Source organism: Saccharopolyspora sp. MMCC62 (assembly GCF_057736575.1).
This window is the reverse complement of the sequence record NZ_JBYKCM010000005.1, coordinates 1-115343: the sequence shown is the minus strand read 5'-3', so window position 1 is coordinate 115343 and position 115343 is coordinate 1. Positions and strand designations below refer to the sequence as shown.

At 72.9% G+C, this 115343-nt stretch carries 93 protein-coding genes, 1 other RNA gene and 1 pseudogene; 54 read left to right on the top strand and 41 right to left on the bottom strand.

Translation table 11 applies throughout. The features are described 5' to 3' along the window. Window positions 1–173: 173 nt before the first annotated feature. Together AC29IT_RS13860 and AC29IT_RS13855 are read right to left on the bottom strand one after the other, a co-directional pair. Window positions 174–1661: a carboxylesterase/lipase family protein gene (locus AC29IT_RS13860; RefSeq protein WP_488218938.1), complete on the bottom strand. Its 1488-nt coding sequence runs from the start codon at window positions 1659–1661 to the stop codon at window positions 174–176. Window positions 1662–1973: 312 nt separating this feature from the next. Continuing rightward, on the bottom strand, window positions 1974–3713 hold the full coding sequence (locus AC29IT_RS13855) for a CocE/NonD family hydrolase (RefSeq protein ID WP_488218937.1): 1740 nt from the start codon (window positions 3711–3713) through the stop codon (window positions 1974–1976). 120 nt (window positions 3714–3833) lie between these two features. Here AC29IT_RS13855 and AC29IT_RS13850 point away from each other — a divergent pair, with 120 nt between their 5' ends. Continuing rightward, window positions 3834–4490 carry a TetR/AcrR family transcriptional regulator gene (locus tag AC29IT_RS13850; RefSeq protein ID WP_488218936.1) on the top strand — a complete coding sequence of 219 codons (657 nt, stop codon included), beginning with the start codon at window positions 3834–3836 and terminating at the stop codon, window positions 4488–4490. Window positions 4491–4808: 318 nt separating this feature from the next. On the opposite strand, the gene AC29IT_RS13845 is transcribed toward AC29IT_RS13850, so the two are convergent. Together AC29IT_RS13845 and AC29IT_RS13840 are read right to left on the bottom strand one after the other, a co-directional pair. Continuing rightward, a complete protein-coding gene (locus tag AC29IT_RS13845) occupies window positions 4809–5594 on the bottom strand; it encodes an alpha/beta fold hydrolase (protein WP_488218935.1) in 786 nt (261 codons plus the stop codon). Window positions 5595–5828: 234 nt separating this feature from the next. After that, window positions 5829–6755, bottom strand: a complete 927-nt coding sequence (locus AC29IT_RS13840; protein ID WP_488218934.1) for a DMT family transporter — start codon at window positions 6753–6755, stop codon at window positions 5829–5831. 77 nt (window positions 6756–6832) lie between these two features. Here AC29IT_RS13840 and AC29IT_RS13835 point away from each other — a divergent pair, with 77 nt between their 5' ends. Next, window positions 6833–7723 carry a LysR family transcriptional regulator gene (locus AC29IT_RS13835; protein WP_488219131.1) on the top strand — a complete coding sequence of 297 codons (891 nt, stop codon included), beginning with the start codon at window positions 6833–6835 and terminating at the stop codon, window positions 7721–7723. A gap of 65 nt (window positions 7724–7788) precedes the next feature. On the opposite strand, the gene AC29IT_RS13830 is transcribed toward AC29IT_RS13835, so the two are convergent. Beyond that, the gene (locus tag AC29IT_RS13830) at window positions 7789–8637 is read right to left on the bottom strand and encodes an EamA family transporter (RefSeq protein ID WP_358433728.1); all 849 of its coding nucleotides are present in this window, start codon (window positions 8635–8637) and stop codon (window positions 7789–7791) included. A 41-nt stretch (window positions 8638–8678) separates the two neighbouring features. After that, entirely contained in the window at window positions 8679–9386 is a 708-nt protein-coding gene (locus tag AC29IT_RS13825) for a YqcI/YcgG family protein (RefSeq protein ID WP_488218933.1), read from the bottom strand. 528 nt (window positions 9387–9914) lie between these two features. Here AC29IT_RS13825 and AC29IT_RS13820 point away from each other — a divergent pair. Further along, the gene (locus AC29IT_RS13820) at window positions 9915–10628 is read left to right on the top strand and encodes a haloacid dehalogenase type II (protein ID WP_488218932.1); all 714 of its coding nucleotides are present in this window, start codon (window positions 9915–9917) and stop codon (window positions 10626–10628) included. A gap of 238 nt (window positions 10629–10866) precedes the next feature. On the opposite strand, the gene AC29IT_RS13815 is transcribed toward AC29IT_RS13820, so the two are convergent. The 5 genes from AC29IT_RS13815 to AC29IT_RS13795 form a co-directional block, all read right to left on the bottom strand. Next, window positions 10867–11808, bottom strand: a complete 942-nt coding sequence (locus AC29IT_RS13815) for a PfkB family carbohydrate kinase (protein WP_488218931.1) — start codon at window positions 11806–11808, stop codon at window positions 10867–10869. Beyond that, on the bottom strand, window positions 11805–13274 hold the full coding sequence (locus AC29IT_RS13810) for a purine-cytosine permease family protein (RefSeq protein WP_488218930.1): 1470 nt from the start codon (window positions 13272–13274) through the stop codon (window positions 11805–11807). The genes AC29IT_RS13815 and AC29IT_RS13810 overlap by 4 nt, the downstream gene beginning before the upstream one ends. Before the next feature lie 5 nt (window positions 13275–13279). Further along, window positions 13280–14296 carry an ADP-ribosylglycohydrolase family protein gene (locus tag AC29IT_RS13805; protein WP_358433713.1) on the bottom strand — a complete coding sequence of 339 codons (1017 nt, stop codon included), beginning with the start codon at window positions 14294–14296 and terminating at the stop codon, window positions 13280–13282. Continuing rightward, window positions 14293–15024 carry a GntR family transcriptional regulator gene (locus AC29IT_RS13800; RefSeq protein WP_358433710.1) on the bottom strand — a complete coding sequence of 244 codons (732 nt, stop codon included), beginning with the start codon at window positions 15022–15024 and terminating at the stop codon, window positions 14293–14295. The genes AC29IT_RS13805 and AC29IT_RS13800 overlap by 4 nt, the downstream gene beginning before the upstream one ends. Before the next feature lie 82 nt (window positions 15025–15106). Beyond that, window positions 15107–16339, bottom strand: coding sequence for a hypothetical protein (locus tag AC29IT_RS13795; RefSeq protein ID WP_488218929.1), 1233 nt, complete (start codon window positions 16337–16339; stop codon window positions 15107–15109). A 383-nt stretch (window positions 16340–16722) separates the two neighbouring features. Between AC29IT_RS13795 and AC29IT_RS13790 the strand changes: the two genes are divergently transcribed. Beyond that, window positions 16723–17613, top strand: a complete 891-nt coding sequence (locus AC29IT_RS13790) for a CPBP family intramembrane glutamic endopeptidase (protein WP_488218928.1) — start codon at window positions 16723–16725, stop codon at window positions 17611–17613. Window positions 17614–17629: 16 nt separating this feature from the next. Here AC29IT_RS13790 and AC29IT_RS13785 read toward each other — a convergent pair whose 3' ends face one another. Both AC29IT_RS13785 and AC29IT_RS13780 read right to left on the bottom strand, forming a co-directional pair. Further along, on the bottom strand, window positions 17630–18304 hold the full coding sequence (locus AC29IT_RS13785; RefSeq protein WP_358433701.1) for a response regulator: 675 nt from the start codon (window positions 18302–18304) through the stop codon (window positions 17630–17632). Further along, the gene (locus AC29IT_RS13780) at window positions 18301–19566 is read right to left on the bottom strand and encodes a sensor histidine kinase (protein WP_488218927.1); all 1266 of its coding nucleotides are present in this window, start codon (window positions 19564–19566) and stop codon (window positions 18301–18303) included. The genes AC29IT_RS13785 and AC29IT_RS13780 overlap by 4 nt, the downstream gene beginning before the upstream one ends. 601 nt (window positions 19567–20167) lie before the next feature. Here AC29IT_RS13780 and AC29IT_RS13775 point away from each other — a divergent pair. Next, window positions 20168–20371, top strand: a complete 204-nt coding sequence (locus AC29IT_RS13775) for a cold-shock protein (protein WP_358433695.1) — start codon at window positions 20168–20170, stop codon at window positions 20369–20371. A 142-nt stretch (window positions 20372–20513) separates the two neighbouring features. On the opposite strand, the gene AC29IT_RS13770 is transcribed toward AC29IT_RS13775, so the two are convergent. Then, window positions 20514–20648 (bottom strand): MFS transporter small subunit, encoded by a 135-nt coding sequence (locus AC29IT_RS13770; RefSeq protein ID WP_358433692.1) that lies wholly within the window; start codon window positions 20646–20648, stop codon window positions 20514–20516. Between the two features lie 12 nt (window positions 20649–20660). Then, entirely contained in the window at window positions 20661–22094 is a 1434-nt protein-coding gene (locus AC29IT_RS13765; RefSeq protein WP_488218926.1) for an L-lactate MFS transporter, read from the bottom strand. A gap of 441 nt (window positions 22095–22535) precedes the next feature. Between AC29IT_RS13765 and AC29IT_RS13760 the strand changes: the two genes are divergently transcribed. Next, window positions 22536–22952 carry a DUF485 domain-containing protein gene (locus AC29IT_RS13760; RefSeq protein WP_358433686.1) on the top strand — a complete coding sequence of 139 codons (417 nt, stop codon included), beginning with the start codon at window positions 22536–22538 and terminating at the stop codon, window positions 22950–22952. Then, on the top strand, window positions 22952–24565 hold the full coding sequence (locus tag AC29IT_RS13755; protein ID WP_358433683.1) for a solute symporter family protein: 1614 nt from the start codon (window positions 22952–22954) through the stop codon (window positions 24563–24565). Before AC29IT_RS13760 ends, AC29IT_RS13755 begins: the two co-directional genes overlap by 1 nt. Window positions 24566–24627: 62 nt before the next feature. Here the strand turns inward: AC29IT_RS13755 and AC29IT_RS13750 are convergent, their stop codons facing one another. Continuing rightward, window positions 24628–26691, bottom strand: coding sequence for a putative bifunctional diguanylate cyclase/phosphodiesterase (locus tag AC29IT_RS13750; RefSeq protein ID WP_488218925.1), 2064 nt, complete (start codon window positions 26689–26691; stop codon window positions 24628–24630). 215 nt (window positions 26692–26906) lie between these two features. On the opposite strand from AC29IT_RS13750, the gene AC29IT_RS13745 reads away from it, so the two are divergent. The 7 genes from AC29IT_RS13745 to AC29IT_RS13715 all read left to right on the top strand — a co-directional run bounded on the left by AC29IT_RS13745 (window position 26907) and on the right by AC29IT_RS13715 (window position 38489). Next, entirely contained in the window at window positions 26907–27323 is a 417-nt protein-coding gene (locus AC29IT_RS13745) for a DUF7144 family membrane protein (RefSeq protein ID WP_488218924.1), read from the top strand. A gap of 671 nt (window positions 27324–27994) precedes the next feature. Further along, window positions 27995–28201 carry a hypothetical protein gene (locus AC29IT_RS13740; RefSeq protein ID WP_358433674.1) on the top strand — a complete coding sequence of 69 codons (207 nt, stop codon included), beginning with the start codon at window positions 27995–27997 and terminating at the stop codon, window positions 28199–28201. Window positions 28202–28248: 47 nt separating this feature from the next. Then, window positions 28249–28533 carry a WhiB family transcriptional regulator gene (locus tag AC29IT_RS13735; protein ID WP_488218923.1) on the top strand — a complete coding sequence of 95 codons (285 nt, stop codon included), beginning with the start codon at window positions 28249–28251 and terminating at the stop codon, window positions 28531–28533. Between the two features lie 142 nt (window positions 28534–28675). Next, entirely contained in the window at window positions 28676–29200 is a 525-nt protein-coding gene (locus AC29IT_RS13730) for a YbaB/EbfC family nucleoid-associated protein (RefSeq protein WP_488218922.1), read from the top strand. Further along, window positions 29197–29511: a WXG100 family type VII secretion target gene (locus tag AC29IT_RS13725; RefSeq protein ID WP_488218921.1), complete on the top strand. Its 315-nt coding sequence runs from the start codon at window positions 29197–29199 to the stop codon at window positions 29509–29511. The genes AC29IT_RS13730 and AC29IT_RS13725 overlap by 4 nt, the downstream gene beginning before the upstream one ends. Window positions 29512–29520: 9 nt before the next feature. After that, complete coding sequence (locus tag AC29IT_RS13720; RefSeq protein WP_488219130.1) at window positions 29521–36186, top strand: WXG100-like domain-containing protein; 6666 nt, start codon at window positions 29521–29523, stop codon at window positions 36184–36186. Beyond that, window positions 36186–38489: an ADP-ribosylglycohydrolase family protein gene (locus AC29IT_RS13715; protein ID WP_488218920.1), complete on the top strand. Its 2304-nt coding sequence runs from the start codon at window positions 36186–36188 to the stop codon at window positions 38487–38489. Before AC29IT_RS13720 ends, AC29IT_RS13715 begins: the two co-directional genes overlap by 1 nt. Before the next feature lie 51 nt (window positions 38490–38540). Here AC29IT_RS13715 and AC29IT_RS13710 read toward each other — a convergent pair whose 3' ends face one another. Then, window positions 38541–38996, bottom strand: coding sequence for a very short patch repair endonuclease (locus AC29IT_RS13710; protein ID WP_488218919.1), 456 nt, complete (start codon window positions 38994–38996; stop codon window positions 38541–38543). Between the two features lie 184 nt (window positions 38997–39180). On the opposite strand from AC29IT_RS13710, the gene AC29IT_RS13705 reads away from it, so the two are divergent. The 7 genes from AC29IT_RS13705 to AC29IT_RS13675 all read left to right on the top strand — a co-directional run bounded on the left by AC29IT_RS13705 (window position 39181) and on the right by AC29IT_RS13675 (window position 47217). Further along, on the top strand, window positions 39181–39855 hold the full coding sequence (locus AC29IT_RS13705; RefSeq protein ID WP_488218918.1) for a 2Fe-2S iron-sulfur cluster-binding protein: 675 nt from the start codon (window positions 39181–39183) through the stop codon (window positions 39853–39855). Continuing rightward, a complete protein-coding gene (locus AC29IT_RS13700; protein ID WP_488218917.1) occupies window positions 39852–40832 on the top strand; it encodes an FAD binding domain-containing protein in 981 nt (326 codons plus the stop codon). The genes AC29IT_RS13705 and AC29IT_RS13700 overlap by 4 nt, the downstream gene beginning before the upstream one ends. Then, entirely contained in the window at window positions 40832–42910 is a 2079-nt protein-coding gene (locus AC29IT_RS13695) for a xanthine dehydrogenase family protein molybdopterin-binding subunit (protein WP_488218916.1), read from the top strand. Before AC29IT_RS13700 ends, AC29IT_RS13695 begins: the two co-directional genes overlap by 1 nt. A 332-nt stretch (window positions 42911–43242) precedes the next feature. Continuing rightward, the gene (locus AC29IT_RS13690; RefSeq protein ID WP_488218915.1) at window positions 43243–44229 is read left to right on the top strand and encodes a DUF3048 domain-containing protein; all 987 of its coding nucleotides are present in this window, start codon (window positions 43243–43245) and stop codon (window positions 44227–44229) included. A 283-nt stretch (window positions 44230–44512) separates the two neighbouring features. Continuing rightward, window positions 44513–45355, top strand: a complete 843-nt coding sequence (gene mshB / locus AC29IT_RS13685) for an N-acetyl-1-D-myo-inositol-2-amino-2-deoxy-alpha-D-glucopyranoside deacetylase (RefSeq protein WP_488218914.1) — start codon at window positions 44513–44515, stop codon at window positions 45353–45355. Between the two features lie 141 nt (window positions 45356–45496). Continuing rightward, window positions 45497–46432: an ABC transporter ATP-binding protein gene (locus AC29IT_RS13680; RefSeq protein ID WP_358433635.1), complete on the top strand. Its 936-nt coding sequence runs from the start codon at window positions 45497–45499 to the stop codon at window positions 46430–46432. Then, window positions 46429–47217 carry an ABC transporter permease gene (locus tag AC29IT_RS13675; RefSeq protein ID WP_358433632.1) on the top strand — a complete coding sequence of 263 codons (789 nt, stop codon included), beginning with the start codon at window positions 46429–46431 and terminating at the stop codon, window positions 47215–47217. Before AC29IT_RS13680 ends, AC29IT_RS13675 begins: the two co-directional genes overlap by 4 nt. Window positions 47218–47223: 6 nt before the next feature. Here the strand turns inward: AC29IT_RS13675 and AC29IT_RS13670 are convergent, their stop codons facing one another. After that, window positions 47224–47946 (bottom strand): GntR family transcriptional regulator, encoded by a 723-nt coding sequence (locus AC29IT_RS13670; protein WP_358433629.1) that lies wholly within the window; start codon window positions 47944–47946, stop codon window positions 47224–47226. A 252-nt stretch (window positions 47947–48198) separates the two neighbouring features. Here AC29IT_RS13670 and AC29IT_RS13665 point away from each other — a divergent pair, with 252 nt between their 5' ends. The 7 genes from AC29IT_RS13665 (at window position 48199) to AC29IT_RS13635 (ending at window position 54356) form a co-directional block, all read left to right on the top strand. Continuing rightward, window positions 48199–49407 carry an NRAMP family divalent metal transporter gene (locus AC29IT_RS13665; RefSeq protein WP_488218913.1) on the top strand — a complete coding sequence of 403 codons (1209 nt, stop codon included), beginning with the start codon at window positions 48199–48201 and terminating at the stop codon, window positions 49405–49407. A gap of 20 nt (window positions 49408–49427) precedes the next feature. Next, window positions 49428–50198 (top strand): LamB/YcsF family protein, encoded by a 771-nt coding sequence (locus AC29IT_RS13660; protein WP_358433623.1) that lies wholly within the window; start codon window positions 49428–49430, stop codon window positions 50196–50198. Beyond that, a complete protein-coding gene (locus AC29IT_RS13655; protein ID WP_488218912.1) occupies window positions 50195–50815 on the top strand; it encodes a 5-oxoprolinase subunit B family protein in 621 nt (206 codons plus the stop codon). Before AC29IT_RS13660 ends, AC29IT_RS13655 begins: the two co-directional genes overlap by 4 nt. Next, the gene (locus AC29IT_RS13650; protein WP_488218911.1) at window positions 50812–51666 is read left to right on the top strand and encodes a 5-oxoprolinase subunit C family protein; all 855 of its coding nucleotides are present in this window, start codon (window positions 50812–50814) and stop codon (window positions 51664–51666) included. The genes AC29IT_RS13655 and AC29IT_RS13650 overlap by 4 nt, the downstream gene beginning before the upstream one ends. A 20-nt stretch (window positions 51667–51686) precedes the next feature. Then, on the top strand, window positions 51687–52451 hold the full coding sequence (locus AC29IT_RS13645) for a putative hydro-lyase (RefSeq protein WP_358433868.1): 765 nt from the start codon (window positions 51687–51689) through the stop codon (window positions 52449–52451). A 168-nt stretch (window positions 52452–52619) separates the two neighbouring features. Further along, the gene (locus AC29IT_RS13640) at window positions 52620–53480 is read left to right on the top strand and encodes an SAM-dependent methyltransferase (RefSeq protein ID WP_488218910.1); all 861 of its coding nucleotides are present in this window, start codon (window positions 52620–52622) and stop codon (window positions 53478–53480) included. A gap of 297 nt (window positions 53481–53777) precedes the next feature. Beyond that, entirely contained in the window at window positions 53778–54356 is a 579-nt protein-coding gene (locus tag AC29IT_RS13635) for a TMEM165/GDT1 family protein (protein ID WP_358433613.1), read from the top strand. A gap of 65 nt (window positions 54357–54421) precedes the next feature. On the opposite strand, the gene AC29IT_RS13630 is transcribed toward AC29IT_RS13635, so the two are convergent. Next, complete coding sequence (locus tag AC29IT_RS13630) at window positions 54422–55465, bottom strand: saccharopine dehydrogenase family protein (RefSeq protein ID WP_488219129.1); 1044 nt, start codon at window positions 55463–55465, stop codon at window positions 54422–54424. A gap of 301 nt (window positions 55466–55766) precedes the next feature. On the opposite strand from AC29IT_RS13630, the gene AC29IT_RS13625 reads away from it, so the two are divergent. From AC29IT_RS13625 to AC29IT_RS13610, 4 genes are all read left to right on the top strand, one after another. Beyond that, the gene (locus AC29IT_RS13625; protein WP_488218909.1) at window positions 55767–56759 is read left to right on the top strand and encodes a LacI family DNA-binding transcriptional regulator; all 993 of its coding nucleotides are present in this window, start codon (window positions 55767–55769) and stop codon (window positions 56757–56759) included. 36 nt (window positions 56760–56795) lie between these two features. After that, a complete protein-coding gene (gene uxaC / locus AC29IT_RS13620; protein WP_488218908.1) occupies window positions 56796–58223 on the top strand; it encodes a glucuronate isomerase in 1428 nt (475 codons plus the stop codon). 2 nt (window positions 58224–58225) lie between these two features. Continuing rightward, complete coding sequence (locus tag AC29IT_RS13615; RefSeq protein WP_488218907.1) at window positions 58226–59488, top strand: mannitol dehydrogenase family protein; 1263 nt, start codon at window positions 58226–58228, stop codon at window positions 59486–59488. A gap of 179 nt (window positions 59489–59667) precedes the next feature. Then, entirely contained in the window at window positions 59668–61155 is a 1488-nt protein-coding gene (locus AC29IT_RS13610; RefSeq protein ID WP_488218906.1) for a sodium:solute symporter family protein, read from the top strand. 237 nt (window positions 61156–61392) lie between these two features. Here AC29IT_RS13610 and AC29IT_RS13605 read toward each other — a convergent pair whose 3' ends face one another. Together AC29IT_RS13605 and AC29IT_RS13600 are read right to left on the bottom strand one after the other, a co-directional pair. Continuing rightward, entirely contained in the window at window positions 61393–62607 is a 1215-nt protein-coding gene (locus AC29IT_RS13605) for an alpha/beta hydrolase (protein WP_488218905.1), read from the bottom strand. Window positions 62608–63056: 449 nt separating this feature from the next. Further along, a complete protein-coding gene (locus tag AC29IT_RS13600) occupies window positions 63057–64577 on the bottom strand; it encodes a peptide deformylase (protein ID WP_358433597.1) in 1521 nt (506 codons plus the stop codon). Window positions 64578–64818: 241 nt separating this feature from the next. Here AC29IT_RS13600 and AC29IT_RS13595 point away from each other — a divergent pair, with 241 nt between their 5' ends. Then, a complete protein-coding gene (locus tag AC29IT_RS13595; RefSeq protein WP_358433595.1) occupies window positions 64819–66075 on the top strand; it encodes an aminotransferase class I/II-fold pyridoxal phosphate-dependent enzyme in 1257 nt (418 codons plus the stop codon). Between the two features lie 284 nt (window positions 66076–66359). Here AC29IT_RS13595 and AC29IT_RS13590 read toward each other — a convergent pair whose 3' ends face one another. The 4 genes from AC29IT_RS13590 to AC29IT_RS13575 are packed head-to-tail and all read right to left on the bottom strand — an operon-like array spanning window position 66360 to window position 74725. Beyond that, the gene (locus tag AC29IT_RS13590) at window positions 66360–67637 is read right to left on the bottom strand and encodes a DUF2399 domain-containing protein (RefSeq protein WP_488218904.1); all 1278 of its coding nucleotides are present in this window, start codon (window positions 67635–67637) and stop codon (window positions 66360–66362) included. Then, window positions 67630–71841, bottom strand: coding sequence for a TIGR02680 family protein (locus AC29IT_RS13585; RefSeq protein ID WP_488218903.1), 4212 nt, complete (start codon window positions 71839–71841; stop codon window positions 67630–67632). Before AC29IT_RS13585 ends, AC29IT_RS13590 begins: the two co-directional genes overlap by 8 nt. Beyond that, window positions 71838–73094, bottom strand: a complete 1257-nt coding sequence (locus AC29IT_RS13580) for a TIGR02678 family protein (protein WP_358433586.1) — start codon at window positions 73092–73094, stop codon at window positions 71838–71840. The genes AC29IT_RS13585 and AC29IT_RS13580 overlap by 4 nt, the downstream gene beginning before the upstream one ends. Next, a complete protein-coding gene (locus tag AC29IT_RS13575) occupies window positions 73091–74725 on the bottom strand; it encodes a TIGR02677 family protein (RefSeq protein ID WP_358433583.1) in 1635 nt (544 codons plus the stop codon). Before AC29IT_RS13575 ends, AC29IT_RS13580 begins: the two co-directional genes overlap by 4 nt. 170 nt (window positions 74726–74895) lie before the next feature. On the opposite strand from AC29IT_RS13575, the gene AC29IT_RS13570 reads away from it, so the two are divergent. Beyond that, window positions 74896–75843, top strand: a complete 948-nt coding sequence (locus AC29IT_RS13570) for a cobalamin biosynthesis protein (RefSeq protein ID WP_358433580.1) — start codon at window positions 74896–74898, stop codon at window positions 75841–75843. Here AC29IT_RS13570 and AC29IT_RS13565 read toward each other — a convergent pair whose 3' ends face one another. The 3 genes from AC29IT_RS13565 to AC29IT_RS13555 form a co-directional block, all read right to left on the bottom strand. Beyond that, on the bottom strand, window positions 75844–76674 hold the full coding sequence (locus tag AC29IT_RS13565; protein WP_488218902.1) for an SURF1 family cytochrome oxidase biogenesis protein: 831 nt from the start codon (window positions 76672–76674) through the stop codon (window positions 75844–75846). 108 nt (window positions 76675–76782) lie between these two features. After that, complete coding sequence (locus AC29IT_RS13560; protein WP_488218901.1) at window positions 76783–77649, bottom strand: fructosamine kinase family protein; 867 nt, start codon at window positions 77647–77649, stop codon at window positions 76783–76785. 314 nt (window positions 77650–77963) lie between these two features. Next, window positions 77964–78422 (bottom strand): low molecular weight protein-tyrosine-phosphatase, encoded by a 459-nt coding sequence (locus AC29IT_RS13555; RefSeq protein ID WP_488218900.1) that lies wholly within the window; start codon window positions 78420–78422, stop codon window positions 77964–77966. A 119-nt stretch (window positions 78423–78541) separates the two neighbouring features. On the opposite strand from AC29IT_RS13555, the gene cobC reads away from it, so the two are divergent. Genes cobC through AC29IT_RS13535 form a run of 4 tightly spaced genes read left to right on the top strand, consistent with a single transcriptional unit; the run spans window position 78542 to window position 82371 of the window. Then, a complete protein-coding gene (gene cobC / locus AC29IT_RS13550; protein ID WP_488218899.1) occupies window positions 78542–79576 on the top strand; it encodes an Rv2231c family histidinol phosphate aminotransferase CobC in 1035 nt (344 codons plus the stop codon). A 31-nt stretch (window positions 79577–79607) separates the two neighbouring features. Continuing rightward, the gene (locus AC29IT_RS13545; RefSeq protein WP_488218898.1) at window positions 79608–80468 is read left to right on the top strand and encodes a Nif3-like dinuclear metal center hexameric protein; all 861 of its coding nucleotides are present in this window, start codon (window positions 79608–79610) and stop codon (window positions 80466–80468) included. After that, window positions 80465–81193, top strand: a complete 729-nt coding sequence (locus tag AC29IT_RS13540; protein ID WP_358433562.1) for a zinc ribbon domain-containing protein — start codon at window positions 80465–80467, stop codon at window positions 81191–81193. Before AC29IT_RS13545 ends, AC29IT_RS13540 begins: the two co-directional genes overlap by 4 nt. Continuing rightward, complete coding sequence (locus tag AC29IT_RS13535; RefSeq protein WP_488218897.1) at window positions 81193–82371, top strand: bifunctional RNase H/acid phosphatase; 1179 nt, start codon at window positions 81193–81195, stop codon at window positions 82369–82371. Before AC29IT_RS13540 ends, AC29IT_RS13535 begins: the two co-directional genes overlap by 1 nt. Before the next feature lie 94 nt (window positions 82372–82465). Here the strand turns inward: AC29IT_RS13535 and AC29IT_RS13530 are convergent, their stop codons facing one another. Continuing rightward, window positions 82466–83002: an NAD(P)H-dependent oxidoreductase gene (locus AC29IT_RS13530; protein WP_358433556.1), complete on the bottom strand. Its 537-nt coding sequence runs from the start codon at window positions 83000–83002 to the stop codon at window positions 82466–82468. Window positions 83003–83219: 217 nt separating this feature from the next. Further along, window positions 83220–83612, bottom strand: an RNA gene (gene rnpB / locus AC29IT_RS13525) — RNase P RNA component class A. A gap of 548 nt (window positions 83613–84160) precedes the next feature. On the opposite strand from rnpB, the gene AC29IT_RS13520 reads away from it, so the two are divergent. From AC29IT_RS13520 to AC29IT_RS13470, 11 genes and pseudogenes are all read left to right on the top strand, one after another. Further along, the gene (locus tag AC29IT_RS13520) at window positions 84161–84469 is read left to right on the top strand and encodes a hypothetical protein (RefSeq protein WP_224956162.1); all 309 of its coding nucleotides are present in this window, start codon (window positions 84161–84163) and stop codon (window positions 84467–84469) included. 6 nt (window positions 84470–84475) lie between these two features. Continuing rightward, a pseudogene (locus AC29IT_RS13515) lies at window positions 84476–84847 on the top strand (hypothetical protein); the annotation flags it as partial. Between the two features lie 193 nt (window positions 84848–85040). Next, window positions 85041–87944 carry an ATP-binding protein gene (locus AC29IT_RS13510; RefSeq protein WP_358433550.1) on the top strand — a complete coding sequence of 968 codons (2904 nt, stop codon included), beginning with the start codon at window positions 85041–85043 and terminating at the stop codon, window positions 87942–87944. Then, window positions 87941–89908 (top strand): hypothetical protein, encoded by a 1968-nt coding sequence (locus AC29IT_RS13505; RefSeq protein ID WP_488218896.1) that lies wholly within the window; start codon window positions 87941–87943, stop codon window positions 89906–89908. The genes AC29IT_RS13510 and AC29IT_RS13505 overlap by 4 nt, the downstream gene beginning before the upstream one ends. 83 nt (window positions 89909–89991) lie before the next feature. Further along, window positions 89992–90573 (top strand): hypothetical protein, encoded by a 582-nt coding sequence (locus AC29IT_RS13500; RefSeq protein WP_488218895.1) that lies wholly within the window; start codon window positions 89992–89994, stop codon window positions 90571–90573. Window position 90574: 1 nt separating this feature from the next. After that, entirely contained in the window at window positions 90575–91660 is a 1086-nt protein-coding gene (locus AC29IT_RS13495) for a C40 family peptidase (RefSeq protein WP_358433541.1), read from the top strand. A 236-nt stretch (window positions 91661–91896) separates the two neighbouring features. Then, complete coding sequence (locus AC29IT_RS13490; RefSeq protein WP_358433538.1) at window positions 91897–92382, top strand: hypothetical protein; 486 nt, start codon at window positions 91897–91899, stop codon at window positions 92380–92382. Window positions 92383–92444: 62 nt separating this feature from the next. Next, window positions 92445–92630 carry a hypothetical protein gene (locus AC29IT_RS13485; protein WP_358433535.1) on the top strand — a complete coding sequence of 62 codons (186 nt, stop codon included), beginning with the start codon at window positions 92445–92447 and terminating at the stop codon, window positions 92628–92630. Window positions 92631–92636: 6 nt separating this feature from the next. Continuing rightward, window positions 92637–94118: an RNB domain-containing ribonuclease gene (locus AC29IT_RS13480; protein ID WP_358433533.1), complete on the top strand. Its 1482-nt coding sequence runs from the start codon at window positions 92637–92639 to the stop codon at window positions 94116–94118. Window positions 94119–94349: 231 nt separating this feature from the next. Then, window positions 94350–95015 carry an NADPH-dependent F420 reductase gene (gene npdG / locus AC29IT_RS13475; protein ID WP_358433531.1) on the top strand — a complete coding sequence of 222 codons (666 nt, stop codon included), beginning with the start codon at window positions 94350–94352 and terminating at the stop codon, window positions 95013–95015. Window positions 95016–95059: 44 nt separating this feature from the next. Further along, a complete protein-coding gene (locus tag AC29IT_RS13470) occupies window positions 95060–95464 on the top strand; it encodes a DUF4326 domain-containing protein (RefSeq protein ID WP_358433528.1) in 405 nt (134 codons plus the stop codon). Window positions 95465–95696: 232 nt separating this feature from the next. On the opposite strand, the gene panB is transcribed toward AC29IT_RS13470, so the two are convergent. Beyond that, the gene (gene panB, locus AC29IT_RS13465; protein ID WP_358445765.1) at window positions 95697–96557 is read right to left on the bottom strand and encodes a 3-methyl-2-oxobutanoate hydroxymethyltransferase; all 861 of its coding nucleotides are present in this window, start codon (window positions 96555–96557) and stop codon (window positions 95697–95699) included. A gap of 416 nt (window positions 96558–96973) precedes the next feature. On the opposite strand from panB, the gene AC29IT_RS13460 reads away from it, so the two are divergent. Next, window positions 96974–98188, top strand: a complete 1215-nt coding sequence (locus AC29IT_RS13460; protein ID WP_488218894.1) for a cytochrome P450 — start codon at window positions 96974–96976, stop codon at window positions 98186–98188. Between the two features lie 352 nt (window positions 98189–98540). Here AC29IT_RS13460 and AC29IT_RS13455 read toward each other — a convergent pair whose 3' ends face one another. The 9 genes from AC29IT_RS13455 to AC29IT_RS13415 all read right to left on the bottom strand — a co-directional run bounded on the left by AC29IT_RS13455 (window position 98541) and on the right by AC29IT_RS13415 (window position 105694). Beyond that, window positions 98541–99803 (bottom strand): cytochrome P450, encoded by a 1263-nt coding sequence (locus AC29IT_RS13455; protein WP_488218893.1) that lies wholly within the window; start codon window positions 99801–99803, stop codon window positions 98541–98543. Window positions 99804–100268: 465 nt separating this feature from the next. Then, window positions 100269–100877 (bottom strand): GTP-binding protein, encoded by a 609-nt coding sequence (locus tag AC29IT_RS13450; protein WP_358445760.1) that lies wholly within the window; start codon window positions 100875–100877, stop codon window positions 100269–100271. Then, a complete protein-coding gene (locus tag AC29IT_RS13445) occupies window positions 100858–101226 on the bottom strand; it encodes a DUF742 domain-containing protein (RefSeq protein WP_358445757.1) in 369 nt (122 codons plus the stop codon). The genes AC29IT_RS13450 and AC29IT_RS13445 overlap by 20 nt, the downstream gene beginning before the upstream one ends. Next, window positions 101223–101681: a roadblock/LC7 domain-containing protein gene (locus AC29IT_RS13440; protein ID WP_488218892.1), complete on the bottom strand. Its 459-nt coding sequence runs from the start codon at window positions 101679–101681 to the stop codon at window positions 101223–101225. The genes AC29IT_RS13445 and AC29IT_RS13440 overlap by 4 nt, the downstream gene beginning before the upstream one ends. A 23-nt stretch (window positions 101682–101704) precedes the next feature. Beyond that, the gene (locus tag AC29IT_RS13435) at window positions 101705–103159 is read right to left on the bottom strand and encodes a sensor histidine kinase (RefSeq protein ID WP_358445754.1); all 1455 of its coding nucleotides are present in this window, start codon (window positions 103157–103159) and stop codon (window positions 101705–101707) included. A gap of 305 nt (window positions 103160–103464) precedes the next feature. Further along, complete coding sequence (locus AC29IT_RS13430) at window positions 103465–104316, bottom strand: transporter substrate-binding domain-containing protein (protein WP_358445751.1); 852 nt, start codon at window positions 104314–104316, stop codon at window positions 103465–103467. Window positions 104317–104458: 142 nt separating this feature from the next. Then, on the bottom strand, window positions 104459–104644 hold the full coding sequence (locus AC29IT_RS13425; protein WP_358445749.1) for a DUF397 domain-containing protein: 186 nt from the start codon (window positions 104642–104644) through the stop codon (window positions 104459–104461). Next, the gene (locus AC29IT_RS13420) at window positions 104641–104829 is read right to left on the bottom strand and encodes a DUF397 domain-containing protein (protein ID WP_358445746.1); all 189 of its coding nucleotides are present in this window, start codon (window positions 104827–104829) and stop codon (window positions 104641–104643) included. Before AC29IT_RS13420 ends, AC29IT_RS13425 begins: the two co-directional genes overlap by 4 nt. Next, complete coding sequence (locus AC29IT_RS13415) at window positions 104819–105694, bottom strand: helix-turn-helix domain-containing protein (protein WP_358445743.1); 876 nt, start codon at window positions 105692–105694, stop codon at window positions 104819–104821. Before AC29IT_RS13415 ends, AC29IT_RS13420 begins: the two co-directional genes overlap by 11 nt. A 136-nt stretch (window positions 105695–105830) precedes the next feature. Between AC29IT_RS13415 and AC29IT_RS13410 the strand changes: the two genes are divergently transcribed. Continuing rightward, on the top strand, window positions 105831–106163 hold the full coding sequence (locus AC29IT_RS13410; RefSeq protein WP_358445740.1) for a hypothetical protein: 333 nt from the start codon (window positions 105831–105833) through the stop codon (window positions 106161–106163). A gap of 74 nt (window positions 106164–106237) precedes the next feature. On the opposite strand, the gene AC29IT_RS13405 is transcribed toward AC29IT_RS13410, so the two are convergent. After that, window positions 106238–107983, bottom strand: coding sequence for an NAD+ synthase (locus AC29IT_RS13405; RefSeq protein ID WP_358445737.1), 1746 nt, complete (start codon window positions 107981–107983; stop codon window positions 106238–106240). A gap of 83 nt (window positions 107984–108066) precedes the next feature. On the opposite strand from AC29IT_RS13405, the gene AC29IT_RS13400 reads away from it, so the two are divergent. The 3 genes from AC29IT_RS13400 (at window position 108067) to AC29IT_RS13390 (ending at window position 114888) form a co-directional block, all read left to right on the top strand. Next, window positions 108067–109641: an alpha/beta hydrolase gene (locus AC29IT_RS13400; RefSeq protein WP_488218891.1), complete on the top strand. Its 1575-nt coding sequence runs from the start codon at window positions 108067–108069 to the stop codon at window positions 109639–109641. A gap of 93 nt (window positions 109642–109734) precedes the next feature. Continuing rightward, on the top strand, window positions 109735–111078 hold the full coding sequence (glnA, locus tag AC29IT_RS13395) for a type I glutamate--ammonia ligase (protein ID WP_358445732.1): 1344 nt from the start codon (window positions 109735–109737) through the stop codon (window positions 111076–111078). A gap of 90 nt (window positions 111079–111168) precedes the next feature. Next, window positions 111169–114888: a glycosyltransferase gene (locus AC29IT_RS13390; RefSeq protein ID WP_488218890.1), complete on the top strand. Its 3720-nt coding sequence runs from the start codon at window positions 111169–111171 to the stop codon at window positions 114886–114888. Window positions 114889–115343: the final 455 nt, after the last annotated feature.

Genomic DNA, 115343 nt, shown 5'->3' with positions numbered 1-115343 from the left:
GTCGTCCCCCGCACGGGGCGCACGGTGCTGCGGTGATCGGTGGGGAGGATCTGTGCCGATGACCAGGGCCTCGCCGATGACCTCGAACAGCACGTCGTTGATCGTCCCGTCGGGCCGCCGTCGGGCGGATCCGCCGACCAGGACGGGAGATCGGCAGGCTCCGGACCCGGTGCCTACCGAGCGCGATTCGGCCGCACCGAGTTGATCTCCGCGGCGATCGGGCCGATGTCGACCGGTGCGCTGCGCGCTTCGTCGCCGATGACGGTGTGGCGGGGCGCCGCCGCGTCGCAGCTCGGCCACGCCGTGCCGTCCCGGTGCCGCGGGACGCCGGTGCGGGCGAACTCGGTCCAGGCGTGCTGCACGGTGTCGGACACGTCGACGTCGACCTCGTCGTACTCGGTTCCACCGGTCGGCAGACCGAAGAGGTAGGGGAGCTCGGCCATGTGCGCGGCGAGCAGCCCCGAGCGGCGGGCGCCCGGCGCGACGCGGGTGAAGTGGTACGCGTACGCCTCGCGGCCGAGCCCCGCGAAGCGCCGGTAGGTCTCCCACGCCGGTTCCGCCCAGATGGCGGCGGTGGTGAGCTCGGCGAGCGCGTCGTAGGGCGCACGTCCGTTCGCGGCGAAGCGGGCCAGGACCTCGTCCGCGCGGGAACCGGCCAGAGCGCGGGCCATGGTGCCGAGCGTCTCCGGGGTGTAGATCTCGGCCGGGTCGAGATCGGGGCGGGCGTACTGACCCGCGGGCCGGTGGAAGAACCGCGCTTCGTGCCGCGTCCACCCGAACAGGACGGGCACGTCGCAGGGGCGGTCGTCCGGGACGACCGAGCCGTCGGCCGTGGGGTACCAGACGAGGTCGGCGGGCGTGTGCAGCTGCCCGGCAGGCGGCGTTCCGGCCAGCGCGAACGACGCCTCGCGCACCTGCTGCGCGGGCAGGCTGCGCAGCTCGCCGACGTCCCGGGTGCCCAACCGGTCGAACAGCTGCTCGCTCGCCTCGGTGATCCGGTCGTAGGAGGGCGACGGGGGTACCGCGTAGTCCTCGAAACCGGCGCTCTGCACGATGGCCCGGTGGAACAGGCCGCGGGCCGCCGGGGTCGACAGCAGCGTTCGGGCCGCGGCGGCACCGGCGGACTGGCCGAAGACCGTCACGTTGCCCGGATCGCCGCCGAAGGCGCTGATGTCGGCCGCGACCCAGTCCAGCGCGGCGACCCAGTCGAGCACGGCGGCGTTGGCGCCGAGATCGGGGTGGCTGAGGAAGCCGAACCCGCCGAGCCGGTAGTTGAACGACACGACGGTGACGCCGCGGCGCGCCAAGTCGGCACCGGAGTACTCCGGCATGGACGAGGAACCGCCGAGGAAACCGCCGCCGTGGATCCAGACCATGACCGGCTGGTGGGCCGCCGGGTCCAGGCTGGAGGTCCAGACGTTGAGGTGCAGGCAGTCCTCGCTCTGCGGGGCCCCGAAGTCGATTCCGGTGTCGGCGATCTGCACGGCGGGCGGGCCGAAGGCCGTGGCGTCGCGGACGCCGCTCCAGGGCTCGGGCGGCGTCGGTGGTGCCCACCGCAGCTCGCCGACCGGAGGCGCGGCGTAGGGGATGCCGAGGAATCGGAAGATGCCGTCGTGCTCGGAACCCGCGAGGACTCCCTGTCCGATGTGGACTCGTGCCATGCGGCTGTTCCTTCCGGTGCTGCGGCACGGCGGCCGCGGGTCTCGGGCTCGGTCGGTGGGGCTCCGGTGCGCGGGCCGATCGCGTCGTGGTGGTGTCAGACGACCTTCCGTCCGGCCACCCGGACCCCGGCGGGCGTGCGGGCCGCCGTCAGGTGCCCGACGGGTCGGTCGATCGGAGCAGCCGGACGCCGGTGCTGGTGGTCGTGCTCATGCGGCGTCCTCTCGGACCGGTGGGCAGGACGACCCCGGCGGTCTCGGTCTTCGCGGTGCCCGCACCGGCGCGCCGGGTGCCGTCGTGCGGGGTCCCGGGTGCTACCGCGCCTGGACGGGCAGTTGCAGGTAGGAGGCGTGTTCGCCGCCGGTGTGCACGACGTGCCGTCCGGTGTTGGCGGGGACGTACTCGCGGATGCCGGGCATCATCGTCCCCAGCAGGTTGCGGCCGCTGATGATGAAGCGGAGCTGCTCGCCGGGGTGGAACGCGAGGCCGATCGGGAGCAGGTCGATCTCGACGTCGACGGCCTCGCCGGGGGAGAGCTTCTCGACGCGGTCGAAGCTGTGCGCGGGCACCGCGTCGGTCGACAGCGCCTCGTCGAGGTGGCGCATCGACACGCGCAGGCGCCCGTCGGATCCCTTGTACCGCAGGATCGAGGCGCCGTGCTCGGTGACGTCGTGCACCTGCGCGCCCTGGTTAGGCACCGTGAAGTTCTGCAGCGGCGTGCCCTGGGCGTCGAGCTTCTGGACGAGCACGAACAGGTCCATGTCGTCCGAGCTCTTCGCCTCGACCCGCAGCCGCGCCTTGGGGTAGCCGACCAGCGTGGTCTCCGCGTCGAAGCGGACCAGGAAGGAGACCGATCCGGGGTTCGACTCCGCGTCGTACTCCACCGCGGACTCGGTTGCCGGCGCCGCCGTGGACAGCGCGCGCGTGCGGCCGTCGAGGTAGTACTTCGTGGACACCACGTCCGCCGGCGGGAACTGCTCCGCGGGGAGGTTCACCTGGTCCCCGCCTTCGAGGTCGAGCACGGAGTAGCGCACGCGCGGCGTCCGCTCCCACCCGTTGTCCGCGCCTTTGAGGAAGTGGTCGAAGAACCGGCGCAGGTCCTCCCGGTTGTCCTCGTCGTAGTAGTCGGGCCATTCCTGGGAGTTGTGGATGCGCAGCCACTTGTCGTCCGAGGCCATCCGGCGCCAGGCCCGGAACGTGCCCGCGGTGTGCAGCGTGTTCGAGTAGCTCGCCACGACGTAGGCCGGCGTGGTGATCCGGTCGAAGCGCGGGATCTTGTCCTCCCACAGCTCGTCCACGAGCGGGTGGTGCTCGGCCTCGGCGAGGACGTCCTCCTTCCGGTTCCGGCCGAAGAAGCTGTTGTCCCGCAGCTGCCGGGCGAATCCGGTGTCGGGCATGCCGCCGCGCAGCACCAGATCGCGGTAGACGTCGCTCACGCCTTCCCACGGGTTGATCGCCGCCAGGTGCGGAGGCCGCTCGGCCGCGGTGAACCACTGCGACACCGCGAGGTACGAGGTGCCGCTCATCCCGACCTTGCCGGTGCACCACTCCTGGACGGCCAGCCACTCGATCAGGTCGTAGCAGTCCCTGCCCTCCTGGCGGTCCCACAGGACGCTGTCCCCTTCGCCGTCGACGACGCCCCGGATGTCCGGGTTGCAGATCGCGTAGCCCTGCGCGCACCAGTACGCCGGGTCGGGGCCTTCGAACTTCTCCAGGCCGGACACGATCCCGTCGTCCAGCCCGACCATGCCGAACACGCCCTGCACGCTGGCGGAGGTGCCCTGGCCCTTGCCGTACGGGCTCCATGCCACGATCACCGGCACCGGTTCCGCGCCCGCGGGGCGGAGCACGTCGACGTAGATCGTCACGCCGTCGCGCAACACGACCGCGACGTCCTTCTCCAGCACGACGTCGACCGGCAGCGGGCGGAAGGGCGGCGCGATCCGGAAACCGGCGGGCAGGGTGCGGGTGCCGGGGTCGAAGTCGCTGAGGACGCCGCTCCTGTCACCCGGCAGGGGGTGCGACGGCATGAAGATCTTCGGATCGTCGCTCATGGTGGGCTCCTCACGTCTCGTCGTCCGCGGGGCGGGTTCCGGCACTGCCGCGAGCGTAGGTTCGCCCGGCCAAGAACTCAACACATGTTGATATCAGGATTCGGGAGGTACCTTGCCGACATGACCGAGCACCCGAATCCCGCCACCACGGCGCGCCGCGGACGTCGGCCGGGGGCGAACACGACCCGGCAGGCGATCCTCGACGCGGCCCGCGCCCGGTTCGCGGCCGACGGCTTCGCCGCGACGACGATCCGGCGGGTGGCGGCCGACGCCGGGGTCGACGCGTCGCTGGTGATGCAGTTCTTCCGATCGAAGAGCGGGCTGTTCGCGGCGGTGATGTCCGTTCCGCCGGACGCCCTGGAGCGCTTCAGCACCGCCTTCGAGGGAACCGAGGACGGCCTCGGCGAACGGGTGGTCCGGGCGTTCCTGGCGGTGTGGGAGGAGGACGCGCGCAGCTCGGAGCCGCTCATGGCCATGCTCCGGGCGGCCATCGTCGACGACCGGGCCAACGAGCAGCTGCGCGAATTCCTCCAGGAACGGCTGATCGTCGCGGCCACCGCGTCCCGCGCCATCGACGACGCGGAGCTCCGGGCGGGCATCGCGTCCTCGATGCTGGTCGGGCTCGTGGTGGGGCGCGGCATTGTCGGCGTGCCCGCGCTCACCGGAGCGGACCGGGAGACCCTGGTCGAACTGGTCGGGAACGCCGTGCAGGGCGTGCTGGCGCCGGGGTCATCGGGCGACGACGGGCGGGCGGCCGGGCCCGGCCTTCGTCGCTGACCGCAGCGGAACGGATCTCCGGCCGCGGCGTCGACGCGTCGTCGGTCCCGCGGCCCGGGTTCCGCGCCGGTGCTCCCGAACCGCGCAGCCGGGAGTGCCGCACCGGATCCGGCCAGGAGCGCGTCGCCGCCCAGGTCGGCCGCACCGCCAGGCCTTCCGCGCTCTGCGGCGTGCCGTCAGGGCCGGGGTGGAGACCGGCGGAGCAGGGTGGACGCGTCCGGCAGGCCGAGCGCCCGGCCCCGCCGGGTCACCCGTCCCCGCTCGGTCGCACGTCCCGCCGGATCATCCGTCCCTGCCGCACCACCCGTCCCCGCCAGGTCACCCGTCGGCGAGCAGGGCGGCCGTGGCCTCCGGTGATTCGACGTGGAAGTGGTGGCTGCCCAGGTCGACGGGCACGATGCGGAGGCGGTCGCCGTAGCGCTCGACGGCCTCCGGCGCGAGGATCTCGCGGACCGCGAACACCGTGATCGGCTGCCGGACTTCGCGCAGCGCGGCATCCATGTCCCAGCGCACCAGGCCTTCGATCGCGTGCAGGCCGGCGGGCCTGCGCACGGCCGACATCCGCCGGACGTAGCCGTCCTGCACCGCCGGATCGGTGCCCTCGGGAGACCCGCCCGCGACCATCGCCCGCGTGGCCGCGGTGAAGTCCGAGCCGAACGCCCGCACCACCGCGTCGATCCGCTGCTCGTCCTGCGCGGGGAACAGCGACAGGTAGTGCAGCGCGTCCAGCGCGATCACGCGCGAGACGACGTCGGGCAGCTGCCGGGCGGTCTCGACGGCCACCGCGCCGCCCATCGAGTGCCCGGCGACGATGCAGCTCTCCACCGCTTCGGCGGCGAGCACGGCGGCGACGTCGCGGGCGAACTCCGCGATCGTGAAGGTCTCCCGCGCGGATCGGGATTCGCCGTGCTCGGCGAGATCGATCGCGAGGACCCGGTGGTGCCCGGGGAGGAAGCCGATCACCCCGTCGAAGTCGGTGCGGTCGCAGCCCCAGCCGTGCAGCAGCACCAGGACGGGTCCGTCGGCAGGGCCGGTGACCGCGTACCGGATCGTCGTGTCGTGCGGCCGCTGGACTTCGCGGTTCTCGGTCCGGCACGTCGTCATCCCAGGCGTCCTCTCGTTGCCGCTGCGCTGATCCGAACCGGTAACGACAGGTTCGCAGGAAGAATTCCCCGACACCGCAGCGGAATCGGATTCCGGCGAGGCGCCGTTGCGCTTCCGGTGCGAGCGCGGTGCCTGCCGCCGTCCGTCCACCGGCCGGGACGCGCGAGCACCACCCGTCGTGCGACGAGTCCGGTCGCCCGCAGCGGATGTCCGGGCCGTGCGCCGCCGGAAGTCCTATGTGGATCGACCCGGCCGGTTCGCGAACCACACGGCGACGACCACGACCGCGCAGCCCGCCAGCTGCACCGCGGTCGGGGACTCGTGCAGCACCAGCACACCCAGCCCGACCGCCAGCACCGGCTGCAGCAGCAGCAACGACGCCGACGTGCCCGGCGCGAGCCCGCGCCCGCCCGCCGCCAGCAGCAGCCACGCGGCGACCTGGCCCACCAGCGCCAGCAGCACGAGCCACAGCCAGGACGGCGCGGGCAGGTCCACCGAGATCCCGGTGGTGACCGCGCCGACGCCACCCGTCACCACCGCGGCGGCCGCCGTCGCCAGGCACACCGGCGCCACCACGTGCCGCGGGCTGCGATGCCCCGAGAGCCGGTTGAGGTGCAGGTATCCGGCGTAGGCGACCCCGGACGCCACGCCCAGCAGCACCCCGCGCCCCTGGTGCGCCGACTGCGCGCCCGGCGCGAGCAGGCCGCTGGTCAGCGCGATCCCGGCGATCAGCACCGGGCAGGCGAGCAGGAAGCGCCGCGCGATCGGCGTGCCGCCGAACACCAGCGCCAGCAGCGGGAACGCGATGACCTGCACGTTGTTCAGCACGGTCGCGATCCCCGCGCCCACGTCGAGGATGCTCTGCGTCCACAGCACGTAGTCCAGCCCGAGCAGGACGCCCGAGGCCACCGCCCAGCGCTGCAACGCGGGGTCCAGCGGGCCGTGCCCGCGGTGCTCGCGCACGGCCAGCGGCACCAGCGCCACGAGCGCGATCGCGCAGCGCAGGAACGCCGCGGTGCCCGCCCCGACCTCGGCGAGCTTCACGAACAGCGCCGACCCGGACAGGCACCCCGCCCCCGCCACGACCAGCAGCACCGGTGCGGGGACCGGCCGGGCGGTGCGGGTGCGGGCAGGGGAGGGCGCCATGCGATCGAGGACCATGACTTCCACGGTCGCAGTCGCGACCGAGAAACACCATTGACCAGTTCTTACCCTGACGCGTTAGCCTCGCTGACGTGATGAGCTGGGAACGGCTGCGGGTGTTCGCCGCGGTCGCCGAACACGTGTCGATCACCGCCGCCGCGGAAGCGCTGCACCTCACGCGGCCCGCGGTGTCGCAGCACGTGCGCAAGCTGGAGCGGGAGATCGACTGCAGGCTGGTGGAGCCGGACGGGCGCGGCATCCGGCTCACCGCCGCCGGGCACGTGCTCGCCGCCGCCGCGCGCACCGTCTCGACCGCGGTCCAGGACGTGGAGCGCGACCTCGCCGACTTCCACGAGCAGCTCATCGGGCCGCTGCGCATCGGTGCCGTGCCCAGCGCGCTGCGCTCCTTCGTGCACGACGCGCTGCGCGCGCTCACCGAACAGCACCCGCGGGTGAGCCCGAGCGTGCGCGACGGCGAGGTCATCGAACTGATCCCCGCGCTGCGGGCCGGTCGGTTGGACGCCGTGGTGCTGGAGAGCTGGACGAGCCTGCCCGCCCGGATGCCGCCCGGCGTCGCGCTCACCGAACTGCTCGCCGAGGACGTCCAGCTCGCCGTGCCGGACGGCCACCCGCTGGCGCAGCGGCCCACCGTGCACCTCGGCGAACTGCGCGGGCAGCGGTGGGCCAGCTCGCCACCGGGCACCGAAGCGCACGAAGCGCTGGTGCAGACGCTGCGCGCCCACTCCCTCGACGCCGACGTGCCCTACTGCGCGACCGACTACGCGACGCAGCTGTCCGCCGTCGCCGCGGGACTCGCCGTCGCGCTCATCCCGCGCATCGCGCGGACGCCCTGCCCGTCCGGGGTGCGGCACGTGCCGTGCACCCCGACGCTGACCCGCAGCATCGCCGTCGCCACCGCGGAGAACCCCACCGCTCCCGCGGTCCAGTTCGTCGAGGAACTCCACCGCGGCACCCGCGACCGGTAGCTCCACGACAGGTCGGCGCGAGGGCGGAATCGCCGTGAACGTGCCGCCGAGGAGGCTCGGCGCCGTCAGCCCGCGGCGGCCGCCGCGTCCGGTTCCGCGGGTTCCGACATCCAGACGATCGAAGCACCGGACACCACGACGAGCGCGATGCCGAGCAGGGCCGCGGTGCCGATCGCCTGGTGCAGCAGCAGGAGGCCGATCAACGAGCCCACGACCGGGTCCATGCTGAACAGGGTTCCGATCACGCGGGCCGAGGACACCCGCGCGGCCACGGTGTCGACGGCGTAGGGAATGGCCACTCCGATCACCGCCGAGATCGCGAGCACCAGCCACTGGTGCCCGGTGACCGAAGCCGCGGCGCCCACCCCGAAGGGCAGCGACACGACCGCGGCGACGACCGTCGACAAGGCGAGCCCGGAGAGGCCCTCGTCGGACTTGCCGACCCGCTCCGCCGCCAGCGTGTAGAGGGCGAAGAAGAACGCGGCACCCAGCCCGAACGCGAAGCCCGCGGCGTTGAAGTACCCGCCAGGGCCGGAGATCAGGACGACGCCCGCCAGCGCGGCCAGCGCGCACAGCCCTTCCCGGACGCGCCGGGAGGTGAACAGCGCCACCGCGCACGGGCCGAGGAACTCGAGGGTGACCGCGATGCCGAGCGGAATCCGGTCGATCGCGGAGTAGAGGCAGATGTTCATCGCCGCCATCGCGATGCCGTACCCGAGGACGCCCGCCCACTCGCTCCTGCTCCGGCCGCGGAGCCGCGGGCGGAACACGAGGCAGAGCAGGACCGCGGCGATGCTCATGCGCAGCGAGCTCACCGCCATGGGGCCGATCGGGTCGAACAGGCCGGACGCCACGGCCGAGGAGGTCTGGATCCCCACCGAACCGATGACCACCAGCCCCAGTGCTCTGCTCACGCCGCGGCGATCGGCATCCGGCCGTTCCCGAATTTTCGCGGTCATGTCGGCTCGTTCCGCTCCTGCTCGTTGTCGAGGTCTTCGCCGGTCATCGGGAGGTAGGGGCAGGTATTGGTGTCGCCCAGGAAGAATTGCGGCAGTTCCGGAGCCTCTCCGTGAGTACCGAGGTGGGGAGAAGGCGGAACGCCATCATATTCGACCAGCCGCTCCCGGATGGTGGTTCGCGCCGCCGCGGCGCGTCGCGGCAGCCGGTCGAAGCTGGCCCGGGATTGCACCACCAAGGTGAAGCACTTTCCGAGGTTCCTGCTGCGCCGGCGAACGTGGTGCCGGGTGCTGATGTTGATGAAGAAGTCGATACCGCGATACCAGAAGTTCCAGTCCGGATCCTCCGGATCGGTGGGCGCGTCGGACGGCCACGCGCCGCCCGCCCGGAGCAGGGTCAGCAGCAGTTCCCGCGCGGTCGCGCAGTCCTCGTCCAACGAGTCCGATTCGATGCCGTCGAGCCACAGGACCACCACCTGGTCCGGGTTCGCCGCGATGGCGTCGACGGCGAGATCCATCAGGTGGACGACCGCGTGCGGGCCGCGGACGTCGCCGTGGCCGAAGAGCAATTCGTCCCTGCGGAACGCCTGCGGGGCGAACACGCACGGGAAGTCCTCCGCCCCGGCGGTACGGGCGAAGTCGAGGAAGTGTTCCGCTGTTCCTGGTGCGCCCTCGGAAGCGCGGAAGAGTGAGCCGAGAACCGGCATGTCGATCTTACCCCCACGGATGAAGCGGATTCGATGGAGAAAGATGTCGGGAGGTGCGGGGAATGGCGCTTTCGCCGTCGGCGGAAGGGCGCTTCCCGTTCAGCGCGAAGTGAGGGTGCGAATGCGGAGCGGAATGCCTCGGCGAGGCATCCCGGATTTCCGCCGCATCACGTGATCCCCCGTGTGAGCCCCAGAAATGCTTGCTGGGTCGATCGTGCCAGAACGCCTGTCCGGGGCGCAGCCGACCGAAATGTGATGTGCGGCACGGAAATATGTGACTTGATGCGTCTTCAGGGTGAAAAGGAGAGCGGGAAGGGTGAAAAGAAGGCGCTCGCATTCTTCTCGAACCGCACTCGGCCGCCGCGGAAGACGGCTTCGGCACCCCGACCCGCTTCAGGAGCACGCCGGGGCGCGGACGCCCCGGGTCTCCGCCGCCACAACCAGAAGTCGTTCGCCGCTTGCGCCGAGCTCCGGAACGTGGTGTGACTGGTAGGTCGGCGAATCCGCGACGACCGGCGAGGAGGCGGCATGCTCGACGACGTGCAGGTGGTGGCGTTCGACATCTTCGGCACCGCGGTGGATTGGCGCACCGGCATCACCGACCAGGTCGGCGCCGTCTTCGCGGATCGCGGTGTGGCGCTCGACCCGGCGGGGTTCGCCGATTCCTGGCGGGACCGCTACCTGCCCGCGATGGCGCGCGTCGACCGCGGTGAACGGGAGTGGGCCACCCTGGACGCGCTGCACCGCGAATCGCTGGACGAGCTGCTCGCCGAGCGCGGGATCGCCGAGGCGGTGGGCGAGGCCGACCGGGCGCGGCTGGTGCACGCCTGGCACCGGCTGCCCGCCTGGCCGGACAGCGCGGACCTGCTCGCCCGGCTGCGCACCCGCTACGTGGTGGTGGCGCTGTCCAACGGCGGGTTCCGGTTGCTGACCGACCTGCTCAAGGCCGCCGAGCTGACCGTCGACGCGATCACCTCCGCCGAACTCGCCCGCAGCTACAAGCCGTCCCCGGCCGCGTACCTGACCACCGCTCGGCTGCTGGACGTCGAACCGCACCGGTTGCTGCTGGTCGCCGCGCACCGCTGGGACGTCGACGGGGCGCGCGCCGCCGGGCTGCGCACCGCGTTCCTGGAACGCCCGGGGGAGAAGGGGCCGCACCGCGAAGCGGACCGCGCCGCCGACGTCACCTGCGACATCGCGGCGACCTCCGCCGCCGAGCTCGCGACCCGCCTCGGCTGCTGAGGCCTGCACCCGCCCTGGCCGCACCGCCCCGGTGGCTGTTCGCGGACACCGATCCAGGAATCGCCGCGGTGGCCGCCCCGAACTGCCGCAGGACGCCGCGGGCCGCCGCGACGCCCGGGACCACCGCGACGCCCGGGACCACCGCGCGACGTCCCGGCCTTCCGCACGACGACGCGGTACTGCACGACGACGCGGTACTGCACGACGACGCGGTGCCGCACGACGACGCGGCGGCCTGCTACCGGACCCGACCGGTGCGGACCACCGCGTCGACCTCCGCGGCGGTGGGCGCGGTGGCGGGGCCGGAGCGGGTGACCGCGAGCGCGGCCGCGATGCCCGCCCGCCGGACCGCGGATTCGAGGTCGGCACCGGCGGCCAGCCGCGCGCACATCACCCCGGCGTGCGCGTCGCCCGCGCCGTTGGTGTCCACCGCGTCGACCGCGGGGGAGGGGCACCACAGCCCGTCGCCACCGGGCCGCGTGAGCAGCGCCCCGCGCGGTCCGGCGCGCAGCACCACCGTGCGGCCGGTGCCGGTGGCGAGCGCCGCGGCGACCGCCGCCGGATCGTCGGGTGGCTCGAATCCCAAGCGCCGCAACAGGATGCGCGCTTCGCGCTCGTTCGTGGTCCACACGTCGGCGCGATCCAGCAGCACGCGCACCGCGTCGAGGTCGGCGTCGTCGATCACGGGGGCGGGATCGACGACGACGCGGCCCGGGGCGGTCGGCAACCACTCCAGCAACGCGGCGCGGTTGGCGTCGTGCACGAGGGAATAGCCGGACGCGTACACGACGTCCGCGTCGCCGGGTCCGGTGCGGCGCAGCTGCTCGGCGTCCACTTCGGACTCCGCCCCGGCGGTGGAGACGAACGTCCGCTCCGCGCCGTCGTCGACGAGCGCGATGCTGAACCCGGTGTCCCGGTGCGGATCGGCCGGTGCGGTGAGCTCCACGCCCTCGGCGCCGAGCGCCGCCCGCACCACGTCTCCGAACGGCCCGGTCCCGTGCCCGCCCGCGTACACGACGCGGGCCCCGTCGCGCGCGGCGGCGAGCATGACGTTCACCCCGCCGCCCGCGAGGAACTCGTGCCCGGAGGCGAACACGTCGCCGCCCGGCGCGGGCACCGCGGGCACCCGCAGCACCAGGTCCACGACGCCCTGCCCGGTGTGGATGACGCGCCCGCTCACCGCGGACCCGCCGCGGAGCGCAGGCCGAACACGGCGTACAGCAGCCCGCCGACGACGGCCGCGGCCAGCCATGCCATGCCGTTCACACCGATCCAGCTGTCGTGCAGCGGCCCGGTGTACCACGGCACGTCGCCCGGCGTGACCTGCATGAACAGCGCGGCGAAGACGATGGCGGCCAGCCACGGGCCGAACGCGACCCACCGCACCCCGCCGCGGTAGTGGTAGGCGCTGCGCGACGTCAGGTCCATCAGCGCCACCGGGTCGTACTCGCGGCGCCGCAGCATGTCGACCAGAAAGATCCCCACCCACGCCGAGATCGGCACGGCCAGCAACGAGATGAACGTGGTGAACGGCCCGTAGAAACCGTCCGCGACCAGCAGGAACAGCAGCGAGGCGACCGTCGTGACCACCACGTCCACGATCACCGCGTACACCCGCTTCACCCGCAGCCCGAGGGTGAGCGTGGTCAGCCCCGCCGAGTACACCGACAGGTGGTTCGACAGCAGCAGCCCGACGAACGAGATCAGCATGTAGCCCACGGCGACCGGCAGCGGCAGCGTGTCGCGGATCGCGTCCAGCGGGTTCGCGGACGTGGCGATCGCCGGATCGGACGAGCCGAGCACCGATCCCATGCCGATCATGACGACCAGCGGGATGCCCGCCCCCGCGGACGCGGACATCACCAGCGGCACCGCCCGCACCGTCGACGCCTGGTAGCGGGCCATGTCCGCCCCCGAGTTCGCCCAGCCGATGCCGGTGCCCGCGACGATGGTCCCGATCCCGGTCAGCACCGCGGCGAGATCCCCGCCGGGGGCGCGGCCGACCTCCGCCCACTCGATGTTGACGACCAGGAATCCGAGGATGACCAGGTTCGCGGCCCCGAAGATCCAGGTGGACCACTTCTGCACGACGAGGATCGCGGCATGGCCCATCCCGGAGACGGCGACGGTGAACCCGACGAACAGCGCCACCCCGATGACGGCGACGATCGGCGCGGACTTCGCGTCCCCGCCGGTGCCCGTGAGCAGCGAGACGATGGTGACGATGGCGAGCGCGGCCGTGGCGGTGTTCACCGTCTCCCAGCCGAGCCGCGAGATCAGCGCGACCGCGGTCGGCCCCGCGTTGCCGCGAGTGCCGAAGAGGGCGCGGGACAGGGTGAGGCTCGGCGCGCCGCCGCGACGTCCGGCGACGGAGATCAGGCCGACGACGGCGAAGGATCCGAACGAGCCGAGGAACGCGACGAGCACCGCCTGCCACGCGGACAGGCCGAGGGCGACGAGGCTGACGCCGAGGGGCATGCCGACCACGGAGATGTTCGCGGCGAACCACACCCAGAACAGCTGCAGCGGATTCCCGGTGCGCTCGGCGGCGGGCACCGGCTCGATGCCGCGCTGCTCCACCGCACCGAGCGCGCCGGCCGGGGGTGCTTCCGGCGCGCTCGCCGCCGGGGATCCGGTCTCGGACACAGGGGTCACCTCATCATCTCCGTTGACGATCGCCGCACGGCGAGGAGCCGCCGCGCGAGTGGTGCCGGTTCCAGGGCGTTGACCGCCAGGACCCGGTGGACCGCCGCTTCGGGGAACGCGGCGGTGCCGTGCACGGCGCCCAGCACGGCTCCGGCCATGGCGGCGACGGTGTCGGTGTCGCCGCCGAGGGAGGCCGCGGTGCACAGCGCTTCGAACGGCGCGTCGGCGCCGCGTTCGACGAGCAGGAGGGCCGCGACGACCGACTCCTGCGACTGCACCGAGGTGCCGACCACTTCGTAGAGGAAGGTCTCGAACTCCGCGGTGCCGAGCCGCCGCGCCTGCGCGCGGAAGGCCTCCAGCCGGGCGGGGATCGAACCGCCGGCCACCCAGTGCCCGCGCGACTCGCCGTCGCGGGCCGCGGTGGTGGCGGCCGCGAGCGCATCGCCGACGTCCGCGCCGCCGACGCCCGCGGACACGGCGGCGGCGATCGCGGCGGCCGCGGAGATGCCGAGCCCGGTGTTGTGCGTGACGCGGCTGGCCTCGACGACCGCGTCGAGCAGGCCCTCGCCGGGGACGTGCGCGATGCCGACCGGCGCGATGCGCATCGCGGCGCCGTTCGTGGTCCCGTAGCGGCCGGTCTCCTCGATGGGGGAGCCCGCCTGCAACTTCGCCAGGGCGGCGTTGGTGGACGGCCCGAGCAGGTCCAGCGAGCCGCGCGCCACCATCACCTGCTCCCAGGCGATCAGTTCCTTGGCGAAGGCGTGCGGGTCGATGCTGCCGCCGCCGTCGGCGACCAGCCGGGCGACGATCATCGCCTGGTCGGTGTCGTCGGTGACGGAGCCCGCGGGCATCCCGGGCGCGATCGGCTGGTCGGCCGCGCCGTCGGTGAAGTCCTCGATCCGGCCGTACCGGGCGCGGACCAGGTCGCGCGGCATGGATTGGGTGGGCATGCCGAGGGCGTCGCCGATGGCGAGCCCGAGCAGGGCGCCGTGCGCGCGGTCGAAGTCGGGGCCCGCGCTCATCGCTGGTCGCCGAAGTTCAGCGCGAGGGTGAAGTACCGCGGGTCGAGCAGCGAGACGACGTGCTCGGCGAACCGGCCGTCGTCGGTGAACGAGGTGCGGGCGGTGCGCAGGAACGCGCTGCCCGTCTCGCGGTGCAGGATCCCGGCTTCCCGCTCGTCCAGCCAGTGCACGTCGGCGCGCTGCGTGCCGCGGGTCAGCAGGTATCCGGCCTGGGCGAGGGTCTGCGAGATCGAGCCCTTCACCAGCCCGGTCTCCGGCAGCTGTCCGAGGGTGCCTTCGGCGGGCACGGTGGAGCACTCGAAGGAGATCGGTTCGACGCCGTCGGCGGAGCGCAGGATGCGGACGCGGCGGATCGCGATGCCTCGTTCGAGCCGGACCTCGGGCGGCAGCAGCGGCACGTCGGCGCGCTCCACGCGTTCGAGGCCGAGGACGGCGACGGTGATCTCGCTGCCGCTGTCGGCGAGGGATTGGGCCCAGCCGCGGTCCTGGCTGAGCTGGTGCCCGTTGAAGATGACGAAGGAGCCGCGCCCGCTCTCGGTGGCGATGAGCCGCAGGTGCTGGAGCTCGTTGAGCGCCTGCCGGACGGTCCCGCGGGAGACCTCGAACTCCTCGGCGAGGCGCAGTTCGCCGTCCAGCTTCTCGCCGAGCCGGTAGTGCCCGTCGCGGATGCGCTGCGCGAGGGTGTCGACGATCTGCTGCCGCTTCCCCGGCGAGACCTGTTTATACATGTAGGTACATGTACAGCAGATCGGACGGCCCGGCAACCGCGAGCTCGTCGACCTGCGGGTTCAGGCCGACGAGCCCGGCCCGCTAGCGGACCGGCCTGCGGTCCTGCTCCCGCTGCAGGGCCCGGAACTGCTCGAACCAGCCGTGGCCGCGGCCCGGCAGCCCGTCCGGGGCCGGCTGCACGGTCTTCGACGCGAAGATGCTGTTGAACAGCCACGGCGTCTTGTCCGGCCCGAAGTCCTGCACCATCGGGGTGTCCTGCGCGACGCCGTAGGTGGCCAGCGCCAGCCGACCGGTCGCGCGGAACCGCTCCACCTGCGCCTGCAGGAAGTGGTCGTGCGCCGCGTACCAGCGGCTCGTCGCGCACAGGTCGTCCCACTGCCGCTGCGGCACCGGGGAGTCGATCGCCGCCTGCACCGCCTGCCACACCCGGGTGCCTCCGGGCAGCCCGTAGCGCCGGGCGTACTCGGCCGCCACCGGTTCGCGGAGCTTCGACTTCCAGAACAGCACCAGCGAGAACTCGGTGACCAGGATGCGCTGGTCCGCGCGCAGCTTCGGCAGCACGTAGTCCAGGTAGGTGCCGCACCCCGCCGGGTCGGCCACGTGCGGGTGGATGTCCACGCCCTCCAGCTCCGGGGTGCGCCGGGCGAAGTCGAGCCAGCGGGCCGTGGCGGCGGTCTGCCCGCCCGGCCGGTCCAGGTGGTTCAGCGCCCCCAGGAACAGCCGGGTGCGGCAGTCCGCGCCGAAGTCCCGCCGCCTGCGGTCGATGACGTGCCGGGCCAGCGCCTCGTAGTACTCGTTGAGCCTGCTGCCGCGGTCGGCTTTCCGGGTCTCCAGGAACGGTTCGTTGCCGATGCACAGCAGGTCGATCCGGTCCAGCACGGTGGACAGCACCGCGTCGAGCCGGGCGAGGTCGGCGGCCAGCTCCGGCGTGCCGGGGCGGGGCAGCGGGCGCCCGGAGTTCTGGAACTTCAGCGACATCGCGGTGCCGTAGCCGCGGTCCGAGGCGTCGAGCAGCAGCCGGATCTCGGGCCGCTGCGCGGGATCGGCGCGGTCGGCGGCGTCCACCACGTGGAAACCGCGCAGCCAGCTCGCGTCGATCGCCCGCAGCTCGGGGAAGGTGACGACGTCCGGGGCGCCGTTGAAGTTCGCGCCCAGCGCGCCGTCCGGCAGGCCGGGCCGTGCGGCGCGGTCGGCTGCGGCCGCATCGACGGGTTCGGGTCCGGCGCCGGGTTCGCGGAGGCCGCATCCGGCCAGACCGGTGCCGGCCGCGGCCAGCAGCAGGCCCAGCCGCCTGCGGGAGAGCTCTCGTCGCATGACGCTCCGTTCCGGGGTCGCGTGATCAGGTCCCGCTCGCGATCGTCCCCGCCCGCGCGGTGCGCCGAACCGCACGGGCGCCGATTTCGGGGCATCCCTCGTGGCGGAGTCCGGTCGGTGCTCGTCCACCGCGTGCCGGTCGGAGCGGGCGTGCGCGGCGAGCACCGGTGCTCCGTGGACCGGCCCGAGGAGTCCGGCACCGCGGTCGGCCACGCGCCGGGGTGGTGCCAGGCCCGCTGGACCTGTGCACCCCGGCGGGAAGGAGGTGGCCCGAAACGCGTCCGCAGCGGACTCGCGCGCCGCTTGCAACTTTGGGTGGAGGCGGCGGGGTTCGATCCTTCGAGGCTCGAGCGGAGGTGGGGCCCGCTGGTTGAGTCGGGGACGTGACCACGACAGAGATCACCGCGGGGGAGACCGCGGAACCGATCAGGGGACTGCGCGGGCTGATCCGCCGCCGTCCGATGCTGAGCTTCTTCCTGCTCGCCAACACGTTGAGCTGGCTGGCCTGGGTGCCCTACATCCTGTCCCGCAACGGGGTCGGGGTGTGGGACTTCCGCTTCCCCGAGGTGCTCGGCACCAGCCAGCTGCTCGGCGTGCTGCCCGGCGCCTACCTCGGCCCGATCGCCTCCGCGCTGCTGGTGACGGCCGTCGCCGACGGGCGCGCCGGGCTGCGCCGGTGGATCGGCCGGATGTGGCGCTGGCGGGTGCGCTGGCACTGGTACGCGATCACGCTGCTGGGCGTGCCGGTGACGATGCTGGCCGCCGGGTACGCCTTCTCCGGCGGGCAGGTGCACGCGCCGTCGATGCTGGCGCTCGCCGCCTACGTCCCCGGGCTGCTCATCCAGATGATCACGACGGGGCTGGCGGAGGAACCGGGCTGGCGGGACTTCGCGCTGCCCCGGTTGCAGCGCCGGTTCGGTCCGCTGGCCGGTTCGATGGTGCTCGGCCCGCTGTGGGCGGTGTGGCACCTGCCGCTGTTCCTCACCGAATGGGGCCGCTGGCCGCACGCGCACTGGAGCCTGCCGGTGGCGTTCGCCGTCTTCTGCATCGCGTTCAACGTCGTCATGACCTGGGTGTTCAACCGCACGGGGGAGAGCCTGCCGCTGGCGATGCTGCTGCACGTGAGCGTGAACAACTTCGCCACGATCATGTGGTCGGAGATGTTCCCGACGATCGACCCGGACCTGGCGATGACCGCGATGGCCTCCGGTGCGGTCGTCACCTGCCTGCTCGTGCTGGTCGGAACCAGAGGACGGCTCGGCTACCGGGGATGAGCGGTGACCGGGCCGGTCAGGAACCCGGCTCGGGAACCGCGACCACGCGGTTCTGGTAGGCCCACACCACGGCCTGCAACCGGGATTGCACGCCGAGCTTCGGCAGCATCCGCGCCAGGTGCGACTTCACGGTCGACACCTCGACCACGAGGGCGCGGGCGATGTCCTCGTTCGACATGCCCTGCGCGAGCAGCAGCAGGATCTCGTGCTCCCGCGGGGTCAGCAGGTCCCCGGCCCGCTGCGCGGTGACCGGTTGGAGGCGGCGGCGGTGCACGAATTCGCGCAGGATCCGCCGGGTCAGCGTCTGGTCGATGGTGCCCCGGCCGGCGGCGACCTGGTGGACCGCGGCGACGATCGCGTCCGGGTCCGCGTCCTTGAGCAGGAATCCGGCGGCGCCTGCTTCCAAGGCGCCGAACACGTAGTCGTCCAGGTCGAAGGTGGTCAGCACCAGCACCGCGACCTGCGGGTCGGCGTCCGCCGCGCACAGCGCGCGGGCCACTTCGATGCCGTTGAGCCCGGGCATCCGGATGTCCAGGCAGGCGACGTCGGGCGCCAGCTCGCGGGCCATCGACAGCGCTTCGGTGCCGTCGCGGGCCAGGCCGACGACCTCGATGCCGGGTTCGCCGCCCAGCAGCGCGGACAACCCGGAGCGGGTGAGGTGCTGGTCGTCGGCGATGAGGACGCGGATCACGCGGGTGCCTCCGGGATCGGTGGCGCGAGCGCCGCGGGGGTCGGGTCTTCGCGGGGGAGCAGCAGGCGCACTTCCCAGCCGCCGCCGGAGGTGGGGCCGTAGTCCAGGTCGGCGCCGACGAGCTGCGCCCGCTCGGCCATGCCGAGCAGCCCGAACCCGCCGCCGGGCCCCGCGCCCGCGGTGGCAGGGGCGCCGTTGCGCACGACGACCGCCAGCCGGTCCGGTCCCCGGGCGCCGATCTCCACCGCGCAGCGGGCGCCCGGGGCGTGCGCTGCCGCGTTGGCCAGCGACTCCTGCACGGCCCGGTAGGCGACGAGCTGGGCGAGCGGGCCGACCTCGCCGGACCCGGAGCCGGGCAGCACCAGGTCGATCTCCGCACCGGCGGCCCGGCGCTGGGCGATGAGTCCGGGCACCGCGTCCAGCGCGGCGACCGGGGCGTCGGCGCCGTGGCCTTCGCGCAGCAGGCCGACGAGCCGGCGCAGGTCGTCGAGGACCGCGGTGCTCTGCTCCCGGATCTCGCGGGCGGCCTGTCGCGCGGCGTCCGGGTCCGAGTCGATCCGGCGATCGATCACCGCGGCCATCAGCGCGATCCCGGACAGGTGGTGCGCGGCGATGTCGTGCAGCTCCCGGGACAGCGCGGCCCGCTGCTGCGACACCGCTGCTTCCAGCAGCGCGCCCTGCTCGCGCCGCAGCGCCCGCGCCTCCTGCTCGCGGGCCTCCCGGGCGTCCCGCTGCGCCGCGATCACCGAACCGGCCAGCAGCGGCAGCCCGACGACGACCAGCGCCTGCGCCGCACCCGCCAGCAGCGCCGCGGGCAGGGCCAGCGCCTCGTCGCGCACCTCGTTGCACGCCTGGGCGACCGCCTCCAGCAGCCACGCGCCGGGCAGCACGATCCGCGGCCACCGCGTCCGGGCCACCACCGCGAGGTACACCGCCGCGATCAGCGCGACCGCGGTGGTGCTGAACGCCGCGTTCGGGCCGAACCAGGCGAGCACCAGCGGTACCCCGGCGACCAGCGGCAGCACCACCTCGGGGCGGCGGTTCGCCCACGTCAGCGCGACCGCCTGCACCAGCAGCACCGCGCCGAGCAGCCACCACCGGCCCTCGCCGGGCGCGGGCAGGTCGCCGAGGGTCGGGTCCGCGGCTCCGGCCAGCGGGATCGACAGGAACAGGGCCAGCGACACCAGTCCGCACCCGGCGGCGACCAGCGGGTTCAGCGGTCGACGCGCGCTGCCGGTCGGTGCGCTCGGCGGGTTGCGCATCGGGGCTCCTTCCGCGCCGGGCGCTCCGCGGTCCGGTCGTCCGCGCCGGTCGCGGCACGCGGCGATCCTAGCGAGGTGATCGCGCCGCCCCCCCCGGCACGCCTGGGTCCACAGTGGAATCACGGGCCGCGTCGACGGCGAGCGGTGGCCGCCCGCTCGCCCGCGCCTCCCGTCCGGTCGCCGAAGGTCGCCCGGTGCCCGGATCCAGGCCGCCCGCGGGCCCGCGCCTCCCGCGCCGCGTGGCGCGCGCTTCCCGTCCGCGGGCCCGTCCCTCCCCGCGCCGCAGGCCCGGCGCTGCTCGCCGCGGCGTGTTCTCCGCCACGATCGGGGGTTCGCCGCGAGCTGAATCCGCAGCAGAGGCGACCACCGGACGGGCGACCCGGTGCAGGTGGGGCCGTTGCGGGGTCGACCCCGGCGCGGCGGCGTGTAAGCTTGGCAGCGGTCGTTGTTTCTGGGTTCGTGTTTTGTGCACGCTCGCAGGAGTGCTGATGCGGGCGAGCTGCTGTCTTGGGAGTAGCTGGAGTAGTCGCCGTCTGAAATCCGCGACCCCGGTGCCGGACCTGGCACCGGAACCGACCAGCTACCAGGATGGAGCAAGAACATGGCACAGGGCACCGTGAAGTGGTTCAACTCGGAGAAGGGCTTCGGCTTCATCGAGCCGTCCGAGGGTGGACCCGACGTCTTCGTCCACTACTCGGCCATCGACGCCGGCGGCTTCCGCACCCTCGAGGAGAACCAGACGGTCTCCTTCGAGGTCACCCAGGGCCCGAAGGGCCCGCAGGCCGAGTCCGTGCGCGTGGTCTGATCTGATCTTCGCCGCGCGAGCGGCGTGACCCGGGCCGGGGAACTCCCCGCGTTCCGGGGGTGATCACAGAACTGAGGCCGACCATCCAGCTGGATGGTCGGCCTCAGTTCGTTTCGCCCGGTCGATCACCGGACGGCGCCGCTCACGAGAACAGCTGCGCCGCCTTGATCACGAGCTCGTAGACGCCGATGGCGAACGGGATGCCCACCCACAGCCAGGACACGGCGAGGAGGACGCGGGTGCTCCCGCTCGCGGGCGCGGTCTTCTGCTCGGTCATCTCTCTCGTCCCTCAGCTGCTCTGCTCGCCGGAGGTGCTGGATGCCGTGGCGGCGTCCTCGTCCTCGTCGGCCTTCTTCGCCGCGGAGTCGTCCGCGCCGCTCTTCTCCTCGGCGTCACGGGAACCGGACGCGTCCGGCTCGTGGAACCGGGAGTGCACCGGGCGGATCAGCTCGTTGGCCACGAACCCGATCACCAGCGCACCGGTCATCAGGTAGAACGACACCGTGTACAGGTCCGCACCGGACTTGCCCGCGGCCTCGCCGGAGTCGGCGAGCGCGTCCACGATGGCCGGCCCGAGCACGCCCGCCACCGACCAGGCGGTGAGCAGCCTGCCGTGGATGGCCCCGACCTCGAAGGTGCCGAACAGGTCCTTCAGGTAGGCGGGGATCGTGGCGAAGCCCGCCCCGTAGAACGACATGATCAGCATGGCCGCCACGACGAACAGGGCGACGCTGCTGTCTCCCGCGAACAGCAGCAGCAGGTACGCGAGCGCACCCACTCCGAGGTAGACCCGGTAGATGTTCTTGCGCCCGGTCCGGTCGGACAGCGCCGACCAGGCGAAGCGACCACCCATGTTGGCCAGGGACAGCAGGGACACGAACCCGGTCGCCGCGGCGACGGCCACCGGAGTGCTGGTCCCGGAGAAGAAGTCCTGGATCATCGGGGAGGCCTTCTGCAGGATCCCGATGCCCGCGGTCACGTTCAGGCACAGCACGATCCACAGCAGCCAGAACTGCGGCGTGCGGAGCGCGTTGTTGGCCGAGACCTTGATGGGGTTGATGCTCTTGGCCACCGCGGCAGGGGTCCAGCCCGGCGGAGTCCAGCCCGGCGGGGGAACCCGGACGAGCAGGATGCCGAGGGTCATGAACACGGCGTAGACGATGCCGTGCACCAGGAACGTGCTGCCGATGCCGCTGGTGGTCTTGCCGAAGGCGTCGAGCATCGCGGTCGACCACGGCGAGGCGATGATCGCGCCGCCGCCGAAGCCCATGATCGCGATGCCCGTGGCCAGACCGGGGCGGTCCGGGAACCACTTCATCAGCGTCGACACCGGGGCGATGTACCCGATCCCGAGGCCGATGCCACCGACCACGCCGTACCCGACGACGACGAGCCAGTACTGCCCGAGGTACATGCCCAGGGCGGAGATGAGGAAGCCCGAGGCGAAGGAGATCGTGGAGACCAGCATGGCCCAGCGCGGGCCGCGGGACTCCACGAACTTGCCGCCGAACGCCGCCGACAGCCCGAGGAAGAAGATCGCCACCTGGAACGGGAGCGCGCTACCGGTCCCGGAAATCTGGAGGCTCGATTCCAGCGGGCTTTTGAAAACGCTCCACGCGTAGGCCTGCCCGATGGAAAGATGGATGGCCAGCGCGGCGGGCGGGACTAACCAACGGTTCCAGGTCGGTGGCGCAACGACCGAGAATCCGTCACGCACTGTCACAAGTAAACCTCCTTGGCACAAGGGGTTCCGGCATCTGGTACCGGAAACGCGCCCCGGCACGTGAGGGGCGCACGAATTCGAGATGCTACCTGCCTGGTCAAACGGGAAATTGGCGAACAATCACGGCGACGTGGTCGGAGGGCTCGACCGTCGATCACTCGAAGTGATCAACCCCGGCGTGCTTCAAGGGCCTTGCTACGCACGGGAAAGCGGCCGGGGAAGTCGGACGAAACGTGCGGTCCAATAACAAAACGCCCCAGTTCCGATTACGCCGGGTAGCGTATCGTGCTGGTCTCGTGACCAATGCTGTGACCGTATCGAGACCAATTATTTGCGCTGATGTAGCTGGAACTTCGGATAGTGCCCGCGCGTGTTTCTAGCGCACGGAGGGGATACACTCCGGATTCCTTGACGCGCGAGCAAGCCCGAAGGACCCACAGCATGCCCCGAACGTCGGAGAACCGAAGCCGAGACCGGCTGGACGGTCAGTACGCCGAACCTAGATTCGGCAACATCTCGAAACACAGCCTCCGGCGCCCGGTGAACTCGGGTGAAACCGATTTTGCCGCAATTCAGGAAAGCGACGATTTCGTTGCCATCCGGCGTCGATTCCGATGGTTCGTGTTCCCGGTGACGCTGCTCGTCCTCGCTTGGTACTTCACCTACGTCGCGCTCGGCGCCTACGCCGAGGAGTTCATGAGCCGGCAGGTGTACGGCTACGTGAACATGGGGATCGTGCTGGGGCTGCTCCAGTTCGTCACCACCGCGATCGTCACCGTGCTGTACGGGCGCTACGTGCGCAAGCGCATCGACCCGCTGGTGGACCGGCTGCGCGAGCAGGAAGGGGCCGACCGCTGATGACGACCACCACCCTCGCGGCCGCCGTCGGCGACCCCACCACCACCGTCAGCGTCTTCGCCGGATTCGTCCTGCTGACGCTGTTCATCGTGTACCGGGTGTCGAACCGGAACACGACCGCCTCCGACTACTACGTGGCGGGCGGCGCCCTCACCGGCGCGCAGAACGGCGTCGCGCTGGCCGGCGACTGGCTCTCCGCCGCCTCGTTCCTCGGCGTCGCCGGGGCCATCGCCGTGCACGGGTACGACGGATTCCTGTACTCCGTCGGATTCCTCGTGGCATGGCTGATCGAACTGATGCTCATCGCCGAACTGGTGCGCAACACCGGCCGGTTCACCATGGGCGACGTGATCGGCTACCGGATGCGGCAGCGGCCCGTCCGCGCGGCCGCCGCGAACACGACGCTGGTCATCTCGTTCTTCTACATGGTCGCCCAGATGGCGAGCGCCGGTGGTCTCGTCGCGCTGCTGCTGGACGTGCAGAGCAAGTTCGGCCAGGCCATGGTCGTCGTGGCCGTCGGCCTGATCATGATCTTCTACGTGCTGGTCGGCGGCATGAAGGGCACCACCTGGGTGCAGATCATCAAGGCGACCCTGCTGCTGATCTGCGTGTCGCTGATGGCCGTGTTCCTCATCGGCCGGTTCTCCTACGACTTCTCCGGGCTGCTGGAGCAGGCGGCGGCGAACAGCCCGCTCGGGCAGGCACTGCTGGAACCCGGCGCGCAGTACGGGCAGACCTCGCTGTCGCGGATCGACTTCATCTCGCTGGCGATGGCGATCGTGCTCGGCATCTCCTGCCTGCCGCACATCATGATGCGGTTCTACACGGTGCCCAGCGCCCGCGAAGCGCGCCGCTCGGTCGTCTGGATCACCTGGACGATGATCGTGTTCTACCTGGCGACGCTGCTGCTCGGCTTCGGCGCCACCGCGCTGGTCGGTTCGGAGGCCATCACCAACGCACCCGGCGGGGAGAACTCGGCGGCGCTGCTGCTGGCCCACCGCATCGGCGGCTCCTGGCTGCTGGGCGTGGTCGCCGCGATCGCGTTCGCCACGATCCTCGCGGTCGTCGCGGGCCTCACCCTCACCGCGTCCGCCTCGTTCGCGCACGACGTGTACGCGAACATCATCAAGCGCGGCAAGGCCGACACCGTCTCCGAGATCCGGGTCGCCCGCATCACCGCGCTCGTCGTCGGCGTCCTGTCCACCGTCGGCGGCATCGCGGCCATCGGGCAGAACGCGGCGTTCATGGTGTCGCTGGCACTGGCGCTGGCCGCGTCGGCGAACCTGCCGACGATGCTGTACTCGCTGTTCTGGCGGCGCTTCAACACCACCGGGACGCTGTGGTCGATGTACACCGGCCTGATCTCGTGCATCCTGCTCATCGCGTTCTCGCCCGCGGTGTCCGGGCGGCCCTCGGCGATGTTCCCGAGCGCCGACTTCGACCTGTTCCCGCTCACCAACCCGGGCATCGTGTCGATCCCGCTGGGCTTCCTGGCGGGCTTCCTCGGCACCCTGTTCGGGAAGAAGGACCAGGACCCGGTCAAGCAGGCCGAGATGGAGGTCCGCTCCCTCACCGGGATCGGCTCCGGCCTCAAGGAACCGCAGCGCGCCTGACACCCGCGCACCACCGCGAAGGGCCGCACCGGGGCACCGGTGCGGCCCTTCGCCGTACCGGGTCAGGAGCTCCCGGCCAGCAGCGCGCGCAGGTCGGCGGCCGGGGCCGGGTGGGCGAACAGGAAACCCTGGTAGGCGTCCACGCCCAAGTGGTCGAGCAGGTCGTGCTGGGTGGTGTTCTCCACGCCCTCGGCGATGCACATCCGGCCCATCGCGTGCGCCAGCTCGATGACCGCGCGGACGATGCCGAGGTCCACCGGATCGGTGCCCATCCCGGAGACGAACCGGCGGTCCAGCTTCACGATCTGGGTGGGCAGGTCCTTGAGCCGCGCCAGCGACGAGTAGCCGGTGCCGAAGTCGTCCATCGCGAACCGCACCCCGTCGCGCGCGAGCCCGCTCATCACGCCCCGGGGGCGGGCGGGCAGCTCCACCAGCACCGTCTCGACCATCTCCAGCACGACCCGGCCCGGTTCGATGCCGCTGGCGGCGATCTCGGTGCTGATCTCCTCGTGGAAGCCGTCGTCCTCGGGTGAGAGCCCGGAGAGGTTGATCGCGACGCCCGGCGCGCGGCCGCCGATCCGCCGCCAGCCCGTCGCCTCGCGCAGCGCCGCCCGCAGCACCCAGCGGTCCAGGTCGGCGAGCATGCCGCCCTGAGTGGCGACCGGCAGGATCGTGTCCGGGCGCAGCAGGCCGCGCTGCGGGTGCGGCCAGCGCACCAGCGCCTCGGCGAGCGTGATGGAGCCGTCGCGGCGGAACACCGGCTGGAAGTGCAGCTCCAGGCCGTCGTGCGCGAGGGCGTCCCGCAGGTCCTCCTCCAGGGCGAGCTGGGCGGGTGCGCTCGCGGGCGCGCTGCGGCCGTGCCCGCGCCGCTTCGCCTGCAGCATCGACGCGTCCGCCCATCGGATGAGCTCCGCCGGGGTGACGCCGGCCTGCGCGGTCGCCGCGCCGAAGGTGGCCGTGACGCTGAGCAGCCTGCCGCGCAGCGGGGTCGTCGCGCACAGGATGTCCCCGACCGTGCGGTGCAGCGCCTCGAGGCCGCCGCAGCCGGGCAGGTCCGAGCAGATGATGAGGAACTCGTCGCCGTAGAGCCGCGCGGGCGTGCACGACTCCGGCAGCTCGTCGACCAGCCGCCGCGCCAGCAGTGCCATCAGCTCGTCCCCGGCGTCGTGTCCCAGCGAATCGTTGAACCGGGTGAAGTTGTCCAGGTCGCAGAACAGCACCCCGACCCGGTCCGCGGCATCGCCCGACAGCATCGGCGCGAGCAGCTCGTTGACGCCCCGCCGGTTCAGCAGCCCGGTCGGCTGGTCGTGGGTCGCCTGGAAGTGCAAGGCCTCGGTGCGCCGCACCTGCTCGGTGAGGTCTTGGAACACCGCCAGCCAGAACCGGTTCCCGTCCTGGTCGACCGAGGCCGCGCACCGCACCTCGCACCACATCGGTTGCCCGCCCACCTGCGCGAGCCTCCGCTGCGCCACCGAGTCGGGCGCGGGCTCGCGGCCCGGTGGCACCGCGCGCGGCACCAGCCCGGCCACCCCGTCCAGCGGGTGCATCAGCTCGCCGGCCAGCAGGCCGTGCGGGCGGTACCCGAGCAGTTCGCACAGCGCGCCGTTGGCGTCGAGGATGCGGTCCCGCTCGTCGAGCAGCGCGATCCCGGTCGGCGCCAGCTGGAACAGGTCGGTGAAGCGGCGGTCCGAGCGCTCCCGCTGCGCGACCGCCTCCGATTCGTCGCGGGTCACCTTGATGAACCCGTCGAGGGTGCCGTCGGTGGTGCGCTGCGCGGTGATCACCACGTGCGCCCAGAACGCGGAGCCGTCCTTGCGCAGCCGCCAGCCGCGGTCGATGAAGAAGCCGTGCGCGGCGGCCTGTTCGAGCTCCCACTCCGGATAGCCGGAGTTGACGTACTCCGCCGGGTAGAACGTGGAGAAGTGCCGCCCGATGATCTCCGCGCTGGTGTACTGCTTGATCAGCTGGGCGCCGCGGTTCCAGGTGGTCACCCGGCCCTGCGCGTCGAGGGCGAAGATGGCGTACTCGCGCATGTCGGCGGCCAGCGCGCCCAGCAGCCGTTCGGTCTCCACCTGGGTTCCGGTGCGGTGGAAACCGGTGCCGGGCAGGGGAGGGAGTGCGTTCACCAGATCTCCGTTTCGCGGCACTGCGCGGGAGGTGCCGAACCGGTCGCGCCCGGCGAGGGAGAAGCCCGCACCGGACGCCCGACCGTGGCCGAGGCGGTTCACGGTACCGCCGAACCGGTGACACCGGCAAGAATTCGAGTCAGGGCTTTCGGCTCTGTGCGGGCGGTTCCCGGCGGGGCAGCGTGGTGATCGGAGATCCCGCACCGGAGGTCGTGATGGCCACGCTCGTTCCCCATCCCCGGCAGCGGCCCACCGCCTGGGTCGGCTGGGTCTACTTCGCGGCTTTCCTGCTGGTGCTGACGGGCGTCGTGCACATCGTCAACGGCTTGTTCGTGCTGGCCCGGCCGGTCGGCGCGCGGGTCGCGGCCGACGGCCGGTGGGTGCCCGTCGACCTCTACGGCGTCGGTCTCGGCTTCCTGCTGCTGGGCGTGGTGCTGACCGCGGTGGGGCTGGGCCTGTTCGGCGGCAGGCTCTGGGCGCGGGTGGTCGCGGTCGTGCTGGCGGTGGTGAGCGTGCTGGCGAACGTCGTGCTGTTCGCCGCCTCCCCGCTGTGGTCGATGGTGGCGATCGTGGTGGACGTGCTGGTGGTCTACGCGCTGGTGATGCACGGCAGGGAGGTGTGGCGCGGTTGAGCTCCCCGGTCACCGCCCGTCCACTTCGGATTCACAGTGGACTCGGTATTGCGCCGTGATGCGTTCGAAATGGGTTGCTGGACAACATCGAATGTTGTGGTTAAAGTGGCGGGCATCGGATCGCGTGACATAGCACCGCGTTCCGGTGTCCATCGCGTTGCGCAGCGGCGGTTTCGCCGTAGGGGCAGTGCCGTGCGGTGGTTCGTCCGGCCGCTGGCCGGGTGTCTCGGAATTCATTTCGCTCCGTGTCGAGTCGTCGCACCGGCACGTGAGTTCCCTTTCAGCTGGACCGGGTAGTTCGGGGCCCCGCCCGGTCCCAGCGCACGACTTGCCGAACAGGAGAAGAGTTGCTGGGCCGACACCAGGTCCCGGTCCGCCCGCGGTGGAGACCGGTCGAGTCCCCGTGCCCACCGCCCTCCCCGGGTGGTGCCGATTCGGGTGGCCGTGAGCCTCGAGGGGCTTGCTGAGCTGCGACGACGCCGTCGCGCTGCATGTCCGTTCCACCTCACTGCGCCGTAGTGCGGCTGCTCGCCGAGCACCGCACCGGCGCCCCTTTTCCGCCGCGTCCGCGAGGTGATTCCCGCCCCGCGAATCCGCGGCGCGCCCGATCTTCCGCTGATCCCGCGCCGACTCGCTCCGCTGCCGGGATCGACCTTTGGAAAGAAGTGAATATGAACGACGCCGTGCGCTGGTGGCCTGGTCTTCTGCAGAAGATGCTGCACCACGTGCCCGCCGATGCCCGCCAAGTCCGCATTGGCGGAGTGGACGGGCGAGTGGCCTTGTGCGGATGCGTGACCGTTCCCGCATTCGGCAGCAAGCTCGACGAGTGGTCCCGCTGCGAAACGTGCGTGCGCGACCTGGCCGGTCCCGGCCGCTGAACATCGAGCAATTCCCACCCGTGACTTCGCCCGAAAGAGAGGTACGAATGATCAAGATCGTCGATGCGATCACCGCCCCGGCCGGTGCGGCCGACTGGTACCAGTCGGCGCTATGCGCCCAGTCCGACCCGGACGCGTTCTTCCCGGAGAAGGGGCAGTCCGGGAAGATGGCCAAGCGCATCTGCGCGTCCTGCGAAGTGCGCGAGGACTGCCTGCGCTACGCGCTGGGCAACGCGGACCTGTCCGGGATCTGGGGCGGGCTCAGCGAAAGCGAGCGCCGAGAACTCCGCGTCGCCGCCCGAGCCGCCGAACTCACCGCCGACGCGGCCTGACGTACGTCCACCTCGGACCCGCGGACGTCGGGCCGCGCCGCCGTGATGTTCCACTGAAACGGTCTCACCGGGATGTCCGTCGCGGTACCGTCTTGCCCGCCTCGGCCGGTTGCCGGGGGCGAACTCGACAGCAGGGGGAGCAGTGACCGGTCCGGGCGACGACCGAGCCGCACTCGAAGCGCGCAACGCAGCCATGCGGGAACAGGTGCAAGGCCTGTTGGAGAAGTTCAACCGGCAGACCCGCCTGCTGCAGGAGGCGCAGGAGCAGGCGGCCGCGGCCACCGCGACCCGCACCTCCGAGGACGGCCTCGTCACCGCCACCGTGGATTCCTCCGGATCGTTGCGGTCCCTGGACTTCGCCCCCGCCGCCTTCCAGCGCAGCGACCCGAAGCGGCTCGCCCGCACCACCACCGAAACGGTGCGCCGCGCCGCCGCGCAGGTCCAACAGCAGCTGTCCGAACTGATGGACCCGATCGGCGACGACCTGCCGGACCTGCCCGATCTGCTCCACGGGGCGCCCTCGCTGCGCGGGCTGCTGCCGGTGAAGCCGGACCTTTCCGACCCCGCGCCGCGGCAGGAGGAACGCCCCGCCCCGTCCCGCGGCCGCCGCGCCGAACCGGACGACTACGAGGACGAGGACAACGGCAGGCAGGGCTGGCTGCGATGAGCGACGCCCGGATGGATCCGGACCGGGTGCGCGCCGCCGCCACCGGCTTCGACGTCGCCGCCGACCGGCTCGACGACGTGCAGCGCGAACTCGAACGATCCCTGCAGGCCCAAGGGCAGTGTTGGGGCGCCGACGAGGCAGGCCAGGCCTTTGCGAAGGACTACGCGCCGAACGCGGACGCCATGACCGGGTCGATCCGGTCGCTGACCGACGCGCTGCGCTCGCTGCGCGTCCAGGTGCAGGACGCGGCGAACTCCTCCCAGGGTGTCGACCAGGGCAGCGCGGACGAGCTCGGGCGCCTGAGGACCTGACGCGTGGGCATGGACATCCCCGACGAGATCAAGTGGCTGCTGCCCATCGTCGTCGGCGAGAGCTGGCCGGAAGGCGACGAGGACAAGCTGCGCGCGCTGCGCGACGCGTGGACGAGCGCCGGTGAGGCGATGCCCGGCGTCGTCGCCGGCGGTGACCGCGCCACCCGCGACGTGCTCGCCGCGTGGGAAGGCGAGTCCGCGGACGCCTTCGCCGCGTTCTGGGGGCAGCTCAGCGACGGGCAGCAGGCGCAGTTCACCCGGATCGAGCAGGCCTGTGCGGAGCTCGCCGACTCGTGCGACCGGACGGCGCTCGACGTCGAATACACCAAGTACATGATCATCGCGTCGTTGATCCTGCTGGCGATCCAGATCGCCGCGATGATCGCCGCTGCGTTCGTCAGCTTCGGCGCGAGCAGCGTGGGCGTCGTGCCCGCCCAGCTCGCCACCCGTGCCGCCGTCCAGATGATCTTCCGGCAGCTGGTGCAGAAGCTCATGCAGCAGGGTGCCAAGCAGGTCGCCAAGGAAGCCCTGGAGAAGGCGGCCGGGGAACTCGTGAAGAAGGTCGGCAAGGAGGGGTTGCAGGACCTCGCCAAGTCGGTCGGCAAGAACGTCGGAGCCCAGGTCGCCCTCGACGCCGGGATCCAGGGCGTGCAGGTGGCCTCCGGGGACCGCAAGTCCTGGGACTGGGACAAGACCTCCGACGCGGCGGCATCCGGCGCGGGCGAAGGCGCCGCCGGACATCTCCTCAACGGACCTGGTCACGGCCCCGGCAGTGTCTTCGGGTACGCCGCGAAGGGCGCGGCCGAAGGAGCTCTCGGTACCGTCGCGGGCGCCGCCGCCACCGGAGACCTCGGGCAGCTGTCCGCGAAGGACGTGCTGCTGGGCGCCTCCAGCGGAGCCGTGGACGGGGGTATCGGCGGGGTCAAGGACGGGTTCAGCTCGGCCGGCGCGCACGCATCCGGTGTCGGGCCGGTGCCGGACCTGCCCGTGGGTGAGAGCGGCGGTGGAGCGGACCTCGGGAGTTCGGCCGCGGAATCCGGTCGCGCGGTGGGCTCGGAGGAGGCCGGGGACACCGGATCTTCCGGTGGCGCCGCGGAGTCCGGCGGGACTGCGGGTTCCGAAGTCGCCGCGGAGTCCGGCGGTGCTGCGGGTTCCGAGGGTGCGGCGGGCGCGGGCCGGTCCGGTGGTGGTGGGTCCGCCGGTTCCGGTGACCCGGGTGGCCCGGCTGCCGAAGGTGGTTCTTCCGGCAGTGCGGTCGGTTCGACCGGTGGCGCGGATTCGCCAGGCGGGGCCATGGGTTCCGGCGCGGCCGCCGGTTCGGATACCTCCGGTTCGAATGTGTCCACTTCGGACGGAAGTGGCGCCGGTAGGTCGGTGAACGGCGCCGAGGCGACGGCGTCGCTCGGTGACCGCGCGACCGCGACCGGCTCCGGCGGTGAGCACGCGTCCGCCAGGGCCGACGGTGGGTCCGGGGTGTCGGCGGGTTCGCGCGGCGTGCCCGATGCGCCGTCCGCCACGACCGAAGCCTCCGCGACCACCACTGACCACGGCACCTACGGCTCGGCCCCGCCCGCGGGCGGCTTCGGCGGGATGCCGCAGGCGGGACAGCACCCCGGCCAGCAGCAGAGCGCGAACCCCGCACAGCCCGGCCCACCCCAGGGCGTGCCCGGCATGGCCCCGGCTCCCGGCGGAGCTCCCGCCGCGGGCATGGGCGGGCGAGCAGGCTCGCCGCCGCCCCAGGCGGGTTTCGGGCCGGACCCGCGCGCCGCCCGAGCGCCCGATGCGCAGGGGTGGCGAAACACTGCCCAGGGCGGGCCGAATTCCGTTGTGCCGCAAGGATTTGCTCCGGAATCCGGCATGCGTCACCAGCAAGGCCCTGCGCCGCAACCACCCGCTCCCGGGCCGGTGCAGCAGCCCACGTCGCACGGCGGTGGGCCCGTCCAACCACCGCCGAACGCCGGACCGCCGCCGGCCCGCGCCCCGCGCGCGCCGCAGCAACCCGCTCCCGCGCAGCAGGTCCGGCCGAACGGCCCACCGGCGCCGCCACCGCCGAACGGCGGGCGCCCGGGGACCTGGCAGGGGCGACCGCCGGCGGGTGGCGCGCCGAACCGGCCGTTGCCGAATCCCGGCAGGCCGATGCCGCCGCCGGACGCGGGTGCGCCGAACCAGCCGGTGCCGAACTCGACCCGGTCGGGACAGCTGCCGCCGAACCAGGGGTGGGCGAACCAGGGCGGGCCGGTGCCGCCGCCGGACGCCGGCGCGCGCAACCAGGCGCCGCCGAACTCCGGCAGGCCGATGCGGCCACCGCTGGAGGCTGCCGCCCGCGACCAGGGAGCGCCCGGATCCCGGGCGCCCATGCCGCCGCCCGAGGCGGGCGCGCGCAACCAGGCGCCGCCGAGCCCGGTTGCTCCGGTACCCGCGCCGAACTCCGGCGGTCCGGATCGGCCGCCGTTGAACTCGCAGCGGCCCGGCCCTACCGGTCCGAACCAGGTCCGGGGCCCGGGCTCTCCGGCCCAGCAGCCGAACCAGGCAGTGCCGAACGGCGGTGCCGCGTATTCCGCTGCGCCGAACCCCGGCGCGCTGAATCCTGTCGCGCCGAATCCGCCTGCGCAGGACCCCGCTGCGCGGAATCCTGCTGCGCCGAATCCTGTCGCGCCCAACCCTGTCGCGCCGAATGCCGTCGCGCCGAATCCGACCGCGCCGAATCCGACCGGGCCGAACGCGGGTGCGATGAACCCGGTTGCGCCGAATCCGGTCGCAGCGAACCGGACGTCGCCGGGTACCGGCACGCCGAACCCCATCGCATCCGGTCCCGCTGCGCCGAACGCGGGTTCGCCGGGTCCGGCAGACCGCGGGCAGCCGAACCCCGCGTCGCCGTACCCGGTGCCGCCCGACGCCGTTCCGGGCGGTGGCGCGCCGGCCCGCGGCTCCACCGAACCCGGCCGGGGCTTGTCCGCCGAAGCCGACTCGCGCACGGGACGGGAAGGTCCGGCCGAGGCTCGGGCGGCCGCGGGAATGCGGGCCGAGCGGCCGACCGACACTGCGCCGCGCACGGACGGGCGACCCGCCGACACCACCGGCCACGACCGCCCGGACAGGGGCGAGCGGCCCCGCGATTCCGGCCCCGCGGCACCGGAATCCGCGGTGGCACCGGACGCGCGCACCCACGCGTCCGGCACCCTCGAAGCCGGTCCGGACCGCGCGCCCGGCGGCACCCAGTCGGGGGCGGACCGCGCCCATGCGCCCGACAGCACCGCGTCCGGCCCGGATCGTGAGCACGGCTCGGATTCCGCCGAGCCGGAGTCCGGTCGTTCCGCCGCCGACTCCGCCGCCCCGCAGGTAGATCGTTCGCACGCTCCGGACGGCGATGGTTCTGGCGAGCGCTCGCCGGATTCCGCCGAGTCGAGGACCGACCGCACGGACTCCGCGGGATCGGAGCCGGAGCGGGCGCGCACCTCGGATTCCGCCGTGTCGGAGCCGGAACAGGCCCGCCCTGCGGACTCCACCGGAGTGGCGCCGGAGCGTTCACCCGCGCCCGACAGCGCTGCGGAACCGGACCGCTCCGAAGGCGTGCACGAACCCGGGCCCGCCGAGAACCGCATCGGCGCCGCGCTGGACCCCCACGGCCTGCACTCCGATGAACCGGCCACCCGGGAGGACTCCGCCGCGGACGAGCCGAGCCGCGTCCGTTCGACGCTCGACGCGGAGCACGACGGGCCCCGCACTCACGACGACGACGCGACCGCTCCGGACTCGGAGAAGGAGCCGATCGTCGAGCCGGATCTGGGGTTCTGCTTCGACCCGGACTACCGCGCACCGGAGGACTCCTTCCACGCGCTGGAACGGGAGCTGGAGCAGACGGAGATTTTCGACGACGAGCGCGACATCCACACGACCAGGTACGAGTTCTTCCAGCACGACATGCAGAAGCACCTGGAGCCGATGGGCCTCACCGAGCGGGGCGCGGTGGCGGCGCGCGCCTACACCGCGCACGACGTGTTCGGCAGGCTGAACGAGGCCCTGCGGTTGGGAAGGCTCACCGACACGCACCGCAAGCAGGTCCAGGCGATCGTGTCCGGGATGAACGAGCTGCCCCGCCAGACCGGACCGCTGGTGCGCGGGATCGGGTTGAGCGGCAACAGGACGGCCCGCGACCTGCTCGCCGCGCACTACGAAGTCGGTCAGATCACTGTGGAGACCGCGCTGACCAGTTGCTCGATCATCGACGGCGAGAACCCGAAGGGCGCGATCCCCGGCGACGTCGAACTGCGGATCGATTCGAAGACGGCGCGGCGGCTGCAGGACATCGCCGCCAACCCCGCCGAGCGGGAGGTGGTGCTGCTGCCCGGCTCGCAGCTGTTGGTGCACGGCAAGGAGCTGGTGCAGGAGACGAGCGGCAAGCAGAAGTGGGTCGTGGACGCAGAGGAGATCGCCCCCGGCGACCCGCGCTACCTGGACCGCGCCGAGGCCGAGCAGCGGATGGAGGAGCGCCGCGAGCGCAACCGGGCGGAAGCCCCGCGGATGAGCAAGGACCTGGAAGCGATGCTGTCCGGCACGGACCGGGCCGACTCCGAACCGCACCGGCAGGAGGCGTCCGGGAACGAGCCCGACCACACCAGCGAGCCGGACCCGAACGACCGGCTGTCCAAGATCGAGCGGATGCTCGACGGGACGAAGCAGAAGAACGACGCCGAGAACTCCGACGGGCCATCGGATTCGCGCCCCGGCGAGGACTCGGGCCAGAGCACTGATCCGAACGCGGAGCAGCACGCGGAAGGCGAAGTCCGCGAGCAGGTCACCTACCAGGGCGCGCAGGAACTCCCCGCCACCGGCGCCGATCCGCACGACGTGCCTGCGCTGCCACTGGACGCCGACGGCACCCCGGATTGGGCGCAGCTGGCCCAGGGCGACCCGCCGGTCACCGAGCTCCCTGCGCTGCACGCAGGCACCGCGCACCCCGAGCATCAGGCCGCGTACGTCGCGGATCGGCACCCGGAACTCGGCGAGGTCAATCCGGACGTGGCGCTGCCGGACGCCTACGAACGCGGGTTCCTGACGAACTGCACCCGCTGCGTCGTCGGCTACGCGGAACGCCTGGCAGGCCTCGATTCCCGGGCGGAACCGGTGCTGCCCGGAGAGCTGGCGGAGAAGGGCAGGCTGGACCACATCGACCGGCGCCTCAGCGGCGAGTGGGAGGACCACGGCGGCTACGACTCGATCATCGAGCGGATGAGCCGGGAGCCGATCGGTGCGCACGCCGTGATCGGCGTGCAGTACGACCACGGCGGGGTCCGTCTCGGGCACGTCGCGATGGTCGCCCACACCGCGGAGGGCGTGGCGTTCATCGATCCGCAGACCGGCCGGTTGATGACGTTGCCGCACCCGCCGGAACACCTGACGCTGCTGCCGTTCGGCGCGCTGCCCGAGGACCGGATCTCGGCCGGGCAGGCGGATTCCGCGCCGGACGCCGATTCCCGTGCCGCGACGGCTGATGCCGAACCCGATGCCGCTGCGTCCGAACCGGGACGGCACCGGAGCTCCGAGGGCCCGTGGTTCGGCCAGCACACCAACCCGCTGCGCCCGTCGTTCCCCGTCGCGGAGGACGAGGAGCGGGAACCACCGGCGTGGCCGGAATCGTTCGGCGGCACGCCCTCGCCGGAGTGGCCGTCCGCCGAACTCGGTGAGACCCCCGGAACGCCGGAAGTCCCGCAACCGCAGGGGATTCCCGATTCGCCGGGCGTGGAACCGGAGTCGGCCGGACCCCCGGAGATGGGTCGGTCCGCGGAATCGGGCGTCCTCCCGGGCCCCGGTCTGCTCTCGGACCCCTCGCTCTCGGCTCCGGCTCGCTTCCCCGATGTGGACCACATCCCGGGATCGGCTCATGATCGGGACGTGCCGCGGCTCCCGGAGACCCCGCGGTTCCCTGATCCCGCCGATCTTGAGGCACCGCCCGAATTGCCGACTCTGCCGGACTTCCCGGACTCCGCCGGGCTCTCGGCAGGACTGCCGGACGCGCCCGGTTTTCCGGACGCCACGCCGGCCGATCCGTCGACCGCAGGCGGAACGGGCGCGCTGAACCGCTCGTTCAGCGGCACCCTCGACGGCCCGTCGGCGGGCGCGGCACCACTGCCGTCCCCACCGGGAACCGCGGAGCCGTCGGCCGATGCGATGCCCGCGGGTGGTGCCGGTGGCGCGGGCGCCGCGGGCGGTAGCGGTGCCGAGCACCAGCCGTGGCGGCCGGGACAGGTCGGTGGTTTCACCTACGAGCGCGAACTGTCCATCACCGGTGCGCTGGCGACGAAGTACCTCGGCAACGACGAACCGTCCGAGCTCCTCACCGGCTACGGCAGGCAGACCACGTTCCGCAGCACCGCGGCACCCGACCTGGGGCCGGGCGGGTTCGACGAGTTCGGCGCGGGGGACAGCGCGGTGAAGCTCCGCTGCGACGTGCATTCCGGGACGAACCCGCTGCTCCCCGGCGAGCAGGGCGCGCTCGACGCGGGAGAATTCACCGGCCGCGCGGAGATCGTGTTGGAGGAACCCGACGGGACCGAGCGGCTGCTCGGCACCTACAACAGCAACACCCAGAGCTGGACGCCCACTCCCGCAGGCAGGTCGTGGCTGGACGACCCAGGAGCAGAAGCGGCCGACGGGCAACACCGGAGGATGTCGTAGTGGTGGAGAGAGCGGACGCGATCGCACTCGTCGAACGGTGGCTGCGCGCCGACGCGGAGCACCGCGGCCGGCCGCTCGACGTGCGGGTCGACGAGAACGGCGTGACCAAGGTGCCGGAAGGCTGGGCGGTGCCGTGGAACACCGCCGAGTTCCTCGACGGCGGCGGGGTGAGTAAGGCGATCTTTCCGCCCCCGACGTTCATCGTCACCGACCCGCTCACCCGGGACGAGGAAGGCGGACGGCTGCGGCAGGCGAACACCACGCCGCACCCTGGCTTCTCCACGCCGGTGGCCTGGCCCGGCGAGCCCACCCTGCAGGAGATCATCGACCCCGAGTACCGGCAGCTGGGCTTCTACAGCATCGGCGTCCCCGAATCGGCGGTCGGCGGCTGGATCGTCACCCATGCGGACGGGCGGAAGACGGAACGGGTGAACCCGAAGTTCGGGCCGCAACCGGTGCGCCTCGGCGCGCCGCACACGCGGACTCCGTTGGAGGGGCTGCTCAACTACCTCGTCGTCGGGCGGCTGCGTCGGGAGAAGTTCCTGGTGGCACTGCTCGACACGGAGGTCTTGGTGCCTCTGGGCGAGAACGACCGACCGCGGATCGGTTCGCAGACCGTCGTGTTCAGCGCCACGCGGCAGAGCCTGGAGGAGATGGCCTGGCTGCGGATCTCGGTGCCCGACTTCATCCGGCGGTACCCCGGCCGCGGCATGACGATCAACCCGAACTCACACGTGGCGGCGACGGTCACCGGCGAGGAGCTCGCCGAGGTACTCGCCGCCGACCCGGGTCGCAAGCCCGGCGAACCGCGGATCGTGCGCGAAGCGGGTCCGGACGGTTCCCTCGACGAGTACGCCGAACAGCTGCAAGAACGTTTCGGCGTCCCGGTCGACGGGCGTTCGGGTCTGCTGCGCCAGTGGATCGCCGCGGCGCGCACCAGCGGCCGCGACCTCACCTTCGGCGAGCGGAAGAAGATCATGCTGGCGACGGCGTGGTCCCGGTCGAACCCGGCGCCGACGAATCCGCTGCTGCTGGAACCGTCGACCGGCTACGGTGGCCGACCCTGGTCCGGCGACGTGCGGCCGGGGGTGCGCTGGCCCGAGAACCTGGGCGCCCACGGCCTGATCGCCGTGCACGACGACGAAGGACGAGTGCACCCGAAGATCTCGCTGCACGGCACCCAGCCGATGGCCGGCTACCTCGACCTGCACCGCTCCTGGCACGGGGTGACCGGCGCGTACGCCGGATTCGCCATCGGCGACGCGCTGGCCTCCGCGGTGCACGGGATGTCCCCGCAGGAGATCCGGCAGCGGTTCGGGGAGAAGGGCATCCAGCGCCCGGCGGAGGTGTTCGACCGGCCCGGCCAGGTCAGCTGGCGCACCCAGCTGCTGCTGTTCCTCACCGAAGGCGCCGTCCGCGGGTTCGAGACCTACGGCAGGGAGAAGCCGTCGAAGCTGCCGCTGGTGATCCGGTCGGCGCACGCCCGCTGGCTCGCCGCCCAAGGCGTGCCGTGGGAGCAGGCCGCGGGTCCGCTCGCCGCCGACCACCCGGAACCCGACGGTTTCCTCAGCAAGAGCGGCCAGGTGCACTTCCGCCGCGGAGTCCCCGACGAGCTGCTCGCGGAGGTGCAGCGGCTCATCCCCGACCCGAGCGCGCCGAACGGCCTCACCGGGCCGATCCTGTTGCTCTGGGGCCTGGTGAGCGGCGTGGCGGACGCGCGGATCGACCAGGGTTGGAACTTCGCCCCGGCGGATCAGGCCACCATCGTGGCCGCGATGAAGGTGTTCCAGACGCTGTTCCAACGGGAGAGCCACAAGCGAGATCGGTTCGTCCCGCCGGTCTGGACGCAGCTGTCGGAGATCATCGACTGGTTGTCGGAACAGCTGCCGGAGGGTGCCGAGCAGCTCATTCCGAAGCTGGAGTACGTGAGCCGGAACTGGCGCGCGTTTCTGAGCCGCGACGAGGACGAGGACCTCGCCAACCTGGGCGACGGCCGCGACGCGCAGTCCGCGTTCGCCCGCGCCCTGCTCATCACCGCCCGGTTCGGCTCGTACCCGCGCACCGCCCTGCTCAGTGCCGTCAACTCCGCGGGCCCCAGCGCCATGACCACCGCCATCACCGGAGCCATGGTCGGTGCCCGCCTCGGCGTCACCGCCCTCCCGCAGGACTGGCTCGGCGCCCTCGACATCGGCGACCTCATCCACGAGGTCGCCGAGGACGCCTACTGGAACTCCGCCCAGCGAAACCCCTACTACTGCGAATCCCGCGAAAAGTCCTGGGCACTCCGCTATCCGGAGTGGTGAGGACCGGTCGGAGCGGCGGGGCCGGAGCGGCGCGTCGACGGGCGACAGGAGTCACTCCGGTGGCGTCCGAGGTCCGGCCGCCGCGACGTTCCCGCGGACCGCCCGCGCCACCCTCGCCGCTCCGTCGTCCGGGTCTTCGTGCTCCCAGATCCGCACGACGCACCATCCGGCCTCCGTCAGCGCCCGATCCGTTTCCCGGTCGCGTTCCCGGTTGCGCCGCACCTTCTCCGCCCAGAACGCGGCGTTCGTCGCGGACTTCGTGTGATGCTCGGGACATCCGTGCCAGAAGCAACCGTCCAGGAACACGGCGACCTTGGCCCTGGTGAACGTCAGATCCGCAGTCCGCCGCAGTCCGGCGAGCGGACGGACGGAGACCCGGTAGCGCAATCCTCGCGCGTGCACCGCCCTGCGCAGCGCCAGTTCCGGCTTCGTGTCCCGACCTTTGTTGGCGCGCATGCTCTTGCGCACCCCTGCGCTGGACGCCGCCGTCGGCCGCTCGACACCCATGCCCACCACCGTACGACACGAGCCGATCGAGACCCCGTGCCGCGGATGGTGCCGATGTGGCGTCGGTGCAGGGCGTTGCCCGGTCGATCGGTGATCCTCTCGCGCACGGATCGCCGCGCGGCGAGCGTTCGGCCGCGGCTCCCCTCACCCTGGCGGGGGAGCTCTTTCGGGGAGGGGGCCGGGGATGGAGATCGGTTGGTCGGTGGACGGGGTGCGGTGCGGGCTTGAGGTGGAGCCTCGGGTGACCGTGCTGGACGGGTTGCGGGAGCACCTGGGGGTGATCTCGGTGAAGAAGGGGTGCGATCACGGGCAGTGCGGGGCGTGCACGGCGCTGGTGGACGGGCGGCGGGTGCTGACCTGCCTGCTGCTGGCGGTCGCGGTCGACGGTGCGGAGATCACCACCGCCGCCGGGCTCGGGACCCCGGAGGTCGCTGCGGTGCCCGACACCGGCGGAGCCGCCGGTCCCGATCGTGGAGGTGACGCCCGGTCGGTGGACGGCGAACCGACGTGGGAGGTCGTGGCCGGGCCGGGTGGCGCGGGTGCCGCCGGGGTCGTGGCGGCGCCGGGCCGGCCGCCGGCGGAACAGGACGTGCACCCGGTCGCGCGGGCGTTCCTGGAGCACGACGCGTTCCAGTGCGGCTACTGCACGCCGGGGCAGGTGTGCTCGGCGGTGGGGATGCTCGCGGAGGCCGCCGACGGCAGGCCCAGCCACGCGACCGCGGACGTCGCCGCCGGGTTCGAGGAGCTCGACGACGCGGAGATCCGGGAGCGGATGAGCGGGAACCTGTGCCGCTGCGGCGCGTACGTGAACATCGTCGCCGCGATCCGCGACGCGGCCCGGCAGGAGGGATCGCGATGAACCCGTTCGACTACGTGCGCCCGGACGACGCGGCGGGCGCGGTGGCGACCGTGGCGCGGAACCCGGGTGCGGTGTTCCTCGCGGGCGGCACGAACCTCGTCGACCACCTGAAGCTGGGGGTGACTGCGCCGGAGCTGTTGGTGGACGTCTCGCGGTTGCCGCTGGACGAGGTGCGGGAGCTCCCGGACGGCGGGCTGCGAGTGGGTGCGGGGGTGCGCAACAGCGATCTCGCCGCGCACCCGCTGGTGCGCTCCCGGTTCCCGGCGCTGGCGCAGGCGCTGCTGGCGGGGGCTTCGGGGCAGCTGCGCAACGTGGCCACGACCGGCGGGAACCTGCTGCAGCGCACCCGGTGCCCGTACTTCCAGGACGTGACGACGCCGTGCAACAAGCGCGATCCGGGGTCGGGGTGCTCGGCGATCGGCGGATTCCACCGGGATGCGGCGATCTTCGGCGGCTCCCCGGAGTGCGTGGCCGCGCACCCGTCCGACATGGCGGTGGCGATGGCGGCCTTGGACGCCGAGGTGCGGGTGCACGGCCCGGACGGCGAACGCGTGGTCCCGGTCGTCGAGTTCCACCGGTTGCCGGGCGCCGAGCCGCAGCGCGATTCGGTGCTGCGGCACGGCGAGCTGATCACCGCGGTGGACCTGCCGGGCAGCGCGCCGCGCTCGGTCTACCGGAAGGTGCGGGAGCGGGCGTCGTACGCGTTCGCGCTGGTGTCGGTGGCCGCCGAGCTGGACGTGGCGGACGGGCGGGTGCGGGGTGCGCGGATCGCGCTCGGCGGGGTCGCGCCCAAGCCGTGGCGCGCCACCCGAGCCGAGGAGTCGTTGCGCGGGGCGCCTGCGGAGGAGCAGGCGTTCCGCGCGGCCGCGGACGCCGAGCTGGCCGCGGCGGAACCGCTCGCGGGCAACGCGTACAAGGTGCCGATGGCGCGCGCGACGCTCGTGGCCGTGCTGCGGGACCTGGCGGGGGAGGCGTGATGACGGACCTGCTGCGGCCCCGGGCGATCGGCGCCCCGCTGGCACGGCTGGACGGCCCGGCCAAGGTCGACGGCACCGCGCGCTACGCGTTCGAACATCCGGTTCCCGATCCGCTGTACGTGCACCCGGTGCAGGCGACGATCGCGCGCGGCCGGATCGAGGACATCGACGTGCACGCCGCCGAAGATCTCGACGGCGTCGCGGCCGTGCTCACCCACGAGAACGCGCCCCGGCTGGCGACCGGTTCGGACGCCGAGCTCTGGGTGCTGCAATCCCCGGAGATCGCGTTCCGCGGGCAGCTCATCGGCGCCGTGCTCGCCGAAACGCCCGAGATCGCGCGGCAGGCCGCGGACCTGGTGCGGGTGGACTACCGGCGGGAACCGCACCACGTGGTGCTGCGCGCCGCCGACGACGCGCTCTACGCGCCGGACGTGGTGAACCCGTCGTTCCCCGCCGACACGCTCGACGGGGATCCGGACGCGGTTGATCCGGAAGTCGTGGTGGACGCGATCTACACGACGCCGATGGAGCACAACAACCCGATGGAACCGCACGCCACCATCGCGACCTGGCGCGGCGGCGTGCTCACCCTGCACGACTCCACGCAGGGCGTGCACCAGATGCGGTCGCGGCTCGCCCCGGTGCTCGGGCTCGACCCCGAGCGGATCCGGGTGATCGCCCCGCACGTCGGCGGCGGTTTCGGGTCGAAGGGCACCGCGCACGCGCACAACGCGCTCGCCGCGCTCGCCGCGCAGGTCGCGGGCGGGCGGCCGGTGAAGCTCGCGCTGACCCGGCAGCAGATGTTCGCGCTCGTCGGCTACCGCACCCCCACCATCCAGCACGTCCGGCTCGGCGCCGACCGGGACGGCGCGCTGGAGCTCGTCACGCACGACGTCGTCGAGCAGACCTCCACCGTGCAGGAGTTCGCCGAGCAGACCGCCGTCGGCACCCGCACCGTCTACGCCGCGCCGCACCGCCGCACCACGCACCGGCTCGCAGCGCTCGACGTGCCCGTCCCGTTCTGGATGCGCGCACCCGGCGAAGCCCCCGGCATGTTCGCCACCGAGTCCGCGATGGACGAGCTCGCCGCGGCCTGCGGGATCGACCCGATCGACCTGCGCTGCCGCAACGAACCCGCCGCCGACCCCGCCACCGGGCGGCCGTACTCCGCTCGGCACCTCGCCGAATGCCTGCGGGAAGGCGCCGAACGGTTCGGCTGGGCCGGGCGCGACCCCGCACCGCGGTCCCGGCGGGACGGGAACTGGCTGGTCGGAACCGGAGTCGCGAGCGCCACCTACCCCGGCTACACGATGCCCGGCTCCACCGCCACCATCCGGTACCGCGCCGGCCGCTACGAGGTGCGCATCGGTGCCGCCGACATCGGCACCGGCACCCGGACCGCGCTCACCCAGATCGCCGCCGACGCGCTCGACCGTCCAGTGTCCGAAGTGGACTTGTCCATAGGGGACACCGAACTTCCCGCCGCCAGCGTCGAAGGCGGCTCCTCCGGGCTCACCTCCTGGGGGACGACCGTCGTCGAGACCGCCCGGCGGTTCCGGGAGAAGTTCGGCCACGACCCCGCCGAGGGCGACGAAGCCGACGGCGCCATGCCCGAGAACCCCGATGAGAACCGGTACGCCATCCACTCGTTCGGCGCGCACTTCGCCGAAGTCCGCGTCGACGCCGACACCGGTGAGGTGCGGGTGCCGCGGATGCTCGGCGTGTTCTCGGTGGGCCGGGTCGTGAACCCGCGGCTGGTGCGCTCGCAGCTGCTCGGCGGCATCACCATGGGCATCTCCGCGGCGCTGTTCGAGCACAGCATGCTCGACCCGCAGTTCGGGCACGTCATCAACCACGACTTCGCGCAGTACCACGTCGCCGCGCACGCCGACGTCGCCGACATCGAGGTGAGCTGGCTCGACGAGCACGACCCGCACTCGAACCCGATGGGCAGCCGCGGTGTCGGCGAGATCGGGATCGTCGGATCGCCCGCCGCCATCGCCAACGCGGTGCACCACGCCACCGGGATCCGGGTCCGCGACCTGCCGATCACCCCGGACAAGCTGCTGGGCGGCTGAGCCCCGGGGCGTTCCCCGCGCGGTGAACGGACCGTTCGTCCCCTCTCGCTGGACGGACGGTCCGTTCACGCCACCAAGTCCGGTCGTGCGCGAACGTTCGGGTGGGGTGAACGGACCGTTCGTCCAGCTGGATCGGACGGACGGTCCGTTCACTCGGTTCCGCCGGTGCTGGCGGCCGCCGGTGGAAGTGGGGTGCCTACTGGTCGGAACGGTGTACTGATCGTGACCGTCGGCTGCGGTGCTTTTCATGAACAACACCTGGTCAGGGGCTTGCGGGCCTTGCTCGTCACCCGAAAGAGGGGCACTCTGGGTGTTCGAGTGAGGGGTGGGCGATGGTGCGCAACCGCGGAGTTCTCGGGCGGGCAGTGGTGCTGCTCGCGGTGCTGGTGACCGTGCTGGCGGGCGGTCTCGCCTGCCAGCCCGCGCGGACGCAGCGCGCACCGGACACCCCGCAGGGCGCGGCCCCGCCCGCCGCCGATTCGGCACCCGCCGAAGGCGCACCCGGCAGCGACGACCCGGTGCTCGCGGTGAAGATCGACAACGCGCCGGAGGCGCGGCCGCCGACCGGTATCGGCTCCGCGGACGTGGTCTACGTCGAACCGGTCGAAGGCGGTCTGAGCAGGCTCGTCGCCGTCTTCGGGAAGCAGCGCCCGCCGGTGGTCGGGCCGGTGCGCAGCGCTCGCGAGACCGACCTGGAACTGCTCGCCCAGTACGGCAGGCCGACGCTGGCGTTCTCCGGCGCGGCCCCGGAACTGCTGCCCGCGCTGGACGCGGCGCCCCTCGAAGCGGTCCAGCCGGAGCAGGCGCCCGGCGCGTTCTTCCGTGGCACCGACAAGCCGGTGCCGCACAACCTCTACGCCCGCCCCGGCGAGTTGCCCGCGGGTGCCGGCTGGTCGCCGAAGGCGCCGCTGGTGTTCGGCCCCGCCCCGGCGGGCGGGGTGCCGCGCGGCTCCGCGCAGGTCGACTACCGGGCGGCGTCCACCGGGTTCACCTGGTCGCCGGAGCAGCGGCGCTGGCTGGTCTCGATGGACGGCTCGCCCGCGGTGGCGGCCGACAGCGGGCGGCTCGGCGCGGGCACCGTCGTGCTGCAGCAGGTCGACGTGCGGGACTCGGGGATGAAGGACGTCGTCGGCAGCGCCTCGCCCCAGGCGGCGACGGTCGGCTCCGGCCGGGCCGTGGTGCTGCGCGACGGGAAGGCCTTCGACGCGCGTTGGTCCCGGCCCACCCCGGACGTCGGCACCACGTACACGACGGCGTCCGGCGAACCGCTCCCGTTCGCGGCGGGGCCGGTGTGGGTCGTGTTGTCGGACCGGGTGTGACGGGCGGTCCGGGTGGGCGGGCCGCTCGCGCCGACCCGCGGGTCGAACGGTCCGCGGCGCGGGTCGCCAACGGGTTCTCGGGCCGGTCGTGCACTGTGCTGGTGGACGAGATGGCCGAGCAGGCGCACCGCAGGCTGGTGCCACTCGTGCTCGGCAGGAGTGAGCGGACCGTTCGGCCAACTGGACGGGACGAACGGTCCGTTCGCCCCACCCCCACGCAGTTGATCTTGAGTCCGGGGACGACCCCGCCGCCTCGTCGGAGGGTTTGGCTACTCTCGAAAGCATGAGCGACCGCCGCTTGCTACTGGTCCACGCCCACCCCGACGACGAAGCCACCGCCACCGGCGCCACCATGGCCCGCTACGCGGCCGACGGCACCACCGTGACCCTGGTGACCTGCACCAGCGGAGAACTCGGCGAGGTCGTCGCCGACGACCTCGCCCACCTGCGGGGCGCCCCGGACGCACTCGGCGAACACCGTCGCGGCGAGATCGCTTCCGCGCTCCCCGAGCTCGGCGACATCCGGCACCACTGGCTCGGCGGCCCGGGCCGCTGGCGCGACAGCGGCATGGCCGGGCTCGACAGCAACCACGAGGACGGGGTGTTCGCCGCCGCCGACCCGGTGGAGGTCACCCGGCAGATGGTGGCGCTGCTGCGCGCCGAGCGCCCGCACGTCGCGATCACCTACGACGACTTCGGCGGCTACGGCCACCCCGACCACATCGCCGCGCACCGGGCGCTGATGAACGCGCTCGACCCGGCCGCCGACCCGGAGTTCGCCCCCGAGCTCGGTGCGGCCTGGCAGGTGCCGAAGGTGTACTGGACGGTGCTGCCGGACTCGTTCGCGGAACGCGTGCGGGAGGAGGGCATCCTCGACTTCAAGCCGAACACGATGCCCGACGCGGAGATCACCGCCATCCTCGACGGCACCGCGCAGCACGGGGCGAAGCTCGCCGCGCTGCGCCACTACCGCAGCCAGGTGAACATCGACGACGACGGCTTCTTCGGCCGGATCGTGCGTCGCCCCGAGTTCGCCATCGAGCACTTCCTGCTGGTCCGCGGCGAGCGCGGCCCCGGCGCCGGCCCGCACGGCGCGGAAGAGGACCTGTTCGCCGGGCTCGGCTGACGGCCCCGGAGGCGCGGCGGCCCCGTCGGAGCACGAGCCGCCGCCTCCCGGACGGACCTCGCCGCTCGCCGTGATTGCGACGATCGGGCCTGCCGCGTCGGTATGGTTGGCGGAGTCCACCGGCCACCTGGGGGAACGCGCATGACCGCACGGCAGCATGTCGCGACGAGGACGTCATCCGCGCTGGCGCTGCGCGGCGTGGTCAAGCGCTACGGCGAGATCACCGCGGTCGACGGCTTGGACCTCACCGTGACCGCCGGGACCTGCCTGGGCCTGCTCGGGCCGAACGGCGCGGGCAAGTCCACCACGATGCGCCTGATCACCGCGCAGAGCAGGGCGGACGCCGGGGAGATCGAGGTGCTCGGCTTCCGGGTGCCGCGCGAGTCGAAGCGGGCGCGCACCGCGATGGGCGTGGTGCCGCAGCTGGACAACCTCGACGAGGAGCTCACCGCCCGGCAGAACCTGGAGGTCTTCGCGCACCTGTACCGGGTGCCGCGGGCCGAGCGGTCGGCCGCGGTGCTGCGGGCGCTGGACCTGGCGCAGCTGCGCAAGCGCGCCGACACCAAGACCGATGAGCTCTCCGGCGGCATGCGCCGCAGGCTGCTCATCGCGCGGGGTCTGGTGCACTCGCCGCGGCTGGTGCTGCTCGACGAGCCGACCGTGGGCCTGGACCCGCAGGTGCGCCAGGAGCTGTGGGCGCTGATCGACGCGCTGCGCTCCGACGGCGTCACCGTGCTCATGTCGACGCACTACATCGAGGAGGCCGAGCGACTCGCCGACGACGTGGCGGTGATGTCCGAGGGCCGCGTCATCGCCACCGGCACCCCGGACGAACTGCGCCTCGAACACGCGGGGCAGGACGTCGTCGAGTACTACGGCCCGCCGGCCAGGCTCGCCGAGGTGGAGGCGATCACCCGCGAGGCCGGCCTGCCCACCCGCCGCACCGGGCCCGCCGTGTCGGTGCTGCGCGCCGAGCTGATGCCGGAGCCGGTGGCGGCGCGGCTCGGCACCGGGCATCCCCGGGTGAGCAACCTGGAGGACGTGTTCGTCTCGCTGACCGGGGAGATCGTGGAATGACGACCGCACCGCAGCGGCTGCGCACCTTCGAATCGGCCGCGTTCGCCGGGGTGTGGCGGCGGGAGCTGACGCTGTACCGCCGGTACTGGCTGTCCAGCACGTTCTCCTCGGTCGTGGAGCCGACGATCTACCTGCTGGCGTTCGGCTTCGGGCTGGGCTCGCTGATCGCCACCATCCGCGGGCTGCCGTACATCGAGTTCCTGGGCACCGGGGTGGTGGCCACCTCGGTGCTGTTCACCAGCGCGTTCGCCGGGATGTTCACCACGTTCGTGCGGCGCAAGTTCCAGCACTCCTACGACGCGATGCTGGCCGCGCCGATCGACGTGCACGAGCTCGTCGCCGCCGAGGCGCTGTGGATCGCCACCAAGTCCGGGGTGTACGGGTGCGCGCCGCTGCTGGTGGCGATGGTGTTCGGGCTCGATCCGGCGCCGGGCATGCTGCTGGTGCCGCTGATCGGGCTGATCACCGGGCTGGGGTTCGCGCTGTTCGGCATCTGGTGCTCGGCGGTGGTGCCGTCGATCGACTCGTTCAACTACATCGTGAGCGCGGTGATCACGCCGTTGTTCCTGGTGGCGGGCACGTTCTTCCCGATCGACCAGTTGCCGGGCTGGGCGGGGACGGTGGCCGCGTTCAACCCGCTGTACCACTGCGTGGAGCTGGTCCGAGACGCCTCGTTCGGCCTGCGGCCGGGCGTCGACCTGCTGCACGTGGGCGCGTTGTTGCTGTTCGCGGCGCTGATGTGGTCGCTGGCCTACACGGCGATGCGCCGCAGGCTCATCGACTAAGGCGGGTCAGGTGCGTTCCGCGTAGGCGGTGAGCAGCTGGGCCTCGGCGTCGGCCAGGTAGGTCTCCAGCGCGGTGGCCGCGGCGTCGAGCTCGCCGTCGGCGACCTGGTCGGCGATGGCGCGGTTGCGCTCCACGTAGCTCTCGTAGAAGCCGCGGGTGCGCTCCGGGTCGAGGCCGCCGCGCTCGTCGGTGGACATCACGTGGAACGCGAGGCGCAGTTCGGCGAGCAGCCCGGCCATCGCGTCGTTGATCCGGGGGCTGTCGGCGAGCCCGACGAGCGCCTCGTGGAACCGCATGTTGGCGGTGCCGACCTCGCTCCAGTCGCCGTCGGCGGCGGCCTGCTCGCCGGCGCGCACCGCGCGGGCCACCGCGGTGACGAGTTCGCGCTTGGTGGTGGCGGCGTGGCGCACCGCGCCGACCTCGATGATGCGGCGCAGCCGGTACAGGTCGGCGACGTCGGCGCTGCTCGGTTTGCGCACGGACACGCCCTTGTGCATCTCGTGCACCAGGAGCCGTTCGTGCCCGAGCAGCCGGAACGCCTCGCGCAGCGTGTTGCGCGAGACGCCGAGCGCGTCCTTCGCGCTGACCTCGGAGAGCTGGGTGCCGGGCGGTAGTTCGCCCTGGATGATGCGTTGCCGCAGCAGGTCGGTGACCCGCTCGACGGTGCTGGTCCGTTCGAGCAGGGACCGGTCCGCTGCCAGCCGGTCGACCCACTGCGCGCTGGTCATGCCTCTCCCGGGGTTGATCGGAGACCGCAGTCTATCCGCGGTGCCGCGCGGGCACGTCCGACGATCCGACGCCACGATACGCCGGATTGTTGAACGATCGAACGTTGAACATGAGGAATGTAGGAACGCACTATTGATCCCTCGCCGAACGGCCCCTATCGTTGCGGCACCGCTCGGTCGGCGACCCGGCCGGCGGGGAAACCCCAGCGCAGCGCACCGCGCGCGGCAGGCCGGAGGCCGGGAGGACACTGCATGAGCGGCACCACCACCAAGACCGGAGCCCACCGCGGCGCGCTGATCGGGGCGGTCTTCCTGATGGCGACCAGCGCCATCGGCCCCGGATTCATCACCCAGACCACCGACTTCACCGTGCGGCTCGGCGCCGCGTTCGCCTTTGTGATCGTGCTGTCCGTGCTCATCGACATCGCGGTGCAGCTGAACGTGTGGCGCATCATCGGCGTCTCCGGGATGCGCGCCCAGGACCTCGGCAACGCGGTGCTGCCCGGGCTGGGCTACGTGATCGCCGCGCTGGTCGTGTTCGGCGGGCTGGTGTTCAACATCGCCAACGTCTCCGGCACCGCGCTCGGCCTGGACGCCATGGTCGGGATGGACGCGAAGCTCGGCGGCGGGCTGTCCGCGCTGCTGGCCATCGGGATCTTCCTCAGCAAGCGCGCCGGGGTCGCGATGGACCGGATCGTGGTCGTGCTCGGCGTGCTCATGATCGGGCTGACCTGCTACGTCGCCGTCGTGTCCAGTCCGCCGGTCGGCGAGGCGCTGAAGCAGGCGGTGCTGCCGGACCGGATCGACTTCCTCGCCGTCACCACCCTCATCGGCGGCACCGTCGGCGGCTACATCACCTACGCGGGCGCGCACCGGCTCGTCGACGCCGGCGTCACCGGGCCGGAGCGGATCGTCGAGGTCAGCCGCGGGTCGGTGCTGTCGCTGCTGGTCACCGGGGTGATGCGGGCAGTGCTGTTCCTGGCGGTGCTCGGCGTGGTCGCCGCGGGCGCCACGCTCGGCTCCGGCAACCCGACCGCCGAGGCGTTCCAGCACGCTGCCGGGGAGATCGGGCTCCGGCTGTTCGGGCTGATCATGTGGGCGGCGGCGATCACCTCCGTCGTCGGTGCCGCCTACACCTCGGTGTCGTTCGTGGTGACCTTCTCCCCGGCGCTCCAGCGGGCGCGCAGCTGGCTGGTGGTCGGGTTCATCGCGCTGTCCACCGCCGTGTTCCTGCTGCTGGACCAGGCACCGACGACGCTGCTGGTGCTGGCGGGCGCGCTCAACGGGCTGATCCTGCCGGTCGGGTTCGGCGTGCTGCTGTGGGTCGCGGCGCGGCGGAGCGACCTGCTCGGCGGCTACCGGTATCCGCGGTGGCTGCTGGTGATCGGCGTGCTGGCGTGGCTGCTGTCGTTGTACTTCGGGGTGAACTCGCTCAGCGCCATGGGGCAGCTGTGGCAGTGACCGACCGGGATGGAGGGGACATGCGCATCGACCTGAACTCGGACCTCGCCGAAGGTTTCGGCCGCTGGGAGCTCGGCGACGACGACGCGCTGCTCGGCGTGGTGACCAGCGCGAACGTGGCCTGCGGGTTCCACGCGGGCGATCCGGGGGTGATCCGCCGCGCCTGCGCGCGGGCCGCGGCCGGGGCCGTGTCGGTGGGCGCCCAGGTCGGCTACCGGGACCTCGCCGGGTTCGGCCGCCGGTTCATCGACGTGCCGCCGCGAGAGCTCACCGACGAGGTGCTGTACCAGCTGGCCGCCCTCGACGGCCTCGCCCGCGTCGAAGGGACCTCGGTGCGGTACGTGAAACCGCACGGCGCGCTGTACAACGCCATCGTGCGGAACGAGGAGCAGGCGGCGGCCGTCGTCGAGGCCGTCACCGCCTACGACCCGCGGCTCGCGGTGCTCGGGCTGCCCGGGTCGAGCTGGCTGTCCCTCGCCGCCGAGGCCGGGCTGACCACCTACCGGGAGGCGTTCGCCGACCGCGCTTACACGCCCGAGGCGACGCTGGTGTCCCGCCGCGAACCGGGCGCGGTGCTGCACGACCCGGAGCTGATCGCGGCCCGCTGCCTGCGCATCGCCCGCGGCGAACCGATCGAGGCGGTCGACGGCGGCGAGATCACGGTGGCCGCCGACTCGATCTGCGTGCACGGCGACAGCCCCGGCGCGGTCGCCATCGCCGAGACCGTGCGGGACCGGCTGCGGGCCGACGGCGTCGCGCTCGCCCCGTTCGCCGCCGGCGGTGCGCGATGAGCGGACCGCGGGTGCTGCGCTGCGCCGACTCCGGGCTGCTGGTGGAGCTGGACGACCTGCCCGCGGTGCAGGCGCTGCACGCCGCGCTGCGCGCCGACACCCCGCCCGGCGTGGTGGACTTGGTGCCGGCCGCCCGCACGCTGCTGCTGGCGCTCGACCCGGAGCGGGCCGACCCGGACGCCGTCGAACGCGCCGTCCGCGACGCCCGGCCCGGCGAGCACGGCGGCGCCGAAGGCGGGCTGCTGCGGGTGCCGGTGGTCTACGACGGCGCCGACCTCGCCGCCGTCGCCGAGCTGACCGGCCTCACCGAACGCGAGGTGGTGCGCGAGCACACCGGCGGCACCTGGACCGTCGCCTTCGGCGGGTTCGCCCCCGGGTTCGGCTACCTCACCGGCGGTTCCCCGCGGCTCGCCGTCCCGCGGCGGAGCGAATCGCGCACCAGGGTGCCCGCGGGCGCGGTCGGCCTCGCCGGGGAGTTCAGCGGCGTCTACCCGCGGGAATCGCCCGGTGGCTGGCAGCTCATCGGGCGCACCGACCTGGAGATCTGGCGGGCCGACCGGGAACCGCCCGCGCTGCTGCGGCCCGGCGTGCGCGTCCGGTTCGAGGAGGTCTCGTGATCGAGGTCGTCGCCCCGGGGCCGCTGGCGACCGTGCAGGACCTGGGCCGCCCCGGCCACGCGGGCATCGGGGTCGGCGTCTCCGGCGCCGCGGACCGGGGCTCGCTGCGGCTGGCGAACCGGCTCGTCGGCAACCCCGAAGGCGCGGCCGCCGTCGAGACCACGTTCGGCGGGCTCGTGCTGCGGCCCGACCGGGACGTGACCGTCGCGGTCACCGGCGCCGACGGCCCGATCACCGTCGACGGCCGGGCCGAGCCGGTGAACACCGTGCTGCGGGTCCGCGCGGGCGCCCGGCTGCGGCTGGGAACCCCGGTGCGCGGGCTGCGCGGCTACCTGGCGGTGCGCGGCGGCATCGCCGTCGAACCGGTGCTCGGGTCCCGCGCCACCGACGTGCTCTCCGGGCTCGGGCCGCCACCGCTGGCCGCGGGCACCCGGTTGCCGATCGGGCCCGCCCCGCGGGAGTTCCCGGTGGTCGACCAGGCCCCGGTGCGCACCCGCGACGGCGAACTCGTGCTCGCCGCCGTGCCGGGACCGCGCGCGGACTGGTTCACCGACCGCGCCGTCGACGCCCTGTTCGGCGCGCCGTTCGAGGTCAGCGCCGAGATCGACCGGGTCGGCATGCGCCTCGACGGCCCCGAGCTGACCCGCGGCCGGGACGAGGAACTGCCCAGCGAGGGCATGGCGCTCGGCTCGCTGCAGGTGCCGCCGTCCGGGCGCCCCACGCTGTTCCTCGCCGACCACCCGGTGACCGGCGGGTACCCGGTGATCGCGGTGCTGCGCGCCGCCGACGTGGACCGCGCCGCCCAGGCCCGCCCCGGGCAGCGCATCCGATTCCGCCGAACCGAGAGGTGACCTCGATGCGACCGGCAGAGCTGACCCCGAGCCAGGCCAGGGCCGAGTTCCGCGCCGGGCTGCGCACCCCCACCGCGGGCTGCTCCGCGGGCTGGACGCAGGCGAACCTGCTGGTGCTGCCCCGGGCGCAGGCCTACGACTTCCTGCTGTTCGCCCAGCGCAACCCGCGGTCCTGCCCGGTGCTGGACGTCACCGAGCCGGGCGAGACCGCCGCGTCGATCTTCGACGGCGACCTGCGCACCGACCTGCCCGCCTACCGGGTGTACCGGGACGGGGTGCTCGTCGAGGAGCTCGGCGAGGTCACCGGGCTGTGGCGGGACGACCTGGTGTCGTTCCTGATCGGCTGCAGCTTCACCTTCGAGGCCGCGCTGCTGGAGGCCGGGGTTCCCGTCCGGCACCTGGAGCAGGGGCGCAACGTGCCGATGTACCGGACGAACCGCGAATGCCGCCCGGCCGGGGAGCTGTCCGGGCCGCTGGTGGTGTCGATGCGGCCGATCCCCGCCGAGCTGGTCGCCACCGCGGTCCGGGTGACGTCCCGCTACCCGGCGGTGCACGGCGCCCCGGTGCACGTCGGTTCGCCCGCCGAACTCGGGGTGCGGGACTTGGCCGCGCCGGACTTCGGGGACCCGGTGGAGGTGCGGCCGGGCGAGTTGCCCGTGTTCTGGGCCTGCGGGGTGACGCCGCAGGCGGCGGTGATGCGGTCCGCGCCGCCGCTGGCGATCGGGCACGCGCCCGGGCACATGGCCATCACCGACGCGCGGGACTCCGACCACCTGGTGCCGTGATCTCCCCCGCCCGAGGAGAAGAGCGGGGGAGCACCGGGTGCTGCAACGCCGTCCCGGCCGCGGATTGTTCCACCGGCGCGTGGTGACCCGGCCCACGTGCGCCGATCCGCTGTCGAGGCACGCCTCGACGATCTAGGCTGGGGGAATTCGCGAACCTGGGGGTGGGCGATGGGCACGCGTTCCGACGCGGACGGGCTACGACGGCTGGCGGGATTGGGGCGACCGCACCGGCCGTCGATGGCGCGCGTGTGCGACTACCTGCTGGGCGGCACCGGGCACTTCGAGCTGGACCGCGAGTTCGCCGAGGACCTCGAACCGGTGCTGCCGAACCTCGCCGCGCACGTCCGCTCCCAGCACGGGTTCCTCGTCCGCGCGGTGCGCCACCTCGCCGCGAGCGGCATCGACCAGTTCCTGGACCTCGGCACCGGGCTGTCCACCGTCGGCGACGTGCACGGCACCGCGCAGCGCGTCGACCCGGACGCCCGCATCGCCTACGTCGACGCCGACCCGTTCACGGTGCGGCTGGCCGAGGCGCAGTTCGCCGGGGTGCGCGGGGTGTCGGTCACCGAGGCCGACCTGTGCGAACCGGCCAGCGTGCTCACCGCGCCCGGCGTCACCGGGCTGCTCGACTTCACCCGGCCGGTGGCGGTGCTGGTGATCGCGGCGCTGCCGTTCATCACCGACGACGACGAGCTGTCCGGCGTGATCGCGGCCTACCGGGACGCCTGTTCGGTGGGCAGCGCGCTCGTCGTCTCGCACCTGTCCGCGGTCAGCGCGACCCGCGAGCAGGTCGAGCGCGTCGGCGAGGTCGCCGCCCGGCTCGGCGGCCTGCCGTGCTGGCGCGGCGCCGACGACGTCCGCGGCGTGCTCAACGGCTACGAGCTCGCCGAACCGGGCTTGGTGCAGACCGCCCGGTGGCGCCCGGAACCCGGCACCGACGAGCCGGGCGCGCTGGAGGTGAACGCGGTCTCCGCGGTGGGACTGCTGGTGTCCCGGCCGGTGCCGACCGAACTGGGTCCGGTGCGCTGACCCTTTCCGGCACACCACCGGAATGGTTTTCGGCGCCCCGAAATGAATTTTAAGCCGTATGGCCCGTTCGAATTCGCGTGCGCGATTTACCGGTGATGTGTTGATTGTTCCGGAGCGCTGGGTAATCTGTTGTGCGGAAGGGGAGTAGCCCTCAATTCGCGATCGACATGCTGGCGCGACGACGCGCCCGGTCGCGGAGCCTCTCGAAGCGCAGGCGGGCGAGACCTTCGATCCGAAGCACATCGGATCGAGGCCGCGACGTGCCTGATCCCAGCCCCCGAGAGAGGTGCAACCGCCGTGTTCGCCAGTTTCGCCATCAGTTCCGCGGCCATCTTCATCGCCGAACTGGGGGACAAGTCCCAGTTGATGGCCATGACGTTCGCGACGCGATTCCGCGCCTGGCAGGTGTTGCTCGGAATCACCATCGCCACCACCGTCGTGCACGCCGCATCGGTCGCGCTCGGATTCGGCATGGGTGCCTTGCTGCCCACCGAGTGGATCGGGCTCGTCGCCGGAATCGCGTTCCTCGGCTTCGCCGCCTGGACGTTGCGCGGCGACCACCTCACCGAGGCGGAGAAGAGCAAGGCGGGCCGCACCGCCCGCTCCGCGGTGATCGCGGTGACCCTCGCGTTCTTCCTCGCCGAGCTCGGGGACAAGACGATGCTGGCGACCGTCACCCTCGCCTCGCAGCACGACTGGCTGGGCACCTGGATCGGCTCGACGATCGGGATGGTGCTGGCCGACGCGCTCGCCATCGGAGTCGGACTGCTGCTCGGCAAGCACCTGCCGGAGCGCTTCATCCGCTACGGCGCGGCCGCCCTGTTCGCCGTCTTCGGGGTGTGGATGGTCGTCGAGTCCACCTTCGGCCTGCTCTGACCGCTCGGCTTCGAACGGACCGCCCGTCCCTCCCCGGACGGGCGGTCCGTTCGCGTTTCGGCGGGTCAGCGGACGGGTTCGATGACCCGGACTCCGTGCAGGCGGCGGACGAAGTCGGGGCCGAAGGCGGTGGACGGGGTGTGCGCGCCGGGGCGGACACCGCCCGCGAGGAGCGCGGCGACGGTGCGCAGGACCGAGTCGACGGTGAACTCGTAGGTGTCCGGTCCGATCAGCGCGGCCGAGGCGGAACGCCCCGCGTCGTCGGTGGCCTCGGCGTACACCTCCACCCAGTTCCGCGCCCGCTGCGCGGTGCCGGGGCCGTGCACGAGCGCGCCGATCGCGGCCTTGCCGAGGCGCTGCGCGACGGGCCTGCCCAGCACGGCCCGGCCGAGCGCGGTGGCCCGCGGCCCGAGCCGGTGCAGGCCGGGCAGCCGGGTGAAGGTGGTGATGTTCGGGATGCCGGTGCTGCGGAACGCGGTGCTCACGTCGCCCCACGGCAGCGAGGACGCGGTGTGCCGCCCGGACGGGAACGGCACTTCCCGGTGCCGCCAGCCCATCGGGACGGTGCGCAGCTCGCCGTCGATGCGGGCGCGGCCGCCGAGCGCGGCGCCCTCCAGCGCGCTCTTGAGCGTGCCGCCGCTGATCCCGCCGCTGGCCTGGAACGCCAGGTCCAAACTGGTGGCGGTGGGCAGCTCGGCGGCGACGAGCGCGGCCAGGCAGTCGGTGGGCACCACGTCGAACCCGGAACCGGGCAGCAGCACCACGCCGGCCCGCGCCGCGTCCTCGTGCCGTGCGGCCACCGACTCGAACACGTCGATCTCGCCGGTGATGTCCACGTAGTGCGTACCGGTCGCCAGGCACGCCGACACCATCGGCGCGGAGGTCGCCGAGAACGGGCCCGCGCAGTGCGCCACCAGGTCGACGTCGGCGAGCGCGGCCGTGGCGGCCTGCTCGTCGCGCAGGTCGAAGACGCGGTAGGGCAGGCCGAGGGGCGTGGCGACGCGCGCCACCTTCGCCGGGTCCCGCCCGGCCAGCACCGGGCGCTGCCCCCGGTCGACGGCGCGCTCCGCGATGAGCCGCCCCGTGTAGCCGGTCGCACCGTAGATCATCCAGGTCACGCGAACCTCCCGAGCGTCGTCCCCGTACAACGAGAACTCTCCGGTCCTGTAACGGGTTGCCTCCCCATCCTGACGGTCCCCGGTCCGCCGAGTGCGCGGCACCTCCGCTGGACCGGCCGGGTGCACGGCCCGTTCGTCCCACGGGGCCGGGCGAACGGACCGGGAGGAGCCGCGGCGGCTCGCGGAGCCCGGCACCAGGAACGCCGGGCGTCGGCGGCGACGAGTTGCCGCCTGTTGTCCTCGCGGCGGTCGGCGTGGTCGATTGACCGGAGCCGAGCAGGAGGTGGCGCCCGTGGCCGAGCGCAGACCGACGATCTACGACGTGGCGCGGCGCTGCGGCGTCGCCGCGTCCACCGTGTCCCGCGCGTTCAGCAATCCGTCGCGGGTCAGCGCCACGACCCGCAACCTGGTCCGGGCCGCGGCGGCGGAGATCGGGTACGAGCCGCGCCCGCTGGCCAGGGCCGAAGCGCCCGGTCGGTCCCGCACGTTGATGCTGGTCGTCACGGACATCGCCAACCCCTGCTACGCCGGGTTGATCAAGGCCGCGCAGTCCCGCGCCATCGAGCGGCACTACGCGCTGGCGCTCACCGACAGCGACGAGTCGCCGCAGGTGGAGGCCGGGAACCTGCGGCACCTGCTGGCGAATTCGACCGGCGGGATCCTCGCCACCTCCCGGCTCGCCGACGACTCCGTGCGGCAGTTGGCGCGGCACCGGCCGCTGGTGATGGTGAACCGCGTGATCGAGGGCCTGCCGAGCCTGGTGGTGGACACCGCGGCCGGGATGCGCACCGCGGTCCGCCACCTCGCCGCGTTCGGGCACCGGCGCATCGCCTACCTGTCCGGTCCGCGCAATTCGTGGATCAACGGGCAGCGCTGGGGCGCGGTGCACGCCGAAGCCGCATCCCTGGGCCTGCGGTCGTCGTTCCTCGGGCCGCACCCGCCGACCAGGGAGGGCGGCCGGGACGCGGCGGAGGCGTTCGTCCTGGACGGGGCCACCGCGGCCATCGCCTACAACGACCTCGTCGCCATCGGTGCGATGCAACGCCTGCAGGCAATGGGGCTGCGGTTGCCGGAGGACCGCAGCGTCGTCGGGTGCGACGACATCTTCGGCGCCGACCTGGTGGTGCCCGGGTTGACCACCATCGCGGGGCCCGCCGAGCAGGTCGGCGGTTGCGCGGTCGACGCGGTGCACGCCGAGCTGACCGGCGGCGGCACCCGGTCCAGGACGTTCGACGCGCACCTCGTGGTCCGCGGGTCCACCGGCCCGGCAACCGATGGCAACTAGTTGTCCGGGGCGCGACCCGCGGCCGATTCTGCGGGCATGGCCAGTGGTTCCACTTCATCGGCGGCGATTCCGCTCGCGCCGCACCCTGATCGGCTGCTGCCGAGCGATCCGGTGCAACGGCCCATCGCCCGGCGCCTCTACGAGCACGTCCGCGACCTGCCGCTGATCAGCCCGCACGGGCACGTCGATCCCGAGCTGCTCGCGGCGGACCGGCCGTTCGCCGATCCGGCGGCGCTGCTGGTCACGCCCGATCACTACGTGACGCGGCTGCTGCACGCCCACGGCGTCCCGCTGCACGAGTGCGGGCTTCCCGGCGGTCCGGCGGAACCGGCGCCACCGCGCGAGGTGTGGCGGGCGTTCTGCTCGCACTGGCGCCTGTTCCTCGGCACCGCGTCCCGGCAGTGGCTGGAAGCGGAGCTGCACGACGTGCTGGGCGTGGCGGTCCAGCCCGCGGCGGAGACCGCCGACGCGCTGTTCGACGAGCTCACCGAACGACTGGCCCGACCCGAGCTGCGGCCGCGCGCGCTGTACCGCTCCTTCGGGATCGAGGTGCTGGCCACCACCGACGATCCGGCCGACGACCTGCGCCACCACCGCGCGCTCGCCGAGGACCCGAGCTGGCAGGGCCGGGTGGTGCCGACGTTCCGCCCGGACCGCTACCTCGACGCGACCCGCCCGGACTGGCCCGCCGCGCTGGACCGGCTGGCCGAGGTCAGCGGCATCGACACCGGCGACTACCGCGGCCTGGTCCGGGCGCTGGAGGCGCGGCGCGAGTTCTTCCGCGCGCACGGCGCCACCGCGACCGACCACGGAGCTCCGGACCCGCGCATGGAGTTCCTGCCGGAGCACGAGGCCTCCCGGCTGTTCGGCGAGGTGCGCGCCGGCCGCGGTGACGCGGCGCTGCTGTCGCGCCAGCTGCTCGGCGAGATGGCCCGGATGTCCAGCGAGGACGGCCTGGTGCTGGCGCTGCACACCGGCAGCCTGCGCAACCACCACCCGGAGACCTTCGCGCGCTACGGCCCCGACACCGGCCACGACATCCCCACCCGCGCCGAGTTCACCGAGTCGCTGCGCCCGATGCTGCGGCGGTTCGGCACCGATCCGCGGTTCCGGACCGTGCTGTGCACGCTGGACGAGACGGTGTTCTCCCGCGAGCTCGCGCCGATCGCCGGGTTCTACCCGTCGGTGTACCTGGGCGCGCCGTGGTGGTTCCTGGACGCGCCGCGCGCGATGCGGCGGTTCCGGGACGCCGTCACCGAGACGGCCGGTTTCCACCGCACCGCCGGATTCATCGACGACACCCGGGGTTTCTGCTCCATCCCCGCCCGGCACGACACCGCGCGCCGGGTGGACGCCGGGCACCTGGCCTCGCTCGTCGCGGAGCACGTGCTCGGCGAGGACGACGCCGCGCAGGTCCTGCGCGACCTCAACGACCGCCAGCCCCGAACCGCCTTCCGGTTGTGATCGTGCGACTGAGCCGGGACGCCGAGCCCGCCCCCGTCCGCGCCGTGCACCTGGGACTCGGCGGTTTCCACCGGGCGCACCAGGCCGTCTACACCGCCGCCGATCCGGAGTGGGGCATCGCCGCCTACACGTTCCGCAGCACCGAGCTGCCCGCGGAGCTCACCGCGCAGGGCGGGATGTACTCGCTGCTGGTGCGCGGTGCGGACGATCCGGTGCGCACTGTCGGCTCGATCAGCCGCGCGCACGCGGGAGCGGAGGCGGAGCAGTGGCTCGCCGACCTCACCGCGCCCGAGGTGGCGGTGGTGACGCTCACCGTGACGGAGGCGGCCTACCGGGTGCCACCGCCGGGGCGGGACTCCGCGATCTCCCGGCTGGTGGCGGGATTGCGGGCGCGGTTCCGCGCGTCCGCCGCACCGATCACCCTGGTGCCCTGCGACAACGTGCCGGACAACGGTGCGGTGCTGCGTTCGGTGCTCCGGGAGGCGGCGGGTGGCGACGCGGCGTTCACGGCGTGGCTGGAAGCCGGGGTGTCGGTCGTGAGCACCGTGGTCGACCGGATCACGCCCGCCACCACACCCGCCGACGTGCGGGCCGTGCACGAGCTGAGCGGGGTGCGCGACGCGGTGCCGGTGGTGACCGAGCCGTACGCGGAATGGCTGCTGGCGGGCGACTTCCCCGGCGGGCGGCCGCGCTGGGAGCGGGCGGGCGCGCGGCTGGTCGACTCCGTCGACGACTACCAGCGGCGGAAGTTGTGGCTGCTCAACGGCGCGCACAGCCTGCTCGCCTACGCCGGGCTCGGGCGCGGCCGGGGGACGGTGCGGGAGGCGATGGACGATCCGGTGCTCGCCGGGCTGGCCGAGTCGTGGTGGGACACCGCCGCGCGGCACCTGCCGCTGCCCGCCGCGGAACTCGACGAGTACCGGGCCGCGCTGCGGCGGCGCTTCGCGTCACCGGGCGTCGAGCACCGGTTGTGGCAGATCGCGGTGGACGGTTCGCAGAAGATCCCGGCGCGCGTGCTGCCGGTGCTGCACCGCGAACGCGGCGCCGGTCGGCTGCCGGAGGCCGCGGTGGTGGTGCTCGCCGCGTGGATCGCCCACCTCCGAGGCGGCGACGTCCACGATCCGAGGTCCGCGGACCTCGTACCGGCCGCGCGTTCCGGCGCCCGCGCGGTGCTCGCGGCCCTCGACGCGGACCTGGTCTCGGACGACGAGCTGATCGCGGCGATCGACACCGAGGTCCCGAGCAATGCAGGCGACGAGCCCTAGCGGCGTGCGCGCCGGCGGACCGTTGCCCGCGACCCCGTGGCAAGTAGTGGCAACTGATTGCCGCGGATGTCCCGCCTCCCTAGCTTGAACGCACTCCGCACCGCCCGAGAGCCGCGCCGGCGGCGAACCCCCACAACGACGTGAGAGCCGGATTCCTCCGGCCAGGGAAGGGACACCACATGCACCCGTTGGACTGGGTGATCATCGCAGGCTATCTGCTGATCATGCTGGCGATCGGTGTCTGGGCGCATCGCCAGGTCGCCGACACCGCGGACTTCTTCACGGCGGGCGGCCGGATGCCGTGGTGGCTGGCCGGGATCTCGCACCACATGTCCGGCTACAGCGCCGTCGTGTTCGTCGCCTACGCCGGAGTCGCCTACGACCAGGGCATCGTGTCCTACGTCGTGTTCATGTTCCCGCTGGCCGTCGCCACCGGCATCGGGGCCTTCCTGTTCGCCCCCAAGTGGAACCGGCTGCGCACGCACTACCGCATCGCCTCCCCGCTGGAGTACCTCGCGCGGCGGTTCAACGTGCCCACCCAGCAGGTGCTGGCGTGGAGCGGTTCGCTGCTGAAGGTGTTCGACGTGGCGGCCAAGTGGTCGGCGATCGCGTTGCTGCTCAACAAGTTCGTCGGCATCCCGCTCGGCTGGGGCATCGTGATCACCGCGGCGGTGACGCTGGTGTATTGCACCGCGGGCGGGTTGTGGGCCGACGCGCTCACCGAGCTGGGGCAGTTCGTGATCCAGGGGGTCGCGGCGTTCGCGATGATCGGTGCGGTCGGCATCGCCTTGGCGGACCGGGGGTTCAGCTACGCGAACTTCTGGTCCGCGTTACCGGCGGGCCACACCTCGCCGACCACGAGCAGCTATCCGGCGTACTTCCTGCTGGTGTACGTGCTGGTGAAGACGTTCGAGTACAACGGCGGCATGTGGAACCTGGCGCAGCGCTACATCGCCACCCCCACTTCGGCAGCGGCGCGGCGCACGGCGCTGCTGTCCAGCGCGCTCTACCTGGTGTGGCCGGTCGTGCTGATGCTGCCGATGTTCGCGGCACCGCTGCTGGTGCGGGTGGAGAACTCCGAGGACGTCTACGCCGAGATGGCCTTGCAGTTCCTGCCCGCGGGGCTGCTGGGGCTGGTGCTGGTCGGCGTCTTCTCGCACACGATGGCGATGGCCGCGTCCGACGCCACCGCGATCTCGGCGGTGATGACCCGCGACGTGCTGCCGCGGGTGTGGCGCCGTGCCGGGGAGTTCACCGACGAGCAGTTCCTGCGGGCGGGCCGGGTGCTCACGGTGGTGTTCGTGTTCCTCAGCGTGGTGCTGGCGCTGAACGCGGAGAACCTCGGCGGCGTGCTGGGCATCATCGTCGCCTGGGTGGGCGCGCTGATCGGGCCGATCTCGATCCCGATGATGCTGGGGATGCTGCGGCCGTTCCGGCACGTCGGGCCCACCGCCGCGCTGATCTCCTGGGCGGGCGGACTGCTCACCTTCGCGCTCGCGAAGTACGCGCTGGGGATGTCCGAGGCGATCACGGTGGTCTCCCCGGTGCTCGTGTCGTTGCTGCTGTTCGTGGCGATCGGCGCCTGGTACCGGGATGCTCCGCCCGCGGCGGAGGAGATCGCCGAGGCGCTCACCCGCGATCCGGATCCGGAGCCCGCCGCGGCGTGAGCCCGCGGGGCCGGCGTCGCGCGGCCGCGGTGCGCCGGCTCGGGCGCGGGCCACGAGCGGCCCGTCCGCCGCTCGTCCCACTTCGCGCCGCCGCGCGATCGCCGCTCGACCCCCGACTCGCCTTCCGCGCGACGTCGAACGCCCGCCCGGCTCTCCGATCGACGAGTGCCCGGGAGAGCGCCGACAGGACGTCCGCACCGGGCGGAGCAGCCGTTCGCCCGCGGCCCGGACGGCGGCTCAGGCGGCGCCGGGGCCGGTCGCGCGGTGCGGGCGGCGGGTGCGGGCGCTGATGGTCTCGACGTGCCCGTCCGCGCCGGTGACGTGCGCGGGTCCGGTGACGACGTCGCCGAGCGAGGTGCGCAGCGCCCGCGCCGCGAGCTGCCTGCGCACCGAGCGCGGCGACAGCTCGGCGAGCAGCCAGCCGACGGCGGGTGGCAGCACCCGGGGCAGCCGCTCCCGCGCGCAGTGCCCGGTGCCGGGCACCAGCCACACCTCCGCCTCCGGCCGGTCGGCGAGGGCGATGGTGTCCCGCAGCGGCACGTACGGGTCGCCGGTGCCGTTGATCGCGAGCAGCGGCGCGGCGGACCGGGTGCTCAGCAGCCCTTGCCGGCGCAGCGAGAACTCCAGCGAGAACCGGTCGGCCTCGGCCCGCCCGGGCAGCTCGGCCAGGTGCAGCGCGTTGCCGATCGCCCCGGCCATGCCGTGCGGCAGCCCGAGCACGTCGATCGCGGACCCGCAGGCGCCGATCGGCCCGCCGAGGTCGATGGCCGCGTCCACCCTGCCGGTGAGCGCGAGCTTCGCCGCCCAGTGCCCGCCGAAGCCGAGCCCCAGCACCGCGGTCTTCGCGCACCGGGTGCGGTCGGCGAGCTGCCGCGCGGTGCCCGCGAGCAGCAGGTCGGCGTCGGCGGCCAGCGGCACCCGGGACTCGCCGGTGCCGGGCATGTCGACGGCGGCGACGGTGAGCCCGCTGACCAGCGAGATGCGCAGCGCCATCCGGTGCAGTTCGACCTTCCAGGTGTCGACGCCGCCGCAGAGCAGCAGCAGCTGGTCGCTGACGCCGCGGTGCCGCCGGTAGACGTGCGCGGTGACGCGGGTGGTCTGCTGCCGGTACGGCACGTCGAGCCGGTAGCGGCGGAACGCGAGGGGCAGGTCGGCGGTGGCGTGCCGGAAGCAGTCCAGCTGGCGCCCGTAGGCCTCCCGCCGGTCCGCGGTGGCGAGGCAGGGGAACCGGGCGGCGCCCCAGCAGGCGGCGGCGCGCGCCCAGTCCCGGTCCGCTTCGGCGCGCCGGGCCTCCTCCGCCCACACGGGGACCCAGCCGGTGCGGCCGTGCCCCCACATGTCGTCGACGCGGTCCCGGACCCGGGCGATGACCACCGGCGGCACGCCCCAGCTCCGGAAGTGCCGTGCACGCTCGGTGAACAGTTCCGCTGGTTCTGCGGGAAAGGTGAACATGGCCGCCTCCGTCGGCTCCGGGTGGGCTTGTCCGGTCCAGGAGGGTGGGTGGACCGGTGCCGCGAGCCTTGTCCTGATGGTCCCGCACCAGGTGGGACCGTCCAAGCACCGCGGCCGCACACTACCCGAAAGAACGTGCGCGAACGTGCGTCGATCTTGAGAACCCGCGCGCCCTCCCCCGTTCGAGAGCTTCTTCCGCGCTCAAGAATCGATTACGCAACGTTACGTGAACACCGCGAAGCCGATCACCGACCCCGGCATCTTTCTCCTGTCAGCGGCGAAGCCGCTGAGCAGCGACCACCCGAGCAACGGGACCACCCGCGGGTTCTCAGCGGCCTCCTCGCGAGGACAGCTTTTTCCCCTGTGGCGGAGCCACCGGTGAAAAAGATCCCGCAGCGAGGAGGCCGCTGAGGTTCCGCCACCCGCTCAGCAAGCAGCAGAAGGCGGAATCAGCCTTCCGGGTAGTGCCAGTTCGAGCCGGTGCCGCGGTACTGCTCCACGGGAATGGGCGCTACGTCCGGTGGCAGGTGGTCGCTGCACAGCACCCCGTAGAGGTGGTCGACCTCGTGCGCCACCAGCCGCGCCACGCCGCGCTCGAAGATCGTGATGCGGCGTTCGCCGGTGATGTCCTGGTGTTCCACGTGCACCACGGCCGGCCGCGGGACCAGGCAGCGGACGTCGAAGAAGCTGAGGCACCCCTCGTACTGCTCGTCGCCCTGCTCGCTGGATTCGATGATGCGCGGGTTGAGCAGGGTGATCAGGTCGTCGCTGCCGGGCGGGCGCACGATGGCCGCGGCCCGCTCGATGCCGATCTGCGGCGCCGCGATCCCCATGCCCTTGCCGAAGGTGTGCGCCTTGGAGATGCGCTGCGTCGCCGAGTGCAGCTCGTTGATCACCCGCCGGGCGTCCTCGGCCTCGACGGGCAGCGTGAACGGCCGGGCGGAGCGGCGCAGCATCGGGTCGCCGTCCTGCACGATGCCGAGCGCGGTCATGGTCTCGCTGGGCGTGGGCGGCCCGGACGGCGCGGTGGGGGAGTCGTTGCGGAAGTGCCATTCCAGCCGGTACCGCGCGTGCAGCGGCGGATCTTCGGTGGACCACGCGTAGATGGTGCGGTCGTGCTCGTGCCGGGTGTCGATGGCGGTGTGGAACGGCATGGATTCCGCGGTCATCGAGGTGTGCAGGCCCCACACGGCGGGATCGAGCTCGGTCGGGAAGTTCAGCGTCACCGATAACCGGGTGGTGGGCAGCCGCACGGCGCGCCGGAACCAGTGCCCCCACTTGTCGTCGCTGACGGTGTAGGTGTACTCGATCCACGCGCTCTCCCCGGGGTACAAGGGGAATCGGCCGGAGTCGTTGGCGAACAGCAGCCACACCTCCTTGAACGCGTCCCGGTCGTGCTGCACGCTCCACCGCATCGGTTCCTGGCGCTTCTCCCCGTGCCAGGCTTCGAGGTCGATCTCCTCCCAGGTGAGCGGGTTGTCCCGGTAGAGGCGGTTGGAGCGCTCCGGGTCACCGGGGAACCGGTCGACGGAGATCCGGATCAGGTAGCGGGTGATCGGTTCGGTGCCGTTGTTGACCAGATGTCGCCGCATGGTGGCGCGGTAGGAACCGTTGACGTAGAACAGTTCCGCGTGATCGTGCTCGACCACCAGCCCGCCCGCGGGTTCGATGGCCGGGGCGGCGTGCTGGGGCGGGCTGGGTTTGCGCGGCGCGGGAACCGCGTTCTGCTCGCGCCACGCGCGCCGCAGCGAGCCGCCCGCGTTGAGCGCGCCGTCGGCGGCTTGCGCGAACTCGCGGGAGGCGTGCTCGCCGCCGCTCTCGACCTTCGACACGTACGACCGGCTGTAGCCCATCTCGCGGGCCAGCGCGGATCTGGACAGGCCGCGAACGTCGCGCCAGCGCCGGAATTCGGCGACGAACGCGTCTTGTTCGGCTGCGGTGTCCAGGTCCGCTTTCGCCTGGCCGGTCATGGTCACCATCCCCATCGTGTCCGGCGTGCGTGTGCGTGAGCTCACCGTGAGCGAGCGCTCAGCCTACGCACACTCCCGGGGCGTGCGGTCCCCTTGAGTCGAGGTTCTCCGACGGTGACGGCACGTTTCACACAGATGGCGGGTAGCTGAGCGAAAAATGTCCCCAGAAGTCTTCGCACGCACAACAATCTCGCGCCTTCCGGCCCCGTTCCCGCGGCGCGGACCCGAAGGATCTGATCACGTGAGCAGTCCCCTGGCGATCCACGGCGGCCCGCCGGTGGTGCGGACCGCGAGCCCGCAGATCTCCTGGCCGCCGGTGGACATCAACACCGCGGTCGCGGTCACCGCGCAGCTCTACAGCGCGGTGTCGTTGCCCGGCCGCACCGGGATCATCGCCGAGCTGGAGGGGAAGCTGGCGGAGTTCTTCGGCGTGCGGCACGCGATGGTGACGTCGTCCGGGACGGCCGCGCTGCACGCCGCGTACTCCGCGCTGGGGCTGGCGGAGGGCGACGAGGTGATCGTGCCGGCCTACACGGCGCACCCGACCGCGACGCCGCTGTTCCACCTGCGGGTCAAGCCGGTGCTGGTGGACTGCGACGAACTGGGCAACATCGATCCGTTGCAGGTGGAGGCGGCGATCACGCCGTTCACCAAGGCGATCGTGGCCACCCACTTGTGGGGGGTGCCCGCCCGGGTCGAGGCGCTCGCGGAGATCGCGGACCGGCGCGGCCTGCGGCTGGTGGAGGACGGGTCGCACGCGCACGGCGCCGCGGTCGGCGGGCGTCGGGTGGGGACGTTCGGGGACGTGGCGGCGTTCAGCATGGGCGGGTCGAAGCCGCTGTCGGCGGGTGAGGGCGGGTTCGTGCTCACCGATGACGACGACCTGCACTACCGGGTGCTGCTGCACGGCCAGGACGGCGGCCGGTGCCGGGGCGAGATCCCGATCGACCACCCGCTGCGCCGCTACGTGGTGACGGGGTCCGGGGCGGCGCACCGGATCCACCCGTTGGCGGCGGCGCTGGCGCTGGGGCAGCTGGACGAGCTGGACCGCAGGCTCGGCGGGCGGCGGCAGCTGGCCGCGCACATGATCGCCGAGTTGCGCGGGCTGCCCGGGATCGGCGTGCCGGAGGTGCCCGCGCGGGTGGCGCCCGCCTGGTACGCGCTGGCGCTGGTGCACCGGCCGGAGGAGCTGGGCGGGCTGCCGGTGGATGCGCTGGTCGCCGCGCTGCGCGCGGAGGGCTGCCTGGAGGTGGACCATCCGCGGGCGCCGCGGCCGTTGAACGAGCATCCGCTGTTCGACGCCCCGAACCGGCTGTTCCCGCACCTGCCGGAGGGCTGGCCGCGCTACCGCGCCGGGCAGTACCCGCGGGCCGAGCGCAGGCACCGCAACACCCTCACCGTCACGGTCCCGCACGACGACCCGGCCCTCGCCGAGGGCTACGTCCGAGCCTTCCGGAAGGTCGTCGCCCACCACCGGACCCTCATCGAACCCACGTGAGATTCCCTGGGATTCCTCCACTCTCGTTGCTCGGGAGTGGGGTGGCGGAACCTCGGGGGATTCTCGCTGCGAGATCTTCTTCCCGAGTGGCTCCGCCACGAGGGAAAAAACCGTCCTCGCGAGGGAACCGCTGAGAACCCGCTGCGGTGCCGGTTGATCAGGTGGTCGTCAGCTCAGCGGCTTCGCCGCTGACAGGAAAGCGCCATGACCGGCCGGACAGGTTCGAAGCCGGGCGGTGCGGCTCCGCCACCCGCCGCACTCCGCACCAGCAGGAGGACGACCGATCAGGAGAGCGTCCCGGTGCGGAGGTCGTCCAGGAGTTGCGGCAGCACCGCTTCCTCTTCCACCGCGCGGGAAGCGGTCGACATGAGTTCGGCGAGCTGCGGGTCCCAGGGCGTGTCGACGGGGCTGCCGACGAGGTTCGGCAGGTCCAGCCGTTCCCGCGCGGCCCGGTCCACCGCGTCCCGGTAGTCGGCCGCCGACATCCGCCACAGGCCGATGTCGCGCTCGGCCCACAGCGAACGGGCGACGGCGATGCCGGGCCAGTCGAAGTCCCCGTGCAGGTGCAGCAGCGCGCCGTCGGCCCGCAACCGGTCCAGCAGCGCGAGCCCCACGGTCGACGGGGTTCCCGCGAGGCAGACCAGCGGGTGCCGCACGTCGGCGCGCACGGCGGCTTCCACCAGCCGCGGCCGTTCGCAGACGGCCACCACCGCGCCGGGTTCGACGAGCCGGTCGGGGGCGGCGGCCAGGTCGCGGTGCGTGAGGTGGGTGGGCAGGCCGAGCTCGGTGCGGCCGGTGATCGAGCGGGACCAGGCGTCCTCGCCGCGCAGCGGCAGCGCCCAGCTCAGCACCGTGCCCGCCACGTCGTCGAGGGTCACCCCGCAGCGCTCCCACAGCGACCGCCGGTCCCGTTCGCCGCCGGGCGGTTCGACGTGGTGGGCGAGCGCGGCGGCGCGCAGCACGATGCGGCTCAGCGTCCCGCCGTCGTCGAGCTCGCTCGGTTCACCGGGCGCGGCGAGGTCGGCGCGCGACACCCACGACGCCGGGGTCGCGCCCGGGACGAGGGTGAGCGCGGACAGCACCGCACCGGCCCGCCCGGCGATGCGCGGCAGTTCGGCGTCGGCGACGCGGCCGTACCGGTGCAGCCAGCGCACCCACGCCTCCGCCCACGGGGCGCGGTCCAGGCCGTGCTCGGCGAGCGCCGTGCGGGCCTGCACGACCGCGGTGGATTCCCGTTGCGGCGCACCGGTTCCGACGGTGTCGACGGGTTCGCCGTGCAGCACTTCCAGCACCTGCGCGAGCCCGAGCCCGAAGCGGCCGTCGGCGCGCAGCACCTGGTCCAGCTTCGCCACCATGATCCGGGAGTGCCCGAGGTACAGCTCCCGGCCGTAGATCTCGCTGACCGCGGCGCGGGTCGTCTCGTCGGGCAGCGCCACGGAGAACCGGTCCGGCCGCTTCGCCGATTCCAGCGCCTCCCGGGCCTGCGCCCAGAACTCGCGCAGCACCTCGCCGCCCCATTCGGCGCGGACCTGCTCGCGGACCTGCGCGGACACCTCAGCCATCGGTGCGCTCCATGTCCCGACCGTCCCACGTGGTGTGGGTGCAGGCGATGCCGTGCCCGCTGCGCGGCCGCAGCACGTCGTAGATGTGCATCTTGGGGATCTTCGGCGACACGCCCCACCCGCTGGGCCAGGTGATCAGCCAGTCCATGTCCAGGTCCACCAGCAGCCCGAGCATCCGCGCGATCGTCGGGTCGTCGAGCCGCTCGAACGCCTCGTCCAGCAGCACCAGCCGCAGCGGTCCGCGCCCGCCGGAGGACACGCTCACCGCGTCGTAGAACGCGGCGGCCGCGGCGAACAGCGTCACGTAGGAGATCAGCCGCGTCTCGCCGGAGGACAGCTGCCGCAGCCGGCGCACCCGCGGTTTGCCCTCGGGGCCGGTGTCGCGGACGCGCACGGTGAACGCGAACCAGGAGCGGTAGTCCAGCGCCCGGGACAGGATCTCCGCGTAGCCGCCGGAGGCGCTGTCCCGCTCGGCCTCGATGAGGTCGGTGAACACCTTGCGCAGCAACGAGTCCTGGTCGTCGCTGCGGTCGGCGAACGGGGTGCGCACCAGGTCGACGGCCTGCTTGATGTCGTCGCCCAGCGACGGCGCCGGTTCCCACTCCAGCTGGACGTGCACGCCCTGGCTGGAGCGGGCGCCGTCGAGGACCTCGTTCATCCGCTTGCACAGGTCTTCGGCCACCGTCACCTGGCCGCGGAGCCGTTCGGCGAGGTCGCGGATCAGGTAGTCGGCGAAGATCGACCGGTAGCGCTCGTTGAGGAATCCGCGCTGCTCGGCGAGGCGTTCGGCGACGCGGCGGGCGGCGTCGGCGACCGGCTGCGGGCCTTCTTCGCCGGTGACGGTGACGGTGAGCAGGCCCTGCTGGTCGCCCGCGGCGATGTCGTAGCCGCCGCTGAGCGACTGCTGCAACGCCTGGAACCGGTTGAGCACGGCCGTTTCGCCCGCGGTCTTGCGGTCGCCCGCGGCGGCGAGCAGCTCTGCGGCCTCGGCCGGGTCCTCGGGCGGGGCCACGTCCCTGGCGGCCTCGGGGTCCCTGGCGGCCTCGGCATCTCCGTCGGCCTCGGCGGGCACCACTTCGGCCGCGGCCCATACGCCGGGCACCCGCAGCGCGGCGGTGAACGCGGTGGACGCGGTCTCGGCGTCGGATTCGCGACCGGCGAGCTGGGCGTGCTTGGACTCCTGCTGGGTCTCCAGCCGCACCACCTGCTCGCGGGCGGTGCTGATCCGTTCGCGCGCGGCGGGCAGGTCCTCGCGCAGCCGGGCGCGTTCCCGCTCCAGTTCGCCGACCTTCCCGGAGATCTCCTGCGCCTGCCCGCCGACGGCGTCGTTGAGCTCGGTGAGCCCGGCGGCCTGCTCGGTGTGCGCGGTGCAGCGCTGTTCGGCCTGCGCTTCGGCTTCCATCCGGTCGGCGACCGCGGCGTCGTGGTGCAGCGCGATGTCGCGCAGGTCGGCCAGCGTCGCCAGGCACCGCGTTTCGAGCACCTCGTGCAGCGCGTCGATGGCGTTGCGGGCGTCGGTCGCGGCCCGGTTGGCCTGCTCCAGCGCCTGCGTCTCCGGCGGCAGGTCCGCTTCGCCCGCGGCGCGCACCAGTTCGGCGCGGGTCGCCTGCCAGCGCTGGTCGGTCTCGTCGAGCTCGCCGCGGGCCTGCTTGGCGTGCCGGTCGGCGTCCTCGGCGGCGTCGGTGGCGGTGGCGACCTGGGCGTGCGCGGTCACCAGGTCGGCGTCGTCGGGGAAGGACTCGAGGTGCCGTTCGAGCGCATCGCCGTGCTCGGTGGCCTCGCGGTGCCGCTTCTCCACGTCGCCGATCTGCTCGCGCAGCGCGGCGAGCTGCTCCTCCAGCTCGGCGATGCGCCGGGCGCGGGACTCCTCGCGGGCACCCGCGCCCACGTACTCGGCGGAGTCCTTGTGCCACGTCCCGGCGAGCACGCCGGCGCGCCAGCGGCCCGCGGTGTCCACCGACAGGCCCTGGGAGCCCACTGTGGACACTGAGGCGAGCAGGGCGGCGACGTGCTCCGCGGGCACCGGGCAGCCCGGCTCCGGCGCGGGCACCAGCAACTCCGCCAGCGTCCCCGCCGACCCCGCCTCGCCCGGCGCCGCCAGCACGTCCTCGAAACCGGCGACGGTGCCCTGCGCGGACACCCACGCGTTGAGCAGCCCGCTCGCCTGCAGCGCGGCCTCCAGCCCGGCCCGCTGCGCGTCGTCCAGGGACGGCTGGAAGTCCACCAGCCGGTAGAACGCGCGCCCGTCCTGCTCGGTGCGCTCCGCGGTCGCCCAGTCCGGGCGGGCCGGGGTGCGCTCGACGCCGGACCGCAGCTCGGTGAGCTCCTGCTCACCGGTGCGGACCTGGGCGCGCACCTCGCCGAGTTCCTGCTCCACCGCGGAGATCCGCTGCCGCGCCTCCTGCAGCCGCGGCCGCGCCCACTGCCGCGCGCGTTCCTGCGCGGCGCGCGCCGCGGACCGGTCCGCCAGCAGCCGCTCGGCCGCGGGCGGCTCCGGCACCGGATCGTCCACGATGGACTCCGGGTGCTCGGAACCCCAGCGCTGCGCCCGCTGCCGCCACTCCGCAGCGGCCTCCTGCAACCGCTGCTGCGCCTGGTTGCGCCTGCCCACGGACTCGGTGGCGATCAGCTGCGCCTGCCGCGCCTGCTGCTGCAGCTTGCCGACCTGCTCGCGCTGCCGGTCCAGCTCCACCGCCTGCTGGTGCAGCGTCAACGTCCACGCGCCGCGGCGCTGCGCCTCCGCGCTCGCCTGCGCGGCCCGGTCGGCGACGGTGCGGAACCGGCGCGCCAGGTCGTCGGTGTCCACTTCGGGGGCGCTGCGCCGGTCCACCTCCAGCAGTTCCGCATCCGGTTCCGGCGCGGCCCGCACCCGTTCCGGGACGCTGACCGGCTCCGCCTTCGGCACCTCCGGCGGGCGCGGCACCAGGTTCCCGTCCAGGCCCGCCGCGGCCAGCTGCCGGTTCGCGCGCTGCGCCGCCTGCTCCGCGGATTCCGCGTCGCCCACCAGCCTGCGCAGCGTGCCCAGCACCGACTCCGCCGACCGCTCCTCCTGCGCGCGGTGCCGGGCCGCGGTCTCCAGCGCCGCCACGGCCGCCGATCGCGCGCCCTCCACGACGCGTTCGCGGTCCCGCAGGTTCTGCAGCTCCGCGTACGCCGGGTGCGAGCGCAGCGCCTCGATGCTCGACTCCAGCGTGCCCTCGCGCTGCTCCAGTTCGGCGACGGTGCGCTGCGCGGTGTCCCGCTCCTCGCGGTGCGCGGTGACCTGCCGGTCCAGCTTGGCGAGCTCCTTGCGCAGCACCGCCAGCCGGTCCTGCGCCGAGCGCATCGACTCGGCCCGCTCCCGCAGCGCCCCCAGCGCGTAACCCGAGTAGGTCGACAGGAACGCGCCCAGCGCCTTGTCCGCGCCGGTCAGCCGGACGATGTTCTCCCGGATCGACTCCAGGTCGTCGAACGAGCTCGCCAGCCGCTCGATCAGCGCCGGTTCCAGCGGCGGCAGCGCGTCGGAGAGGATCTGCTCCAGCTGCCCCTCCAGCACCTTCAGGCCCACGTCCGGGTTCCGCAGCGTGCGCTGCAGGTGCAGCAGGTCGCCGTAGCGCGCCGCGGGCACCCCGTAGACCTGCGCCGCGACCTTCGCGCGGAAGCCCTGGTCGTCGAGCACGCAGTCCGCGCCCAGCAGGTCCCGCAGCTGCGCGGGCCCCAGCGGCACCCGCTCCGGGCCCACCAGGTGCAGGTTGATCCCCACCCGCCGCGAAGTGACGAACCGCCACGAGTCGCTGACCGCCTGCGAGGTCTTCGACGCCTTCACCCCGACCCCGCAGGTGAGGAATTCCTCGCCGCCGTCGGGGGACTCGCGGCGCAGCTCCACCCACGCGTAGCCGATCCGGTTCGGCCCGCCCGGGTACTCGTCCAGCATCAGCCGCCGGATGCTGACCGTGTCGAAGCCCTTCGAACCCAGCTGCCGCAGATCCCCGTCCAGGCACAGCGGCAGCAGCAGCTCCAGCGTCCGGGACTTCCCGGAACCGTTGGTGCCCTGGAAGATCGCCCGCCCGCCGGAGAGGTCGAAGGTGTGCTCGGCGTACTGCCAGATGTTCACGATGCCGCCGCGGTGCAGCCGCCAGCGGTGCACCGGACCCGCGGAGAGCGTCGCGTCACCCGGGTGGGGGGCGGTGGCGTCCACCGCTGCGGTCGCGTCGTCGGGGCTCACCGTGCACCGTCCTCTTCCAGGTCGTCGAACAGGGACAGGCCCGGCGGTTCCGGGGCCGGCGGGGGTTCCGGTTCCCGGCCGGGCGCGGGCGTCGCGTCGGGCTCCGGCAGCCACCGGTGTGCGGCCGGGCTCAGCCACCAGGTGAGCCCGCCATGATCCTCCCCGGTGGTGGCGGTGCCGTCAGCGGCCTCGCCGCGCAGCACCCCGAGGCGGCGCAGCAGGTCGGCGACCGAGCGGACCAGCTCCGCCGGTTCCTCGGTGGCCTGCCGGGACCACGCGGCCGGGTAGGACTCGACCAGCTCCGCGCACACCTCGGCGAGCTGCTCCTCGGTCACCGGGTGCCTGCCGTCGGACTCGCGGGGCTCGCCGAGCTCCAGCAGCCGCGGCAGCGCCAGCAGCGCCACCCGGGCCACCGTGCCGGTACCGGGGAACGGCGTGTCGGTCAGGTAGTCCTCCGGGTCGCTGACCACGACGCCCTCGGAGCGGACCTCGGTGACCAGGCCGAAGAACCGCTCCAGCAGGCGGGATTCCACGCCGAAGTTCTTCAGCAGCCACTCGCGCTGCTCGGCGGGCAGGTCGGCGTAGAGCACCACCGGGTCCTCCACCAGCCGCCGCCGCACCACGTGCTCGACGCTGCGCGGCCCGGCCTGCGCCGCGGCCGCCACCAGCTCGTCCGGGCCGTCCGCGGCACCGATCGGGCCCGCGGGCAGCTGGCCGAGCAGGTCGGTGTCGATGGTGATCAGCGCTTCGGCGGTGGAGTCGGTGGCGGTGACGGTGCCCTCGGTCTCGCTGATCACGCCGAGCGCCACCAGGTGCCGCAGCGCCGCGGTCAGCGCCCGCCGGTCCGCCGGATCGTCCACCACCGGCACGCCCGCCTCCACCGCGGCGCCGCGCACGTCGGTGACCAGCCGGGACAGCAGCACCTGCCGCCCGATGCCGGTGAGGGTGGCCAGCGTCAGCGCCAGGTAGGCGTAGCCGCGCGGCGTCAGCGAGGGCTCGCCGCGGGTGGCGTCCGCGCCCGGCCCGGACTTGTACAGCCGCGCGAACCGGCGCTCCACCACCAGCCGGTAGCCCAGCAGCGCCGAGAACACCTCGTGCAGCGCCGCCCGCTGCCGGTAGATCATCGGCAGCAGGTCGCCGTCCGGCGTGCCCTCCCGCAGCAGCGGGCGGCGCAGCAGCGCCCGCGCGCAGCGCACCACGTTCGAGGCGTCGATGGACGACAGCTCGTCGAAGGTCTTCGTCGCCGCCGTCATCGGGTCGCCTCCGCCGGGATCGCGCCGTCGCCGTGCACGTCGAGCACCGCGTCGTTGAGGGTCAGCGCGCCCGCGCTGCTGCGGATGCGGGTGTGCGTGCCCGGTTCGGGCCGCACCGTGACCCGGAGCCGGTGCACCGGGTCGAGGGCGGTGCCCGGGTCGTCGGCGCTGTCGCGCTGCGCCATCGCCAGCGTCAGCAGCTCGCACAGCACGTCCAGCGCCTCCCCGGACAGCCGGGTCTCGGCGAGCGACCCGCCCGCGGCGGCGAGTTCGGCCACGGCCCGGCCGCGCCGCGCGTCCTCCGCGCGGGCTTCGGCGAGCAGCGTCTCCTCGGTCATCGGATCGTCCAGCACCCGCGAGGTGCGGCCGCGCGCCCCGCGATCACCGCGGCTGCGCACGCTCACCACCACGTCCTGCACCGGGCCGTCCCGCCACGGCACGTCGTGGTTGTCGCTGTCGTAGTCCGGCGCGGGCAGCAGGTGCCGTGCCGAGTGCAGCCCGAACGCGGCCGCGTACAGCCGGTGCGCCTCGTGCGGTTCGGCCTCGTCGAACCAGCGGGCCAGCTTCAGCAGCTCCCCGCGACGCCCCGGCAGCAGCCCGCCGCCGGAGGTCGCCCGCTTCACGCTCGCCAGCAGCGAGCCGATGGCGCGCGCCGTCGCCTCGCGCAGCGCCGCGACCTGGCTGGGCCTGCCGGGGGCGTCCACGAACCAGTCGGTGAGCTCCTGCCAGTCCGCGGCGGTCCGCCCGCGCGCCCGCTCCACGTCGGTGCCCAGCTGGTCGGCCGGTCCCAGCAGCCGCAGCAGCTCGGTGCGCGGCCCGGCCAGCCCGGCCAGCGAGCCCGCGATGGTCTCGGTGTGCCGCAGCACGTCCTCCACGACCATCTGGATGTACTCGACCAGCAGGTTGCGGAACCCGGAGATCTCGTCCGGCGCCAGGTGGTGGCGGGTGACGATCTCGCCGAGGTAGGCGTAGAAGTCGCGGACGGTGGCGGCGAGCTCGGCGTGCTGCAGGAACACGGTGGTGACGTGCTCGGCGAGCCGTTCCCTGGTCTGCCGGGCGCGCTTCGAACCGGGTTCGCGGTGCTCGGCGGTGAGCGCGGCGGACAGCGCCGAGCCGATCTCGCCGAGGCCGCGTTCGATGGCGGGCAGCAGTTCGCGGGACACCTCGCGGGCGCCTTCGGGGACGCGCAGCAGCGCGTCGATGTCCCGCTGCACCCGGACGGCGAGCTTGCTGACCTGGTAGCGGACGCTGCCGTGCTGGAACTCGGCGATGCTGGCCGCGATCGTCTCCCGGCGGCCCAGCACCAGGTTCCCCCAGCTGCGCAGCTGCTTGAGCCGCTCCACCACGGTGTCCACATCGGACTCGCCGGGGTCGATGCGGCCCTCGCGCTCGGCGGCGGCCAGCGCGGCGGTCACCTCGCCGATCGACAGGTCGGCGAGCAGCGTCGAGGTGAACAATCGCATGATCGCCAGGTAGGTGCGGTGCTCGCGCGCGCTCAGGTAGGCGAACAGCCGCAACCGCTGCTGGTCCGCCCGAACGTCGTCCGGTGCCTGCGCGGGGGCGGGGGACTCGGCTTCGGTGCCCGCCACCCCCGCGCGCAGCACGTCAGCTTCGTGATCCGGGGCCGTCACGGTCGGCCACGATAACCCGTGGCACCGGTACTCCCGGTCAAGAGCCCGGTGAACCGCTCACCCTGCGTGCGTGCCGCCCGCCGCGGCGGCCCGCATCGGCTGTAGCGTTCTGTGCTGCCCGGGCGGGCGGACGAAGCGCCGGTCGGGGGAACGAAGGGGGAGACTCGGCGGTGAGAGCGGGACGAGCGGTCGGATTGCTACTCGGAGTCGCGGCGGACGCTGCACTCGGTGACCCACGGCGGGGTCATCCCGTCGCCGGGTTCGGTCGCCTCGCGCAGACCGCGGAACGGGTGCTGCACCGCGACGAGCGCGCCGCGGGCGTGCTCTACAGCGGCCTGCTCGTCGGCGGGACCGCCGCACTGGGCGTGCTCGCCGACCGCGCCGCGCGCCGCGGCGGCCCGGCCGCGGAAGCCGCGGTGACGGCGCTGGCGACCTGGGCGGTGCTCGGCGGCGCCTCGCTGGCCGACGAGGGCACCGCGATGGGCAGGCTGCTCGACGCCGGTGACCTGGACGGCGCCCGCGGGCGCCTCGCGCACCTGTGCGGGCGGGAAGCGGCGCACCTCGACGAGCAGGGCCTCGCCAGGGCGACCGTCGAATCGCTCGCGGAGAACACCTCCGACGCCGTGGTCGCCCCGCTGGTGTGGGGCGCGGTCTTCGGGGTTCCCGGCCTGCTCGGCTACCGCGCGGCGAACACCCTGGACGCGATGGTGGGCCACCGCAGCCCGCACTACCTGCGGTTCGGCTGGGCCTCGGCGCGGCTGGACGACGCGCTGAACCTGGGGCCCGCGCGGCTGGCCGCGGTGCTGACCGCGCTGTGCGCGCCCGTCGTCGGCGGTTCCGCCGGTGGGGCCTGGCGCACCTGGCGGCGGGACGCCTCCGCGCACCCGAGCCCGAACGCCGGGCAGATCGAGGCCGCGTTCGCGGGCGCGCTGCAGATCCGCCTCGGCGGGCGCACCGTCTACGGCCACACCACCGAGCAGCGGCCGATCATGGGGGAGGGCCGCACCGCCGACGCGGGCGACGTGCGGCGCAGCGTGGAGCTGTCCCGGGTGATCGGCTCGGTCACCGGCGCGCTGGCCGCGGTCGCGGTCGTCGCGTTCGGCGTCCGCCGCGGCTGATCACTCGCCGGTGCCGGCCCGCTCGCGTTCGCGGCGCTCGTCCTCGGCGACGGCCTCGGCGACGGACATCTTCCGCGGCTTCCGCGCCCCGCCCGCGGTGGCGTCCTCGGGCGGCCGCAGCTCCGCGTAGATCAGGTAGCCGATGGCGGCCAGCGCCATCACGCCGAACGAGATCCACTGCAGCGCGTACGAGAAGTACGGGCCCGCCGACAGCTGCGGCAGCGGCAGCGCGCCCAGCGTCCCCGGCTGGTCCTCCACCAGCGCGAAGTAGCCGGGGCGCAGCGCCACCCCGGTGCCCGCGCCGACGACGTGCGAGTCCACCGAGTAGGTCCAGCGGTGCCCCTGCCGGTCGAACAGCGGCCGGTGCTCCTGGTCCCGCTCGTCCATCCGGACCCGCGCGGTGATCGTGACCTGCCCGGTGGGCGCCGGGTCGTAGTCCGGCGCGTCGGTGCCGACCGGGCGCAGGAAGCCGCGGTCGACCAGCAGCGTCTCGCCGGTGGTGGTGCGGAACGGGGTGAGCACCTCGATCGCGGGCTCGCCCTGCACGGACCGCAGCCAGGCCAGCGTCTCCGCCTCCGGCAGGTACGAGCCGGTGGCGGTGATCTTGGTCCACTCGGTGTCCGGCCCGGGCGCGGCGCCGCCCGGCAGCACCTCGTCCAGCGGTTCCGGATCGGCCGTGAACGAGTGGGTGATGGCCGCGTTGCGCGCCTGGGTCTCGTCGTCGCGGCCGAACTGCCAGGGCGCGAGGAGCGTGAAGCACAACGTCGCGAACAGCACGACCAGCAGGATCAACCCGATCCAGCCGGGGCGGAGCAGGAACTTCAGGCGCACCCCACCACGGTAGGCCGCGCGGCCGGGCGCGTGCCGCCCGCCCCCGTCACAGTGCGCCACGGCACACCAGGTCAACGCGCCGGGGCGGGAGCCGTCCCCGGGTGCCGATCAGGAGAGGGCGGCGCGGGCCGCGGCGACCGCCTGCCGCGCGTAGCCGCCGCCGAAGAGCACCGCGTGCACCAGCAGCGGGAACAGCTGGTGCACGCCCACCCGCTCCCGCCAACCCTCGGCCAGCGGCCGCACCTCCTGGTAGGCGGCCAGCACCCGCTCCAGGTGCGGGCAGCCGAACAGCGCCAGCATCGCCAGGTCGGTCTCCCGGTGCCCGCCGTGCCCGGCCGGGTCGATCAGCCAGGCGCGGTGCCCGTCCCAGTGCACGTTGCCCGCCCACAGATCGCCGTGCAGCCGTGACGGCGGCTCGTCGGCGCCCTCCAGCCCGGGCAGCCGCTCGCAGACGCGGTCGACCAGCGCGGCCGCCTCGCCGCCGAGCAGCCCGGCGTCCACGGCACCGCGCAGGTACGGACGCACCCGCAGGTCGGCGTAGAACTCGGGCCAGTCCGGACGCGGCTCGTCGCGCATCGGCGCGAGCCCGATCCAGGCGTCGGCGGGTCCGCCGGGCGGCGGGGCGCCGTGCGCGGCGGCGCCGGTGGCGTGCAGCCCGGCCAGGCCGCGGCCGAGCTCCTCCGCGGCGGCGGCCGTCGGAGATCCGGAGCCGAGGTGCTCGGTGACCAGGTGCCGCTCGGTGCTGCCGAGCACGGCGGGCACCGGCACCATCCCGGGTTCGGCGAGCCACGCCAGCGAGGCGGCCTCCGCGGCGACCGCTCCCGGCATCCCGTCCGGGTTGGTCTTCACGAACACCTCGCGGCCGTCGGCGAGCCGCACCGATCGCGCGTCGCCCGCGTCCCCGCCGCCGAGCGCCCGCACCGACACCGCCTCGACGCCGGTGCAGCGGAACACCACATCCTCGATCTCGCCCATGGGAACTGCCCTTCGAACTCGTGTCGCGTAGTGCTCGGGTGGCGGAACCTCAGCTGCTTCCCCGCTGCGGGATCGTTTTCACCGGTGGCCTCCGCCACAGGAGAAAACGCTGTCCTCGCGAGGAAGCAGCTGAGAACCCGCTGCTGGTCCTGCTGCGTGCGTGGTTTCTGCTCAGCGGCTTCGCCGCTGACAGGAAACCGGCCCGCCGGGCAGGTTTCAGCGACGGGCAGTCAGCCGTGTTCCCCGGCTGCGGGACCGCTCCGCCACCGCTACGGGAGCGGTGCCGGACCCGCCGCGCAACTCCGACGACCGGATCAGCCGTTCTCGCGGGTCCAGTCGAGCAGCTCGGGCATCGCGGCCTCGATCATGGCGAGCACGTCCTCGAAGCCGCGGTCGCCGCCGAAGTACGGGTCGGGCACTTCGGCGCCGTCGGCGGCGGCCGGGTCGAAGGAGCGCAGCAGCCGGGCTCGCTCCGGATCGTCCAGCGAGTCCCGCAGCACGCGCAGGTGCCCGGCGTCCATCGCGAGCAGCAGGTCGGCGTCCAGGTGCTCGTCGCCGAGCTGCGCGGCGACGTGCTCGGTGGGGTAGCCGTGGTCGGCGAGGACCTTGAGCGTCCGCGGGTCGGCGCCCTCGCCGACGTGCCACGGCCCGGTTCCGGCGCTGCTGACCTCGACCTGGTCCTCGAGGCCCGCGCGGCGGGCGTGCTCGCGGAAGACCACCGCCGCCATCGGCGATCGGCAGATGTTCCCGGTGCAGATGAACGAGATGTGCACGTGCGGCTCCTTGCGCGACTACCGGGCGTCGACCCGCCCGGCCAACGACCGTACGGGGCGCCGCGGCGGCCGCGGGAATCGGCGCCGGTGATCATCTACCGGTCGTTAGACTGCTGCCGATGACGAGCGGGGACGAGCGGGCGCTGCTGCGCCACCACGGCGATGTGGACGCCGAGCCGGGATTGCTCGACTTCGCGGTGAACGTCCGGCTGGAACGCCCGCCGCGCTGGCTGCGCGAGCACCTGACCGCCGCGCTGGACGACCTGGGCCGCTACCCGTCCGCCGCCGACGACCTCGCGGCCCGCACCGCCGTCGCGCAGCGGCACCGCCGGGATCCGGCCGAGGTGCTGCTGCTGTCGGGCGCCGCGGAGCTCTTCGCGCTGCTGCCCGGGCTGCGCCCGGCGCTGGCCGCGGTGGTGCACCCGTCGTTCACCGAGCCGGAGTTCGCGCTGCGCGCCGCGGACGTGCCGGTGCGGCGGGTGCTGCTGGAGGACCACCGGCTGGACCCGGCGCTGGTGCCGGACGAGGCGGACCTGGTGGTGCTGGGCAACCCGACGAACCCCACCTCGGTGCTGCACCCGGCCGCGACGATCCGGGAGCTGGCCCGCCCCGGCCGGCTGGTCGTGGTCGACGAGGCGTTCTGCGACGCGGTGCCGGGCGAACCGGAATCCCTTGCGGCGCAACGGGTTTCAGGCGTGCTGGTGGTGCGCAGCCTGACCAAGACGTGGGCGCTGCCGGGCCTGCGCGCCGGGTACGCGCTGGGGGAGCCGGAGCTGCTGGCGCGGCTGGCCGCCCCGCGCCCGCACTGGCCGCTGGGCACCCTCGCGCTGGCGGCGATCACCGCCTGCTGCGCCCCGCAGGCCGTCGCCGAGGCCGAGCGCGCCGCCGTGGAGATCGCCGAGACCAGGGACCGGTTCGCCGCCGACCTGGCCGAGGTGCCGGGCGTCGCGGTCGCCGGACCGGCCCGCGGGCCGTTCCTGCTGCTGGAAGTCCACAATGGCGAGAAGGTGCGCGCCGCGTTGCGCGAGCGCGGCATCGCGGTGCGGCGCGGCGACACCTTCCCCGGTCTGGGGCCGGACCACCTGCGGGTGGCGGTGCGCGATGCGGCGCGCAACGCGGTGCTGGTCCGGGCGCTGCGCGAACTTCTCGGATAGTGCGAAGACCGAACCAAGGGGTGCGATTCGGATGACCGTGCGGATTCAGGACGTCGTGGAGTCGTTGGAGGCCGCGTACCCGCCGGAGCTCGCCGAGAGCTGGGACGCGGTCGGGCTGGTGTGCGGGGACCCGCAGTCGGTGGTGCAGCGGGTGTTGTTCTGCGTCGACCCCGTCGAGTCCACTGTGGACGAGGCGGTGGACTTCGGTGCGCAGCTGCTCGTCTCGCACCACCCGCTGCTGCTGCGCGGCGTGCACGGGGTTCCCGCCGACGACCCGAAGGGGCGGCTGGTGCACCGGCTGATCCGCGCGGGCATCGGGCTGTACTGCGCGCACACCAACGCCGACACCGCCACCATCGGTGTCTCCGACGCGCTGGCCGAGGCGATCGGTCTCGACGTCACCGGCCCGCTCGCCCCGCACGCCGCGGGCTCCGCGACCGGGCTCGGCCGCATCGGCACGCTGCCCGAACCGGAACCGTTCAGCCGCTTCGTGCGGCGCGTCGCCGAGAACCTGCCCACCACCGCGTGGGGCGTGCGCGGCGCGGGCGACCCGGACCGGGAGATCCGCACCGTCGCGGTGTGCGGCGGCGCCGGGGACTCGCAGCTCGGCACCGCCCAGGACGCCGGGGTCGACGCCTACGTGACCGCCGACCTGCGGCATCACCCCGCCGGGGAGCACCTGGCGCGCGGCGGCCTGCCGGGCGCCCAGGTGCCCGCCCTGGTGGACGTGGCGCACTGGGCGAGCGAGTGGCCGTGGTGCCAGCAGGCTGCCGACGTCGTCGGCGCGGCCCTACCGGATACTGTCGAGGTTCTCGTCTCCACACGCCGGACCGACCCGTGGACCGCTCACGCCGCCGGCCCGGCCCCCGACTCTGGGAGGACTCCCGCGTGAAAGCCGACCCCGCCGTGCAGCGCAGGTTGCTCGACTTGGCGGAGGTGGACGCCGAGCTCAACCGCGTCAACCACCGCCGCCGCACGCTGCCCGAACTCGAGGAGATCGGCCAGCGCGAACGCGAACTGCAAGCCCAGCGGGACTCGCTGGTGGCCGCGCAGACCTCGTTCGGAGACATCGACCGGGACGCCAAGCGCCTCGAAGGCGAAGTCGACCAGGTGCGCAAGCGCGAGGACCGCGACCGCAAGCTGATGGAGTCCGGCGGCAGCGCCAAGCAGCTGGAGGACCTCCAGCACGAGCTGCAGACCCTCGCCCGTCGCCAGGGCAACCTGGAGGACGAGCTCCTCGAGGTCATGGAGCAGCGCGAAGCGCTCGAATCCGACGTGGCGCGCGCCCGCACCGGGGTCGAGGAGGCCGAGCAGCGCCTCGCCGACGTGCAGCACCGCCGCGACGAGGCGATGACGGACCTGGACACCGCCGAGGCCAAGCGCACCGTCGAGCGCCAATCCGTGGCCGGGACGCTGCCGGAACCGCTGCTGGCCCTCTACGACCGGATCCGCGAGTCCAAGGGCGTCGGCGTCGGCCCGCTGCAGGGCAACCGCTGCGGGGCCTGCCGCATCGAGCTCGACCGCTCCAAGCTCGCCGAGCTGCGCGACACCGCCGCCGACGACGTGGTCCGCTGCGAGGAGTGCGGCGCCATCCTGGTGCGCACCAAGGACTCCTGATGCGCGTCGTCGTCGAAGCCGACGGCGGTTCCCGGGGCAACCCGGGGCCCGCCGGCAGCGGAGCGGTGGTGCGCGACACCGGTGGGTCGGTGCTCGCCGAGCGGTCGAAGTGGCTCGGCGTCGCCACCAACAACGTCGCCGAGTACCAGGGCCTGCTCGCCGGGCTGCGCGCCGCCGCCGAGCTCGGCGCCGACGACGTCGCGGTGCGGATGGACTCGAAGCTGGTCGTCGAGCAGCTCTCCGGCCGGTGGAAGATCAAGCACGAAGCGCTGCGGGCCCTGGCGGAGGAGGCGAAGGAGCTCGTCGCCGGGTTCACCTCGGTCACCTTCGACTGGATCCCGCGGGCGGAGAACGCGCACGCGGACCGGCTGGCGAACGCGGCGATGGACGACCGCGCGGACGGGGGCTCCGACGCGCCACAGGCGGGCGGCGGCGCGGAGTCCGGTGCCGCGGGGGAGCCCGGCACCACTCAGGAACCCGGCACCACCCGGCAGCCCGCCGAGGAGTCCGGCACCACCACGCAGGACCGCACCCGCCCGTCCGGCTGGAACGGCGCCGTCGGCTCGCCCACGAAGATCCTGCTGGTGCGGCACGGCCAGACCGCGATGTCGGTGGACCGCCGCTACTCGGGCCGCGGCGACGTGCCGCTGACCGAGCTGGGGGAGCGGCAGGCGCAGGCCGCCGCCGCCCGGCTCGCGGGCATGGACGGCGTCCCCGGGGCTCCGGTGCTCGCGTCCCCGCTCGGCCGCACCCGGCAGACCGCCGAGGCCGTCGCCGCCGCCACCGGTTCCGAGCTGACCTTCCACGACGGGCTGCTCGAAACCGACTTCGGCGGCTGGGAGGGCCTCACCTTCACCGAGGCCGCCGCGGAGTTCCCGGAGCTGCACCGCAGCTGGCTGGGCGATTCCACCGTCGAACCGCCCGGCGGGGAGAGCCTCGAAGCCGTCTTCGAACGGGTCGGCGCGGTGCTCGACGAGATCCTGGACCGCTACGCGGGGCGCACCGTCGTGGTGGTCAGCCACGTCACCCCGATCAAGGCGATGCTGCGGCTCGGGCTGGACGTGGGGCCGTCGCTGTACTACCGGCTGCACCTGGACCTGGCTTCGCTGTCGATCGTGGAGTTCTACCCGGACGACAACGCCTCGGTCCGCCTGGTCAACGACATCTCGCACCTCTGAGCCCCGGCCCGGCGGCCGGGCCCCATCGCAGACCGCGGCCGGACCGCCTGCCCTCGGGCCGCCTGCCCTCGGACCGCGGCCGGACCGCGCAGGTTCAGGCCGCGGCCGGGACGGTCGCGAGATCCGCGGCGAAGCCGGTGAGGGCGCCGGTGAGGCGGCTCGCGGCGCGGGCGTCCCAGTCCCAGCCGTCGCCGGTGCCCGCGAGCCACTTGTCGAACAGGAAGCACGCCGGTGCCACCCGCAGCGCCCCGTGATCGGTGAGCAGCCGCCGCACCGCGTAGTCCGCGGCCCCCGACTGGGCCTGCGTGGACCCGAGGCACACCGGCTGCACCGGCCGCTCGCCCGCGGGCGGCATCACGTCCAGCCAGGCCCGCAGCAGCGGGCTCCCGGACACCTCGTAGGTCGGGGTGATCAGCGCGATCCCGTCCGCGCGGTCCAGCAGCCGCCGCGACCAGCGCAGCGCCGGGGCGTCCGCACGCCCGGCCAGCAGCGCCGATTCCGGCAGCAGTTCCAGCGGCAGCCGCCGCACCCGCAGCCCGGCGCCGCGCAGCACCTCCGCGGTGGCGCGGTGCAGTTCCGCTGCGCGCGAACGGGAATGGGGGCTGGCGGCGACGGTGACGACGGTGCGCATCGGGAGTTCTTCCTGCGTGCGGCCGGGAGTCCGGCCGGAACGGGCGTGGCGGCGATCGTTCAGCAGGCGGAACAGCGCGCGGTGCCGACGCGGGCGAAGTCCACGTAGCGGCGGCGGATCAGCCGGGCACCGGTCATGCGAGAAGTAGAGCAACGCCCGCGAATCCGGTCAATCCGGTTCCACCGGACGGGAAACCCGAACGGGCGGGAAGAGGGGGTGGAGGAGTCGGCCTGTAAGCCGGATCCTGTTCCCGGCGATCTCGCGATCGTCCGGTCGGCGACCATCCATCTCGGCCTGCCGTCGCCGGCAGGCTCCAGCGGCCTACCCGCAGGCTCGGGCGGGCAGCCCTCGATCACCTGCGCAGACGCCGTGGCGTCCTCTTGGCCTTGCTCCGGGTGGGGTTTACCTAGCCGCCCCGGTCACCCGGGGCGCTGGTGGTCTCTTACACCACCGTTTCACCCTTACCCGTCCGGCGAACCGGTCGGGCGGTCTGTTCTCTGTGGCACTGTCCCGCGGGTCTCCCCGGGTTGCCGTTAGCAACCACCCTGCCCTGTGGAGTCCGGACTTTCCTCGACGCGGTTGCCCGCGACGCGGCCGCCCGGCCGACTCATCCACCGGTTCCAGTCTAGCGATCGCGGGTGCGGGCCCGACGGCGCCCGGTCTGCGGGAACCCGGGCATTTCCGGCGCCGCGGAACCGGGTCGCTGGTCACTGCCCGTGGACCGACCTGATCGCGGCCGTGACCGGTGGAGCCGCTACGCTGGATGCAGTCAAGATCACGTCCGGGTGGCGGGCGACGGTCTCGTCGACCGATGTCCGGTGATCGGGTTCCGGTGCACCGCAGCAGGGTGTGCCGAATTCCACTGACCGGCCGTTTCGTGCACGGTCCGTGAGGAAGGGGCTCGCAACAGGGTGAACGATCCGCGGTTCCCGATCCGGCGCGTGCTCGCTTCCCGCACCACCGCGCGCACTGCTCCATCCGAGTCGAGCCCGATCGGCCCATTCGGTGACTGAGCCGGTGTGCCGACGTCATCTGTGGTGCTCGATCGACCACTACTGCTGGTGACCATGACATGTTCTACTCGTACCGTCCCGCCGGGAAGATCCGGCCGGCCGACGTACCCGCCCGACGACCCTTCACGCACTCAGGGGTAACAAGATGACCGCCATGTCGCTGGAAACGTTGGCGCACGTGCACGTGCTCGCCGCGCTCGACCCGTTGGCGCAGCAGACTGGTCTCGGGACCGAAGGCATCCGCGGCTGGATCCTGAACAACCTGCTGCCACTCCTGCTGCTCGCGGTCGCCCTGCTGCTGTTGTGGCTCGGTGGCGGCAAGGGCGACAACGCCGGTGTCATGCGCCGCGTGATGGGCGTGTTCGTGGCGCTGGCGCTGATCGGATTCGCGGTCACCGGTGCGGGCGTGGACATCGGCACGTTCATCGCCGGCCTGTTCAGCACCAACGGGTGATCAGCCGTGCGGATCCGCACCGATGACGAGGTCTACCGCGTCGACGCCGTGTGGCTCGGCCCGCCCAAGGCGACGTTCCCGTGGCGGGCGCGCTACGTGGCCTGGGGCGTGGGGACCGTCGTGTTCCTGCTGGTGCTCGCGGTCGAACGCCGGATGAACATCGGCTTCGGCCTGTTCTCCACCGGCTGGGCGGCCGTCATCACCATCCTGGTTACGCGGATCGTGTGTTCCAGGATCACCCACGAACGGCCGCTGGGAGCGGTGATGGTGATGTGGTTGCGTGAGCTCACCGCGCCGCGGGAACGCACCACCGGCAGCGGCGGCGCGGCAGGCGCCGCCCGGCTCAAGGTGCGCGCCGAGCGGCCACGCCCCAAGCAGAAGCAGTCCGGACGAGCGAAGAAGTCCACCCGGCGAGGCCGGGCGGCCCCCACCCGGCGGACCCGGCGCACCAGCCGGGGCCAGCAGGGAACCCAGCCCACCGGCGGTGCTAACCGGCAGGTCCGCCGCCCCAGGAAGTCCGCGGAACGGACCCGGTCCGCAGGCGGGCGCGCGCGTAGCAAGGAGGTTCGCGGTGTTCGGTCGCCGTCGAGGCGGTGAGCGCCAGGCCGCAGGGCCCGGCGCACCCCAGCGCGCCCCGCAGGGCAGGAGCGGGGCGCGGGGCAAGGCGAAGCGGCAGGACCGCAGGCTCCCCGACGAGCAGTCGTTGCCGAGCTACACGCCCTCCATCGCCGCCCGGTCCATCGACGGGCACCTGCTGCGCACCGGCCAGGACGTGTTCGCCTGGTACCGGCTGTCCCCGCAGCGCTGGTCGTTCCGCTCCGACTCGCAGCGCCAGGACCTGATCGCCGCCATCGCGGGCCAGTACGCCGAGCTGCAGGGCCGCTGGATGCACCTGCGCGTCACCAGCCGCCCGTACCCGATCCGGATGTGGGCGGAGGCGCACGTGCACAACGCGCGCGGCGCCCTGCCGGACGTGCCCGGTGCGCTGAGCTTCGACGACTACATGGTCGGCGAGCAGCAGCAGCTGATGGGCCGCTCGATGGCGGAGAAGGAGGTCTACCTCGGCGTCCAGGTGCAGACCCGGAACGTGGTGGACCGCGCCGTGGAGCGCGCCGCTCCGCTGCTGCGCCGGGTGTTCCCGGAAGCGGTGGACGCCGAGCTGGTCGCGCTGGACAGCGAGATCGAGCACCTGGACCAGGTGATCGGTTCCGCGGGTCTGGACGGCCGCCCGGTGACCGCGGAGGAGATCTCCTGGCTGATGCACCGGTCCTGCTCGCTGGGCCTGCCCGCGCCGCGGAACCTGCCCGCGGTGCCGGGCGCCGAGTGGGAGCCGGAGGACCTGGCGTCGTTCACCGACGCCGCCGACATGTACCAGGAGCCGTACTCGCCGACCGCCACCGTGCGCGGCCGCACCGGTTCCAACGCGGGCATCACCCGGCACGTCGCGGTGCTGACGGTGGGGCAGACGCACGGCCTGCAGATCCCGGAGATCGACGACCCGTGGATCCAGCACTCCGACCGGCTCCCCGCACCCGTGGAGTGGTCGGCGCGGATCTACGTCCGCCGCCCGGAGGACGTGGGCGGTGAGCTGCAGCGCCAGATGAACAAGGTGCGCTCGCAGGTCCGGCACTACACCGAGGAGCACGGCCTGGAGCCGCCGACCTCGCTGTCCCGCCAGGCGGGCCGGGTGCTGGAGATCGACGACGAGATGAGCACCGGCTTCACCGCGCTCGCCACCCGGGTCCGCTCGTGGTGGCGGCTGGCGGTGTCCGGTCCGACGGAGCGGGACGCGCTGCGGCTCGCCCAGCAGATCCTGGACCTGTACAAGCCGAAGGTCGCCATCGAGCACCCCGAGGCGCAGTACGCGATGGCCCGCGAGTTCATCCCCGGCGAGCAGCTGGCCTCCGGCGCCTACATGCGGCGCGGTTCGGTGGTCTGGGCGGCGTCCTCGGTGCCGCAGGCGACCGCGGAGGTCGGGGACCGCCGCGGCGTCCTGCTCGGCGAGACCTGCACGGCGACGCGGCGCCCGGTGGCCTGGGATCCGTGGATGGCGCAGGAGGTCCGCGACGCCTCGGGCCTGACCGCGATGGTCGCCGGGCTCGGTGGCGGCAAGTCGTTCCTCGGCGGCGGCACCGTCTACAAGACGTTGCGGGCCGGGGCGCACTGGACGCTGCTGGACCCGTCGGGTCCGCTGGCGGAGCTGTGCAAGTTGCCGGAGCTGCGGCCGTACGCGCGGCCGATCAACCTGCTCAACGCCCAGCCCGGCATCCTCAACCCGTACCGGGTGGTGGCGGAGCCGCAGCTGGAGCACTTCGTCGACGAGGACGACCCGGAGCGCAGCTGGCGGCGCGAACGCGCCCTGTCGGCGGCGACCCGCCGCCGGCTGGTGCTGGACGTGCTCACCGGCCTGCTGCCCTACGAGGTGGCGCGGCTGCCGCAGACCCGGATCGTGCTGCTGCGCGCGGTGCGCGCCGTCGGCGGCCGCCCGGACGCGCACCCGGGCATGGTGTTCGAGGCGCTGCGCCGCGACGCCTCCGAGCACCACGAGCACGCGGTGGTCGTCGCCGACTTCCTCGACGAGATCCGGGAGCGCATGTCGCTGCTGATCCCCGAGGCCGACGCCGACCCGTACTCGGAGACCCGCGAGGACCGGCTGACGGTGCTCACGATGGCCGGGCTGACGCTGCCGAAGGACGGCGTCGGCCGCGAGCACTGGACCGACGCCGAGGCGCTCGGCGTGGAGATGCTGAACCTGGCCGCGTGGCTGACCCAGCGCTCCGTCTACGAGCGGCCGAAGAACGAGCGCAAGGGCGTCTGGATCGACGAGGCGTTCTTCCTGTCCGAGGTGCCGACGGGCCGGGTGCTGATGAACCGGTTCGCCCGAGATTCCCGGAAGTGGAACGTCCGCGTGCTGCTGTCCAGCCAGATCCCGGCGGACTTCCTGCGGATCCAGGGCTTCGTGTCGCTGCTGGACTCGGTGTTCGTCGGCAGGCTCGACGACGACCAGGCCCAGTCGGACGCGCTGCGGCTGCTGAAGGTCCCGGTGGGCGCCGGCTACGAGCAGGTCGTCTCGGCGCTGGGCCGCAAGCCCGGCCCGGCGCGCAACAGCACCGAGCGGGACCGGGCGCCGCGGCAGTTCATCTTCGGCGACGGCGCGGGCGGCGTGGAGCGCATCCGCATCGACTTCGGCGGCCCGCACCTGGAGCACCTGCGTGAGGCGTTGGACACCACCCCGGCGAGCGCGGAGTCCGAACAGGACCTGCGGGCGCTGCCCGGTGCGGAGAGCGCGGCGAACTCGGACACCCCGCCGCTGCCGTCGCCACCGCACGTGCCCGAGGACGACTACGCCGACGACATCGAGGGCTTCGACGAGTTCGAGCTCGAATCGGTCGGCATCGGATCGGGCGAGGAACGCATCGACGGCACCGAGCGCGCGCAGCAGCGGCCCGGTCAAGGCGGAGACGAAGTGCGGTGAGCGCGCTGGTCGCGCCCACGATCATGGCGGCGGTGATCGTGGCGGTGGTGTGGGCCGCGAAACGAGTGCTGTCCCGGCGGCGCCTGGCGGAGCGCGCCCGCGGCCGCCGCTCGGCGGTGCTGCTGGTGGGCGCGCTCGTGGCGATCCAGGCGCTGATCGGGGCCCCGGCCTCGGCGCAGAGCCTGGACTGCTCGGAGCCGCCGAGCCCGGAGCGGCCCGGTTCCGGCATGGTCGGCGCGATCGACCCGGCTCCGCTGGGCTCCGGTCAGCCGGGCACCGCCTACGACGAGGTCGGCTACGCGGGCCTGGTGTGGCACACCTACGGGCTCGGCTGCGGCCCGCAGGGCGTGATGAACCCGAACGCGCTGGTCGACACCTGGCTGGGCAACGAGCTGTTCAACATCTCGAAGAACCTGGTGGGCGCGACCAACGGGCTGCACTACGCGCTGCTCAACGGCGAGCTGATGGGCCCGCTGGACGACCTGATCGCCACCGGCACGGTCGCGCTGTACGACAGCGTGTTCACGCCGTGGTTCGGGGTGGCGGCGCTCGTGCTGGCGGTGCTGCTGTTCCGCTACATCTGGCAGGGCGACCTGGCTTCGATCGGCAAGCGCACCATGTGGGCGCTGGCCGGGTTGTGGTTCGCCTCCGCCACCTACCTCACCCCGATGATCTACACGCACGCGCTGGACGAAGTGGTGATCACCGGCACGTCGGCGGTGCAGGCCGGGTTCCTCCAGCAGGTCGGGGTGGACGAGGCGAACACGCTGCCGACGGTGCTGCACCACCAGGTGATCTACCGGAACTGGCTGCGCGGCGAGTTCGGCTCGCCGGACACCCCGCAGGCCGAGCGGTACGGCCGCGAGCTGCTGCGGGCCCAGGCGTGGACGAAGCAGGAAGTGGCGGCCGGCGCGGACGCGGGCCCGTCGACGCCGAAGGAGACGGCGTTCACCAACGTCGCCGGGCAGCTCAGCTCGACCAGCGCCTACGGCTACTTCCAGGGCAAGGACGGCAGCCGCGTCGGCGCGGCGATGCTGTCGGTGGTGCAGAGCCTCTCGTTCGCCTCGTTCCAGCTGATGGCGAAGGCCGCGATCCTGCTGGCGCAGGTCCTGCTGCGGGTGCTGATCCTGGCCGGGCCGCTGATCGGCCTGGTGGCGCTGCTGAACCACCAGATCCTGCGCGCCGTGGGCCGCGTGGGCGGCGCGGCGATGTTGAACGTGCTGGTGATCTCGGCGATGGCCGGGCTGCACACCTGGGTGCTGGCGTGGATCTTCAACCCGCTGCGCGGTTTCCCGGTGTTGACGCAGATCCTGCTGGCCGGGCTGGTGACGATCGTGTTCATCATGCTCGGCAAACCGGTCCGCCGGATGGGGCAGATGGTGCAGCTCTCGATCGGCGGTTCCGGCGGCGTGGCGCAGCCCCGCGGCGTGTTCGGCCGGTTCCGCGGCCGCAGGCCCGCCGACGATCCGAGCGGCGACTTCTGGGAGCAGGTGCGCGAGTCCGATCCGGACGCGCCGCCGCCGGACCCGGCCGGGCAGCGCGGCAGGCGCCAGACCCGTCCGGAGGCCGACCACCAGACGATGTCCGTGACCGCGCAGCGGCTGGACCGGCAGGGCGGCCCGTGGGCGGCGCTGCCCGGCAGCGGTTCCCCGACCGGTGGCGGCGCGGTGTCGCCCGCGCTGCCCGCGTCCGGTCCCGCCGAGTCCCGGCGCCCCGGCGGCCCGGCGGCGGCGCTGCCGGAGGGCAGGCCGAGCCGCGTCGTGGACACCGCGCCCGTCGCGGACGCCTCCTGGGACCGGCGGGAGGAGCCGGTGCTGGTGCCGTCCCGCGCGGACAGCTCCCCGATCCCGGCGCAGGCGGAGCCGACCGCGCCGCGCCGCGCCGACATGGAAGTGGTCGCGGGCAAGCCGGTGTACGTGGTGTACCGGCCGTCCCGGGGCTTGGAGGTGGCCGATGGGGATTGATGATCGGCCGCGACCGGTGATTCGACAGCTGCAGCGGGCCGGGCGGGCGCGAACCCGACCGGCCGGGTGAAGGGGTACGGGCCATGCCGATCCGGACGCATCGGGGACGCGCCGCGGTCTACCGGAGGCTGTGGGGCTGGCCGCTGCGCTCGCCCAAGCACCTGGTGACCGCGGTGATCGTGCTGGCGGCCGTCGCCACCGCGGTCGGGCTCATGCTGCCGGAGCCGCCGCCGGCGCGGAACTACCGCTACCAGCCGGACGGCACCGAGCAGCAGCAGGCCGCCCCGGCACCCCCGAGCCCGACGCCCGCGCCGCCGCGGATCTCGGTGCCGAACACGCCGCCCGCGCCGGTCCCGCCCGATCCGGCGGGGCTGCGCGTGGTGGAGGCGTGGGGCGCCAAGTGGGCGACGCACCCGCCGGGCACGCCCGCCGGGAAGTGGGTGGAGTCGCTGCGGCCCTACACGACCGACGAGTTCATCACGGTGATGACCTCGGTGGATCCGGCGAACGTGCCGTCGACCCGGATCACCGGGCCCGCGGTGTCGTTGAGCTCCACCGCGAACTCGATCGCGGCCCGGCTGCCCACCGACGCCGGGGACATCGAGGTCGACGTGATGCGAACCGAACAGGGATGGCGCGTTTCCGGCTACAACAAGGTGAGCTGACATGCGGAAGTTCTTGGTCCTCGTCGTGGTGCTGTCCGGCTTCGCCGGGCTGGTCGGGCTGGGCGCGTTCGTGGTCGTGCTCTCCGGCATGCAGGGCGGTCAGAGCTGGTCGGAGTGCAGTTCGGGGCTCGGCCCGTCCGGGGACGGTGCGGGCCGCGGGGAGCGCGACGCGGGCGGCCTCGACCAGGAGTCGGTGCTGATCGCCAAGGAGATCATCAAGGTCGGCCAGCAGCGGAAGCTGCCGCCGCGGGCCTGGCAGATCGCGATCCAGGCGGGCAAGACCGAGTCGAACCTGTCGAACCTGACCCACGGCGACCGGGACTCGCTGGGCATCTTCCAGATGCGGCCGTCGATGGGCTGGGGCAGCGTCGCGCAGGTCACGAACGTCGAGTACCAGATCAACAAGTTCTACGACGTGCTGCTGGAGGTGCCGGGCTGGGAGCAGCTGCAGCCGGGCACCGCGGCGCAGCGCGTGGAGCGCTCCGCCTACCCGCTGCGCTACCACGAGTGGGAGCCGATGGCGGCGCACCTGGTCAGCGTCGAGGGCAACGTGGCCGGGTTCAGCGGCTGCGAGAACCTGCCGGCGGCCGGGGTGCTGGCCACCAAGGCGATCAGCTTCGCCGACCAGCAGGTCGGCAAGCCGTACGTGTGGGGCGCGGCGGGTCCGGACTCGTTCGACTGCTCCGGGCTGACGCAGATGGCTTGGAAGGAGTCCGGGGTGACCATCCCGAAGTACTCCCGCTCGCAGTACGCGGAGGGCGGCGCGCACATCCCGCTGAACCAGGCCCAGCCCGGTGACCTCGTGTTCTGGGGCGCGGGCCGGGAACCGGGGGCGATCCACCACGTGGCGCTGTACCTGGGCGACGACCAGGTGCTGCACGCGCCGCAGCCGGGTGAGTCGGTGGAGCGCACCGAGCTGTGGGACGGCGGGGAGCTGCTGCCGATGGTGGTGCGCCCGGCCGCGGACGAACCGGCCCCGGCCGCGCAGCCCACGATCCAGCCCGCTCCGGGCGGCGAGCAGCCCGCGGTCCCGGAGACGGGACCCGGCGGGCAACCGGGCCAGACTCCGGTGCGGCAGCCGGTGTAGCGGCCCCGGAGCATCCGGGTCAGCAGCACGCGCGGTGACGGTTCGCTCGCGCTGCGACACGATCTCCGGGATGGTTCGGACCGCTGATCGTGGCGGTCCGCTGTGGCAATCTTGGTCGCGGGCCGTTCGTCGGCCCGCTCCGGCGGCGCGCGGGTCCGCGGCCCGCTCCGCCGCGTGCGGGACGAGCACCGCCGAGCGGTGCGAGTCCCGCGGTGTGTCCTACTCCGGGAGGAAGCATGTTCACCCCAGACCCCATTCCGAGGCGTTCGGCACCTCCGGCGTCCAGCACGCCGCTGGGCGACTACCTCTCCCGCGCGGGGCACGGGGTCGACGCCGGGTACGCGGTGCTGCCGCGCTCGCTGGCGGAATCGATGCCGCTGCCGTGGCAGCAGCACATGCGCCACCTGCTCGCCGAGTTCCACCAGGCCTTCGGGCACCTGCAATGGCCGGTGTACCGGGTGGTGCCGTCGCGGTACGAGCGGCTGGTGGACCTGGACGACGACCAGCTCGCCGAGGTCGGCTGCACCGTGGAGGTCGGCGACAGCGGTGAGCTGGAGTACCGGCTGCGCGACGGCCGCCGCATCGAGAACCCCGAGAGCAGGCAGGTCCTGGTGTCCTGCCTGGACCCGATCCCACCGCGGCAGCACCCGGGCGGCCCGCCGCCCGGACGGCCGCCCGGCCCGCCGCCCGCGCCGGGCGCTCCACCGCCTCCTGCGTGGTGAGCGCGGCGGGTGCGCCGTCCGGAGGCGTGACACGGAGCGGTCCCGCGTGCGAGGCTCGACGCATGGCCCGAGATGGTTGGTACTTCTGCCTGAAGCATCAGCAGGTCGAGCCCGCCGCGGGATGCCGCGCCGCCGACCGGCTGGGGCCGTACGCGGACCGTGCCGCCGCCGAGCACGCGCTCGAGCTGGCGCAGGAGCGCACCGAGGCCGCCGACGAAGCCGATCGCCGCTGGTCCGAGGGGGACTGAACTCCGATGGCGACGGCGGCGCGGGCACCACGTGGTGGTACCGATGCCGACGCAGCCCCCGACCGCGGTTCCGGCCGCACCCCGCGGCCGCGCCGTTCCGCCGACGGATGTGATTTCTCCGCCGTCCGCACCGATTTCGGCCTGCCCACCGAGTTCCCCACCGCCGCGCTCGGCGAGGTGGAGCAGAGCGTCGCGCAACCCCTGTTCGAGGCCGACCGGGTCGACGCCACCGAGCTCCCGCTGGTCACGGTGGATCCGGTGGGCGCCAAGGACCTGGACCAAGCGGTGCTGCTGGCCCGCCGCGGCACCGGTTTCCGCGTGCAGTACGCGATCGCCGACGTGGCCGCCTTCGTCCGCCCCGGCGGGGCGCTGGACGCGGAGGTGCGCCGCCGCGGCCAGACGCTGTACCTGCCGGACGGGAACGTGCCGCTGCACCCGACGCTGTTATCGGAGGGCGCGGCGAGCCTGCTGCCCGACCAGGTGCGGGCGGCGGTGCTGTGGACGATCGACCTGGATGCCGACGGGGTGGCGACCTCCGCGCAGGTCCGGCGGGCCTGGGTGCGGTCGGTCGCGCAGCTGGACTACGAGGCGGTGCAGCGGTCGCTGCGGGCCGGGGTCGCGCACCCGGCGATCGAGCTGCTGCCGGTGGTGGGCCGGTTGCGCCGCGAGCAGGCGGTGCGGCGCGGTGCCATCGAACTGGGGTTGCCGGAGCAGCAGGTGGAGTCGGACGGCGCGGGCGGCTGGCGGGTCGCGTTGCGGCCGCGGCTGGTCGTGGAGGAGTGGAACGCGGAGATCTCCCTGCTCACCGGCATGTGCGCGGCGGAGATGATGCTGGACGCCGGGGTCGGGATCTTGCGCACGGTGCCCGATCCGGAGCCGCCGACGGTGGCGGCGCTGCGCCGGTCCGCGGCCCGGCTGGGCGTGGAGTGGCCGGAGGACCTGCCGCCCGCCGAGGCGCTGGCCGGGCTGGACCCGGTGCGGCCGGAGGCGTTGGCGGTGCACGTGGCGGCCACGCGGTTGCTGCGCGGCGCCGGGTACACGTCGTTCGACGCGGGGCCGCCGCCGAAACCGCGGCACGCGGGGATCGGTGCGGCCTACGCGCACGTGACGGCGCCGCTGCGGCGACTGGTGGACCGCTACGGCGCGGAGGTGTGCCTGGCGGTGAGTTCGGGTTCGCCGGTGCCGGAGTGGGTGCGGGAGGCGCTGCCCGCGCTGCCGTCGGCGATGGGCTCCTCGGACCGGGTGGCGACGCAGGTGGAGCGGGCGTGCCTCGCGCAGGCGCAGGCGTGGTCGCTGGCCGGCCGGGTGGGGTCGGTGTTCCCGGCGACGGTGCTGCGGACCGGGTCCGGCGACGGCGAGGTGTTCATCCCCGAGCCGCCGGTGATCGCGCGCTGCGCGGGCGAGGACCTCACCGAGGGCCAGCGCATCCGGGTCCGCCTCACCGAGGCCGATCCGCATCGGCGCGAGGTCACCTTCACCACCGCCTGATCGGTCGGTCCTCCCCATCCCTTCGCGTGCGGCCGGTGCTGCTCGGGTACTGGGGGAGGAGACGGCCTCACCTAGATCCACTTCCCGGGGGTAGTGCGAACGGGTGAGATCGGGTTCGAGAGGGTGGACTCGTTCAGTGGGCATGAGCACAGCGGGTCCGTCTAGCGCCGGGTCCGCCGGATGCGGATCGTGGAAGGGCAGCGTCGCAAGGTGACAACGAGGAGGCCCGTCGTGGCTGAGGTGCGCGAGATGACCGTCGGTGTGCTCGGGGGCACCGGCGCCCAGGGCAGGGGGCTGGCGATCAGGTGGGCCGCGGCGGGCCTGCACGTGGTGATCGGTTCGCGCAAGGCCGAGCGGGCCCAGGACGCCGCGCGCGAGATCGCCGAGATCTCCGGCGGCCGCGTCGACGGTGCCGACAACGCGGCCTGCGCCGCGGCCGCCGACATCGTGCTGGCCGCGCTGCCGTGGGACGCGCACGCCGACACCTTGGCCGCGTTGCGCGAACCCCTCGCCGGCAAGATCGTCGTCGATTGCGTGAACCCGCTCGGCTTCGACAAGCAGGGGCCGTTCGCGCTGGACGTGCCGGAGGGCAGCGCAGCGCAGCAGGCCGCCGCGCTGCTGCCGGATTCGCGGGTGACCGCCGCGTTCCACCACGTCTCGGCGGTCACCCTGGCGGACCTGTCGGTGGACCACGTCGACCTGGACGTGCTGGTGCTCGGCGACGACCGGGAGGCCACCGACGTGGTGCGCGGGCTCGCCGACGTGATCCCCGGGGTGCGCGGTCTCTTCGGCGGCCGGTTGCGCAACGCCCACCAGGTGGAGGCGCTGACCGCGAACCTCATCGCGATCAACCGCCGCTACAAGGCGCACGCCGGGCTCCGCATCACCGACGTGTGAGCGGCGGACCGCGCGGCAACCCGGTGCGCAGGGGGTGAGTGGCGATGGCGGAGCAACCGGCCCAGCTGCCGTCGGAGGCGGCGAACTGGACCGATGACGAGCGGGAGCGGGCGAGCCAGCTGCTCGACGGCCGCGCCACCGTCGTCAACGTCCGCAAGAGCGGGCCGCACCGGCACCTGCTGCCGTGGCTGGAGCGGGAGGGCCTGCTGACGTACGTGGGCCATTCCGGTCCGCGCCACTCGTGGCCGGCGTCCGACTTCGCGAGCCCGTTCGTCAAGGAGGCCAAGCACGACCGGGCGGCGATGGTGCAGCACTACGAGCAGTGGCTCGACGAGCAACCGGAGCTGCTCCAGCGCCTGCACGAGGGCGAGCTGAACGGCCGCGCGCTGGGCTGCTGGTGCGCCCCGGAGCAGTGCCACGCCGACGTCCTGGCCCACCGCGCGCACTGAGTGAACGGACCGTTCGTCCAGTAGAGCTGGATGAACGGTCCGTTCACTCGGGGTAGAGGTTCGTGCACGACCGGTCGTGCGGCGACGTGGGTGAACGGACCGCCCGTCCGATAGGGCTGGGCGAACGGTCCGTTCACTCCGAAAAGAAGTTCGTGCACGACCGGTCTTGTGGGGTGAACGGACCGCCCGTCCGATAGAGCTGGATGAACGGTCCGTTCACTCCGAACCGTGGCTAGTTGAAGGAGTGCTCCGCCGCCGGGAACGACCCGCCGCGGACCTCGTCGGCGAAGCGGCTCGCGGCGTCGGCGAGGGTGCCGCCGAGGTCGGCGTACCGCTTGACGAACCGCGCGGTGCGCCCGGTGTTCATCCCGGCCATGTCGGTCCACACCAGCACTTGCGCGTCGGTGTCGGGTCCGGCGCCGATGCCGACGGTGGGGATGTCGAGCTCGGCGGTGACCTGCTTGGCGGCGTCGGCGGGCACCATTTCGAGCACGACGGCGAACGCGCCGGCCTCTTGCAGCGCGCGGGCGTCGGCGAGCAGTTCGGCGGCTTGGTCGCCGCGCCCCTGCACCCGGTAGCCGCCGAGCCCGTGTTCGCTCTGCGGCGTGAACCCGAGGTGCCCCATGACGGGGATGCCTGCGGAGACGAGCGCTTCGACCTGGGCGGCGTAGCGCTTGCCGCCTTCGAGCTTGATGGCGTGCGCGCGCCCTTCCTTCATGAACCGGGCCGCGGTGCCGAGCGCTTGTTCGGGGGAGGCCTGGTAGGAGCCGAACGGCAGGTCGGCGACGACGAGCGCGTGTTCGGTGGCGCCGGTGACGGCGCGGACCAGCGGCAGCAGTTCGTCGACGGTCACCGGTAGCGAGGACTCGTAGCCGTAGACGTTGTTGGCCGCCGAGTCGCCGACCAGGAGCACGGGAATCCCGGCCTGGTCGAAGATCCGCGCGGTGTACATGTCGTAGGAGGTGAGCATCGGCCAGCTCTCGCCGCGCTCCTTGAGCTGTTGCAGGTGGTGGATGCGGACGCGGCGCCGGGCGGGGGTACTCCCGTACGGGGCGGCTGTCTCTCCTGAGGTGGGCTGCGGTGCAGCGTTCATCTTCGACCGTCCTTCTTCCTCAAGGCCCGCGCTGCGGGTCCCTGGGCGTTCTGCGACGTCTTGCGCCAGCCAGGGTCGCACGTGCGGGGGTGCGGGGAGGAGAGCCGGACGATGCAAGTCACAGCCGTGACCGGCGCCGATGATCATTGATGCAAGTTCTGGTTGCAATGGGCGGGCGATTCGGCGCGGGAGGGGTGTTCCGGGCGAGATTGGCGAACGGGTGTGTGCATCGATGCATCCTCGTTGCGCTCTGCGGCTCAAGTAGTCGCAACCGACCGCAGCAGCCAGCGGGATCGGCACCCACCTTCGGCGGAGTGCGTTGCGCTCTCCGGGTCAAGTCAAGATCATCTACTGGACCTGTTCCCGTTGTCCTGCCTAGCCTGATCGGGTTTGCATTGCATCACAGAGGGAGCAGCATGACCGCGGCCGAACAAGCTCCAGACATCTTGTCCCCGGATTTCGCCCTGGATCCCAACCCGTCGTACCAGGTGCTGCGAGATGACTTCCCGCTGCTGTGGCACGAACCGACCCAGAGCTACATCATCTCCCGCTACGCGGACGTGAAGCGCGCCTTCCGCGAGCCGGTGTTCACCACTCAGAATTACGACTGGCAGCTGGAACCGGTGCACGGGCGCACGATCCTGCAGCTGGACGGCCGGGAGCACGCGGTGCGCCGCGCGCTGGTGGCGCCTGCGTTCCGGGGCAGCGAGCTGCAGGAGAAGTTCCTGCCGGTGATCCAGCGCAACTCGCGCGCGCTGATCGACGAGTTCCGCGGCACCGGCCGAGCCGACCTGGTCGCGGACTACGCGACGAAGTTCCCGATCAGGGTGATCGCCGACATGCTGGGCCTGGCCGAGCAGGACCGGGGACGTTTCCAGGGCTGGTACACGTCGATCATCGCGTTCCTGGGGAACCTGAGCCAGGACCCGGACGTGGTGGAGGCGGGCATGCGGACCCGCGCCGAGTTCGCCGAGTACATGATCCCGGTGATCCAGGAACGCCGGGAGAACCTGGGCGACGACCTGCTCTCGACGCTGTGCACCGCCGAGATCGACGGCACGAAGATGAGCGACGAGGACATCAAGGCGTTCTGCAGCCTGCTGCTCGCGGCGGGCGGCGAGACCACGGACAAGGCGATCGCCGCGATGTTCCTGAACCTGCTGCGGCACCCGGACCAGCTGGCGGCGGTGCGGGAGAACCGCGAGCTGATCCCGCAGGCGTTCGCCGAGACGCTGCGCTTCTCCCCGCCGGTCCACATGATCATGCGGCAGCCCGCGGAGGACGTGGAGCTCAGCGGCGGGGTGGTGCCGAAGGGCAGCACGCTCACCTGCTTGATCGGCGCGGCGAACCGCGACGCGGAGCACTACGCGAACCCGGAGCGCTTCGACGTGTTCCGCGAGGACCTGCCCGCCCGCACCGCGTTCACCGCCGCGGCCGACCACCTGTCCTTCGCGCTGGGCAGGCACTTCTGCGTGGGCGCGCTGCTGGCGAAGTCGGAGATCGAGGTCGGCATCAACGACCTGCTGGACGCGATGCCGGACGCGCGGCTGGCCCCGGGGTTCGACCCGCCGGAGCAGGGCGTGTTCACCCGCGGTCCGGAGTCGGTCCCGGTCGTCTTCACCCCCGCCTGATCCGCGGCCGCGGAACAGTCGAATGGCCCACCCACCCGGACTTCCCGGGCCGATGGGCCATTCACCTGCCGACACCCGCACTCCGGATCGAACGGCGTCGTGCGAGGTTCTCCCCGCCGACCGCCCGCCTTCGAACTCGTGCGGAGGCCGCGGTCGTTCCGCACCGGCGGCGAAGCCGCCGAACAGTGCCCACCCGATCAGCGAGCCCACCCGCGGGTTCTCAGCGGTCTTCTCGCGAGGACGGCGTTTTCTCCTGTGGCTCTGAGCCACCGGCGAAAACGATCCCGCAGCGAGAAGACCGCTGAGGTTCCGCCACCCGAGTGCCGCGTGGCAGAAGTCGAGCAACGAGCGGTCAGGCGCTGACCGTGTAGCTGGGGCTGAACTGGACCGGCAGCGCCGCGAGCCCCCGCATCCACACCGACGGCAGCCACACCAGCGCGTCGGGGTTGGCGGCCAGCACCACGTCCGGCAGCCGGTCCAGCAGCACTTCGATGGCGATGCGCGAGATCACCGCGCCGATCTCCGGCCCGGGGTGCGGGCAGCCGTGCTCGCCGTGCCCGAAGGACATGTGCGCGTTGTTGCCGATGGAGTCGGAGTAGGCGTCCGGCCGCACCTGCGGGTCGGTGTTGGCGGCGGCGAAGCCGAGCACCAGCATGTCCCCGGTGTGGATGCGCTGTCCGCCGAGCTCGGTCTCCCGGGAGGCGAAGCGGCCGATGAAGTTCTGGGTGGGGGTGTCCTCCCAGAGCACTTCGTTGAGCGCCTGCCCGACGGACCGCCTGCCGCCGGAGAGGGTCACGGCGAACCGCTCGTCGGTGAGCATCAGCCGGATCGCGTTGCCGATCCAGTAGGCGACGGGCTGCTGCGCGGCGGTGAGCACCACCAGCAGGTCCTGCAGGATCTCTTCTTCGGTCATGCCCGCCGGGTGCACCAGCAGCCGGGACGGCAGGTCGGCGCCGGGGTTCTCCTGCTTGCGCTTGACGAGCCGCTGCATCCGGTCCTGGATGCGCTGGTAGGCGCCGACGCCGTCGTCGCTGGCGACGGTGTCGGTGAGGTCCTGCATGAGCGCCCCGGCCTCGTCGTCGCCGAGGCCGAACAGCCGGGCCATGACGCGCAGCGGCATCGGGTGCGCGAACTGGGCCATCAGGTCGGCTTCGCCGCCGCCCGCGAACGCGTCGATGAGGTCGTCGGCGATCTGCTCGCAGATGGTGCGCAGCTCGAACTGGTCGACGGCTTCGAGGCATTCGCCGATGGCGCCGGTGCGGCGGCGGTGCTCGTCGCCTTCGGTGAACATCAGCGAGGGCTGGTAGCCGACGAACGCCATCAGGCCCCAGTTCTCCGGCACCTTGTCCCAGGCGTTCCAGCGCCGGGTGTCGCGGGCGAACAGTTCGGGGTTGTTCTCCACCTGGTGGATTTCGCGGTAGCCGAGCACGAGCCACGCGGGCACGTCGCCTTCGAGGCGCACGGGCGCGACGGGCCCGTAGTCGTTGCGCATCTGCCGGTACAGCTGCGACGGGTTCTGCTGGAACCGGGGTCCGTGCAGGGCGATGGGTTCGCGCCCGACCGGGCAGCCGCTGGGGCTGGGGTCGGTCGTGGGCCAGATGTCTGGGTCGGTCATGGGATTGAAGCTCCCGGGTTTCCGTTCGGACAGGGAGTGGCCTGATCTCCGGTGCACGACCGGGCCTGGTCCGGTCGGTCGAGGTCGGATCACCGGATGTCGTCAGGTGACGTCGGCCCGGCTCGGCTCGCACGGCGGTCGGCCGTTGCCGACGACGGATGACGGCATCCTCGGTCTTGCCGCGGCCGGTGGACGTCGGCGATCCACCGGTCGCGCCGGTTCAGGCGGGGACGGCGCGGCTCGGGCCGGGGCCGCGCCCCTGCTGCGGCGCCTTCGGACCCCACCGGGACGCCCCCGCCCCGCCGGTGCGGTGGGCACCGCGAGCCGGCGGGAGGGGCACGGCCGGGCCGTGACCGGCGGGCCGCCGCCGGTACGGCCCTGCCGAGGCCTCGGTGCACCGCGTTCCGCGCGGCACGCCGGTTCGGTGCGGCGCGGCGCGGTGCGACCGGCCGGGTTCGGCCGGTGTCATGGCCGGGCCCCCGCGGGGGCGGTGGCCAGGGCGTAGAGGTGGTTGACCAGTTCGATCAGCACCTTCTTGCTGGAGGCCCGGTCCCGCGCGTCGCAGTCGATCAGCGGGATGTGCGGGGGCAGCGACAGCGCGTCGCGCACCGCTTCGAGCTCGTGGTCCTGCTCCCCGAAGTTGTTGCGCGCCACGATGAACGGCATCCCGTGGTGCTCCAGCCGGTCGATCGCGTACCAGGAGTCCTCCAGCCGCCGGGTGTCGACGAGCACGACGGCCCCCAGCGTTCCGGAGAACAACCGGTCCCACAGGAACCAGAACCGCTGCTGCCCGGGGGCGCCGAACAGGTACAGCACCCGTTCGGCGTCCAGGCTGATGCGGCCGAAGTCGAACGCGACCGTGGTGGTGGTCTTGTCCCGCACCGCGGTGGAGTCGTCGATGCCCAGGCTCGCCTGGGTCATGGTCTCCTCGGTGCTCAGCGGCCGGATCTCGCTGACCGAGCGCACCATGGTGGTCTTGCCGACCCCGAAGCCGCCGACGATGACGATCTTGAGCCCGTCGCTGGCGGTGCTGCGCAGCGGCCGGCTCGTGGGGTCAGAGGTTGTGGAGTCCAACGAGAACCTGCTTCAAGACGTCGGGATCGGGGAGCTGCGCCTGCTTGCGGTTCGCCGGCGCGGAACTGGGATGGCGTGCGGTGATCCGGTTGGTGTCGAGCAGGTCGCAGAGCAGGATCTTCACCACTCCGACGGGCATGCTCAGGTGGGAGGAGATCTCCACGACCGCCATCGGCTGCTTGCACATCTGCAGGATGCGGATGTGCTCGGACTGCATGCCGGGAGTCGGGTCGCACTCGCTGACGATGAGCGTGACCAGGTCCAGCGACTCTTCGTTCGCGCTGCTGCGTCCCCCGGTCACGGTGTAGAGCCGGTCCGGATCTTCGTTGTGGAGGGGCCGCCAGCTCATGACAACCCGCTCGGCTGGGCCTGGCGCGGCGGAGCGCTGAGGTAGTCGCCGATCTGCTCGACGAGCTCGTTCATGTTGTGCCCGATGACGCCGACGTCGGCTTCCTCGTCGGCGAGCACGGCGAGGTGCGCGCCTTCACCGGCTTCGACGATGAACAGCAGGCCGCCGTGGAACTCGGTCATGGACTGCCGGACGCCGCCGCTGCCATCGCCGAATTCGACGGAGGCGCCGTAGGAGAGGCTCTGGATGCCGGAGGCGATCGCGGAGAGCTGGTCGGCCTGGTCGTTGCTGAGACCGGGGGAGTGGCAGACCTTCAGGCCGTCCTTGGACAGCACGAGCGCGTGCTTGGCCCCTGGAGTGCGTCCCAGCAGGTTCTCCAGCAACCAGTCGAGGTTGTGGTCGTTGTTCATCGAGATGTCGGGGTTCTCGGCGTGGCCGGTCGCCCCTGCCTCCATTCCTTCTGTCGTCGTCGGTTCGGTCAGCGCGCGTCGTCGGACTGCGAGCCGTCGCTGGGCCGGCTCGCTTGCCGGAACGCGCCGAACCGGGCGCCCGCGTTCGGCCGGGGCCGGGTCGGGGCGGGTTTCTGGGGGGTCTCGTCCTCGGGTCCTGCCGCGAGGGACGGTGCCGCGGCCGCGAGCGTTTCGCCGCGGCGGCGCTTGGGCAGGTTCTGCACGGTCGGCTCCCGTCGGTCGGCGGTGTCGGCGGTGCGGGTGCCCGAGCCGACGTCCTGCCGCGGCAGGGTGCCGGTGGCGGTGGTGGTGCCGCCGCTGGGCACGGAGCTCAGCTGCGCGGGCTGCTGGGTGACGCCGACGCTGCGGCTGGGCAGCGTGATCTCCTCCTGCTTGCGCGGCTGGGTGATCAGCTTGCGCGGGATCATCACGACGACCCCGGTGCCGCCGCGCGAGGACGGGCGGAACGAGACGGTGAGCCCGTGCTTCCGGGCGAGGCAGCCGACGACGGCGAGGCCGAGGCGGGTGCCGTTGAGCTTGGTGAGGTCGAGCGGTTCGGAGCCGACGGCGTGCACGGCGCGCTTCATCGCCGCTTCGCTCATCACGAGGCCGCCGTCCTCGATGGTGACGATGACGCCGGAGTGCACCTCTTCGACGTAGACGTGCGCGAGTTCGGACGGCGGGGAGAAGCTGGTGGCGTTGTCCATCAGCTCGGCCAGCGCGTGCATGACGCCTTCGGCGGCGTACCCGACGATGGCGATGGTGCTGGTCGAGTGCAGCCGGACCCGCTTGTAGGCGGCGATGCGGCCGACCGAGCCGCGCAGGATGCTCTCCATCTTGATGGGCTTGGTCCAGCGGCGGCCGGAGCGGGCGCCGGTGAGGACCGCGATGCTGTCGGCGAGGCGACCGGCCTGCGCGGTGGTGTGGTCGAGTTCGAGCAGGTCGCCGAGCACGGATTCGTCGTGCCGCTCCTCCATCTCGCGGAGGCTGGCGAGCATGTTCGTGGACAGCGCCTGCATCCGGCCCGCGGCGTTGGCGCACGCGAGCATCGCGGCGGCGCGGGAGCGCTCCCCGTTGCCGATCTCCTGGCCGAGGGCGCGCAGGATGCGCTGGTGGGTGGGGTTGCGGGGGTGGTCGATCTCGCTGAGCGCGGTGTCCACCGACGATCCGGAGCGCAGCCGGGTGACCAGCGCGGGCAGCGTCTCATCGGCGAGCTTGGCGGTGGCGCCGTCGGCCTTCTCCGCGCGGGTGCGGTAGAAGTTCGCGTTCTGCATGCCCCAGCTGGCCATGGCGCACGCGATGCTGATGACGGCGGCGGCGATGCCGGTGCTCCAGGCGATCGGCAGCCGCGCGGATTCCGGGCTCGCTAACGCGACCCAGGTGCTCAGCCCAGCGGTGACGACCCCGGAGATCAGCAGTACCAGCAGGGATCGGGCCAGGTGGCGGCGCTTGGCCGCGGATTGGGTGTAGGTGGGTGCTGACATCAATCAGGTCCTCGTCGCGGTCGGTGGCTCTGGCCTGCGCACCGCGGGCCCTCGGCGGTGCGGTGGGGGAGCGCAGCGCGGGTGGCGAGCCGGGTTCGCCCCCGGCAGCCCCTGGTCCGGCTTGCTCGGTGAAATCCCGCGGATCTCCCCTGGGCTCGCGATGCTACTCACTCTCCGGGGCGTGAAAACACCGGTAGGTGATCTCCGCTGGTGGAGTGCGTGTCCGAGCCGCGGTGTGCCTGGTCGGGGCGGGTTCTGGTCGGTCGGATTCGTCGTTCGGGCCTTTTCGGTTCCGTTTTCGGGGTTCAGCCGATCCACGGTTCTGCTATCCGTTCGTACGTTCCGTCGTGCGTCCGCAGGTGCAGCCACTGGTTCACGAACTCCTGGAAGTCCACGTCGCCGCGCGGCAGCGCATAGGCCTTCTCGGCGAAGGTGAACGGGCGGTCGGGGTGCACCGCGCACAGTTCGGGGTGTTGCCTGGCCTGCCATTTGGTCTCGGAACCATCAGTGATCATGAGATCGGCTCGGCCGTTGCGGATCTGTTCGAAAATCGTGTTGTTGTCGGGGTGCGGCACGATCTCCGCGCGGTGCAACTTCTCGCGGGCGAACTTTTCGTTGGTCCCGCCCGGGTTCACGACCACGCGAACTCCGGGCCGGTCGATCTGCTCGGTCGTCTGGAATCGCGCCGCGTTCTCGCAGCGGGTGATCGGAGTTTTGCCGTCGACCGCGTACGGCTCGGTGAAGAACACCTCGCGGGCGCGGTCCAGGGTGATGGAGACGCCGCCGACCGCGATGTCGCACCGCTGCCGGAAGTCCTCGTTCAGCGTCGACCAGGTGGTGCCGACGAAGGTGGCGCGCACGTGCAGCGATGCGGCCAGGTCGCGCGCCATGTCGACGTCGATGCCGCTCCAGCCGCCGGCCTCGTCCCGGTAGGTGAAGGGCCGGTAGTCGCCGGTGCTGCACACCCGCAGCTCGCCGCGCTCGGCGACCTCGTCCAACCTGGACCGGTCCGATGTGGACCGGACCGCGCCGGGCGTGGGGGCGGCGTTCTCCGGCGCACCGCCCGAATCCGCACCGCCCGAATCCGCGCAGCCCGCGCCGAAAGCGCCGGTCAGCGCCACCAATGCGATGGCGGACGCCGATTTTCTCCACCCCATGCAAGCCCTCCTGGCGGTCGTGCCCGTGCGGCTCGTGCGGGGAGACTATCGGAATCACTGCCCCATTCGTCCACCAAGATCGGTCCAGTGGGTCGTTCACCGGTTGCTCCACTTCCCGCAACCGGTGCGTCCCATCGCGTTCCTACCGCGGTAGGCGGTCCAGGAAATCGCGCCACACCCGGAAGTTGAAACTGAGACGATCACCGGCCGGGTCCTTGGAATCCCTGATGTCGATCCCGTGCCCGGTGATCCGCGCCTCGACGCAATTGTTGTTGTGCGGGCCGCTGTAGCTGCTCGTGAACCAGCCGGTGTCGCGGTCGCCGCTCATCGCTTGAGCCGGCCTAAGAATCCCCGCCACGCATCAGCGCCGAAGCTGAGGTGTCCGGCTTCTCGATCCTTGGAGTCGCGGATGTCGATGCGCCCAGCGATGATCCGCGCCTCGACGCAGCTGTTGTTGTGCGGGCCGCTGTAGCTGCTCGTGAACCAACCGGACGCGGCATGGTCAGTGCTCATCGTGAAGTTCCTCCGCTCGTGCCCTGATGAAGTTCTGCGACTCCGTCGGCCCGAGAGCGACGGCCCGGAGCTGGTCGAAAGCGCGGATGCAGAACTGGACGTCTTCGTCATCGGTGATGTACACGCCGCCGCCCACCAAGGTTGGCTGGTGCACGATGTCTGAGGCAAGCCCGTCGAACCGGAGCAATTCCAGTGGAGCTCCGAGCAATGGATGGTCCATGATGGACAGAGGGGCTACCTGGATCACCAGGTGCGGAAGCCTCTCGGTCAGGTCGATCAGGTGCGCGAGCTGCTCGTGCAGGATCTTCGGCGAACCGATGGGGCGACGCAGCGCGGCCTCGCCGACCACGAACCACAGGTGCGGGGGACGTTCGCGGGTCAGCAGCAGTTGCCGCGTCAGGCGGAAGCTGACCCGTTCTTCGGCGTCCTCCTCGCTCGTTCCCAGTGCTTCAGCCCGGTTCACCCGCATCATCGCCCGGATGTAGTCCTCGGTCTGGAGGAGTCCTGGGATGAGTTCGCTGTCCGAGTAGTAGATCTCGGTCGCGTCCTGCTCGTGGTCGCTGAGCCTGCGGAACGCTCCCGGCAGGTTGTCGGAGTACGTCCGGCGCGGCAGCCGTTGCCGGGCGGCCTTCGCCAGTTCGGCGATCTGCGCGCGGCGTTCGTCAGGGGCGCCGTAGTGCCGCAGCAGCGCGTCCAGTTCCAGCATCTTGATCGAGCGTTGTCCGCGTTCGAGCCTGCTGACCAGGCTGGTGTCGCATTCGATGACCTCGGCTGCGTCCTTCTGGCTGAGTCCGGCGGCGACCCGCAGGTCGCGGAGTTCCGCGCCGAGCTGCCTGCGTCCGATCGTCGCGCGCGTCGATCCCATCGACCCGTCCTTCCCGGTGAAAGCGAAAGATCACCCAACGGAGACCTAGGTGAGTCACCTATGACTATTTACTATCGGTGCTCTGATCGGCACGGAGAGTGTTCGATCGTTCGCAGCCTAAACCTCGCAGAAGGACGTGATCCCAGTGCGTGCCTGCTACTCGCTCATGCAGCTCACCAGCCCGGAAGAGGGCCTGGACGTGCTCGTCGAGCACGACGTCGACCCGGCGTCGGGCGACGTGACCGCACTGCTGGAAGGGCTCCAGGTGTGGGCGGTGCGCGAGCTGATCGCGCAGCACTGCCCGTTCGGGCTCTACGTCGCCGAGTTCGCCACCTACGACGCCGACGGCGCGCAGCAGGCGTTCCTCCGCGAGCTCTCCCTGATCTGGGACGGCACCGAACTCCTCGCCGTGCACATCAACCACGGCCCGTCCCCGGCGAGGTCCCTCGGCGCGGTCATCTCCGGGTGAACGGCCCACCGGCCCGGCGCGGCGGGGCGAACGGGCCGGTCACCCGGTGACGTTCCGGCAGGGAGCGGGGCGCGTCAGGGGCGGCTCTCCCGCCAGCGGTTCGTGATCGGCAGGCGCCGGTCCCGGCCGAACGCCTTCAGCGTGATCTTGGTGCCCGGCGGGTACTGACGGCGCTTGTACTCCGCCCGGTCCACCATCCGGATCACCCGCTCCACCAGGTCCGCGTCGAACCCGTCCGCCACCAGGTCCGAGTAGTCCCGGTCGCCCTCCACGTAGCCGTCCAGCACCGCGTCCAGCACGTCGTACGGCGGCAGCGAGTCCTGGTCGGTCTGGTCCGGGCGCAGCTCCGCCGACGGTTCCTTGCTGATCGAGTTCTCCGGGATCGGCGGCACCTCGCCCCGCTTCTCCGCCTCCGCGTTGCGCCACTTCGCCAGCTCCCACACCACCGTCTTCGGCACGTCCTTGATCGGCGCGAAACCGCCCACCGCATCGCCGTAGATCGTGGAGTAGCCGACCGCCAGCTCCGTCTTGTTCCCCGGCGCCAGCACCAGGTGCCCGTGCTGGTTCGACATCGCCATCAACGTGACGCCCCGGCAGCGGGCCTGCACGTTCTCCTCCGCCAGCCCCGTCAACCCCAGCGGGCCCACGAACGCCGACACCATGTCCGCCACCGCGATCTCCTGGAAGTGGCAGCCCAACCGGCGCGCCAGCTCCGCCGCGTCCGACCGCGAGTGCTCCGAGGAGTACTCCGACGGCATCGCCACCCCGTGCAGCGCGTCCGGCCCCAGCGCGTCCGCCGCCAGCGCCGCGCACAGCGCCGAGTCGATCCCACCGGAGAAGCCGAACGTCACCGCGCCGAACCCGTTCTTGTGCACGTAGTCCCGCAATCCGGTGACCAGCGCCGACCAGATCTCGGCGAGCTCCGGCAGCGGCTCGGCCGGGGGAGGCGCGGGCAGCGGCTCGTACGGCGCCAGCGGCTCCGGCTGCAGCACCGTGCGCGTCACGTCGAACGCGGGCAGCCGCAACCGGCCCTCCGGCTCCGGCACCGTCGTCGACGTGTGCCCGCCCGCGGGCAGGTCCACGTCCAGCACCAGCAGGTGCTCGGTGAACTGCGGTGCGCGCGCCAGCAGCTCGCCGTCGACGCCCACCACCATCGAATCGCCGTCGAAGACCAGGTCGTCCTGCGCGCCCACCATGTTCACGTAGGCGATCGGCGCCCCCGCCTCCGCGGCCCGGCGGGCCACCAGCGGCATCCGCACGTCGTCCTTCGAGCGCTCGTACGGCGAGGAGTTCACGCACACCACCAGGTCCACGCCCACCTCGCCGAGCGCCGCCACCGGGCCACCGTTCTGCCAGATGTCCTCGCAGATCACCAGGCCCACGTCCAGCCCGTGCAGCTTCACGATCGGCAGGTCGAAGCCCGGCGCGAAGTAGCGGGCCTCGTCGAACACGCCGTAGTTCGGCAGGTGGTACTTGTCGTAGGTCGCCACCACCTCGCCGCCGTAGAGCAGCGACGCCGAGTTCCGCAGGCCCTCGTCATCCCGGTCCAGGTGCCCCACCACGACCAGCGCGTCCCCGCACCCGGCCTCCCGCAGGTTCACCGCCAGCGCGTCCACCGCCGCCCGGTTCGCCGCCGCGAACGACTTGCGCAGCGCCAAGTCCTCCACCGGGTACCCGGCGAGGACCGTCTCCGGGAAGGCCACCACGTGGGCGCCCTCCTGGACCGCTGTGCGCGTCCAATCGAGGACCATGGCCGTGTTCCCGGCGATGTCCCCGACCGTCGCGTTGACCTGGGCTAGAGCGAGACGCAACTGCGGCATGAACGTCATCTTCGCGCACCCGGTGGAGCTGGACCCACCGCCCGTGACGAACTCGACTCCGAACGCGTGACACCATCCCCTGAATGAGTCGCCTGCTGACCGCCATCTGCGCGCTGTTGCTGCTCAGCGGTGCCGCCGCCTGCTCCACCACGCCGAGCGCCCCCGTGCTGGAGCCGCACGCCGAACGCAGCGGCCCCGCCGGACCCGTGCCCGCCGGGCTGGAGCGGTACTACGGCCAGCAGCTCGACTGGGGCCCGTGCGCCGACTACGCGACCAGCAGCGCCGACCGCACCGCCTTCCAGGACCGCACCCTCGAATGCGCCCGGTTGCAGGTGCCGCTCGACTACGCCCACCCCGACGGCAAGCAGATCAGCATCGGGGTGCTGCGCAAGCCCGCCACCGAGCCCGACCAGCGGATCGGCTCGCTGCTGATGAACCCCGGCGGGCCCGGCGCCTCCGGGATGAGCGCCGCGGCGAGCCTCGGCCCCGCGCTGCAGAACACCGAACTCGGCACCCGCTTCGACCAGGTCGGCTTCGACCCGCGCGGCATCGGCGCCAGCGAACCCGCCGTCCGCTGCCTCACCGACCAGGAGTGGGACGCCGACCGGCTCGACTCCGACGACGACCCCTCGCCCGAGGGCACCGCCGAGACCGAACGGGAAGTCCGCGAGTACTCCGGCAAGTGCGCGCAGCGCACCGGCACCGACGTGCTCGCCCGGGTCGGCACCAGCGACGTGGTGCAGGACGTGGACGTGCTGCGCTCCGCGCTCGGCGACCCGAAGCTCACCTACCTCGGCTACTCCTACGGCACCCGCATCGGCTCCGCCTACGCCGAGCGCTACCCCGGCAACGTGCGCGCCATGATCCTCGACGGCGCCATCGACCCGAACCAGGACGCCATCGACGAGCAGGTGCAGCAGGGCGCCGGGTTCCAGCAGGCCTTCGACTCGTTCGCCCGCTGGTGCACCGAACGCCGCGATTGCGCCCTCGGCCCCGACCCGTCCCGGGCCACCGCGAACTTCCAGCGGCTCGCCCGGCCGCTGCTGGCGGAACCGGTCGCCGCCGGGGACCGGAAGCTGTCCTACACCGACGCCACCACCGCCGTCATCCAGGCGCTGTACGCGCAGAACATGTGGCCCGCGCTCAACACCGGCCTCGAAGAGCTCGCCCAGGGCCGCGGCACCCTGCTGCTCACCCTCGCCGACTCCTACTACGGGCGCGACGCCGACGGCACCTACAGCAACATCACCGACGCGTTCAACGCGGTGCGCTGCGTCGACGACAAGCGCGTCACCGACCGCGAGGTGCTGCGCGAAGCCGACCGCCGCTACCGCGAAGCGGCCCCGTTCCTCGACGACGGGATGCCCGCCAACAGCGCGATGGACATGTGCTCCTTCTGGCCCGTGCCCGTCACCGGCGACACCGAACAGCCCCGGGTGAGCGGGCTGCCGCCGCTGCTGGTCATCTCCACCACCGGCGACCCCGCCACGCCCTACGACGCGGGCGTGCGCCTCGCCGAAGCGCTGCGCGCCCGGCTGCTCACCTTCGAAGGCACCCAGCACACCGCGTTCCTGCAGGGCACCAGCTGCGTCGACCAGGCCGGGATCGACTACCTCACCGACCTCGAACTGCCCGCCGAAGGCACCCGCTGCACGTGATCACCACCACCGGCGTCCCGCGGACCGGACGGTAACCAGGACTCAACACGCACGGTCCCGCACCGCGCCCGGCGCAGGAATTAGGCTGCGGGCATGAACCGCCAGCAGGAGTTCGTGCTCCGCACCCTGGAGGAACGTGACATCCGCTTCGTGCGGCTGTGGTTCACCGACGTCCTCGGCATCCTCAAATCGGTGGCGATCTCGCCCGCCGAGCTCGAAGGGGCCTTCAGCGAGGGCATCGGGTTCGACGGCTCCGCCATCGAAGGGTTCTCGCGCATCTACGAGTCGGACATGATCGCCAAGCCGGACCCGGCGACCTTCCAGGTGCTGCCCTGGGAGACGCCGGACGGCGAGCACTACTCGGCCCGCATGTTCTGCGACATCGCCATGCCCGACGGATCCCCGTGCTGGGCCGATCCGCGGCACGTGCTGCGCCGCACCCTGTCCAAGGCCACCGAAGCCGGCTTCACCTGCTACGTGCACCCCGAGATCGAGTTCTTCCTGCTGAAGAACCTGCCCACCACCGGCGTCGAACCCGAGCCCGCCGACTCCGGCGGTTACTTCGACCAGGCCAGCCACGACGCGGCCCCGCACTTCCGGCGCAACGCCATCGAAACGCTCGAGGCGATGGGCATCTCCGTCGAGTTCAGCCACCACGAGGGCGCCCCCGGCCAGCAGGAGATCGACCTGCGCTACGCCGACGCCCTCACCATGGCCGACAACGTGATGACCTTCCGGTACACCGTCAAGGAGGTCGCGCTCATGCAGGGCGTGCACGCCTCCTTCATGCCGAAGCCGTTCACCGCGCAGCCCGGCTCCGGGATGCACACCCACTTCAGCCTGTTCGAAGGCGACCAGAACGCCTTCTACCACCCGGAGAACCCCTACGAGCTCTCCGACACCGGGCGCGCGTTCGTCGCGGGCATCCTCACCCACGCGCGCGAGATCAGCGCCGTCACCAACCAGTGGGTGAACTCCTACAAGCGGCTCATCGTCGGCGGCGAAGCACCGACCGCCGTGTGCTGGGGGCACGCGAACCGCTCCGCGCTGGTGCGGGTGCCGATGTACTCGCCCGGCAAGTCCTCCTCGCGGCGCGTCGAGGTCCGCAGCCTCGATTCGGCCTGCAACCCGTACCTGGCCTACGCGGTGATCCTCGCCGCCGGCCTGCGCGGCATCGAGAAGGGCTACGAGCTGCCGCCCGCCACCGAGGACGACGTGTGGTCGTTGACCGAGGGCGAGCGCAAGGCCGCCGGGTACGCCAGCCTCCCGCAGAACCTCAACGACGCGCTCACCGAGATGGAGACGTCCGAGCTGGTCGCCGAAACCCTCGGCGAGCACGTCTTCGACTTCTTCCTCCGCAACAAGCGCAACGAGTGGGACGGGTACCGCAGCCGCGTCACGCCCTACGAGCTGCAGAGCCTGATGCCGATGCTGTGACCGGCGCCGGACCCCCTGTGACCGGACTCAAGCCGATCTCGTGGGGTCAGGCCGTGGGCAGCCGGAGGGCGGGGCGATAGGTTCGCCCCCGTGACTGATTCGCAGGCGCAGCCCGAGCCCTCCGGCGCCCCCGACGCCGAAGCCACCGCCGACCTGTTGGAGCACCGGACCGACGAACCGGAGTGGCCGGCCGAGCACCACGACGACCGCGACGGCGGAGCCCCCGAAGCCGCTGGTGGCACGGACTTCGACGCCGAGCAGGCCACCCTGATCGGCTGCACCGTCGCCGGACCCGGCCAGCTGCCCGCGGCCCGGGTGCTGCGCGAATCGTTCCTGCAGCACCACCCCGGCGCCCGCTTCGTGGTGCTGCCCGTCGGTGGTGCCGCGCCCGGCGGCGACGTGGTCACGCCCGGGCGGATCGGCGTCGACGACGACGAGTTCGCCCGCCTCGCCGTCGCCTGCACCGGTGACCAGCTCCGCGCCGTGCTCCGGCCCCGGCTGCTGCAGCACCTGCTGGCGACCGGCGCGACGGTGCTCTACCTCGAACCGTCGGTGCAGATCTTCAACGAGTTCGACGACCTGCTGCGCGAACTCACCCCCGACCGGCCGGTGGCGCTGGTGCCGCGCGTGCTGCGCACCCTCTACGCCGACGGGTTCCGGCCCAGCGCCACCGACCTCGTCGAATCCGGGCCGTTCGACCCGAGCGTGCTCGGCGTGCGGCCCGGTGGCGAGGACTTCCTCACCGCGTGGGCCGAGCAGGTCCGCGCCGATCCGAGCGTCGGGATGCTCCTGGACGGCGCGCCCGCGCTCGTCGACCACCACGTGCTGCGCGATCCGGGCGTCGGGCTGTCGGTGTGGAACGCGGCGCAGCGCGAACTCATCCCCACCGGCGACGGCGGGCACGCGGTGGACGGCGCGCTGCTGCGCAGCATCCACTTCGACGGGTTCCAGCCGCAGCGGCCGTGGCTGCTGTCCACCCACTACGCCGACCGGCCGCGGGTGCTGCTGTCCGAGCACCCGGTGCTCGCCGGGCTGTGCGCGGCCTACCGCAACGCGCTCGTCGAAGCCGGCTACACCCGCGAGCAGCCGCACCCCTACGACGCGCTGCCCGACGGCACTCCGCTGCCCGATGCGCTGCGCCGCGACTACCTCGACGCCTGGCAGCGCGGCACCGCCCCCACCAGCCCGTTCGCGCCCGGCGGCGGACCCGCCGACTTCCTCGGCTGGGCCTGCGAACCCGCCGACGACCGGCAGCGCGCCGCGGGCGGTTCCCGGTGGACCGCCGCGGTGTGGGCCGACGACCCGGTGCTGCGCGCCGACCACCCCGACCCGTTCGGCGCGGACGCCGCCGGGTTCCGCGAGTGGTGCGCCGGTGTCGGCGTCGCCAGCGGGCGGGTGCCCGCCGCGGCCCTCGGCGACCGCGGCGACGGCGCGCGCTCCACGCTCGTCGACCAGCTCGGCGTCGCCGTCCTCGGCACCGGTCGCACCGCCGACCTGGTCCGCGCGGCCGTGCGCGCCTCCGGGTTGCCATCGGCGGACACGCCGTACTACCCGGTGGTGCTGCGCTGCGAACCCGGGCTCGCCGTGCCGACCGGGCGACACCTGATCGACGTGCAGCCGGACGGCACCGACCCGGGCGATGCCGTCGAGGCCTGGGTGCTCTCCGAAGCCGCCCGCCAAGCCGCGCGCCGGGCCGGTGGGCCCACCACCCGCGTCGTCGCGCTCCCGCTGCTCGACCCCGGCCCGGTGGACCTGCCCACCCGCAAGGCCGCGCGCGCCCGCCACGGGCTGTCCGAGGAATTCGTCATCGGCGCGTTCGCCGACCACTCCGACGAACGCCGGGACAACGTGCTGGGCCTGGTCACCGCGTTCTTCGCGGCCTTCCCGGAACGGGAGGACGCGCACCTGCTCATCGCCGTCACCGGCGCCGCCGCGCACCCGGAAGCCGCCGAACGGCTCCGCCTCGCCACCGCCGCCGATCCCCGGGTGCACCTCGTCGAGGACGAGATGGACACCGATGGGCTGCTCGCCGCCGCCGACTGCGTCGCCTCGCTGCACCGGCCCGCGGGCGGCGACCGGTACGCGCTGCGGCTGCTGGAGGTCGCCGCGCACGGGGTGCCGGTGCTGGCCGCCGACCACGGCGCCGTCACCGAACTCCTCGGGTCCGCGGGCGCGACCCTGGTGCCCTGCCAGGGCCAGGGCGAACCGGACGTGGAAGCCGCCGCCGACGCGCTGCGCACCGCCGCCGACGACCCCGCGGCCGTCACGGCCGCCGGACAGCGCGCCCGCGACCACCTGCTCGCCCAGCACAGCGTCAACCACGCCGCCGAGCGGCTCCGCGGGCACGTCGAGCACGCCTACCGGAACTGGCGCACCAAGTGGGCCAAGGACCGGCACGGCGACCTCGACGACCCGCTGCACCCGCTGCTGGTCGCCCGGCACGCCCTGCACCGGGCGCCGGACGTCGGCGCGGGCGGCCGGAACTCGGTCGCGCCCGCGCTGCGCAAGGCGGTGCTGCGGGTGCTCAGCCACTACGACGACCACATCCGCGACGTGCTGCGCTCGATGGTCGACGGCGTCGAGCAGACCGCGGCGGAGCTGCTGCGCCGCCAGTACGACGCCGACGGGGGAGGGGAGGAGCTGGACCAGTTCCGCACCGAGCTCGGCCGCGTCGACCAGCGCCACGACCAGCTCGACGAACGCCTCACCAGCATCGACGACGGCATGGTGCGGGCCCGCGCGGACCTCGCCGACCAGCACCGCAGGCTCCGCGCGCTGGAGGGCGGTTCCACCGGCGGCGCCGGTGGGCAGGACGACCTGGTGGCGCAGCGCCTCGACAGCCTCACCACCGCGGTCGAACGCACCCTGGACCGGATCGACGTGCTGGAGAAGGAACGCGAAGCCGCCAGGGAACAGGAGCTGGAGACCACGCTGCGCTCCGCGACCAGCGACGCGGCCTACGCGCTGCACCGCACCGACGTGCTGCAGCGCATCCTGCTGCGCGAGCACGAGCGCAACACCGGTGCCGCCGACGGCACCAGCACCCCGGTGCTCTGCGACGCGGGCCTGCTGCGGCTGCCCTCGGACGACAGCCTGATGCTGCCGTGGCTGTCCTCGCACGCGACCTGGGACGCGGAGACCTCGGCGCTGATCGATTCGCTGCTCGAACCGGACGGGGTGTTCCTCGACGTCGGCGCCTACGTCGGCTACCAGGCGGTGCGGGTGCTGAGCAGGCTCGGCAACAGCGGCGCCGTGATCGCCGTCGAACCCAGCGCCGCCGGCCGGGCGCTGCTGCAGCGCAACGTCGAGGTGAACGTGCCCGCGGCCTGGGGCCAGCGCCTCATCACCGTCGAAGCCGCCGCGTGGGACGCGCCGGGCGAGCTGGCCGCCGAGCCCTCCCTGGGCGGCGGTGTCGTGGTGCGCCCGGTCGAGGAGTCCGACCCGGCCGAGGACCGGGTGCCCGGCGTCCGGCTGGACAAGGAGCTGGAAGGCACCGCGACGCTGCACGACATGACCCTGTCGGTGGTGCACGTCGACGTCGGCTCCCGCGTGCACCGGGTGCTCGGCGGCCTGGTCCGGCTGCTGCGGCGGGATCGCCCGTCGATCATCTGCTCGTTCACCCCGTCCGGCATCGCCGAACTCGGCGACGATCCGGCGACGGCGCTGCGCGAATTCGGGACCTGGGGCTACGAGCTCGTCCCGGTCGGCCGCACCACCGCGGTGTCGGCGTCCGAACTGCTCGAAGCGATCGAAGCCGCGAGCGCCACGAGCACGGTCAAGCTCTGGCTGCGCCCGAAGGGGAAGTCATGACTCTCCTCCGAAGGTGAATGTCAAGGGTCTGACCAGGCGATTTGACATTCACGGAGAGTGTGCGTAACTTTCTCTTCGTCGCACGGCAAGCCGGACGGAACAGGACGCAAGAGCCTGGCGGGGACGGCGAAGGTGGCGGCGCCCGGGGGTCGACCTCGGAAGCGCGCACCGAACGGGACGAGCGGGTTTGACACCGCGAAGCGGACCGGGTAACGTACGACAGTCGCTTGAGAACGAGAGGCGCTCCTTCGAGGAGCGGGTCACGGCTCAGCAGTGAAAAACTCCAGAACAGGTCGACGATTCGGCCGGCCGGGGATGCGGGAAACCGCGGAAACGCGAAAGTGACCCCCCCTGAAACGGCCGAAAACGAGCCTGCTAGAGTTTGAAACATCGCAAGAACGGAAGACGAAAGAGTGACTCCCCGGAGTTCGCGGCCCTGAAATTGGGGTTGTGGG

Coding starts and splice junctions, on each gene's coding strand:
- AC29IT_RS13630 (WP_488219129.1), bottom strand. CDS start 55,465: ATGATCTACGGTGCGACCGGCTACACGGGGCGGCTCATCGCGGAGCGC.
- AC29IT_RS13415 (WP_358445743.1), bottom strand. CDS start 105,694: ATGGGATCGACGCGCGCGACGATCGGACGCAGGCAGCTCGGCGCGGAA.
- AC29IT_RS13430 (WP_358445751.1), bottom strand. CDS start 104,316: ATGGGGTGGAGAAAATCGGCGTCCGCCATCGCATTGGTGGCGCTGACC.
- AC29IT_RS13485 (WP_358433535.1), top strand. CDS start 92,445: ATGGCCCGAGATGGTTGGTACTTCTGCCTGAAGCATCAGCAGGTCGAG.
- AC29IT_RS13425 (WP_358445749.1), bottom strand. CDS start 104,644: ATGAGCGGCGACCGCGACACCGGCTGGTTCACGAGCAGCTACAGCGGC.
- AC29IT_RS13665 (WP_488218913.1), top strand. CDS start 48,199: ATGAGCGGCACCACCACCAAGACCGGAGCCCACCGCGGCGCGCTGATC.
- AC29IT_RS13845 (WP_488218935.1), bottom strand. CDS start 5,594: ATGACGACGTGCCGGACCGAGAACCGCGAAGTCCAGCGGCCGCACGAC.
- AC29IT_RS13825 (WP_488218933.1), bottom strand. CDS start 9,386: ATGCCGGTTCTCGGCTCACTCTTCCGCGCTTCCGAGGGCGCACCAGGA.
- AC29IT_RS13735 (WP_488218923.1), top strand. CDS start 28,249: ATGATCAAGATCGTCGATGCGATCACCGCCCCGGCCGGTGCGGCCGAC.
- AC29IT_RS13535 (WP_488218897.1), top strand. CDS start 81,193: ATGCGCGTCGTCGTCGAAGCCGACGGCGGTTCCCGGGGCAACCCGGGG.
- AC29IT_RS13725 (WP_488218921.1), top strand. CDS start 29,197: ATGAGCGACGCCCGGATGGATCCGGACCGGGTGCGCGCCGCCGCCACC.
- AC29IT_RS13530 (WP_358433556.1), bottom strand. CDS start 83,002: ATGCGCACCGTCGTCACCGTCGCCGCCAGCCCCCATTCCCGTTCGCGC.
- AC29IT_RS13760 (WP_358433686.1), top strand. CDS start 22,536: ATGCCCCGAACGTCGGAGAACCGAAGCCGAGACCGGCTGGACGGTCAG.
- cobC (WP_488218899.1), top strand. CDS start 78,542: ATGACGAGCGGGGACGAGCGGGCGCTGCTGCGCCACCACGGCGATGTG.
- AC29IT_RS13700 (WP_488218917.1), top strand. CDS start 39,852: ATGAACCCGTTCGACTACGTGCGCCCGGACGACGCGGCGGGCGCGGTG.
- AC29IT_RS13590 (WP_488218904.1), bottom strand. CDS start 67,637: ATGGCTGAGGTGTCCGCGCAGGTCCGCGAGCAGGTCCGCGCCGAATGG.
- AC29IT_RS13420 (WP_358445746.1), bottom strand. CDS start 104,829: ATGAGCACTGACCATGCCGCGTCCGGTTGGTTCACGAGCAGCTACAGC.
- AC29IT_RS13440 (WP_488218892.1), bottom strand. CDS start 101,681: ATGGAGGCAGGGGCGACCGGCCACGCCGAGAACCCCGACATCTCGATG.
- panB (WP_358445765.1), bottom strand. CDS start 96,557: ATGAACGCTGCACCGCAGCCCACCTCAGGAGAGACAGCCGCCCCGTAC.
- AC29IT_RS13545 (WP_488218898.1), top strand. CDS start 79,608: ATGACCGTGCGGATTCAGGACGTCGTGGAGTCGTTGGAGGCCGCGTAC.
- AC29IT_RS13610 (WP_488218906.1), top strand. CDS start 59,668: ATGCACCCGTTGGACTGGGTGATCATCGCAGGCTATCTGCTGATCATG.
- AC29IT_RS13695 (WP_488218916.1), top strand. CDS start 40,832: ATGACGGACCTGCTGCGGCCCCGGGCGATCGGCGCCCCGCTGGCACGG.
- uxaC (WP_488218908.1), top strand. CDS start 56,796: ATGGCCAGTGGTTCCACTTCATCGGCGGCGATTCCGCTCGCGCCGCAC.
- AC29IT_RS13820 (WP_488218932.1), top strand. CDS start 9,915: ATGCTCGACGACGTGCAGGTGGTGGCGTTCGACATCTTCGGCACCGCG.
- AC29IT_RS13860 (WP_488218938.1), bottom strand. CDS start 1,661: ATGGCACGAGTCCACATCGGACAGGGAGTCCTCGCGGGTTCCGAGCAC.
- AC29IT_RS13500 (WP_488218895.1), top strand. CDS start 89,992: ATGCCGATCCGGACGCATCGGGGACGCGCCGCGGTCTACCGGAGGCTG.
- AC29IT_RS13855 (WP_488218937.1), bottom strand. CDS start 3,713: ATGAGCGACGATCCGAAGATCTTCATGCCGTCGCACCCCCTGCCGGGT.
- AC29IT_RS13480 (WP_358433533.1), top strand. CDS start 92,637: ATGGCGACGGCGGCGCGGGCACCACGTGGTGGTACCGATGCCGACGCA.
- AC29IT_RS13495 (WP_358433541.1), top strand. CDS start 90,575: ATGCGGAAGTTCTTGGTCCTCGTCGTGGTGCTGTCCGGCTTCGCCGGG.
- AC29IT_RS13795 (WP_488218929.1), bottom strand. CDS start 16,339: ATGCGACGAGAGCTCTCCCGCAGGCGGCTGGGCCTGCTGCTGGCCGCG.
- AC29IT_RS13690 (WP_488218915.1), top strand. CDS start 43,243: ATGGTGCGCAACCGCGGAGTTCTCGGGCGGGCAGTGGTGCTGCTCGCG.
- AC29IT_RS13850 (WP_488218936.1), top strand. CDS start 3,834: ATGACCGAGCACCCGAATCCCGCCACCACGGCGCGCCGCGGACGTCGG.
- AC29IT_RS13455 (WP_488218893.1), bottom strand. CDS start 99,803: ATGACCGACCCAGACATCTGGCCCACGACCGACCCCAGCCCCAGCGGC.
- AC29IT_RS13405 (WP_358445737.1), bottom strand. CDS start 107,983: ATGCCGCAGTTGCGTCTCGCTCTAGCCCAGGTCAACGCGACGGTCGGG.
- AC29IT_RS13800 (WP_358433710.1), bottom strand. CDS start 15,024: ATGTATAAACAGGTCTCGCCGGGGAAGCGGCAGCAGATCGTCGACACC.
- AC29IT_RS13400 (WP_488218891.1), top strand. CDS start 108,067: ATGAGTCGCCTGCTGACCGCCATCTGCGCGCTGTTGCTGCTCAGCGGT.
- AC29IT_RS13580 (WP_358433586.1), bottom strand. CDS start 73,094: ATGACGGCGGCGACGAAGACCTTCGACGAGCTGTCGTCCATCGACGCC.
- AC29IT_RS13470 (WP_358433528.1), top strand. CDS start 95,060: ATGGCGGAGCAACCGGCCCAGCTGCCGTCGGAGGCGGCGAACTGGACC.
- AC29IT_RS13705 (WP_488218918.1), top strand. CDS start 39,181: ATGGAGATCGGTTGGTCGGTGGACGGGGTGCGGTGCGGGCTTGAGGTG.
- glnA (WP_358445732.1), top strand. CDS start 109,735: ATGAACCGCCAGCAGGAGTTCGTGCTCCGCACCCTGGAGGAACGTGAC.
- AC29IT_RS13490 (WP_358433538.1), top strand. CDS start 91,897: ATGTTCACCCCAGACCCCATTCCGAGGCGTTCGGCACCTCCGGCGTCC.
- AC29IT_RS13775 (WP_358433695.1), top strand. CDS start 20,168: ATGGCACAGGGCACCGTGAAGTGGTTCAACTCGGAGAAGGGCTTCGGC.
- AC29IT_RS13435 (WP_358445754.1), bottom strand. CDS start 103,159: ATGTCAGCACCCACCTACACCCAATCCGCGGCCAAGCGCCGCCACCTG.
- AC29IT_RS13770 (WP_358433692.1), bottom strand. CDS start 20,648: ATGACCGAGCAGAAGACCGCGCCCGCGAGCGGGAGCACCCGCGTCCTC.
- AC29IT_RS13520 (WP_224956162.1), top strand. CDS start 84,161: ATGACCGCCATGTCGCTGGAAACGTTGGCGCACGTGCACGTGCTCGCC.
- AC29IT_RS13755 (WP_358433683.1), top strand. CDS start 22,952: ATGACGACCACCACCCTCGCGGCCGCCGTCGGCGACCCCACCACCACC.
- AC29IT_RS13740 (WP_358433674.1), top strand. CDS start 27,995: ATGAACGACGCCGTGCGCTGGTGGCCTGGTCTTCTGCAGAAGATGCTG.
- AC29IT_RS13460 (WP_488218894.1), top strand. CDS start 96,974: ATGACCGCGGCCGAACAAGCTCCAGACATCTTGTCCCCGGATTTCGCC.
- AC29IT_RS13680 (WP_358433635.1), top strand. CDS start 45,497: ATGACCGCACGGCAGCATGTCGCGACGAGGACGTCATCCGCGCTGGCG.
- AC29IT_RS13805 (WP_358433713.1), bottom strand. CDS start 14,296: ATGAGCGCGGGCCCCGACTTCGACCGCGCGCACGGCGCCCTGCTCGGG.
- AC29IT_RS13600 (WP_358433597.1), bottom strand. CDS start 64,577: ATGACCGGCCAGGCGAAAGCGGACCTGGACACCGCAGCCGAACAAGAC.
- mshB (WP_488218914.1), top strand. CDS start 44,513: ATGAGCGACCGCCGCTTGCTACTGGTCCACGCCCACCCCGACGACGAA.
- AC29IT_RS13605 (WP_488218905.1), bottom strand. CDS start 62,607: ATGTTCACCTTTCCCGCAGAACCAGCGGAACTGTTCACCGAGCGTGCA.
- AC29IT_RS13720 (WP_488219130.1), top strand. CDS start 29,521: ATGGACATCCCCGACGAGATCAAGTGGCTGCTGCCCATCGTCGTCGGC.
- AC29IT_RS13560 (WP_488218901.1), bottom strand. CDS start 77,649: ATGGGCGAGATCGAGGATGTGGTGTTCCGCTGCACCGGCGTCGAGGCG.
- AC29IT_RS13640 (WP_488218910.1), top strand. CDS start 52,620: ATGGGCACGCGTTCCGACGCGGACGGGCTACGACGGCTGGCGGGATTG.
- AC29IT_RS13660 (WP_358433623.1), top strand. CDS start 49,428: ATGCGCATCGACCTGAACTCGGACCTCGCCGAAGGTTTCGGCCGCTGG.
- AC29IT_RS13780 (WP_488218927.1), bottom strand. CDS start 19,566: ATGCGCAACCCGCCGAGCGCACCGACCGGCAGCGCGCGTCGACCGCTG.
- AC29IT_RS13840 (WP_488218934.1), bottom strand. CDS start 6,755: ATGGTCCTCGATCGCATGGCGCCCTCCCCTGCCCGCACCCGCACCGCC.
- AC29IT_RS13675 (WP_358433632.1), top strand. CDS start 46,429: ATGACGACCGCACCGCAGCGGCTGCGCACCTTCGAATCGGCCGCGTTC.
- AC29IT_RS13655 (WP_488218912.1), top strand. CDS start 50,195: ATGAGCGGACCGCGGGTGCTGCGCTGCGCCGACTCCGGGCTGCTGGTG.
- AC29IT_RS13445 (WP_358445757.1), bottom strand. CDS start 101,226: ATGAGCTGGCGGCCCCTCCACAACGAAGATCCGGACCGGCTCTACACC.
- AC29IT_RS13670 (WP_358433629.1), bottom strand. CDS start 47,946: ATGACCAGCGCGCAGTGGGTCGACCGGCTGGCAGCGGACCGGTCCCTG.
- AC29IT_RS13835 (WP_488219131.1), top strand. CDS start 6,833: ATGAGCTGGGAACGGCTGCGGGTGTTCGCCGCGGTCGCCGAACACGTG.
- AC29IT_RS13745 (WP_488218924.1), top strand. CDS start 26,907: ATGGCCACGCTCGTTCCCCATCCCCGGCAGCGGCCCACCGCCTGGGTC.
- AC29IT_RS13710 (WP_488218919.1), bottom strand. CDS start 38,996: ATGGGTGTCGAGCGGCCGACGGCGGCGTCCAGCGCAGGGGTGCGCAAG.